The organism is Marinobacter sp. MDS2 (genome assembly GCF_030718085.1).
Lineage (GTDB): Bacteria > Pseudomonadota > Gammaproteobacteria > Pseudomonadales > Oleiphilaceae > Marinobacter.
The window spans coordinates 856,963-972,305 of sequence record NZ_JAVAJF010000001.1; the positions used below are offsets into that span (position 1 = coordinate 856,963).

Sequence of the window (115,343 nt, forward strand, 5' to 3'; positions counted from 1 at the left end):
GCCAGAAGATGGTCAACGACATCATTGGGTTTCTCGATTCCTGGCTTCCCTCGTTTGCAGACAGCAATCGCAGCTATATGACCATTTCCATCGGCTGTACTGGCGGCCAGCATCGCTCGGTGTACGTTTCGGAACAACTGACAAAACACTTCGCAAAAAAGTACCGCAATGTGCAGGTTCGCCACTCCGAACTGCCTCATCTGCAAGCCAGAGGGGAAATCTGATTCGCCATGATCAGCCGTACGGTGACAATCATCAACAAGCTCGGCTTGCACGCCCGGGCCACCGCAAAGCTGGTCGCCACCGCCTCCGAGCATGAATCGAAGGTCTGGATCAGCCGCAACGACCGCAAGGTAGATGCCAAAAATATCATGCAAGTCATGATGCTTGCGGCCAGCCAGGGCACCACCGTTGAACTCATTGCGGACGGCCCGGATGAGCGACAAGCCATCGAGGCGCTAACCACGCTGATCGCAGATTATTTCGGCGAAGGCGGCTGATTCTTCGCAATTCACCTATAACTCCCCCTCACCGACGCTCGCTAACTCCGCTATAATACGGAGGTTTTCTGACCGTAGGTGGATCCATGTCTGATATTCTGGAACAAAGTCAGGCCCACCAGAGACTCCGCTCCCTGAGCGAGGCTCTGGATAGTGGCGCGCTGAAGCAGGTTGCTCGCATCCTGAACGGCGGCCTCAGTCCCAGTGATATCGCCCACCTGTTGGAATCCTCTCCGCCTCGTCAGCGCGCTTTGCTGTGGAATCTGGTCGATAAGCAACTGGAAGGCGAAGTTCTCCAGCACCTTGGTGACGATATCCGAGGGTATTTCCTGAGCAAGTTTAACGCTCAGGAGTTGGCTGACATTATTGAAGATTTCGAGTCGGACGATCTCGCCGACCTGCTTCAACAGCTACCCGACACGGTGATCCTCGAAGTCCTCGAAACCATGGACGAACAGGACCGACAGCGGGTTGAAGAGGTTCTGTCCTACCCGGAAGACACCGCCGGCGGCTTGATGAACACGGACACTATCACGGTGCGCCCGGACATCAGCATTGACGTTGTGCTGCGCTATTTACGCCGCCACCGCAGCCTGCCGCCGATGACGGATAGCCTGATCGTAGTTAACCGGCGGGATGAGTTTATCGGCACGCTCGCCATCACCCGGATGCTGGTTTCGAACCCGGCGTCTACCGTTCGGGAAGTGATGGACACCGACATCGAACCGATTCCTGTCAGTCTGTCCGATACCAAGGTCGCCACCCTGTTCGAACGCTATGACCTGATTTCAGCGCCCGTGGTAAACGAACAGAACAAACTCTTGGGCCGCATCACCATCGATGACGTGGTTGATGTTATTCGTGAAGACGCAGACCACTCGCTGATGAGCCTGGCCGGCCTTGATGAAGATGAAGATACCTTTGCCCCGGTGATGAAAACCACCCGCCGTCGTGCGGTCTGGCTCGGCATCAACCTGTTGACCGCATTTACCGCCTCAGCGGTGATCGGGCTGTTTGAAGACACCATTGCCAAGGTCGTGGCCTTGGCGGTACTCATGCCCATCGTCGCCAGCATGGGCGGCATTGCCGGCAGCCAGACCCTGACGCTGGTGATCCGGGGCATGGCGGTGGGGCAAATCAGCAGCGTCAACGTTGCTTGGTTGCTGAATCGAGAACTACTCTCCGGTATCCTTAACGGACTTTTATGGGCCGGGGTCGTGGCGACCGCAGCCATTCTCTGGTTCGGCGACTGGATGATCGGCGGCGTGATTGCGGCCGCACTGGTGATCAATCTGGTTGCAGCCACCGTGGCCGGCACCGTACTGCCTCTATTTCTGAAGTCCCGTAATATTGACCCGGCCCTCGCCGGCGGTGTTATTCTGACAACGGTGACCGATGTTGTTGGCTTCATGGCCTTTCTGGGATTGGCCACCCTCTTCTACGCCTGACAGAATTGATAAACAACATGACTGACCATACTGACGACCAACTTCCAGAGTATCTGGGGCCCAGCAAGTCGCAATTGAAGCGGGAAATGCATGAATTGCAGGATCTCGGAAAGCGCATGCTGGAACTGAGCGAAGATCAGCTCGCCACGCTGCCGATCAGTGACCGGCTGCAACGGGCGATCCTGGAATCACGCCGCATCACCCAGCGTGAGGCCCGCCGCAGGCACTTGCAGTACATCGGCAAGATCATTCGCCAGGAAGACGATCCCGAAACCATCAGCAAAACCATTGATGCGTTCTATGCGGGCAGTGAAGAACACACCCGCCGGCACCACCTCGCGGAACGCTGGCGTGACAAGATGATCTCGGAAGGGGATTCAGTGGTCGGGGAGTTTATCGACTATTGTCCGAGCGCCGAGGTTCAGCACCTGCGCAATCTGGTGCGAAACGCCCGCAAAGAAGTCGAAAAGCAGGCCAATACCGGGCAGTCCCGCAAGCTGTTCCGCGCGCTTCGGGAATGGATTGACGAAGCCGAGCAGCACTAACGCTACCGGCTTTCTATAAGCGCCGGTGTTCCCACACCGGCATCCGCGTCCGCACCTGCTTCAAGTATTCCAGACTCAGGTCTGCCAGGGCCACCCCCGGCCCTTCTTCGATTTCGGAAACCACTTTGCCCCAAGGGTCGCATACCAGACTGTGGCCGTAGGTTCGTCTGCGCTCACTGTTCTGGCCGCCCTGGCCTGGCGCGACAACCCAGACCTGATTTTCGATGGCCCGAGCCCGAATCAAGGCATGCCAATGGGCATCGCCGGTTTGCCAGGTAAATGCGCTGGGCAAGCACACCCAATCGGCGCCCTGCTCTCTTAAGGCACGAAACAGTTCCGGAAACCGAAGGTCGTAGCAGATTGCCAAACCTAACCGGCCTGCCGGCGTATCTATGGTGACAACCTGATCACCGGGCTCGAATGCATTGGATTCTTTGTATTGGCCGTGAGCATCTTCAACCATGGCATCGAACAGATGGATCTTGTCATAGCGAGCCACTTCGCGGCCCTGATCGTCATACACCAGGCAGCAGGCCCGCACCCGATCCGCAATCGAAGAACCGTCTGGCCGACTCGCCAAAGGCATCGAGCCTCCGACAATCCAAAGCCCGAGGGCTCTGGCTTGAGCCGCCAGAAAATGCCTCACCACAGGGCTGTCACCAGCCTCCCGTTCACCGCAGACTTGCATCTGACTGGATGCCAATACCGCAAAGTTTTCAGGCAACACCGCGACTTTGGCGCCGCGCTCTGCGGCCTCCTTCAGCAAGCGGGCGGCTTCTGCCAGATTGACCTCAATATCGTGACCACTGACCATTTGAATTGCGGCAACTTTCGTCATTACCAGCCTCCCGGATTATTCGCCTGTATCGAAAACACCTTTTAGCTCAACCTTCGGATCGCTCCAGTTTCCTGTCACAGTATACGTGGCACTGGTCAGTTTGCTGAGCGGATCCCCCAGTATCTTGTCCAGGACAAAAAGGGCGCCACCAATGGGCGCACTTGCCCCCATCAGCAGCGCAGCCAGTGGCAGATTCTGGGTGATCGGTAACACCATCACCAAACGCATATTCAGATCTTCACTCGCCATATTGGTGGTGCCACTGATTTTAAAGGCGCCCGACGGGCCCACCAACTGTAGTTCAGGATCCAGAGTGAGCAAACCGTTGGTGATAACGGCCTTCCCCGATATTGCATCAAAGGCAACGCCCGCTTCATACAAATCCGAGAAGTCCAAACTCAGGCGACGCCACAAGGTGTCGGTATTCAGAAGATTGAAAATCCGGAAAAGTTGCGCCGAGTTGTTCTGTTCAAGAATCACACCGTCATCCAAGCGCATGCTGACCTGACCACTCAGCTTGCCCAATTCAAGATGGGCGGGGCTACCGGGCCAGTCCACATCCAGCTCGATGGTGGTTTCGTCGTTGTTCAACGGAATCGAACCATCGGTGAGGGGTTCTAAATCCTTTAAAGCACCACCGGCAAGCTGGCCTTTGAATTGGGTCACCTCCCGGCCATCGAGAATGCGCCAGGTCATAGCGCCGGTCAGCGCCAACGAACCGACCTGGCCTTCGATTCCGGTTACGTTTAACTGGTGCTCTTCAGGGCGAAGCTTCAACGTCCAGCGTCCGGCAGGCTGGCCGCCAACGGTCAAGGACGCAACCTGTCCATCGATGTTCGGCCAGCTGCCAATGTCTAGCTGCCGGAAGGCTTCCAACTGCTGCTCCAGCGTCAACACCGGCTCATCCGGGCGATCCCCCTCTTTTTGCCGACTCAGACTCAGGCTCTGCAGATCCACCTCGACAATGCCGTCGTCATCCGGAATAACCACGCGGCCGACGGCCCGTTCGGACTCCGTGTTCACTACCCAGCGGTCCCCCAGATACAGAGCACCTACCTGAATATCGGAAAGCCGGTTATCGCCCAAATACAAATGGTCAAAATTGAGGTCTAAGCCGCCTTCTCTCAGGTTCAAATCAAACGCCAGCCTGTCTGCCCAGGTGCCCGCCACCTGAACCCCATCGTCAACAAAGGGGTCAATCTGTACATCAAGCTGAGCGGTATCCAGCGCGTCTTTACCGTGGGGTTCCGGCCAATCGACCGCCAGCCCAAACAGGTCCGACGCGATCGAAATCGGAGACACCCCGCCTGCTCCGACCGTCAGCCCCGCGCTGTATTCCAACGAGCCATTCAAGCCAAACGAGCTGTCGCTTCCAAGATCAAACTGCCGCAGAAAATCGGGCAACACAAGGCGGCCAGTTTGTTGGATATGCAATGCATTTCCCTGACCACTATGACCAAACCAGAGGCTTGCCGGCTGCCCCAGAAACTCCGCATTAACGGGACCACCTTCAAAGCCGGCTTCTGTGTGGTAGGTCAGATCGGCGGTGATATTGCGCCACGCCAACCCTGCCTGAGGAAGCGCGAACTCCGCCCCTTCGGTTTTGACGTGCGCCTCAACAACAACCGGTATTTCGTCGCTCAAAGGCAAATCAATGTCCAGGCCAAGCTGAAATTGCCCCCCAATGCCCGCGTCCGTCAGGGCGGCGCCCCCCATCTCACCCAGTGGACTGTTAGCCAACCACCAGGGCACCGCTGCGCCAGGAACCGGCGCTGACGCCGCGATATGAATGCGAGCCGGTTGCTCGGCATCCCCGGGCACCACCCGAACCTCAGCCTGATCAACCGCCAAACCGCCGGTGGTTCCCTGCTTGAGCGTGACCAAGGTGTCGCCATTCTGTACCTCTACCCTGCCTGCCGCCTCGGTTACGACTGGCCACTGGTCATCGTAGCGAACCCTGCCCTTCTCAAACTCGTACCACATGGAAGACACAAAGGACCCGGCAGGCGCATCAGCGCCAATGCGGCCATGACCATAGTATTCGCCATTGAGAATGTCCGCCGCTTCAATCCGGGTAGACAACCACTCATAAAGACCTTGATCCACCGCATAAGCAGGCACAAAAGCCGACAACATATCCGCTGAACCGTCTTCCACTCCCACCCGCAAGCCAAGGTTATCTTCACCCTGCCCATCGAGCTTCAGGTCAAAGGCACCGGTAATAACCGTGTCCTGCTGATACCCAAATTTAAGATCGTCGGCGAAAACCCGAACGACGGAGCCTTCCTTTAACCAGGACACTCGGCCCGCCAGCGAGTCAAAGGCCCATTCATCAACGAATAAAGAGGGAAAGCCCAGCGTAACCGGGGCAGTGGCATCCAGATCCACAAAACCAGCTTGCGCCGACAACTCAAAGTATCCCTCCAGCCCCGTCGCCACCGGAGTTCCTTGCCATGCTTGCGCGCTGACATCCCGCAATTGCCCAGACAGGCTGAAGTCGCCCGCCTGCTCTGGCAGCAGCAACAGCATGTCATCCACATAGCCCTGCGGGCGGTAATGTTCCAGGGCCTGATTGGCAACTTTCGGCAACAGCTGCAGGTCCAGCACCAGTCTTCTCAGTGCTTCAAGGGGCAATGCATCCGCCACAAGCGCCGTCCCCGTACCCTGTGGCTGAATTCTGAAACTGAACGGTTGTACGACATCCCCGGCCCACTGCCATTGGAGCTCCTGCAGCATGAACGCTTCGCCCCTTTTCCAGCCGAATCTTGCGTGAATATGCTCTAGCGGTGCCAGTGACTGAGCGTTAACACCCAGCTGCAAATACGGGGTTTCTACCTGTCCCTGAACCTGTTGAAGCTCGCCTTCTTCGAAGGTCAGCCAGGCTTTTCCTCCAAGATCGAACCCTTCCAGGCGAATACCTTTCCAGCTCAGGTCGTCCACCAGCCCATCAAATAAACGCCCGGAATCCACGTCCAGATAGAGCTGTCCGGTAAAGTCTCCGCGGAAAAAGTGTTGCCCCACCAAGGCAAAGCTGGCCAGCTGAGTGGCCGTGCCACTTTGCATCGCGCGGCCCGCCGCCTGGAACAAGCCCCGGCGATACAGCAAGTCCAGTTGCGGAATATCGATGTGGCGCAAATGATCTTTGCCGTCATCCACGGTCAGGCTGACGCGGGTGATCCGCACTTCCGGATCCGATAACCAGGTGCCGGCGTAATCCAACCACTTTTGCAGGCTGCGCCCCTTGGTCACGGGGTTTTGCAATAATTCCTCAACCGGATTGGCGTCACCGGGAATCACCGAACGGGTCAGTGTAAGCAAGAGTTCATCGGCTTCGAAATCTTCGAAAACGATGCGAAAGCGCATCAACGACGAAAGGAAATCCAGCTTGGCGCTCAAATGCTCAAGATCTGCCACCACTTTGCCGGTGTCGGGGTGACGCACAAGGATTTCGGTGGCGGTGACCGAGGGATTGAGCCATTGCCAGGAAGAAGACAGGCGGCCTATGCTGACCTCGAAGCCTGTCTGTTCGGAGAGGATGCGCGCGGTTCGATCCGAAAATTGATCAATATTGGCGGTCAGCTGCCGGCCTATGCCCGCGTACAGCGCGAGCAAGACCAAACAAACCAGCAATGCCCACCACACGCATGAGGCAATGCCCGCCAACATACGGCCGACCAGCCCTCCGGGAGGCGGGTCTGCCTGAACACTGCCTTCATCGCGGATCGACATCGTTATCGGTCAGCCCCTTAAAATACTGAGCCGCTCAGGTATCAGAGCAGAACCACATCATATTGCTCCTGGCTGTAGAAAGGCTCAACCTGGAATCGAATGGTCTTTTTGATAAAAGTTTCGAGGTCCGCCACGTTGTCGGATTCCTCATCGAGCAGCCGATCCACAACATTCTGGGATGCCATTACCAGATAGCTCTCAGCCTCATAGACCCGGTTTACTCGAAGGATTTCCCGGAAAATTTCATAGCACACGGTTTCAGAGGTTTTCAGGAAACCGCGGCCATCACAAATCGGGCACGGCTCACACAACACCTGTCCGAGGCTTTCAGTGGTGCGTTTACGGGTCATTTCCACCAAGCCCAGCTCGGAAACACCGGTGATTTTGGTTTTCGCATGATCGCGCTCAAGCATTTTCTCGAGCATACGGAGCACCTGCCTTTGGTGTTCCGTGTCGTCCATGTCAATGAAATCAATGATTATGATGCCGCCGAGGTTGCGGAGCCTGAGCTGTCGACTGATCGAGCGAGCCGCTTCAAGATTGGTCTTGAAGATGGTTTCTTCAAGATTACGATGCCCGACAAACGCACCGGTGTTGATATCGATGGTGGTCATCGCTTCGGTTTGATCGATGATCACATAACCACCGGATTTCAGCTGCACTTTGCGGCTGAGGGCTTTCTGAATTTCGTCTTCAACGGAGTACAGATCAAAAATGGGGCGTTCGCCGGGGTAGTATTCCACTTTATCCGCAAATTCGGTGACGAATTCATGCACAAAATCCATCACCCGCTGATAACTTTCCCGGCTGTCTATCCGCACTTTTTCAGTTTGCGGGCGAATCAAATCCCGAATGGTGCGGATAAACAGGGGCAGATCCTGATACACCGCAGAAGGTGCCGGCGCTTTGTTGATGCGCTCGTGCACCGACTGGCTCAACCGGTGCAAATACACCATATCGGCGATGAGTTCTTCCGCCTGCGCACCTTCGGCTGCGGTGCGGATGATGTAACCGCCATCCACTTCCTGATGCTCGGCCGCGGCTTCTTCAACAATCGATTTCAAGCGGGCACGCTCGCTGTCGTCTTCGATGCGCTGGGAGATACCAATGTGTTTCACCCCGGGCATGAACACCAAATACCGCGACGGCACAGACAGCTGCGTGGTCAGGCGCGCGCCTTTGGTACCGATCGGATCTTTCGTCACCTGCACAACCAATGACTGGCCTTCCCGCAGCAGCGTACGGATATCAGGTACCACTCTTGGCCCCTCACCCTCATCCTCCGCCGCGGGCTGACTGGCGACCACATCCGAGGCATGAATAAACGCGGCCCGTTCCAGGCCAATATCCACGAACGCGGCCTCCATACCCGGCAACACCCTTACAACTTTGCCTTTATAAATATTGCCGACAATTCCTTTACGACTGGTCCGCTCGATGTAGGCTTCCTGCAACATGCCGTTTTCGACCAGCGCCACCCGGGTTTCCACCGGCGTTACGTTGATCAGGATTTCTTCACTCATCGCTGACTCTCCTTAGTGCTCGGCCAGAACTGGTTCACCGGGTAGCCCGCTTGAGCAAGCAATACTGCGGTTTCCTGCAGTGGGAGCCCCACTACCGCACTGTAACTACCCCTGATCGAACTGACAAAAATGCCGCCCAGCCCCTGAATACCATAGCCGCCCGCTTTATCCATGGGCTCGCCGCTCGCCACATAGGCACGAATCTCTTCTGGCTCCAGCTCCCGGAAAGTTACATCAGTAATCACAACCCTGGACCAGCACTCTTCCCCGTGCGCCAGGGCCACCGCGGTTAACACCTGATGCGTGCTTCCCGACAGCGCCTGCAGCATAGCCACCGCGTGCTCGGAGGACTCGGGTTTTCCCAGAATCTCTTCATTGTGAATCACGGAGGTATCGGAACCTAGCACCAACTTTTCCGGATGCTCACGGGCGATGCACAGCGCCTTTTCCCGCGCCAGGCGCTCAACGTAGTGTTCAGGTGTTTCCAGCGAGACGGGCGTTTCATCGATATCCGCCGGCTGTACATGAAAATTCAAGCCTATCTGCAGAAGCAATTCAGCGCGCCGGGGAGAGGCGGAAGCAAGAATCAGATCAGGCATAGTGGTTTACCCCAGTTTTCGATTGATATGGTCCAGCACGCTACTGAGCAACGGCCAGATCAAGGCACTGGTTACAGCCGGCCACAAATAGCTGAAACCGGTATTCTCGGCCCCCACCAATTGCTTGATAAAATGTACAAGCATCTGATTGATGCCCAGTAGCAGAAACACCATGAGGCATTGTTGCGGCAGCGGGTACATGCGAAGGCGCTGGTGCACGGTCAATACCAGAAAGGCAATCAGCGCCATGCCCATTGCATTAACACCCAAAGGGGTGGATTCGAGGGTGTCCAGCAACAACCCCAGACACCAGGCCAATATGACACCAAACTGCGCGGGCGCCCGGAAGGTCCAGTAAAACACCACCAACCCCAACCACTCGGGCCGGAACTCGAACCAGCCCACGGGAAACAGGGAGATACTCAGAACCAGCGACACCAGAACCGAGATTAAAAACAGTGGATAACTGATGACTGACAACATCAGGGTGCCTCCCCTTCTTCCGGTACCCGTTCACCCACCGGCTCTTCGTCTTGCCGGGCTCTCGGCTGGAATACCACCAGCACCAGACGACTCTGATTCAATCGCGCTTTCGGCGCCGCTCCGATTGTGACAAACGGTTCACCCGGTTCTTTTACGATCTCGGTGATCTCGGCCACCGGGTAACCGGACGGGAACCGACCTCCCAGCCCCGAGCTGACCAACACATCACCTTCACGAATATCCGCCGTGTCAGGCACGTGCACCAGATCCAGGGTATTGGGCTGGCCGCTACCGAGAAGAATCGCACGCAAGCCGTTGCGCAGAACTTCCACAGGCACGGCGTGGCTGCTGTCAGACACCAACAATACGCGAGAGGTAAACTGGCTGGTCTGGATCACCTGCCCCATCAGTCCCGCAGCATCCAATACCGCCTGCCCGACGGTAATGCCGTCGCTCTGGCCTTTGTTGATGACGATTTCGTGGGTATAAGGATCCGGCGAAATGCCCACCACTTCGCCCACAATGACGCGATCGTCCAACACTTCGGCGGAGTTCATTAAACGGCGGAGTTCGTTGTTCTCGGACGCCAGGGCAGCGTATTTCAGCGCTCTTCGTTCCAGAATAAGGAGGCGGGTTTGCAGTTCTTCGTTTTTCTTTTGCAGATCTTCGTGATCTTCAAGCGAGCCGTCGATCCAATCCCCCAATCGGGCCGGCAAGTTACCGAACCAGTAGATGGGCGCCAACCCCGTCTCGATGGAGCTGCGGACGATCGACAGTCTGTCAGAACGGCTATCGGCAGCGATTAACGCTGCCGATAACAGTATGACGAGGAGGAGTCGGAAGCCGGGTATCGGCCCCTGAACGAAGATTGTTTTAATGGTGAGTTCCCCCCACGGGATTAACCCTCCTGGGAGAACATTCCGATGCCGCTGCGATCAATCACTTCCAGCGCTTTACCACCACCACGGGCGACGCAGGTCAGCGGGTCTTCGGCAATGATCACGGGCAACCCGGTCTCTTCACTGATCAGTTTGTCCAAACCGGCCAACAATGCACCACCACCGGTCAGCACGATGCCGCGCTCAGCGATGTCAGATGCCAGTTCAGGCGGAGACTGTTCAAGCGCACTTTTGACGGTCTGTACGATTTGCGCCAGTGACTCTTGCAGTGCGTCGAGAATTTCTTCGCTGTTCAAAGTGAATGCCCGGGGCACACCTTCGGCCAGATTGCGGCCGCGAACGTCGATTTCTTTCAGTTCCAGCCCTTCGTAGGCACAGCCGATTTCATGCTTGATGCGCTCTGCGGTTGAATCACCAATCAGGCTGCCGTAATTACGGCGCACGTAAGTCACGATGGCTTCGTCGAACTTGTCGCCACCTACGCGAACGGAATCAGCGTAAACAATACCGTTCAGGGAGATGATGGCGATTTCGGTGGTACCACCGCCGATATCAACGATCATGGAGCCGCTGGCTTCTTCTACCGGCAGGCCTGCTCCGATGGCCGCAACCATGGGCTCTTCGATCAGGAATACTTCACGGGCACCAGCACCGAGGGCGGATTCGCGAATGGCTTTACGTTCTACCTGAGTCGATTTGCTGGGCACACAGACCAGTACACGCGGGCTTGGGGTGATGAAGCTGTTTTCGTGCACCTTGTGGATAAAATGCTGGAGCATTTTTTCGGTGACAACGAAGTCGGCGATCACGCCGTCTTTCATGGGCCGGATGGCGGTGATGTTTCCGGGCGTTCGGCCCAGCATGCGTTTGGCTTCAGCACCGACGGCGGCAACCATTTTCTGGGAGTTGCTGGTTCTGATGGCGACCACGGACGGTTCGTCCAATACGATGCCACGACCCCGCACATAGATGAGTGTGTTGGCGGTGCCCAGGTCAATGGACAGGTCGCTGGAGAATAGGCCTCGGAGTCTTTTGATTAACATTCGTGTTGTTTCAACCTGAGAGTTGCGGTTGCTAAAGAAGGATGCGGCAACTTTATCAGCGGGGCCCTGTGCAGGCAAGGAGCCATCGGGGCTACTGGCTTACTAATTGCACATTTTATAGGTTGTTTCGGGGCCAATCTGTGGCAGCTTTCTGCTAATATATCCGGCTTGTTTTCAACAGGTGCAACGATGCCTTGGGGAACTGCTTTCCAAAAACCACTCCTTCGGCACATCCATGTGGCGCTTCTGCTCCGCCATCCATGGCTGCGCACATTTTTGGAAAGCAGTTCCCCAAGGCATCCCCGGACATCGAAGGTGCCGTCATAAACGACCGTAGCCGCGCGTCCGGGCATCATTGCATTAAATTGTATTCACACATGCTTTATTGGAGGCAACATGAGCATTTCCCGCGAGGACATTGAAAAAGTTGCCGTGCTCGCCCGCATCAAAGTGGATGACGAGCAGGTTTCGGCTCTGGAGAAAGATCTGGGCAACATTCTGGATCTGGTTGATCAATTAAGCGCTGCGGATACAGAAGCCGTGGAACCGATGGCGCATCCGTTGGATGCGGTTCAGCGTTTGCGCGTGGATGAGGTTACCGAGACCAATCAGCGTGAGGCGTTTCAGGCGATTGCGCCGGCGACCGAGGACGGGCTGTATTTGGTTCCCAAGGTTATTGAGTGATTCGGTTCAAGTTAAGCAGCCACGGCCTTTTATCCGGCCTACTTTCTGACCATCAAAGATTTCAGGATTGATGATGCATAACAAATCCGTAGCAGAGCTTTCCAAAGAGCTGGAGAGCGGGAAGGTTTCAAGCGTGGAGCTGACGCAACAGTTCCTCGACCGTCTGAAGAGTGAAGACGGTAAGTACAACAGTTTTATCACCATCTCCGATGAGCAGGCTTTGGCCGAAGCCAAGGCAGCCGATGAGATGCGTGCAGCCGGTAAGGCGACGGCCTGGACCGGGGTTCCGTTTGCGCACAAAGACATTTTCTGCACCAACGGTGTTCGCACCACCTGTGGTTCTAAAATGCTGGAGAACTTTGTACCGCCTTACGACGCCACGGTGACGGCAAACTTTAAGGCGGCCGGCGCGGTTTGTTTGGGCAAGACCAACATGGATGAGTTCGCCATGGGGTCGTCCAACGAATCCAGTTTCTTTGGCGCGGTGACCAACCCGTGGGGCGACAAGCGTGTTCCGGGTGGCTCGTCTGGTGGTTCAGCGGCGGCGGTTGCGGCGCGCCTGGTACCTGCAGCGACGGGCACCGACACTGGCGGCTCTATCCGCCAGCCTGCTGCGTTGTGTGGCATTACCGGTTTGAAGCCGACCTATGGCCGGGTTTCCCGTTACGGCATGATCGCGTTTGCTTCATCATTGGACCAAGGCGGCCCGATGACGCGCACGGCGGAAGATGCGGCGCTGATGATGAATGTGATGGCCGGGTTTGATCCGAAGGATTCCACCTGCATCGACCGCGAGGTTCCGGATTACACCGCAACGCTGAACGAGCCTCTGAAAGGCCTGAAGATTGGTTTGCCGAAGGAGTACTTCAGCGAGCAGCTGTCGCCGGCTATGGAAGAGCAGGTTCGTAATGCGGTGCGCGAATACGAGAAGCTGGGCGCAACGGTTAAAGAGGTTTCTCTGCCCAACGCCAAGCTGGCCATTGCCGCTTACTACGTCATTGCTCCGGCGGAAGCCTCGGCCAACCTGTCCCGTTTTGACGGCGCGCGTTACGGCTATCGCTGCGACAACCCGAAAGACCTGATGGACATGTACACCCGCACCCGTGCGGAAGGCTTCGGCAACGAGGTTAAGCGCCGAATTCTGGTGGGTAGCTACGCGCTGTCCGCCGGTTACTTTGATGCGTATTACCTCAAGGCTCAGAAGGTTCGCCGCTTGATCCAGCAGGACTTTATCAATGCGTTCAAAGAAGTAGACGTGATGATGAGCCCGGTGTCGCCCTCCCCTGCGTTCGTTCAGGGCGAGAAGACCACAGATCCGGTGACTATGTATCTGGAAGACGTGTTCACCATCGCCATTAACCTGGCAGGCATTCCAGCCATGTCGGTACCCGCCGGTTTTGTTGACGGCTTGCCGGTTGGTTTGCAGATTATCGGGGATTACTTCTCTGAAGCGCGCCTGCTGAATGCCGCCCATCAGTTCCAGCAGGTGACCGATTGGCACCAGCGTGAACCTCAATAAGCCCGGATAAGGAGACGAACACATGCAGTGGGATATCGTGATCGGGCTGGAAATTCACGTTCAGCTTGCCACCAAAACCAAGATTTTCTCCGGCTCCAGCACCGCGTTTGGTGCCGAGCCTAACACCCAGGCCAACGCCGTTGACCTGGCCATGCCGGGCACGCTGCCTGTTCCTAACGAACAGGCGTTTCGTTATGCCGTAATGTTCGGCTTGGCCACCAACGCCGAGATTGGCCGTCGCTCGGTGTTCGAGCGGAAGAACTACTTCTACCCGGACTTGCCCAAGGGCTACCAGACTACCCAGTTGGCCCAGCCAATTGTCGGCCCTGGCCACGTTGACATCGACCTGTCCGACGGCAGCACCAAGCGGGTTCGCATTCACCACGCACACTTGGAAGAAGACGCTGGCAAATCCTTGCATGAGGATTACCACGGCATGTCCGGCATCGATTTGAACCGCGCCGGCACACCGCTGATCGAGGTGGTGACCGAGCCGGACATGAACAGTGCCGAAGAAGCTGTGGCCTTCGCCAAGAAGCTGCACAGTCTGGTGACTTCACTGGGTATTTGTGACGGTGATATGTCTCAGGGCTCTATGCGTTTCGACGTGAATATCTCACTGAAACCCAAAGGTTCTGACACCTTGGGCACGCGGACCGAAACCAAGAACCTGAACTCCTTCCGTTTTATGGAGCAGGCCATCGCGCACGAAGTCGAGCGTCAGATGGACATTCTGGAAGACGGCGGCGAGATCATTCAGGAAACCCGTCTGTACAACGGCGACCGGGACGAATCCCGCTCCATGCGGAGCAAGGAAGAAGCCAACGACTACCGCTACTTCCCGTGCCCGGACCTGCTGCCGGTAGAAATCGATGATTCCTTCATCGAGGATGCCCGTGCACGCTTGCCGGAACTACCGGATGCCCGCCGCGCTCGCTTCAAGGAGCAGTACGGTCTGAACGATTACGATGCGGGAATTCTGTCTGCTGACGCCAAGCTGGCCGGTTTCTTCGAGGAAACCGTTGAGCACGGCAAGGACGCGAAGCTGGCCTCTAACTGGGTTCAGGGTGAGTTTTCTGCGCGTTTGAATTCAGAAGAGAAGTCGGTGGCCGATGCTCCAATCACTGGCGCTCAGCTGGGCGCGCTGGTCACTCGTATCGCCGATAACACGCTGTCTTCGTCTGGTGCCAAGAAAGTGTTTGAAGCGCTGTGGACCGGCGAGAGCGATAACGTGGATGCGATTATCGAAGCCAAGGGTCTGAAGCAGGTATCTGACACTGGCGCCCTGGAAGCCATGGTAGACGAGGTTCTGGCCGGCATGCCGGATCAGGTAGCCCAGTTCCAAGGCGAGGAAGATCCGAAGAAGCGCAAGAAGATGCTTGGCGGCTTTATGGGCCCATTGATGAAAGCCTCCAAGGGCCAAGGCAACCCTAAGCTGTTCAACGAGATTCTTCTGCGGAAGCTTGGTGGTTAATGAGGGCGAGCTTGGGCTGGGCGCAATGCTCCGGCCCAAGCCTGCCAGGTTTGCGGGGCGCGTTGGCGGGAGGCTCCTCCCAAAAACCGCTCCTTCGGCACGTCCATGTGACGCTTCTGCTCCGCCATCCATGGCTCCGCACATTTTTGTGAGGAGCCTCCCGCCAACGCCTTCTTACTCCGCACTAGTATCCGCCACCATTTCCTCGACAATCCCGGAATATTGCTGCCAAGCCTGAATGGTGGTGTTTGGGGCCCCTTCCCAAAAATTTCGTAGGCCATGGATGGCCGGAGAGAAGCGCACATGGATGTGCTCGTAGCGGTTTTTGGGAAGGGGCCCCAAACATCACCTATCACCCCAGCCAACAGGCTAGAAACGGATCCAAAGCACCAACCTAAGAACCCAACCGCCGAAACAAACGGTCGAACTCGGCAATATTCCGCTGTATGTAATCAATAAATGCCTTCATAGCCGGAGTCGGATGTCGCCCCTGAGGGTGTACCACACACCAACTCCGCCTTAAGGGAAACCCTTTGATATCCAAAGCCACAAGAGAACCTAGAGCCAATTCCGACAGAATGCTCAGTTTGGGAATAACAGCTACACCCAATCCTGCCAGAACCGCATGCTTTACCGCATCGTTTGAGCCAAGTTCCATTACAGGCTCCATTTTCAAACGATGTTTTTGACAATACACCTCCAACGCCAACCGGCTACCCGAACCCGATTCCCGGGTCAGTAGCTGGCCACCTAAAAACTCTTCAGGGTTAACCGTACCCTTTGCAAGCAACGGGTGCCCCGCGGGCACAACCGGTACCAATTCATTGTCTAAAAAGGGCAACGAGGTTAACGGCTTGCCTTGCGGCACCATGCCCATGATGACCAAGTCATCGCTGTTTTCATTCAATCGCTCCAACGCAGTGGCGCGGTTAACCACCGCCACAGAGATATTGACCTGTTGGTTTTGTTCAAGAAACGAATGCAGTAGATAAGGCACCACATACTGGGCGGTACTGACCGCCACCAACCGCAGGTCACCAGCCACCCTGCCCTCAAGCGCTGCCAGGCGATTCTGCATATCCGCCAGTTCGTGAAACACCTTCTTAACGCAAGCCGCCATTTCCTCCCCAGCTGCGGTGCAATACAGTTTGCGGCCCACGTACTCAAACATCGGCATCTCCAGCGCCTGCTCAAGATGGCGTACCTGGCTACTGACCGCCGGTTGGGTTAACCCCAGCAGCTCACCCGCTTTGCTGTAGCTTTTCAGATCGTACACGGCCTTGAAGACTTGAAGCTGTCGAAAGGTCAGCCGGTTGGCCAGTTTTTGAATGCTTAGCGGCATACATTCACCCTCCCAGAACCATCCATAATAAATTTGTTATACATAATCGAAATAATATCAATTTTTACTGATCAGCGATCCTCGTTATTCTTTTAGAACCTTCATTCGGGACGACGAAACGAGGAATCTCCCATGTTGAAGAAAGTTTTGATCGCCAACCGAGGCGAGATTGCGGTGCGGATTGAGCGCGCCTGCGCTGAGATGGGCATCCGCTCGGTGGCCATCTACACCGAGCCGGACCGATACGGCTTACACGTGAAGCGGGCGGATGAAGCTTACTCACTGGGGGAAGATCCCATCGCCGGATACCTGGACCCCGCCCGGATTGTGAACCTGGCCATTGAAACCGGGTGCGATGCTATCCATCCCGGTTACGGCTTTTTGTCCGAAAACGCCCGGTTCGCACAGCTTTGCGAGCAGCAAGGGGTTACGTTTATTGGCCCCAAGTCTGACGTTATCCATAAAATGGGCGACAAAACCCAGGCCCGAGACAGCATGCGCGCCGCTGGTGTTCCGATTACGCCGGGCTCAGAAGGCAATCTGGCCGATTTGGATGAGGCTCTCAAGCTGGCCGATGAGATTGGCTACCCGGTTATGCTCAAAGCCACATCCGGTGGCGGTGGGCGAGGCATTCGCCGGTGCGATTCCGCCGAGGAATTAAAAACCCAGTATCCGCGCGTGATTTCTGAAGCCACCAAGGCTTTTGGTTCCGCCGAAGTGTTTATGGAAAAGTGCATCGTCAATCCGCGCCACATCGAAGTCCAGATCCTCGGTGACAGCCAGGGCAATGCCATCCACCTTTATGAACGGGATTGCTCAATCCAGCGCCGCAATCAGAAGCTGATCGAGATTGCACCGAGCCCACAGCTCACACCGGAACAGCGACAGTACATCGGTGGCTTAGCGGTCAAAGCCGCCCAGGCCGTGGGCTACGAAAACGCCGGTACGGTGGAGTTCCTGCTCACCGGCAACGAAGTCTACTTCATGGAGATGAACACCCGGGTACAGGTGGAACACACCATCACCGAAGCCATTACCGGGGTGGACATTGTTCGGGAGCAATTGCGCATTGCCTCAGGCTTGCCTCTGACTTACCGGCAGGAAGACATCTCTTATCGTGGCTACGCGCTGCAGTTCCGAATCAACGCGGAAGATCCCAAAAACGATTTCTTGCCCAGCTTCGGCCGCGTCACTCACTACTACGCGCCGGGAGGCCCGGGGGTGCGGGTGGATACCGCCATTTACACCGGCTACGAGATACCGCCCTACTACGACTCCATGTGCCTGAAGCTCGTCGTGTGGGCATTAACGTGGGACGAAGTGATCGCCCGCGGCAAACGGGCGCTGGACGACATGCGCCTGCACGGCATCACCACCACCGCCAATTATTACCAGCAGATTCTGGATCATCCCGACTTCCGGGCGGGCAAGTTTGATACCAGCTTCGTACCAGAGCACCCCGAACTGCTGAACTATTCGAAAAAACGTCACCCCAGTGCCGTGGCACTGGCGATTGCCGCCACCATCGCAGCCCATGCTGGCTGGTAATCCATAGGAGAGTGGACATGAGTAACGCGAAAAAAATCGAAGTCACTGACCTTATTCTTCGGGATGCGCATCAATCCCTGATTGCCACGCGCATGCGCACCGAAGACATGCTGCCGATCTGCGACAAACTGGATCAGGTGGGTTATTGGTCACTGGAGGTCTGGGGCGGCGCCACCTTTGATGCCTGCGTACGCTTCCTGAAGGAAGACCCTTGGGAGCGCCTGCGACAACTGCGCAAAGCCCTGCCCAACACCCGCTTGCAAATGCTGCTGCGGGGCCAAAACCTGCTCGGCTACCGCCATTATGCCGATGACGTGGTGGAAGCTTTCGTACAGAAGTCGGCCGACAACGGCATCGATGTGTTCCGGATTTTCGATGCCCTGAACGACCTTCGCAACCTTGAAACCGCGATCAAAGCGGTCAAAAAGGCCGGCAAGCATGCTCAAGGCACGATCTGCTACACCACCAGCCCGGTACACACGCCTGAGTTGTTTGTAAAACAGGCGGAACAACTGAAGGCGATGGGCGCCGACTCTATTGCGATCAAGGACATGGCGGGTCTGCTGACACCTTACGCGACCTACGAACTGGTGAAAGCCATCAAATCCGCGGTAAATCTGCCGCTGGTGATTCACAGCCATTCAACCGCTGGCCTTGCCCCCATGTGCCAACTTAAGGCCATCGAAGCTGGCGCAGACCGTATCGATACCGCAATTTCCGCGTTCGCCAACGGCACCAGCCACCCGGCCACCGAATCCCAGGTCGCGGCACTGAAAGGTACCGAGTACGACACCGGGCTGGATCTGGAACTGCTCAGCGAGATTGCCGATTACTTCCGCGAAGTGCGCAAAAAGTACCACCAGTTCGAGAGCGAATTTACGCGTGAGGATGTCTCGGTTCAGATCAACCAGGTGCCGGGCGGCATGATGTCGAACCTGGCCAACCAGTTGAAAGAGCAGAATGCCCTCGACAAGATCAACGAGGTATTCAACGAAATCCCGCGCGTTCGAAAAGATCTGGGCTATCCGCCGCTGGTCACCCCCACATCCCAGATTGTCGGTACACAAGCGGTCTATAATGTGCTGGCCGGACAGCGCTACAAAACCATCACCAATGAAGTGAAGCGTTACCTGCAAGGGGGGTATGGGCACCCACCCGCCGAGGTGAATGCGGACATCCGCAAGAAAGCCATTGGCAACGAAACCGTCAACGAAGGCCGGCCAGCCGATTTGATGCCACCGGAGCTGAACAAATTACGAGAAGACATTGGTAGTCTGGCCAGCTCTGAGGAAGATGTGCTCACATACGCCATGTTCCCGGACCTGGGCCGTGAATTTTTGCAGCAGCGTAAAGACGGCACTCTTCAGCCGGAACAGCTGCAGCCTGTGGAACAAGCCGCTCAGGGGCGGCAAGGTTCGGCAATTGCCACCGAATTCCGCATTGATGTGCACGGTGAAACCTACGAGGTTGCCGTTACCGGTGTAGGCAACACCGAACCCGGAAAACATAAGCTGTACTTGTCACTGGACGGTATGCCCGAAGAAGTGGTGTTCGAATCCTTGAACGAATACGTGGCAGAAGGCGGCAAAGGCCGCAAGCGAGCCACCGATCCCGGCCATGTCAGTACCGCCATGCCCGGAAATGTTGTGGATGTGCTGGTTCAGGAAGGCGATACTGTAACCGCTGGCCAGGCAGTCCTGATTACTGAAGCCATGAAGATGGAAACCGAAATTCATTCCAGCGTTGACGGCACCGTGCAAGCGATTCACGTCAGCAAGGGTGACCGGGTTACCCCTGGAGAGGTATTGATCGAAATTGCCTGACCGGCAGGAGGAATTATTATGGATCATATTGTTCGCGGCGTACTGAACTTCCGCAAAAACGTCTACCCGGAGCACAAGGATCTGTTCGGAGCGTTAGCCGACAGCCAGAACCCGGATGTGCTGTTTGTGACCTGTTCAGATTCACGCATCGACCCGAACATGGTCACGGGCTCACACCCGGGCGATCTGTTCATTTGCCGAAACGCCGGTAACGTTATCCCTCCCCATAGCAATCAAACCGGGAGTATGACGGCGTCCATCGAATACGCGGTTGCCGTGCTCGGCGTTCGCCACATCATTGTGTGCGGCCACACCGATTGCGGAGCCATTAAAGGCGCACTGGATATTCCGTCTTTGAAAGGGCTGCCGCACGTTAAAGAATGGTTGGGGCATTGCCGCTCGGCGATGGAGATCGTTCGCGAACGACACAACATCCCAAACGACCAGTGCGTGGATGCCAAATATCTGAATGAAGCCATTCAGGAGAACGTACTGCAACAAGTACAGCACCTGCGCACTCACCCCGTGGTTGCGGCCAAACTGGCTACCGGCAAGATCGAAATCCACGGCTGGGTGTACGACATCAAATCCGGCAACATTCGCTGCTGCGGCCGTGACAGCATGGAATTCATGGATTTTGACCGCTACTACTCGGACTACATTGCCAAGATCAGCGAATAATCGCCGCACCATGAAAAAAGGCTCCTACATGTCGGAGCCTTTTTATTTTCCCTTAACGCATCACACCAGAGTTGCCCACAAGTCGTGCTCGTCGGCGTGTTCGACCACCGCCTTCACAATCTGCCCGGGCTCTACATCGGTCACGTCGTTTAGGTAGACCATCCCGTCAATTTCCGGGGCATCGGCCTTGGATCGGCCAATGGCGCCTTCTTCATCCACCTCGTCAATCAGCACGTCGATGGTTTTGCCGATCTTGGCCTGTAAACGGGCCGCCGAAATCTCGGCCTGCTTCTGCATGAAGCGGGCAAGACGCTCTTCTTTGACATTTTCCGGCACAGCGCCTTCCAATTCGTTCGCGGTTGCGCCCTCAACCGGACTGTAGGTAAACGCGCCTACGCGGTCCAGCTGCGCTTCGTCCAGCCAATCCAGCAGGTACTGGAAATCTTCTTCGGTTTCACCCGGGAAGCCCACAATGAAGGTCGAACGGATGGTCAGCTCCGGACAAATCTCGCGCCACTTGCGGATACGGTCCAGGGTTTTGCTGTCGTGGGCCGGGCGTTTCATGGCCTTGAGCACTTTCGGGCTGGCGTGCTGGAACGGAATGTCCAGATACGGCAAGATTTTCCCTTCGGCCATTAACGGGATGATGTCGTCTACATGAGGGTACGGGTAAACATAATGCAGACGCACCCAAACGCCCAGCTCGCCCAACGCTTCACACAATGCCTGCATTTTGGTTTTCAGCGGCCGCCCCTGCCAGAACCCGGTACGATATTTGATGTCCACACCGTAGGCGGAGGTGTCCTGCGAAATCACCAACAACTCTTTCACGCCCGCATCAACCAGACGCTGAGCTTCGTCCATCACATCACCAATCGGACGACTGACAAGATCGCCACGCATTGAAGGAATAATGCAGAAGGTACAGCGGTGGTTGCAGCCTTCGGAAATCTTCAGATACGCATAGTGCCGAGGTGTCAATTTGACGCCTTGCGGCGGCACCAGATCCACGAAAGGATCATGATTCTGTTTTGGTGGCACGTATTGGTGCACCGCACCCACGACTTCCTCATAGGCATGAGGACCCGACACCGCCAGTACGCCCGGATGGGTTTCGCGGATGGTATCTGCTTCTGCTCCCATGCAGCCGGTGACAATCACCTTGCCATTTTCATTGAGCGCTTCACCAATCGCATCGAGGGATTCCTGCTTGGCAGCGTCAATAAACCCGCAGGTATTCACGACCACAACGTCAGCGTCGTTATAGGTTGGCACCACGTCGTACCCGTCCAGACGAAGCTGGGTCAGGATCCGTTCGGAATCAACCAGCGCCTTCGGGCAACCCAGGCTGATAAAACCAACTTTTCCGCCTTGGGCGGCATTTTCTGTCTTCTCGGTCATAACGTATCTTCGGGAATCCCGGAGCAGTGCTCCTGATGAATGTAGGGGCGCGATTTTACATCAGCGGCTCATCAACTGCAGCCTTACTGACAACACTTAATATAGGGGGCTCGCTCAAGGCAACCTGAAAGATTGCTCGTTCTGTGACACCTTGTTCACATTTTCTGTTGCGAACCTGTCACAATCTACTGCACAATTATGACTGTTCACTTTTTAAACAAACAAGAATACACCAAAAGCTGGCGCAAAACATAATGGGACACGCAACGACTTTCGATTCGTCAAACGCAAGAAGAGTCACTATGAAGCCTCTCGATGCAAAACCTAATTTACGTAATCAGCAGCGGGTAGACGTGTCTTCCGAGATCACTCTCGAAAAGCCGAACGGCCGCCAGTTTCAGTGCGAAATAGCCAATATATCCCGCACCGGTGTTATGGTTCAGTGCGATGCTCAAACCGCCAAGGCTCTGATCCCCAACATGTTGCCGCCCGCCCCCAAGAACCCTGTCCAACTCACAGCCCGGTTTCCGGTGCCCGTTCTTCCGGCCCAGCCCGTCACCATCGTGGCCGAAAGCAATGTTGTGCACATCCGCCGTATTGCCCGCGACCAATTTCACATCGGCCTGCAGTTCCACAGTATTGAGGGCAACGGGTTTATTTATATCGACCAGTACATTGGCAAACTCTTTAACGAGTCCAGGCAGTCCTGACTCCATAGCCGTTTTGAGGGCCCATGCCTGCCGGCCCTCTTTGCACCTCCTCGATCATTCTCACGCCATATCATTAGAACCTAAAATTCTTACCACCCACCTTCTTATGCCCTATGGCCAGCTGTTATAGTTGTCTTTCTGATTACAGCCATTAAAAGCCCTCTGCGGCAACGGATGACCATGACCACATACAATCTCACCCATCTGAAACAGCTGGAAGCCGAAAGCATCCACATTATCCGGGAAGTGGCGGCCGAGTTTGATAACCCGGTCATGCTTTACTCCGTCGGCAAGGACTCTGCCGTGATGCTGCATCTGGCGCTTAAAGCCTTCTATCCGGGTAAACCACCCTTCCCGTTGATGCACGTCGATACCACCTGGAAATTCCGGGACATGATCGAGTTTCGTGACAAACAGGTCAGCCGCTATGGCCTGGATCTGATCGTGCACACCAATGAGGAAGGCGTGAAGCAAGGCATCGGGCCGTTTACCCATGGCAGCGCCAAGCACACTGACATGATGAAAACCCAGGCCCTCAAGCAGGCTCTGGACAAGTACAAGTTCGACGCGGCCTTCGGCGGCGCACGCCGGGACGAAGAAAAATCCCGGGCCAAAGAGCGCGTTTACTCGTTCCGGGATGAGCACCACCGCTGGGATCCGAAAAATCAGCGCCCGGAGCTTTGGAATACCTACAACGGCAAGGTGAACAAGGGCGAAAGTATTCGGGTTTTCCCGCTTTCAAACTGGACCGAGCTGGATATCTGGCAGTACATCTATCTGGAAAACATCGACATCGTACCTCTGTACTACTCGGCCGTTCGCCCGGTTGTCGAGCGCGATGGCACCTTGATCATGGTGGATGACGACCGCATGCCACTGAAAGAAGGCGAGGAGCCGATGATGAAGTCGGTGCGCTTCCGTACTTTGGGTTGTTACCCCCTGACCGGGGCCATCGAGTCTGAAGCCACAACGCTGCCAGAGATTATTCAAGAAATGCTGCTGGCCACCAGCTCCGAACGTCAGGGGCGGGTCATCGACCACGATTCAGCCGGCTCCATGGAACAGAAAAAGCGGGAAGGGTACTTCTAAGATGTCACACCAGTCTGAACTGATCGCCGACGATATTCTGTCGTACCTGAAACAGCACGAGAACAAAGAACTGCTGCGTCTGCTGACCTGCGGCAGCGTTGATGACGGCAAAAGTACTCTGATCGGCCGTCTGCTGCACGACACCAAGATGATCTACGAAGATCACATGGCAAGCCTGAAATCCGACAGCGCAAAAATGGGCACGACCGGTGAAAAGCTTGATCTGGCTCTGCTGGTTGACGGTTTGCAGGCCGAGCGCGAGCAAGGCATCACCATCGACGTAGCTTACCGTTATTTCAGCACCGATAAGCGCAAGTTCATCATTGCCGATACCCCGGGCCATGAGCAGTACACCCGTAACATGGCCACTGGCGCATCAACGGCCCAGTTGGCGATTCTGATGATCGACGCCCGTCACGGTGTGATGACGCAAACTCGCCGCCATTCGTTCATCGCCTCGTTGCAAGGCATTCGCCACATCGTGGTGGCGGTGAACAAGATGGACCTGGTTGATTTCAGCGAAGAGCGTTTTAACGAGATTCGCGAAGAGTATCTGGCGTTTGCCAGCAAACTGGGCCTCAAAGACATTCGCTTCGTGCCGCTTTCGGCTCTGGACGGCGATAACGTGGTAAACCGAAGCGAAAACACGCCCTGGTTTACCGGCCAGCCGTTGATGGAAATCCTTGAAACCGTTGAAGTGTCTCGGGACAAAAACCTCGAGCATTTCCGTTTCCCGGTGCAATACGTCAATCGCCCGAACCTCAACTTCCGGGGCTTCTGCGGCACCATCGCCTCTGGCGTTATCCGCCCGGGCGAAACCGTGATGGCCCTGCCCTCACGCCGCACCAGCAAGGTTAAAGAGATCGTGACCTTCGATGGCAATCTGGATGAAGCCTACATCGATCAGGCCGTCACGCTGACGCTGGAAGACGAAATCGATATCAGCCGGGGCGATATGCTGGTGAAAGCGGACGACGAGCCAGAAGTGGCTAACCGCTTTAACGCCAACATCGTGTGGATGACCGACGCGCCACTGGAAACCGGCCGTTTGTATGATATCAAACTCGGGCCCACGTTTACCTCCGGTACGGTGAAGAAGATTCACCACCAGACCGATGTGAACTCGCTGGAGCAGAACCCGAATCCGAGCCAGCTTCAGCTCAACGAGATTGGCCTGTGTGAACTGACGCTGAACCAGCCAGTCGCATTTGATGCTTACCAGCGCAATCACGCGACCGGTAGTTTCATCGTGATTGACCGTTTGACCAACGTTACGGTTGGTGCGGGCATGATCGCTGGTCTGGCCGATGGTTTGGAATCGCTTGACCCGGTCACTGCGGAGGAGCGCGAGCGCCGCTTGGCTCAGAAGCCGACGATCATTGCCTGTAACGGCAAACAAGCGCCGGCGTTGGCCTTGGCAGTCGAGCGTGCTTTGTTCGATCAAGGGCGCACAGCGGTTGTGGTTTCAGAAGAGAATGCCGGCGATGCCGATGAGCGTCGTCGTGTTTCTCAGCTGCTTACTGCCCATGGCTTGATTGCCGTGGCTGTGAATCTGGGCACTGACATTGCCAATACCAGCGTGACTGCTGATAGCGATGCCGAGATTACTGAGGCGGTTTCTGGGTTGCTTCGGGCGCTTTGATCTGATTCGCGATTCCCCTTCCTTGGCGGGCAGGCTGCTGAGGCGGGGGAGTTTTTTCTTTGAAAAAATAACTCGCTTCGCTCAGACATCTTTTTTCGGCAGAAAAAACTCCCCCACCCCCGCGCCGTCGAACGCTCGTGTTCACGTCGGTCTATCTTTTCCGTTTCGGCAGTAAAACTGCTCTACTCCGTACATTCTATAAATGAATCCCTTTTCGATCCGTGGCATCATCTTCGCCATCTGAATCTCGTATAACCGACAGGATCGTAATATGGCCATCAAACACCTCCGCACCGCTTTCGCCAGCCAATACCAGCCGGGCCAACCCGCTCGCCTTGTTGCCGGCGAGGCCTTGCAGGAGCCCGGTGGCGATTACGAGGCGCTGCACAAGCAGATGAAGCGTTTGTTTAACAGCAAGCCGGGGAAAAAGTACGGCCGCTTTTCTGAAGACGTTGGTGAGTGCCCGTTCAGTGCCTGGCTGAAGGATTATCTGGAAGACAAGCAGACTTTCGCTGCGATGACGGATCGCTTGTTTGGCCAGTGGCAGGAACTTCTGAATGGCAGTCAGGAGGAGTTCGATGGCCACTTGATGGTTGTGCACGATGCTTTGGCCGATTCGGAGGTGGTGTATCTGTTTGTTCTGGAAACCGACAGCGCCATGCGTTTTGATGGCAGCCAGAAGCTGGACGCGACCGATGTTCTGAGTTTGTCCCGTTTGAATCTGGCCGTGCGCATTGAGTTGGATGACTGGCGCGATGGGAAAGACGGGGACAATTACATGACTCTCGTTCACGCCCGTGGCACGGGTGATCCCGGCGAGTTGTTCATTCGTTTGTGTGCGTTTACCAATAGCGTGGATGTTGAGAAAGAAACCACCACATTCCTGGATGCGGTAGAGGCCTTCGCTAAGACCAGCGAGCCGGAGAAAGCCGGTGAGGTGCGCGCCAAGGCCTATGAGTTCTGCAAAGACCAGCACGCCTTGGGTGAGCCGGTGGCGATTGAGGCTTTGTCTAGTTATCTGGACGAGAGCCAGCCGGAGCGTTTTAAGGAGTTCGCCAGCAAAACTGTGGAGATGCCGGAAACCGGCGTTTTGCATCCGGACCACCGCAAGGTGAAGAAGCTTGTACGTATCGCCGGTTCTGGTGGGGGGATGAGTGTTTCGTTTTCATCGGATTTGGTGAATCAGGCGGTGTATTACGATCGCGATAAGGATGCGCTGACGATTACGCGTTTGCCTAAGGCTTTGCGGGAGCAGTTGCAGCGGTATCTTGAGGCTCGCGAGGACTAATTTCGGTAGCCTTCAAGGTTTGGGGGCGGGTTGCGGGGTGAGGATTCTTTTTTCCTTGGAAAAATAACTCGCTTCGCTCAGACATCTTTTTCCGGCGGAAAAAAGAATCCTCACCCCACACCGGCAGAACTTTTTGGGATACTGATTCTAAAGAAATAGATAATAAAACAGTGGCGGCTTTAGGCTCAGAATAGCCGCTGTTTACTCTTCTGTTGCTGGCTCTTTTGCATCGTCCCATCTGGGGCGGTTGGCTCTTATTTTTCGGACTTCTTGCATCCAGCCTACGCCGTCGATGAGATCACCGGTTTCGTGGTCGATGGGTGGGTACGGCAGGTTGCGGTCGTCGCAGTAGCGTTTAACCGTGGGTTGGCACCATGCAAACAGCAAGCGGTTGTATTCATCCTCCGGCATCCGCCGCTGATCAAACATTCCTGCCAGTTTTCTTTGCCGCTGTGCTTCCGAGAGGATGATTGAACAGGCCGCGGATACGTTCAGTGATTCCACCATGCCCATCATTGGCACCACGATGTGCTCATCAGCCTGCTCGGCAGTAACCGGGTTCACCCCGTCTACTTCGTTGCCCATGACGATCGTACAGGGCACGGTAAAGTCCACGTCCCGAAAATCCACGGCGCGGTCTGACAGCTGCGCGGCGTAGATTTTATGGCCCTGCCCTTTCAGGTCGGCAACGGCCTCTTTCATGGTCGGGTGGGTGTGAGTGGTAACCCAGTGGTAGCTGCCACCGGCGGTTTTCCTGAACGCCCGAAAACCTTCTTTCGGCCACACCACGTGCATATTGGCCAATCCGAAGGCATCGCAGGAACGGATGATGGCGGAGAGGTTTCTGGGTTTGTGCACCTGATCGGTCAGCACCCGAAGGTCTGGCTGGCGGGTGTCGAGGATGTGTTTGATTCGGGCGAGGCGTTCGGGGGTCATGTTTCGAGTTTCGTAAAGTTATAGGAGCGATCACGAAGCCATCAAATATCTTGAGGACTCCAGCTCCAACTGTCAGGGAAGGGTTTTGGGGTGGGTTTTCCAAAAATTTCGTAGGCCATGGATGGCCGGAGAGAAGCGCACATGGATGTGCTCGTAGCGGTTTTTGGAAAACCCACCCCAAAAGCCTTCTAACACCAAGGCCGAAAATAATAGCACAGTGTGGGTAAGGAATACCGAGACAACGGTGGTTGAAGTTTAATCACACCGGTATAATGTGCCGTCCAATTTTTGCCAGCGCCAAGAACACCACATCCGGCGCAACATACACCAAATCGCGTGAGACCCATGGCCAAGAAGCTGTACATCAAAACCCACGGCTGCCAAATGAACGAGTACGACTCCGCCCGCATGGCAGACCTACTCAAAACTGGCGAGCCCGTCGAAATGACCGACTCACCAGAGGACGCCGACATCCTGCTGCTGAACACCTGCTCCATTCGGGAAAAAGCCCAGGACAAAGTGTTCCACCAACTCGGCCGTTGGAAAAAGCTCAAAAGCAACAAGCCCGACACCATCATCGGTGTCGGCGGTTGCGTTGCGAGCCAGGAAGGTCAGGCGATCATCGACCGGGCGCCGTTCGTCGATATGGTCTTCGGCCCGCAAACCCTGCACCGCCTGCCGGACATGATTACCGAAGTCCGCGCCAAAGGTGACGGCGTGGGCGTGGTTGACGTGAGTTTTCCGGAGATCGAAAAATTCGACAACCTGCCCGACCCCGGTGCAGACGGCCCCTCGGCGTTTGTTTCCATCATGGAAGGCTGCAGCAAATACTGCACCTTCTGCGTGGTGCCTTATACCCGTGGTGAAGAAGTCAGCCGCCCGGTGGATGACGTAATTGCCGAAGTGGCGCACTTGGCCAGTCAGGGTGTGCGTGAAGTCAATCTGTTGGGCCAGAACGTGAACGCCTACCGTGGCGAAACCCACGATGGCGATGTGATGGACATGGCGGAGCTGGTCGAAATGATCGCCACTATCGATGGCATTGACCGCATTCGTTACACCACCTCCCATCCTGTGGAATTCAGCGATTCGCTGATCGAAGTGTACGAACGGGTGCCCGAGCTGGTCAGCCACCTGCACTTGCCGGTTCAAAGCGGCTCCGACCGTATTCTGGCAGCCATGAAGCGTGGCCACACTGCGTTGGAGTACAAATCCAAGCTACGCCGTTTGCGCAAGATTCGCCCGGATATCAGTTTCTCTTCCGATTTCATTATTGGCTTCCCCGGCGAAACCGAGAAAGATTTCGAGGACACCATGAAGCTGATCAACGACATCGGCTTTGATATGTCGTTCAGCTTCGTTTACAGCGCCCGCCCGGGTACGCCTGCGGCGGACCTGCCTGACGATACGCCGATGGAAGTAAAGAAGCAGCGTCTGAAGATTCTGCAGGATCGCATTAACCAGACGGTGATGGACATCAGCCGCAAGATGGTTGGTTCCACTCAGCGCATTCTGGTCACCGGGCTTTCCAAGAAAGATCCTGGTGAATATTCAGGCCGCACCGAGAACAACCGGATTGTGAATTTCCGCCACGACAACCCCGAAATTGTTGGGCACTTTGTCGATGTGGAGATTGTCGAAGCCTACGCGAACTCTTTGCGTGGTGTGCCTGTGGATTCGGCGATGTACTAGGTTTTGGTCCCCATGTGATGTTGGTGCGGTGATGGGAGGCGGGGTGATGCAGCCTCCCAAAAACCGCTCCTTCGGCACATCCATGTGGCGCTTCTGCTCCGCCATCCATGGCTCCGCACATTTTTGGAAGGCTGCATCAACCCACCTCCTTTCAACTTCACGATGGCATGAAAAAAACCGAAGGCCTAAAACCGCAAAAGGTAATAGGCCTGCACTTGTTTTTTCACTATCGAGCCTGCACATTATTTGAACGGTTCAGGGTGGATAAGGCTTTCCAAAAATCTGGAGCGCCAAGGATGGCGCGACGAAGCCCTACAGGGATGTATTTACGCGGCGTTTTTTGGAAAGCCTTATCCACCCTGAGCCAAAGCACACACTTAGAAATGCCCTCTCCTGGTAAAAGTCGAGGGGAGCAAACCAATACGGAGTAAGATTGAACACTCAAGACAGCAGACAATTTGACCTGCACCCCGTAGACCAGCGACGACTCACCACGCTGTGCGGGCAATTTGATGAACACCTGAAGATGATTGAAAAGCGTCTGCAGGTAAAAGTCGGCCGTCGCGGCCATCACTTCCGGGTTGAAGGTGCCACTGAAAACGTCGCCGCCGCCACCGAAGTTATTCGCCATATGTACCGTGAAACCGAAGCCGTGGACGACATCCCACCGGATACCGTGCACCTGTTTATTCGGGAAACCGGGCTGGAACGGCTGCCGGATGACGTGCCTTATAACGAAGGGCAAATTACCGTCATCAAAACACCCAAACTGACCGCCAAACCCCGCGGACAGAACCAGCAGAAGTATGTGCATAGCGTTCGCACCCACGACATCAACTTTGGTATCGGGCCTGCAGGTACCGGTAAGACCTGGTTAGCCGTAGCCTGTGCCGTGGAAGCTTTAAAAGACGAGCAGGTGAAGCGCATCCTGCTGGTACGCCCTGCGGTTGAAGCTGGCGAAAAACTGGGCTTCCTGCCGGGTGACCTTGCCCAGAAAGTGGACCCATACCTGCGCCCGCTGTACGACGCGCTTTACGAAATGCTCGGGTTTGAGCAAACCACCCGGTTGATCGAGAAAAGTGTGATCGAGATTGCGCCACTGGCCTTTATGCGTGGCCGTACGCTCAACAACTCTTTTATCATTCTGGATGAAAGTCAAAACACCACTCGCGAACAAATGAAAATGTTCCTGACCCGAATTGGCTTTGGCTCTACCGCAGTGATTACCGGCGATACCACACAGGTGGATTTGCCGCGCGGTCAGGATTCGGGGCTGATCCATGCCGCCAGCGTTCTGAGTAACGTGCGAGGCATCGGGTTTACCCGTTTCGAATCAAAAGACGTGGTTCGACACCCCTTGGTTCAGCGCATTGTTGAAGCTTACGATTCTTTCAACGATGGCAGTGGTCCCCGCACATGAGTGAGTTAACGGTTGATTTCCAAAATGCCTTCGAAGGCGAAGGTATTCCTGAGGAATCCAGCTTTCAGGAATGGGCGGAGCTTGCCTGGCAGGGAGATTCGGATTCCGAGGTGACGATCCGCATTGTTGACGTCGAAGAAAGCCAATCTCTGAACTTCCAGTACCGAGGAAAGGATAAGCCCACTAATGTTTTGTCCTTTCCATTTGAGGCACCAGCGGGTATAACATTTCCTTTGGCAGGCGATCTTGTTATTTGCGCGCCGGTTGTTGAAAAAGAAGCCCAGGAGCAGCATAAAGAACCTGTGGCCCACTGGGCCCATATGGTGATCCACGGCATGCTGCACCTTCAGGGCTTCGACCACATTGAAGACAGTGATGCCGAGGTTATGGAGAGCCTCGAAATCCAGCTGCTTGCGCAGCTCGGGTTTGCTAACCCTTACGAAGCAGAGGAAACGGAAAAAGACTCATGAGCGACGATCAGTCGAGTCGCAGTCAGGGCAACAAGTCCTGGCTGGAGCGTATTTCACAGGCCTTTTCCAGTGGGCCGGAGTCCGTAGAGGACGTACTGGAAATCCTGAGGGATGCCGAATCCCAGGAAATCATCGATACCGATTCAATGAGTATCATTGAAGGTGCGATGCAGGTGATTGATATGCGCGTGGAGGAAATCATGATCCCGCGCTCTCAGATGATCACCGTCAAGGCCTCTCAGGAGCCGAAAGAATTCCTTCCCGATATCATTGCCTCTGCCCACAGCCGCTTTCCGGTGATTGGTGAAAGCCCGGACGACATTCTCGGTGTATTGCTGGCGAAAGATTTATTGCCGCTGGCCCTCGATGATGGGCTGGACTGGTCTCATATCCGCGAAATCCTCCGACCGCCGACCTTCGTGCCCGAGAGTAAGCGCCTGAACCAGCTTCTCAAGGAATTCAAAGAGAATCGCAATCACATGGCGATCGTTGTCGATGAGTACGGCGGTACCGCCGGCCTGATCACCATCGAGGATGTACTCGAGCAGATTGTGGGCGAGATCGAAGACGAGCATGATTTCGACGAAGAAACCCATATCAAGGCCCGAGGTGATGGCACCTATGCGGTAAAAGCTGTTACACCGATTGATGATTTCAACGAATTCTTCGAAACCGGCATGGACGAAGAAGAGTTCGACACCATCGGTGGATTGGTTCTGAAAGAGTTTGGCCACCTGCCCAGACGTGGTGAAACGGTTGAATTCGGCGGCTTGCAGTTTACCATTGCCAACGCCGATAACCGTGTCATCCGTTTGCTGCAGGTAACCCGAAGTGACTCATGAGCCAACCCTAAGCCACCCGTTAAACCTCAAGTTTACAGCCAACCCCTGGTTCAGCGCGGCGATCCTCCTGATCGCCGGCGCTGTGCAAACGCTGACGTTCTCGCCGTTCCACCTTTGGTGGCTTGGCCCCCTGTCCGCGTTTCTGATTCTTCTGGTAGCGCTGCACCAACCTGCTGAAAAACTGTTTCGCGCCGGCTGGCTGGTGGGGCTGGGCTTGTTTGGTTCTGGCGCCAGCTGGATCTACATCAGCATCAGCGAGCACGGTAACACACCCATTCCGGTCGCCATCATTTTGATGGTTCTGTTCGTGGCGGGCCTTGCCTTGTTCCACGGGCTGGCATTCTGGTTCTGGGGCAAGCTGGCAAAGCAGAACCTGATTCGCCGACTAATCCTGTTCCCCGCTATCTGGGTGTTGGGCGACTGGTTGCGGGGCTGGCTGCTTACCGGTTTTCCCTGGCTTTATCTGGGCACCGCTCACACCGACGGCCCACTTGCTGGCCTGGCGCCGGTGACCGGCGTTCACGGCATTACCTTCTGGGTGACCACCACTGCCGCTGCAGCCTATGCATTCTGGTGGCTGCTACGTGCGGGTCGCACCAAAGCGGCTGTCGCAACAATCATGATTGCTCTGTTGCCGTGGAGTATGGCCCCCGCATTGAACAAAATCGACTGGACCGACATCAGCGGTGAGCCAATTAGCTTTGTCACTATGCAAGGCAACATCCCCCAACAGATAAAATGGGACCCGGACTTCCTGCGTGACCAGATCGTCACCTATCTGGGAATGACTGAGGAACACTGGCAGGCAGACATCATCCTGTGGCCAGAAACAGCGATTCCCATTCCTCAAGACCAGGCCGGCCCCATCTTCGCCCACATTCAGGAACGTCTGGGCGAAAACAGCACACTGATCACTGGTATTCCCTGGTATGGCTACAGCGAAAAGAAAGCAGGCAATACCTTCCACAACAGCATTATGGCGCTGGGCAACGGCGACGGCATTTATCACAAACAGAAACTGGTGCCTTTTGGCGAATACGTTCCACTGGAAGGCCTGCTCAGAGGTCTGATCGGATTTTTCGATCTTCCCATGAGTAGCTTTTCGCCCGGCCCCGGCAACCAGTCGCCATTACAGGCCAATGGCACTAACGTGATGCCGTACATTTGCTATGAGGTGGCTTACCCGGATTTCGTGGCCTTCAACGCTCGCAACTCCGGGTTGTTGCTGACCATCAGCAACGACGGCTGGTTTGGTGACTCCATCGGCCCTCTGCAGCACCTGCAGTTAGCGCGGATGCGCGCACTGGAAACAGGCCGCTACATGTTGCGGGGCACCAACAACGGGGTGACCACCATCATTAACGATAAAGGCCAAATGACGGAACGGGTGCCCCAGTTCAAACGCACGGTTCTGACCGGTGAAGTGTTCACCGCAAGCGGCAGCACGCCCTACATGCAAACCGGCTCATGGCCGGTGCTGACACTGGCTTTGATCCTCATCGTCTTCGTGCGTGAACGCGTGATACCGAAGCGCTGATCATCAGTCTTTTTCGGCCTTGTTTGGCCAGCGACTTGTTACCCGCTCGAAATAGTGCGAGTCGCAGGCTTCACAGGGCTCAAGGTGGCTGGTTTTAGTCAGGCACAGCATGTGGCTGCAATTCAGGCACCGGAACATTCCTGCCGTGGCCACCTCACCCGCAATGTACTGCCCCACTTCCTCGTTTTCGAGTTTCTGTTTCAGCGCGAGCGTGTCTACCAGGGTCTGGTCTGCCACCGACAATAAGCGATCGGTGAGGGTTTGCTCCAGCAATGAGATGTCCAGTTGCAGCCATTCCTTTAAACCTTCCCCGGTTTCTTCGACAAAATGCATCAGGTGTTCCAGATCTCGCTTGAGATAGGCACCTAGCAAGTCGGCTTCTTCACGGGTCATTTCTTCCAGTTCGTATTCGAACTCGACGGCTTTTTGAACCTCTTCCTCCAAGGTCTGCACGGAGGTTTCCTGAAACAGATGCAAACGGGACTGCACACGCTCCAGCATTCTGTCATAGGCCTCAAGAGCCTTACCGGAAAGATGGTTACGCTCGGGTTCTGTCATGTTCGACCTCTCATCGGCTGAAAAACTTCAACAATAGGAAGTCTGGCACAAGTCCGACAAATTGGCAGACTACCTGTTAAGCCGCGGGTGCGTTAGAATGTTCGGCCTTTTCGAACATCATTCTGACACAGGGTAATTTTGGTAATGGCAGGACTGGACGAGCAATACAATCCACGCGATGTAGAACAGACCGCCCGTGACTTCTGGGAAACCAACGAAACCTTCAAGGTTGTAGAAGATCCGAGCAAGCCCAAGTACTACTGCCTGTCTATGTTCCCGTACCCGAGCGGCAAGCTGCACATGGGCCACGTGCGCAACTACACCATCGGCGACGTGATCTCCCGCTACCAGCGCATGCAAGGCAAAAACGTCATGCAGCCCATGGGATGGGACGCATTCGGCCTGCCCGCTGAAAACGCCGCCATTGCCAACAAGACTGCACCCGCCAAGTGGACGCGTTCCAACATCGAATACATGAAGAACCAGCTCAAACAGCTGGGCTTCGGATACGACTGGAATCGTGAACTGGCCACCTGTGATCCCGAATACTACCGCTGGGAGCAGTGGTTCTTTGCCCGCCTTTACGAGAAAGGCCTGGTGTACAAGAAAATGTCCACCGTTAACTGGGATCCGGTTGACCAGACCGTACTGGCCAACGAGCAGGTTGTGGATGGCCGTGGCTGGCGTTCCGGCGCTCTGGTTGAGCAGAAAAAGATTCCCCAGTGGTTCATCCGCATTACCGATTACGCGGAAGAACTACTGAACGACATGGACGACCTCGACGGCTGGCCCGAGCAGGTCAAGACCATGCAGCGTAACTGGATCGGCAAATCCACCGGTACCGAGCTGACCTTCCCGCTGAAAGATCGCGAAGACGGCCTGACGGTTTACACCACTCGCCCGGACACCTTGATGGGCGTGAGTTACATGGCCGTTGCGGCCGAGCATCCACTGGCCAAAGCGGCCAGTGAGCGCCACCCGGATGTTGCCGAGTTCGTTGAGCAGTGCCGCAACAGCAAAGTGGCCGAAGCCGAAATGGCCACCATGGAAAAGAAAGGCATCGACACAGGCTTCAAAGCGATCCACCCCCTGACTCAGGAAGAGATTCCGGTTTGGGTCGCGAATTTTGTATTGATGGATTACGGCACTGGCGCGCTGATGGCGGTTCCCGGTCACGATGAGCGAGACCACGAATTCGCGCTCAAGTACAAACTGCCGGTCAAGCAAGTCATCGCGCCAAGCGATCACGAAGAGATCGACGTACAGGAAAAAGCCTACACCGAGAAAGGCATTCTGGTTTCTTCCGGTAAATACAGCGGCCTGACCAGCGACGAAGCTTTCGAAGAAATCGCCTCCTTCCTGGAAGAAAACAACATCGGCAAACGTACGGTGAACTACCGCCTGCGTGACTGGGGTGTTTCCCGCCAGCGTTACTGGGGCGCACCGATTCCGATGATGACTCTGGAAGACGGCACCGAGATGCCGGTTCCGGACGATCGCCTGCCGGTACGCCTGCCGGAAGATGTGGAGATGGACGGTGTTCAATCACCCATCAAAGCCGATACCGAATGGTGCAAGACCGAGTTCAACGGCCAGCCGGCAACGCTGGAAACCGATACCTTCGACACCTTCATGGAGTCCTCCTGGTACTACGCCCGTTTCTGCAGCCCGAACTACGATCAGGGCATGCTGGATCCGGCAGCGGCGAACTACTGGCTGCCGGTAGACCAGTACATTGGCGGCATCGAACACGCCATTTTGCACCTGCTGTACGCGCGCTTCTTCCACAAATTGCTGCGTGACGTTGGCCTGGTGGACAGCTCCGAGCCGTTCAAGCGCCTGCTCACCCAGGGCATGGTTTTGGCTGAAACCTATTATCGCAACGAAGATAATGGCGGCAAGTCCTGGTACAACCCGTCCGAAGTCACTGTCGAACGCGACGGCAAAGGCCAGGTAGTGCGCGCTGTCTTGAAGTCTGATGGTCAGCCTGTCGAAATTGGCGGCGTGACCAAGATGTCCAAGTCGAAAAATAACGGTATCGACCCGCAGTCGATCATCGATGAGCACGGCGCCGATACCGTACGTTTGTTCATGATGTTTGCAGCTCCCCCGGAGCAGTCTCTGGAATGGTCTGACAGCGGCGTTGAAGGTGCTCATCGCTTCCTCAAGCGTCTGTGGCGCATTGTTCATGAGCACACCAGCAAGGGCGAAGCCCCGGCTCTGGATGTGGCCAGCCTGACAGACGCGCAGAAAGACCTGCGCCGCAAGACCCATGAAACCATTGCCAAAGTCAGCGATGACATTAGCCGTCGCCTGACCTTCAACACCTCCATTGCCGCGACCATGGAGCTGCTGAACGAAGTCAGCAAACTTGGCGATGATGAACCGCAAAGTCGTGCTGTTCGCCAGGAAGCACTGGACGTTGCCGTGCTGGTACTGTCACCGATCGTACCTCATATTTGCCACCAGCTCTGGCACGCACTTGGGCACAGCGAAACCGTTGTCGATGCCAACTGGCCGGTTGCCGACGAAAGCGCCATGGTGCGTAGCGAGATCGAAGTGGTACTGCAGGTGAATGGCAAGGTGCGCGCCAAACAGAGCGTTCCGGCTGACATCAGCAAAGACGATCTCGAAAAGATGGCGCTGGAGAACGAAAATGTGCAGCGCTTTACGGAAGGCAAAACGGTTCGTAAGGTGATTGTGGTTCCGGGCAAGCTCGTAAACGTGGTAGCTAACTGATATGAGATGGGTGCCTCTAAGTCTGAAAAACCTTCGGTTGCCGCTAGTTTCGGCACTGGCCGCCGCCGTTATTTCCGGTTGCGGGTTTCAGCTACGAGGCACCTCGCCGGTGCCAGCGGCTCTACAGCCTCTGGCCGTTGATTGCCCCAACGCCCTGCCAGCCCGCTTTTGCGAGTCGGTTCGCGAGCAGCTTTCTTTGGGCGGTATTGATCTGCAACCCAAGGACTCAGCGAATTACGTACTGACACTTCGGGATTACAGTCAGGATCGTCGGGCCTCGGCCATTACCGCTCAGGCTTCTGCCGCCGAATATATTCTGCGCCACAGCGTAAGCATCGAGCTGCTCACGGCCGATAAAATCCCTCTCATTGCCGCAACGGACCTGACCGCCAGCGAAACTTACCGCTACGATGAAACCAACGTACTCGCCAAACAGCGAGAGGAAGAAGAGCTCCAACAGCAGCTCGGTGACCGCCTCGCCCAGCAGGTTATTTTCCGCTTGGTGCCAATGACCCAAGAGCGGATAGACGCTGCTCTGGAAGCTCACTCAGCAACGCAAAAGCCCACCGAGTCACCATGAAAATCCAGGCCGGCCAACTCCCTCAAACATTAAAAAAGGGTCTTGCACCGGTTTACCTAGTCTCGGGCGATGAACCGCTGCTGGTCCAGGAATGCTGCGACCAGATACGCAAAGCAGCCAAAAGCGCCGGTTTTCAGGATCGCCTGACCTACCACGCTGACCAACAGCTGGACTGGGGTGCCGTGGCAAACGAATGCAATGCCATGTCTTTGTTTGCAGAGAAGCGTCGCATCGAGATTCACCTGCCGACCGGTAAGCTTGGCGATGGCCGCAAGGTGATGGAGCAGATTCTCCAGTCCCCACCCGAAGACGTTGTTCTGCTTTTGATCAGCGCCAAACTCGACGCCGCCGAAACCAAGCGCAAATGGTACAAGGATTTACAGGCCAACGGCGTGCATGTTCCGGTTTGGCCCGTGGATTCGGATAAGTTTACAGGCTGGCTGCAACAGCGCGCGAGCAGCCAGGGCTTGCACATTACCCGCGGGGCACTGGCGATGCTGGCCGAACGTTTGGAAGGCAATTTGCTGGCCGCCAGCCAGGAGCTTGACCGGCTAACCCTGCTTTCTGACGGCAAAACCATCGATGAAGAAACCATCGAGATGGCGGTTCAGGACAGCGCCCGATTCAACGGTTTCGAGTTGGTAACGGAATTGCTGGCCGGCAAAGCCGCTCATGCCGGAAAGATCATCGGTATCCTGCAGCAAGAAGGAGAAAACCCGTTAGGCTTGCTGAGCGTACTGGTTCGCGATCTGCATGTGATCATTGAACTGAAAACCGCGTTACCGCCCGGCGATAACCCTGCGGGCTTTCTGAAAAAGCGCGGAGTGTTTCAGCCCAAACGGGCCGGCGCCATCCAACAGGCCGCTCGACGGTTAAGCCTTGCGCAGCTGCATCGCGCGATTGCTCTGTGCAGCACGACTGACCGGGCCGCCAAGGGATACGGCGATCTGTCGCCGTGGCACCATCTCCGAGATCTATCTGCTTTGCTTGCGGGTGCCCACTGACCGGGTTTTGCCATACACCAAACGTTACGAGCCCACCTGCGTTCGAAACTCAATGTTACCCCCGTCCTAACGTGCTGACGACTCGCCAAATGCGTGTAACAAACATACACATTAATCAGGCCAAAGCGGGTTCCAGCACACCACCACTGTGTCATACTTCACATTAATAAATGATCACACTGTCATAATTTCGGCGACTTGATCATTTAGCCATCAGCCAGTTTTCCAATTGGCCCAGGCACTCGATGTAGATGTGAGGCACATGGACCATGAAAAAAACAATAGCCATACCCACGACACTAGCTGTCGCTCTTTCGGCCAGCGTGGTCATCGCCCAGAACACGCGCTTTAGTGATCCGGATTCGGTGGTAAAGAATGAGTTTTGGGGCAACCTTTATGCGGATGGCGGCTCGTCTTTTTTCTGTGATGAGCCCTTCAAATCCAAAGGTTTTGTGATGACCGACGGGCACATTTATCCACTCGCGGATATTCGCTCCGCTTTGGATTGCGGCACTAAATCCCAGTGCCGGCGGGATAATCGCTACCGTCAGATTGCGTCGGATTTGCACAATATGGTTCCGGTTCGCAGTCGGGTGGAGCTGAAGCGCCGAACGGCACGCTATGAGAATTTGAGTGCGTCCATCAACAAGGATGAGTGCAGCATTCGCACGAACAATCAGTTCTTCGAGCCGCCTGAGCGCATTAAGGGTGATGTAGCTCGTACCATGGCCTACATGGTGGATACTTATGGCTTGCCGTGGCTCGGTGCGACTCCGGTGTTCCAAAGCTGGAGCAAGCTTGACCCGCCGGATGACAGGGAGCTGACAAGGCATCGCAGAGTTGCAGAGATTCAGGGTAATGAGAATCCGTTTGTGACCAACCCTGATCTGATTAATCGTCTTTAAAAGGAACTTTGGTGCTTGAGGATGTGCGGGATACAGCTTTCAGAAACACGCTGTGAATACTTCCCTGTACGCTCTGCTCCGCCATCCATGGCTCCGCAAGGTTTCTGAAAGCTGTATCCCGCACATCCTCTCCAACTTCTTTATTAGTACCCACGAAAAAGCAGGCCACTTGGGCCTGCTTTTTCACTTTCTGCACTTACGAAATCGTTTTAGATTTCGTTCGCATCCAGCGCCATCATGGCATCGCTGCCACTACGGATACCTTCAGCCAGTGACACGGCTTTCGGCAGCAGACGCTCGAAGTAGAAGCGTGCTGTTTTCAGCTTACCGGTGTAGAAACCGGAGGTGTCGCCTTCTGCTTTCGGTGCAGCGGCTTTAACGGCTTTCGCCCACATGTAGGCCAGCGCGGTGTACCCGAACATGTCCAGGTAATCCACTGCCGCAGCGCCGATGGCGTTGGGGTTTTCACCCGCCTGCTTGATGACGTGCTCGGTGGTGTCCGCCAGTCGCTCCAGTGAAGCCGCCAGCGGCTCAAGGTAGGGGCGCAAGGCTTCGTCACTGCTGTTTTCTTCGATGAATGCGCTGACGTCTTCTGCGAAGAGTTCGAACAGTTTGCCCTGGCTCGCGACAACTTTACGGCCCATCAGGTCCATGGCCTGGATACCGTTGGTGCCTTCGTAGATCTGGGTGATACGGCAGTCACGAACTAACTGCTCCTGACCCCACTCGCGGATGAAGCCGTGGCCACCGAAGACCTGCTGGCCGATGATGGTGGCTTCCAGTCCACGGTCAGTCAGGAAGGCTTTGGCAACCGGAGTCAGCAAAGCAACCATGCCTTCGGCGTGTTTGCGCTGCTCGTCGTTGTCGGAGTACTTGGAGATATCCAACCACTTGGCCACGTAGGTAGAGAAAGCACGGCCGCCTTCAACGTAGCTCTTCATGGTCAGCAGCATGCGACGCACGTCCGGGTGTACCAGAATCGGGTCAGCGGCTTTTTCTGGCTGCTGGGCGCCGGTCGGTGCACGGCTCTGGATACGCTCGTTGGCGTATTCACGAGCACTTTGCAGGGAAGCTTCAGCAGCACCAATGCCTTGGATACCAACACCCAGACGCTCGTAGTTCATCATGGTGAACATGGCGTTCAGGCCTTTGTTTTCTTCGCCGACCAACCAGCCTTTGGCGCCATCAAAGTTCATGACGCAGGTTGCAGAACCTTTGATGCCCATTTTCTTTTCGATGGAGCCACAGCTGAACTGGTTGCGCTCGCCCAGGGAGCCGTCGTCGTTGACCATGAACTTCGGAACCAGGAACAAGGAGATACCCTTCGGACCTTTCGGGGCATCCGGCAGTTTGGCCAGCACCAGGTGGATGATGTTCTCCGCCATGTCGTGCTCGCCCCAAGTGATGAAGATCTTGGTGCCGGTGATGTTGAAGGAGCCGTCGTCGTTCGGCTCGGCCTTGGTGCGAATGATACCCAGATCAGTACCCGCGTGCGGCTCGGTCAGATCCATCGCGCCAGACCAAACGCCGGAGTACATGTTCGGCAGGTACTTTTCTTTCAACTCCTGGCTGCCGTGGGCGTTCAACGCCAGGCAAGCACCAGCAGTCAGCATCGGTGCCAGACCGAAGGCCATGTTGGCGCCCTGCATCATTTCTTCAAATTGCGCGACCAGCGTTTTGGGCATGCCCATACCGCCGAATTCCGGGTTACCACCCAGACCGTTCCAACCGCCCTCTACGATGGTTTGGTAAGCCTCTTTGAAGCCTTCCGGGCTGGTTACTTCACCTTCGTCCCACTTACAGCCTTGCTCGTCGGCTTCGCGGTTCAGAGGAGCAAGAACGCCGCTGGTGATTTTTCCGGCTTCTTCCAGAATAGCATCGGCCGTTTCCGGATCGACGTTTTCAGCAATTCTTGGCAGTGAGGCCCACAAAGCAGGCGCATCAAACATTTCGTTCAGCACGAAACTCATATCACGAAGGGGGGCTTGATAATCAGCCATGTATAACTCTCCAGAAAATCAGTCAGTCTCTTCGGGGGCATGCTTGAATAATGGCCCTCTTGGGAAGGCTTCAGCTGCATCCGCCCGATCGGCAATGTGTCCGTATCAAGGTTATTATTCTGTGACGAGTATTCTACCTTAATACCGGCCTTAAACTCATGAAAAAAGCCCGCCTCTTCACAGAGAACGGGCTTTTTTTGCACTATCAATCAGATAGCAACCTCAGCCTTAAAGGGCGAAGTTTTCTTCCGGCATATCCAGCAGAGTGTCTGCACCGGCCAGCATGGTTGCAGCGTGAGTCTTGGTACGCGGCAGCATGCGGGTGAAGTAGAAGCGTGCAGTCTGCAGCTTGGCAGTGTAGAACGCTTCTTCAGTGGTGCCTTCTTCCAGCTTCTCCTGAGCAACCTTGGCCATCTGAGCCCACAGGTACGCAAACACGGCGTAACCGGAGTACATCAGGTAGTCAACGGAAGCAGAACCCACTTCTTCGCGGTTCTTCATAGCGGCCATGCCCACTTTCATGGTCAGGTCGCCCCACTCTTTGTTGATTGCAGCCAGCGGCTCGATGAACTGCTTCAGCTGTTCATTGTCAGCATTTTCTTTGCAGAACACGTGAACCTGCTTGGTGAAGGTTTTCAGAGACTCGCCCTGAGTCATCAGAACCTTACGGCCCAACAGATCCAGCGCCTGGATGCCGGTAGTACCTTCGTAGATCATGCCGATACGGGCATCACGTACGTTCTGCTCCATGCCCCACTCGGAGATGAAACCGTGGCCACCGAATACCTGCATACCGAGGTTCGCTGCTTCGTAACCGATTTCGGTCAGGAACGCTTTGGCGATCGGAGTCAGGAAGCCCAAAGCTTCGTCAGCTGTTTTGCGCTCTTCGTCAGTTTTGCCACGAGCCACCAGATCCGCTTTCTGCGCAGTCAGGTAAATCAGGGCACGGGCGCCTTCAGCAACCGCTTTCTGAGTCAGCAGCATGCGACGCACGTCCGGGTGAACGATGATCGGGTCAGCAATGCCTTCCGGGTTCTTAGCGCCACTCAGTGAACGCATAGCCAGACGGTCTTTGGCGTAAGCCAGTGAGCCCTGGAACGCCAGCTCTGCAGCACCCAGACCCTGGATAGCCGTACCGATACGGGCGGTGTTCATGAAGGTGAACATGCAGTTCAGACCTTTGTTCTCAGGTCCGATCAACCAGCCTTTGGCACCGTCAAAGTTCATCACGCAGGTCGCGTTGCCGTGGATACCCATCTTGTGCTCGATGGAACCACAGGAAACGGCGTTACGCTCACCGGCAGAACCGTCTTCATTAGGCAGGCACTTAGGTACGATAAACAGGGAGATACCCTTGGTACCTTCAGGTGCGCCCGGCAGACGAGCCAGAACGATGTGAACGATGTTCTCGGTCATGTCGTGCTCACCGGCAGAGATAAAGATCTTGGTGCCGGAGATGCTGTAGGAACCGTCAGCGTTAGGCTCTGCTTTGGTACGCAGGGTACCCAAATCAGAACCACAGTGAGCTTCGGTCAAGCACATGGTGCCGGTCCACTCGCCGCTGATCATTTTGGTCAGGTAGGTCTGCTTCTGTTCTTCAGTACCGTGCGCTTCCAGGGTGTTGATCGCACCGTGGCTCAGGCCCGGGTACATACCCCAAGACCAGTTAGCGGTACCGTTCAGCTCGCTCATCACGATGCCGAGTGAATCCGGCAGACCCTGTCCGCCGTAGTTGGCGTCAGCCGCCAGTGAAGGCCAGCCGCCTTCAACGTACTTTTCGTAAGCTTCCTTGAAACCAGTCGGAGTTTTAACGCCGTCCTCGCTCCAGGTGCAACCTTCACGGTCGCCTACCGCGTTCAGCGGAGACAGTACCTGTTCAGCAAACTTCGCACCTTCCTGGATGATGGCATCAACCATATCCGGAGTTGCGTCTTCAGCGCCTTCCAAATTGGCGTAGTGGGTCTCGCTGTCGAGCAGCTCGTTCATTACAAATTTGATATCACGCAGGGGCGCTTTGTACTCAGGCATTGAATCCACCTCAATGTTGGTTGCAGCTGAAGTTGTTGCAGCTATACCGTGGTTTGCTCAAACACCATGAAGCTCGCGCTTCACAGCCTTAATTAAACACTTGTTTGAAACATACGTTTTGGAGCACAGAATTGTCAAGAGAATTGAGTCAATTTTGTCGACCTTTGTGTTCTCAAACGTAACAAATACCGGTCAGAGAACCCGGTATACCTTTCGCGTTCAGGGATTTATCTTGAGGTAGGGGTCAAACAAAAATCGAAGTGGCAGTGTCCGAGTCAAACCCGTAACCCTGCAGAGTGGATACACTTTGATAGGCTTCTGTGGCTTGACGCGACGAGGTGTCCTGAGCATTTCGAGCTTGCCCTGCCCCATCAGCACCGCCGTCGATGCTGCTCTCTTTGTCACCACTGGCCAGTTCCACCTGAGCCTGCAACATGGTTTGCATCGCTTGCGCGGCCACCGCACGATCCTGTGACGAGGGTTGAGCTGGTGCCATGGCGGCAGCACGAACAACGCGCATTTTTTCGATCGTCGCCTGGGGGTCGCCGGCGACAGGCGACACATCGATGGGCACCTCACCGCCGACGGCATACTGAGCGCCATCGGGGCCACGTTCATAAGAATAGGAAATAGCGCCGGCGTGTTGCCCGCCCACCGCTTGATGAGCGGCCTCGTGTGCACGCACTTCCCGATCCCGGGCTTTGAGCTCGGTGAGCTCTTTCAGCTCGGACTCAGTCAGCCCTTGGGGATTCTCTTTTTCTTGCCTCGGGTTTTCGCTCGATGAGCCTGCGGATTTATCCTCGGAGGCTTGCTCGGGAGCCCGCACCGCTGCCCCTTCACCACCAGGGGATGTTTCGCCGGGCATGCTTGAAAAGCCAGTAACCCCAGGGCCGGCAGAACCAGCTCCTGAGACACCGCTCAAAGAAGGGAAAGCAGGAGATACTGACGGAGATAGGTTCACGGGCGATATCCGCTGCTCAGACCTTAATATCCAGCAGGGTACCTATCGTCTCATCCGCCGTTTTCACGACTTGCGCCGAGGCCTCGACGCTGCGTTTGTATAGGTTGAGCTCAATCATGGGCTCCGCGAGGTTGCCAGCACCCTCGGCACTGCCTTGCGGGCCATCCGCGCCACCACGAGCAATCTTCCGAGCGGCGTTCTCCATCCCGACCATGCCGTCCTGGATGCCCTGAATACCGATACCGAGTGTGTTATTGATCATGGAGGAAGGTTCCCGTGGCAGACAATTGGCTCAATTAACGCACAATTCTGATCACTTTTCAAACAACGGCGATACATTCAGATAGCGAGCCAACACGGCTGGCAGGTCCGCCACAGGCACTTCGTCTACATAGGGTAAAATACCCAAACATGGCGCCTCAAGATGGGTCACCAGATAGTTAAGCGTTTCCTCTTCACAACTCATCGGCTCAGCTTGCGGATGATTTGCAATCCACCCAGCCACGGTCAGGCCATCCGCACGAATAGCCTCGACTGTCAGCATGGCGTGATTGATGCAACCAAGCTTAAGCGGCACCACTACGATAACCCCCAAACCCATGTCGCGCGGCACCGATGCATAGGTTTCGCGATCGTTTAGCGGTACTCGCCATCCGCCAGCCCCCTCGATCAACATCAAATCGGCAGGCTGCATCTGCAAACCGCGGCAAAACCCGATCAGGCGCTGGGCACTAATCTGCTTGCCGGCCTGAATCGCCGCAACATGAGGCGCAATCGCAGGCTCCAAAGCAATGGGATTGATCACATCATACGCAATGGATTCGGTCATCGCGGCCTGAAGCATCAGCGCATCTTCATTGCGGAGACCTTCCGGTGTGTGCTCACAACCGGAAGCAATTGGCTTCATGGCAATCGTGCGCTTACCTTGCGCCTTGGCAGCCTCGAGAATCGAAGCACTGACAACGGTTTTGCCTACCTCAGTATCCGTTCCCGTTACGAAGTACGTTTTCTTTGCCATCGTGTTTATCCTGCTGTGGGCTTCTGCCAAAACAACCAACCGGCCTCATAAGTCGCGGAAACCTGACCAGACCTCGCGCCCGGATAGGCTCGGCACATCGCCCGAAAACGCCCGGGCGCGGTCACCGTCCGGCGCCTTTCTTCGCCTTTGAAAACAGCCCCCAAATGTTTCAATTCCCGGTTGAGCGCCATAGGCGTCTCATAGGGCAAACAAATGGGAGAAAATTCAAGCAGTGCATCGGGCAACACCGCTTCCGCCAGACTGCGCCATTGCTTTGCCGGCACAAACCGATTCACATGTGGCTGCCCCGGGTCAGCTTTCGCCCAGGCCTGCTTGAGCTCGCGCAACGTGCCATCCACCAGCGTAGACATCACCAACAACCCGCCCGGCCGCAGCACTCTCTGGCACTCCGCCAGCACGACCTCAGGGCGCTGACTCCACTGCACCATCAGGTTGCTGAAAACCAGATCAACACTCTCATTCGCCAGCGGAAGCTGCTCCGCATCGGCGTTTAGCCAGCTAACACCTGCGGCCACTGTCGCCGCCTCTGCCTGCGCCAACATGCCTGGCGACAAATCGGCGCCGGTGATGCGAGCCTGGGGAAAACGCGCTATCAATTTTCGGGTAAACCAACCGGTGCCGCAGCCCAGATCAAGAACCGACTCCGGCTCAAAAGCCTCCGGGATGCGCGACAACATGGCGTCGCCCATCCTCTTTTGCAACCGGGACGCACTGTCATAAGTTTTGCTGGCACCACCAAACCCGGACGCAATCGAAGCCTTGGTTCCGGTACCACCATCCGCGCTGGTAACCGCGGTCAGGTCATTGAACATATTCATACAGCCGCCACCTGCTCCGAACCCCCTGAACCCAGCAACGCCCTGCACTCCGAAAGCGCTGCCAACAAACGATCAACCTGCTCTTGGGTATGCGCGGCACTCAACGTCACCCGCAACCGAGCCTGCCCCTCAGGCACCGTCGGCGGCCGAATAGCCGTCACCATCACGCCCCGCTGCTCCAAGGCCTGACTCAACGCCAAAGCCTCCTCATTGCCGCCAATCATGATCGGCTGAATCGGCGTATAAGACGGCATCAGCTCATAACCCAACGCCTGCGCGCCTTCGCGGAAACGCGCGATCAACCCATTCAGATGTGCCCGCCGCTGATCATCGACCTCAATCAGATCCAAGCTCGCGCAGGTCGCAGCCGCCATCGCCGGTGGCATCGCAGTGGTGTAAATGTACGTTCGCGCTTTTTGCACCAGATAATCCATCAACACCGCCGGCCCGGCCACGAAAGCGCCACTGGTACCCACCGCCTTGCCGAGAGTACCAATCAAAACCGGAACTTCATCTTCCGACAAACCCGACTCCAGCACACTTCCGCGGCCCTGCGGCCCCAGCACACCGATACCGTGAGCATCATCCACCACCAACAGGGCATCGTGCGCCTTACAAACCCGCGCCAACGCCTTCAGCGGCGCCACATCGCCGTCCATGCTGAACACCCCATCGGTCACCACCACCTTATGGCCCGAAGTGTCGGCCAACATCGCTTCCAGCGCTTCAACATCCCCGTGCGCATAACGCCGAACCCGAGCCCGACTAAGAATACAGCCATCGATGATCGAGGCGTGATTCAGCCGATCCGAAAACACCGTATCGCCCCGCCCCACCAACGCCGAAATCACCCCCACATTTGCCATATAACCCGTGGAAAAGAACAAGGCACTGCTGCGCCGGGTAAAATCCGCCAACCGCTCTTCCAAGCGGTGATGAGCGTCATGATGACCACACACAAGATGAGACGCAGCCCCACCCAGCCCTGTCTCCGGCAAGGCGTTCTTGAGCGATTCAATATTGTTGGGGTGATTGGCGAGGCCCAGATAATCGTTGCTGCAGAACGACAGCAACGCCCGACCATCTGCGGTTAACTCCGGCTGTTGCGGGCCAGAAACCAAACGTCGGGTCCGGTACAGACCCGCGCGTTTCCGTTGTTCAATCTCGTGGGCAAAATCGCGCATAAAGACGACACACCAAAAGGTCAGGGCAATGAAAATCCGGGTAAAAAGGAGTCAGAATTGGCAACTGACTCCCCGATCAGATTTGGAGTGAAGGTCTGGCGCTGCTTTTCGGGACTGTTGAAGGCCAAGGACGGCCTGAAACAAGCGCACATGGATGTGCTCGTAGCGTGTCCCGAAAAGCAGCGCCAGACCTTCACACGCCACCAAAGCCTGAAATCAGGCAGATTCCCGAGAAGCGTCATAAAACATGTGCCGCGTAGCCTCATACTCAACCGCTTCGGCCAACTCCTCTTCCTGCTGTTCCTCGGTTGCACACTGCTCCCGCTGCTCAGGACGAATACCCAGCTTACGGAACAACTGCATATCCGCATCCGCCTCCGGGTTAGACGTCGTCAGCAACTTCTCGCCGTAGAAAATCGAATTCGCACCCGCCAGGAAACACAACGACTGCATCTGCTCATTCATCTGCTCACGACCGGCCGAAAGCCGAACATGAGAGGCTGGCATCATGATCCGCGCCACCGCAATCATCCGGATAAAATCAAACGGCTCGAGATCTTCCACATCTTCCAGCGGTGTACCCTTTACCTTCACCAGCATATTCACCGGCACACTCTCAGGATGCTGCGGCAGATTCGCCAACTGAACCAACAGCCCAACACGGTCATCCTCGTCTTCACCCATGCCCAAAATACCGCCACAGCAGACCTTCATGCCGGCCTTGCGCACGTTATCCAGCGTATCCAGGCGATCCTGATAGGTACGGGTGGTAATGATGTGGTTGTAGTATTTCTCGGAGGTATCCAGGTTATGGTTGTAATAATCCAGACCGGCTTCCGCCAACTCCTTGGCCTCTTCCTCTTTCAGCATGCCCAGCGTCATGCAGGTTTCCAGGCCCAGCGACTTCACCTGCTGAACCATATCCAATACATACGGCATATCTTTCTTTGACGGGCTGCGCCAAGCAGCACCCATGCAGAACCGCGACGCGCCTTTCTGCTTGGCCGCTCGTGCTTCTGCGACCACCTTCTCGATTTCCAACAGCTTTTCTTTCTCGAGGCCGGTATTGTAATGTCCGCTCTGAGGGCAGTATTTGCAATCTTCCGGGCAAGCACCGGTCTTGATCGAAAGCAGCGTGCTGACCTGCACTTCATTCGGGTCAAAGTGTTCCCGATGCACCGACTGGGCGCGGAACAAGAGATCGTTAAACGGGAGATTAAAAAGCTCTTGAGCCTCCTGAAGGCTCCAGTCGTGGCGCAGGGCGGTAGCAGTCATGTTCGAGTCCTGTTAACCTTCACAAGGTCTTTGGTTTACGGATAAACCACGATGATAAACAGACTGAAACCGCTGTCAACCTTGTTCGACCATTTGGTTAACAGAGAAACCACAGCTGGCCGCTGCGTAACTTGCCTGAATCCATCGGCGTACAATGGCCTGTGCGCGCCCTGCCGAGCCGACCTTCCCGACAACCGGCTGCACTGTGAAGTATGCGCCCTGCCCTTGGCGTTTTCAGGCCCCGCCAGGCGCTGTGGAGAATGCCTTACCCAACCTCCCCCCTTCACACGCTCATTGATTCCCTGGCGTTACCAGTTCCCGGTGGACAGAATGATCGGCCGTTACAAATATCACGGCCAACGCAAGTTCGCACGACCGCTGCTGGCTGATTTCAGCGACTATCTGGAACGCGCCCTCCCTATTCCCGAACGGCCGGAACTGCTGATTCCCGTCCCGATGCACTGGCGGCGTCGATGGCAGCGCGGATTCAATCAGTCCCAGGATATTGCCGAATACCTGGGCGGGCATCTCAAAATCCCGGTCGGAAGCCAGACCGTTCGCCGTGGGCGACAGGTGCGCGCTCAAAGGGGTCTCAACAGAGCCACGCGCCTGACCAACTTGAACGAGGTATTCGAAGTTTGCCGACCTATTCCGGCGCGCATCGCCATCGTAGACGATGTGGTGACAACCGGGGCAACCACCCGCGCCCTTGCTGGCGCACTAACCGACGCAGGGGCCCGCGACATTCAGATCTGGGCGCTGGCTCGTACACCCGGTTAACCTAGCTGCTGCTTGACGTAGTCAGCGATCGCCAGACAGGAAGTCAACCCTGGCGATTCGATGCCGAAGAGATGAACCAGTCCTGACAGCCCATGCGCCCCGGGGCCGTCGATACGGAAGTCAGCAGAGCCACCATCCGGCCCCGAAAGCTTAGGCCGGATACCGGCATAGGCGGGCTGGAGCCGGTTAGCATCGAGCGACGGCCACCACTGGCGAATGCCCTCAACAAAAGCCCGAACCCGATGGGGATCCACGCTGTAATCCTCCGCATCAACCCACTCAACGTCTGGCCCAAAACGGGCTTGCCCGGCCAAATCCAATGTCAGGTGCACGCCAAGTCCACCCGGCTCGGGCAAGGGATAAATCAACTGCTTGAACCGGTGTTGACCGCTGTAACTGAAATACACGCCTCGGGCAAACCATTGCTCTGGCTTGGCAGAATCGGGAAGACCCCGCCAGTCTCGTGCAAGCCCCGGCGCGCCCAGTCCCGCTGCGTTAACTACCTCATCGGCCATCACGGTAACCGGGGCGCCTCCACCTATCTTTAGATGATGGCCGTTGCCTGAACTTTCAGCAGACAACACCGGGCTGTTCAACACCAACTGCCCGCCAGCGTCTTGCAACTCGCCCAGCAGCGACAGCATCAAACCGTGGGTATCAATGATACCGGTCTGCGCTGACCACAAGCCGCCAACGACCCGCACGTCCGGGCACTGCGCATTTACAACATCGCCTTCGACCTGCTGCAGATGCACACCATTCGCTTCTGCCTGCCGGGAAATGGCATCAAGCCTCGCGACTTGGCGATCGTCGGTCGCCACAATCCATTTCCCGCACTTACGGTGCCCGATCTTGTGGCTGGCGCAATAGTCGTAGAGCAACTCCCGACCTCGCACGCAAAACGCCGCTTTCAAGGAATCGGTCGGATAGTAGATACCGGCATGGATCACTTCGCTGTTACGGGAAGAAATACCCTCGCCAAACCGGGGCCCTGCTTCGAGCACTAATACCTCGCGCCCCGAGCGGGCCAGCTCACGGGCGATGGCCAATCCCACCACACCTGCTCCAATGACCACCGTTTGCACTTTATAACTGTCGCAACCCACGTTTCCGTCCTGCTTTTCAATCCACTGGCTGAAATTATCCCGGATAGCCCCGCGTTACATTACCTGAGCTTTCAGAACCGTTATACTTTACCTCAAGCGCAACGGATGCTCGGAGCATGGGAAATGTCCGATAAGAAGCAGTTTCTTACGGTAATGATCGTCGCCGCACTCTTTGTGGGCTGGATTGCCTGGCGTGGCTTGGAGGTGACGAGCCTGAACGACCAACTGAAAGCCGACAAACTGGTGTCCAGCTATCCCTATCAACACCGGGTTTTGAGGGTAGAAGGTGACACAGCCACCATCAGCTCGCTACGGTCCCATACCCTTTCAACGCAACAGGCGTTATCGGTGGTGTTCCCGGGGATGACGCATCTGGCCGACACCCATCGCGACTGGCAAAAAGCGGAACGGGAGCTGGCGCAGGTGCAAGCGCGAGCTGGCGACATTGTTCTGGCGTCTCCGAGCATTAACCGCGTGCGCTGGGAACTGGATGAAAACTGGTATCACCTGCAACTCATGAAATCTCAAAAAAAATCGGCCTTCTGATCACTATGCAACACGAGCCTTCTGACATCATCGCTTCCCCCCATCCGTACGACACCCTGACGCCGGAAACCATTCTGGACGCCATGGAGGACGCCGGATTCGCGGTCAGCGGGCGCCTCTTTGCGCTGAACAGTTATGAAAACCGGGTGTATCAGGTTGGCCTGGACGAAGGCGCGCCCGTCATCGCCAAATTTTACCGCCCCGACCGCTGGTCTGATGCCGGTATCCGTGAAGAGCACGAATTCACCCTGGACCTGCAAGCGGCAGGCATTCCTGTGGTCGCACCATTGGCCCTGAACAACGGCAACACCCTGGGCCACCATGGCGAGTTCCGGTTTGCCGTCTTTCCTCAACAAGGCGGCCAGGCGCCCGACACCAGCGTAACCGATACGCTTTACCGTCTCGGTCAGTGGTTAGGCCAGATTCACAATCTGGGCGCCACTAAAGCCTTCCAGCACCGTCCGGGGTTTGATCTGATTCAGGGGCTGGAAGAGCACAACGCATTGCTCGTTAACGGTGGCTGGATACCCGATGACCTTCGACCCGCCTGGGATAGCCTGATTCCGGATTTGATCGAGGGCTGCAAGCAACGAATGGAAGATGCCGGAGACGTAAACACCCTCCGGATCCACGGCGATTGTCACGCGGGCAACATTCTTTGCCGCGACGAAGCCATGCTGTTTGTCGATCTTGACGATTGCCGCACCGGCCCCGCCGTGCAAGATATGTGGCTGTTGTTGAACGGCGAAACTAATGAGCGCGGCAGCCAGCTGGGCGAGCTACTCGAAGGCTACGAAACCTTTCGGGACTTTGACCGTCGCGAGCGGCACCTGATCGAGCCGCTGCGCTGCTATCGCCAGATTGCACACTGCGCCTGGCTGGCACGACGCTGGCAAGATCCAGCCTTCCCGCGGTTTTTCCCGTGGTTTGCTCAGCCGCGCTACTGGTCTGACCAAATTCTTTCCCTGCGCGAACAACTTTCTGCCCTGCAAGAGCCAGCTCTTACACTCCCGGGCCAATTCTGAACCCTGACATGAGGTAACCATGAGCGAAAGTGAAAACCGCTATTCGGCACGCGCCCTTATTGTGACCGCGGTAATTGCCGTCATCGGCACCGTGGCGGCCCTGGAAGCCGGCGGTCGCATCAAGCACTCAGACAACAAAGATCATGTGCCGGTCGGCGACTTTCAAGCAATCCATTTGGCACCTGGCGAAGAGTTCCGCATGTCCCGCAAGCCCTCAGGGCTGCACGCAGTCTGTGAGAACGGTTACCTCGCCATTGCCGCCGATGTAGATCCGACCTTCCGGGGCATTCTGGTGGACTACAAGAATCGTGGCGTACGATGCACCCGCCCGTCACCAACCGACCGGGATCCGGCAAAACCGAAAGTCGGAGACAGTAATGAGCAGTAAAAAACCGAGCCCCGCACCGCAGATGACCGACCGGTTGTTCGCCACTGAGCGCAACCCTGAAGATTTTCGCTTTGATGCCTCAGTGGCCCGTGTCTTCCCGGACATGATTCGCCGCTCGGTACCCGGTTACACCACGATCATTCCGATGATTGAAGTGATTACCGAACAATACGTTCAGCCCGGCTCTCACTGCTACGACCTGGGCTGTTCACTGGGCGCTTCTACCCTGGCGATGCGGCACGGGATCCCCCACACCGACTGCACATTGGTGGGGGTGGACAACTCCAGTGCCATGATCGAACGCTGCGAACACTATGTCGCGCTCGACGACCATGAGCTGCCGGTCACCCTCCGCTGCGAAGACATCCTGACCACAGAACTGAGCCGGGCATCGGTAACCACGCTGAATTTCACGCTTCAGTTCGTCCCGCCAGAAAAGCGCAAAGACCTGCTGGCTCGAATTGCCGATGCCACGCTCCCCGGCGGCGTACTGATTCTATCCGAAAAGATCCGTTTCGAATCCGATTCGGAACAGAACACCCAGACCCAGCTACATCATGAGTTTAAACGCGCCAACGGCTACTCCGACCTGGAGATCAGCCAAAAACGCGCTGCCATAGAAAACATCATGATTCCGGAAACCCTGAATACCCACAAGCAACGGCTTCTGGATACCGGGTTTGACGAAGTGCTGGTGTGGTATCAGTGCTTCAATTTTGTTTCCATGCTGGCCATCAAGAACCCTTAATCACCGGATACCACGAATCCTATGTCTGCTTTCGACTGGCGCGAACATTTCTCGCCTTTTATCGACTCTCTCAACAACAGTGATCAGGCAGCCTGGGCCGAGGTTCTGAAGGCCCAGTTGATTCGCCGTTTCGAAGACAATCCACACGGCGATATGGCGCGCTGGCACGCTGCTCTACAATCTCTGCCGTCAGATATCCCGGCTAAAGTGGACCTGAATTCGTCAGCCGTGAGCGTAACCTCAGAGCAACCATTAAGCGAACAGGATGCACAAAATCTCGAGCTGGGTTTACGCGGCTTAATGCCCTGGCGGAAAGGTCCTTTCAATTTTTTCGGCACCCACGTGGACACCGAATGGCGTTCAGACTGGAAATGGGAGCGGGTTTCACCCCACCTTGCGGATTTGCAAGGACGCACCATTCTCGATGTGGGTTGTGGCTCCGGTTATCACTGTTGGCGCATGGCCGGCGCCGGAGCACGGCAAGTCGTGGGCATCGACCCCGGGCTGCTGTTCATGTTCCAGTTTCTGGCGGTCAAAGGCTACCTCGGGGACGTTCCCGTAGACCTCCTGCCAATTCGCATGGAAGATCTGCCGGCCAACCTCGAGCACTTCGACACCACCTTCTCCATGGGTGTGCTCTACCACCGGCGCTCCCCCATTGACCATCTACTGGATCTGAAAGGCACCTTGCGCCGTGGCGGCGAGCTGGTTCTGGAAACGCTGGTTGTGGATGGCCCGGAAGGTTTCAGCCTGATGCCGGAGGATCGTTACGGGCAGATGCGTAACGTCTGGTTCCTGCCCAGTTGCCCGACCTTGATTCGGTGGCTTGAACGCGCAGGCTTCCGCAATGCCCGCGTGGTGGATGTCAGCGACACCACCACCGAAGAGCAACGACAAACCGACTGGATGCGGTTTAACTCACTGGCGGACTTCCTCGACCCGAACGATCCCACGAAAACCATCGAAGGCTACCCGGGCCCGAAACGGGCAACGCTCATTGCCGAGAAACCCTGATCGAGCATTCGAGGCATAAAAAAACCGCCTGAAGCTCACGCTAAAGGCGGTTTTTTTGACTCTGAAACTTACTCCCCGAACGGGTGCCTCAGAGTGATCGTTTCTACGCGGTCCGGGCCGGTAGAGATGATGTCGATCGGCGCTTCGATCTGCTCTTCCAGGAAACGGATATAGGCTTTCGCGTTCTCCGGCAGCTCCTCGACGCTGGTCAGGCCAAAGGTGCTTTCGCTCCAGCCCGGCAGCTCTTCGAAGATCGGCTCAATGTCCTTGAAGGTGTCACAGCCAATCGGCGGACGGGTAATTTCGCCGTCCGGGGTCTTGTAGCCGACACACACCTTTACGGTTTCCAATCCGTCCAGAACGTCCAGTTTGGTCAGGCAGATGCCCGATACACTGTTGATCTGAATGGCGTGACGCAAAGCCACGGCATCGAACCAGCCACAACGACGGGACCGGCCAGTCGTGGTGCCAACTTCGTTACCTTTGACCGCCAGATGTTCACCCATGTCGCAAAACAGTTCCGTCGGGAACGGGCCTGAACCGACACGGGTGGTGTACGCCTTGGTAATACCCAATACGTAGTCCAGGTAGAGAGGACCAAACCCGGAACCGGTCGCCGTGCCACCCGCGGTGGTGTTAGACGAGGTAACGTACGGGTATGTACCGAGATCGATATCCAGCAAAGAACCCTGAGCGCCTTCGAACAGAATGTGCTCGCCGCGCTTGCGGTGGTCGTGCAGGATGTCGGTTACGTCAGCCGCCATTGGCAGAATTTCTTCCGCCATCTGCTTGAGTTCAGCCAAAGCAGCATCGATGTCTTCGGCTTCTTCCTTGAAGTATTCGGTCAGCACAAAGTTGTGGTAAGACATGATCTCACGAAGCTTAACTTCGAAGTCTTCCATATTGTGCAGGTCACCCACACGAACGCCACGGCGGGAGACTTTATCTTCGTAGGCAGGCCCGATACCACGGCCAGTGGTACCGATTTTGTCTTCGCCCTTCGCCCGCTCACGCGCTTGGTCAATGCGAACGTGGGTACGCAAGATGATCGGACACGCCAGGCTGATCTTCAGGCGCTCACGAACTTCAACGCCGTTGGCTTCGAGTTCACGCACTTCTTTGAGCAGCGCTTCCGGTGACAGCACAACGCCGTTACCGATCAGGCAGTGGACATTCTTCCGCAGAATACCGGAAGGGATCAGGTGCAAGGCCGTCTTCTTGCCCTCGATGACCAGTGTGTGGCCGGCATTGTGACCGCCCTGAAAGCGCACCACTGCTGCCACTTTTTCTGTCAGAAGGTCGACGATCTTGCCTTTCCCTTCATCACCCCACTGGGTACCCAGCACAACAACATTTTTACCCATGATTCTCTCTCACATCAGGCGGCCCGAAGGAACGCGCCTTGCACATTTACTCAGGAATATTCGATAAATACCGGCGCTATAATCAGCCCAGCATCTCCACAACCCATTGCCCGTCTTTCTTCACCAGCTGACGATCACAACCTTGCAGTTCGGGATCGGCAGGTTCGTCACCCGGCAATTGCCTGATCACTGTCTCGGTCATTCGCAGGCCAGAAATCACACCTTCAAGCGCGGAATCTTCAACAGCCGGCGCCCAGATAGCACCCGAGCGATGATGCACACGCTCACCCAGAGCCACCAACGCACGAATATCCAGACTAAACCCGGTAGCAGGCCGGGCACGGCCGAAATCGCTGCCAATGGCATCGTAACGGCCACCTTTGGCAACCGAATCGCCGTGACCGGGAACATAGGCGGCAAACACCAGACCGGTGTGGTAGTTGTAACCACGCAGTTCACAAAAATCGAAGCCCAGGCTGACTTCCGGGAAATCACGGCTCAGCATTTCCACCACACGAGTCAGCTTGTTCAAAGCCGCATCAAGTGCCTCGGACGCGCCGCCCAAAATCGAGCGGGCCTGATCCAGCGCTTCCACGCCACCGCTTACCCGGGCAAGCTCGCGCAATCGCGCGCCCGCCGAGCCGGGTTCACAGTCACCCAGCAAGCGGTCGAGTTCCGGCACGGATTTTCGGGCCATTGCATCAAAAACCGCAGCCTCGGTGTCTTTATCAAACCCGGAACTGGCAATCAGACTTTCATAGATCGAAACGTGAGCCAGATCCAGATGTACCCGCGGCAAACCGGCTACCCGGAGGGTTTCCAGCATCAGGGTGATAATTTCCAGATCCGCCGCTTCCGAGGTACTGCCAAACAACTCACAGCCTGCCTGAATCGGCGTTCGCCCGGTCAGCATGTGGCGCGGGCGGGTATGCAGTACATGACCGGCGTAGCAAAGGCGGGTAATACCTTCCTGGCCTAGCGTATGGGCATCAATCCGGGCGGCTTGCGGCGTCATATCTGCGCGCACACCCATCATACGGCCGGTGAGTTGATCGGTCAGCTTGAACGTCTGCAACTCGAGGTCGTGCCCGGTTCCTGTAAACAGGGACTCCAGGTACTCGATCAGGGGAGGGATAACCAATTGGTAACCCCAGCGTTGGCAGGTGTCCATTACATCCCGGCGCAGGGACTCGATCCGTCCGGCCAGCGGAGGAAGAATGTCTTCAACTCCATCTGGCAGTAACCAGCGATCAGATACTGTCATGAGATTCTGTTGTCCGTTTTTCCGTCACCGGCTCAGGTGCCGGGGGAATGACTCAGGGTTCAGGATGCCCGGGCGAAGAAATGCCCAAACAAAACCGGAAGGATTCTACACCCTTGGCAGACACAAAAAAACCGGAATACCTACGTATTCCGGTTTTCCTTTTGCGCCAACGGTTTTAGTTGGCGCCGGCCGGGTCTTTCAGGAACTTCATGAAAGCACTGTCGGAGTCGATGACCATGATGTCATCCTTGCCGGCAAAAGTTTTCTCGTAAGCCTGCAAGCTACGGTAAAAGCTGTAAAACTCTTCATTGCTGCCATAAGCTTCGGCATAAATCCGAGCGGCTTCACCGTCGCCTTCACCTCGAGTTGTTTCCGCTTCAGCGAAGGCATTCGCCAGAGTTACCGTCTGCTGACGATCCGCATCCGCGCGGATACCTTCCGCCAATTCCAACCCGCGGGAACGGAATTCCTGAGCCAGCTTGTGACGCTCGGTCGCCATCCGGCGATAAACGTTTTCGCTGACCGCACCCGGGAATTCGATGGCTTTAACCCGGATATCGAGAATTTCGATACCGAATTCTTTCACCGCGGTTTCGTTAGCACGATCCCGCAATGCATGCATCAGCTCATCACGTTGACCAGACACCACTTCGTGCATGGTGCGCACACCGAATTCGTCACGCAAACCGTTATCAACACGAGACAGAATCAGTGTTTCCGCCCGGCGTTCATCGCCACCGGTCGCCCGGTAGAACTGGTCTACGTCACGGATCTTCCACGCCACGTAGGAGTCTACATCCAGCGGTTTTTTCTCGATGGTGAGGTACTGACGTGACGGCAGGTCCATGGTCAGAACCCGGATATCAAACTCCCGGATCTGATCAATCACCGGCACTTTGAAATGAATACCCGCCTGGATATCCGTTTGCACCAACTCACCAAAACGGAGTTTCACACCACGATGTGTCTCAGGAATGATGAATACGCTAGACAGCACGAGCAGGACGACGATAAGAGTGCCTGCAAGGCCCAATACACCTTTAGGTCCCATAACTTATCTACTCCTCCGGGTGTTTACGTCCTGACGGGCGCGCAACTCTTGCAGAACCTGATCGGTCAGCGCCTGTACGTCGACTTGCTGATTACCTGAGCGCGAAGAACGCGATCCTGAGCCCGACATCTGACCCTGAGTCAGCTTGTCCAAAGGCAGGTACATCATGTTGCCGCTGCTTTCGGTATCAACAAAGATCTTGCTGCTGTTGCCCAGAACCTGCTCCAGGGTTTGAATATACATACGCTCACGGGTGACCACCGGAGCCTGCTCGTAAACCGCCAGCAGCTGATTGAAACGTGCGGTTTCACCGCGAGCCCGCTCAATCACTTCCGCTTTGTAAGCATTGGCTTCTTCAATCATACGCTGAGCCTGACCCCGAGCTTCCGGAACGATCTTGTTACGGTAGGTTTCGGCTTCTTCTTTCGCGCGCTGCTCGTCTTCACGAGCCCGCTGAACCTCGCGGAAAGCATCTTGCACGGCCGCAGGGGGCTGTGTGCTTTCAACGTTCACCCGAACGATTTCCAGACCGGTGCCGTATTCCTTCAGGAAGCTTTGCAGGCGCTGTTCAACGCGAACAGCCAATTCCGCACGCCCTTCAGTCAATACGTCGTCGAGTGACGAACTGCCCACTTCATGGCGCAGGGCGCTGTCGGTCGCAAAAGCCAGTGCCTGGTTCGAATCACGGACATTCAGAACGTATGCCTTGGCATCTCCCACCCGGTACTGAACCTGCAGGTCCACGGTTACCAGGTTTTCGTCCTGAGTCAGCATCTGACCACTGGAACGAGCGGAGCGAACGTTGGTGACACGGACTTTGGTTGCCGAATCAATCAACGGCACCTTGAAACGCAGGCCGGGGTTTTCGGTCCGACTGTACTCACCGAAACGCAGCACAACCGCTCGTTCCTGTTCGTCTACCGTGTAGAACGACTGATACAGGACATAACCGAACGCCAGTATAGCGGCAATCGCCAAAATGGCCCCAAAACCACTGCTGTTGCTACCAGAGCCCGAGCTGCCGTTATTGCCTGAGCCGCCTTTGCCTCCCAGCATACGATTCAGTTTATCGAGACCTTTCTTCAGAGCCTCGTCCAGATCTGGTGGCCCCTGATCATTGCCGCGACGACCACCGGTTCCCCAGGGATCGTTGTCGTTACGGTTACCACCCGGTTCATTCCAGGCCATAATACTCTCCGTTCGTGTTTATTCGAATGGCTGCAAATACTAGGGATTTATCAAGCCCCCGGCAATAGGCGGCCCGATTCACAGTGCTCTATCTTCCAGCCGAACCTCGTCCTGGCTCACACCTGCCCGACTGAGCAGCTGCATCCAATCGCGGTTCTGCAACCGCACTTCTACTACGGTATCACCACTTTCCCGGTGCTCTTCACTCAGCACAGAACCGGCCTCATGCAACAACGCACGAAGCTTACCATCCGTCGGCCCCAATAAAACAAAGTGATGCACCACATCTTCTGCAAGACGCTCGACAACGGCATCAAAGAGCAAGTCCATGCCTGCACCGGTCATCGCAGACACCCACACTCTCACGGGAATGCCGTCCTCGTTTCGATCGATTCGCGGAGCAAACTCATCCAGCAGGTCTATCTTGTTGAAAACCTGCAACTGTGGCACTTCATCGGCACCGATTTCCAGCAGCACGTTTTCAACTTGCTCGATGTTTTCATCACGGCGCTCATCATGACAATCAATGATGTGCAGCAGCAGCGACGCCTGCCGGGTTTCTTCCAGAGTCGCACGAAAGGCTTCCACCAGTTTGTGCGGCAGATGCCGAATGAACCCTACGGTATCCGCCACTACGACCGAGCCGATGTCCGGAAGTTCCAGCTTGCGCAACGTCGGGTCGAGGGTCGCGAACAATTGATCCGCCGCGTAAACCGTCGAGGTTGTGACCTGATTGAACAAAGTCGATTTACCGGCGTTGGTGTAGCCTACCAGTGACAGGGTTGGCACATCGGCACGCTTACGGGCACGGCGGCCCTGATCCCGTTGTTTGCGGACCTTTTCCAGCCGTTTGTGAATCGACTTGATACGCTCGCGCAGCAAGCGCCGGTCCGTTTCCAGCTGGGTCTCCCCCGGCCCACGCAACCCGATCCCCCCTTTTTGCCGTTCAAGGTGGGTCCAGCCACGAATCAAGCGAGTGGACATATGCTCAAGCTGCGCCAGCTCAACCTGCAACTTACCCTCATGGGTTCGAGCGCGCTGGGCAAAGATATCGAGAATGACGCCCGTCCGGTCTAATACGCGACACTTGAGTTCACGTTCGATGTTGCGTTCCTGGCTCGGGCTCAACGCGTGATTAAACAACACCACATCGGCTTCATTGGCGGCGATCGCATCGCGGATCTCTTCAAGCTTGCCTTCGCCGACAAACAGTCTGGGACTGGGCTGTTTACGGGTTCCGGTCACCATATCGACCGGTTCAACACCCGCCGAGGTTACCAGCTCGTGGAACTCACCCGGATCTTCAGAACCGTCATGGGCAGTGAATTCGATGTGTACGAGAACCGCCCGTTCTCCAACGTCAGGACGTTCAAACAAAATATAATCAACTCCATAAAAACAAACACCCGCGGCCAGCTCAGCTCAAAGGCTGCCCTGCACCGCGGGTGTCAGAACCGGAAACACCGGAATTTAACCTTCAGCTTCTTCCTCTCCGGGATTCGCCTGCGGCAAACGAACATTGCGAGCAGGGACAACCGTGGAAATAGCATGCTTGTACACCATCTGGCTGACAGTGTTCTTCAACAAGATTACGAACTGATCGAAAGACTCGATCTGGCCCTGAAGCTTGATGCCGTTAACCAAAAAGATAGAAACGGGAATGCGTTCCTTGCGCAATGCATTGAGGTAAGGGTCTTGTAAGGAATGCCCTTTTGACATGAGTATTCTCCTGTTAGAGGTAGGTGCAGATCGTCAATTTGCAGAGTTAAATGTGGTGTGTAGACCTGATTTTTTCAAGGTTTCCAGCACCATTTGTAAGTTATTACTGTCCAGCCACTGTACATCGGGCCATTTTCGTAACCAGGTAAGCTGGCGTTTCGCCAATTGGCGAGTTGCCGCCATGCCCTTGTTCAAATAGGTTTCATGGTCGCATTCACCAGACAGGTATTCCCAGGCCTGGCGGTACCCCACACAACGCATGGAAGGCAGATCAGGGTTGAGGTCATCCCGACTCATCAACTGCCGGACTTCGTCCAGAAACCCTGCGTCTTGCATTGCCAGAAAACGTGCGCGTATCCTCTCATGAAGGATCTTGCGGTCTGCCGGAGCCAGCGCAAACTGGAAAACAGTATACGGCAGGTCGGCACTCTCGTCTGCCTGCCACTTGGTGAAATAGGTGTAATCCTTAATATCCGGCGACTTTTGCGCTTCCGAGGTGTCCGATGTGGCCTGCCAATACGCTGAAATCGGCTTGCCGGTTAACCGAATAACTTCGATCGCCCGCATCAGGCGCTGACGATTATTGGGGTGAATAATCTCGGCGGCCACCGGATCTTTGGCTAACAGCTCGTCGTACAGGGCCGGCCAGCCCTGCGCCTCGGCGTCTTTTTCAATCTGGGCCCTCAGCTCCGGATCTGCGGATGGCAGGTTCGACATGCCGTTTAACAGCGCTTTGAAATACATCATGGTGCCACCGACCAGCAGCGGAATCCGCCCGCGCTCGGTAATCTCAGTCATTTCCGCCAAAGCGTCTCGCACAAAGTCTGCGGCTGAATAGCTGTCCGCCGGATCGCAAATGTCGATCAGCCGGTGCGGTGCCTTCGCCAATTCGTCAGGGGTTGGCTTGGCTGTGCCGATGTCCATGCCGCGGTAGATCATGGCGGAATCAACGCTGATGATCTCGCACGGTAAATGCTCACACAGCGCCATGGCCATATCGGTTTTACCCGATGCCGTCGGCCCCATCAGAAAGATAGCGGGCGGAAACACTGGCTGTTGCTCGCTTGCCATGATGCTTAGCGCCCCCTCAGGAACAATTTGTCCAGCTCGGACAAGGTCATCAGCGTCCAGGTCGGGCGCCCGTGGTTACACTGACCGCTGCGTTCGGTAGCTTCCATATCCCTCAACAGCGAATTCATTTCCGGGATGGTCAACTGCCGATTGGCGCGCACCGAACCGTGACAGGCCATGGTGCCAAGCAGCTCATGGGTCACCGCTTCCACCCGGTCGCTTTGGCCGTTCTGGATCAAATCAGCCAGAACATCCCGTACCAGCTGTTCCGTGTCCGCCCCCCGTAACAACGCTGGGATCTGACGAACCGCCAGGGTCTCTGGACCAATCCGCTCGATTTGCAGGCCAAGCTGCTGCAACTCGTCGCCGTGACTTTCCGCGAGCGCGGCTTCTTTCTGGCTGACCGACAAGGATACCGGCACCAACAACGGCTGACTCTTCAGATCCTGTTCGACCAACGCCCGCTTCATGCGCTCGTAGGTAATGCGCTCGTGTGCCGCGTGCATATCCACCACAATCATGCCGGTACGGCTCTGAGCCAGAATGTAAATGCCATGCAATTGGGCAATAGCATAACCCAGCGGCGGCTCGTCTTCGCCATCCTGAGGCGGGGTAGGCACCGGCTGCGACTCAAACGGGTCGGGGCGAGTCTCGTTGGTGACGCCACCACCGGCGTTGAGCGAGTTATAGAAAGCCATTTGATCGCTGGCCTTCCAGTCCTGCTGTGGCTGGGTGGGCTGCGCATTGCTGTAACCCGCGTTGTACGAAGGTACCTGCGAAGGCGTGGCCCCCTGAGAGAGGGGAAAAGCTTCCGGGCTGGCACCTGATTGCGGAGCCTCGGGTTCACGGCTCAACGCCTGCGCTTCGGCACCTCTGAAATGGTCCGCCGGGCGCACGTCAGCCAGCGCTCGGTGTAAGGTGCGGAAAATGAAATCGTGCACCAGTCGGCCATCACGGAAACGCACTTCGTGCTTGGTTGGGTGAACGTTTACATCCACGGTGGCGGGATCCACCTCGAGATACAGCACAAACGCCGGATGGCGGTTGTTGTAGAGCACGTCGCGATAGGCCTGACGCACCGCATGCGCCACCAATTTGTCCCGAATCACCCGGCCATTGACGAAGAAATACTGCAGGTCCGCCTGGCTGCGAGAAAAGGTCGGCAGCGCCACCCAGCCCCACAACCGAAGGCCACTGGCTTCTGCTTCGATAACCACTGCGTTATCAATGAATTGCTGGCCACAGAGCGAGCTGATCCGGCGTTCTTTATCAATGTCCGATTCAGCCGGTCGCAAGCTTTGAATCACACGTTGGTTGTGGCGCAGAGTAAATCCCGCATCAAAACGGCTGAGCGCTTGCCTGCGAATGGATTCATCAACATGATTGAATTCGGTTTTTTCGGTACGCAGAAATTTACGGCGCGCGGGGGTGTTGAAGAACAGATCACGCACTTCAACGGTGGTGCCAACAGGGTGCGCGGCCGGCGAAATTTTCGCGTCCATGTCGCGCCCTTCCACTTCCACCCGGGCAGCCGCTTCCTGATCCGCCGTGCGGGAAGTCAACGAGAGACGAGATACCGAGCTGATACTGGCCAGTGCTTCGCCACGGAAGCCGAGCGTGCCAACGGCCTCGAGATCATCCAAAGTCAGGATTTTGCTGGTGGCATGCCGGCTCAGAGCCAGCGGCAGATCCGATTCTGCGATTCCGAAACCGTCATCCCGAACCCGGATCAGCTTTACACCACCTTGCTCCAGCTCAATATCCACCCGGCTGGCGCCGGCATCCAGGGCGTTTTCGACCAGTTCTTTTACAACAGACGCGGGACGCTCCACCACTTCACCGGCGGCTATCTGGTTGGCAAGCCGGGGCGAGAGCAATTGAATGTGGGGCATAGCCGGGAACTACCTCTTGATCAGGATGAGGGGATACGTATGGTTTGCCCTACCATAACACGATCGTCGTTCATCCCGTTAAAGCGCATCAGCTCACTGACAGTGGTCTGATTCTCACGCGCCACCCCAGATAGCGTATCGCCTCGCTGAATTCGGTATTGCCCAACCCGGCCGTTGCCTTTGCGGTTCTCTTTTTGCCACGCCAGCAAGGTTCCCGGGGGCGGGCTGCGACGGAAGTAATCGTGGATCCCCTCCATCATTGCTTTCGCCAGCTTTTCCCGGTACCACTGCGCGGACAGGTTTTTCTCTTCTTTCGGGTTGGAAATGAACCCCGCCTCCACCAGAATCGAGGGAATGTCGGGCGATTTAAGCACCGCGAACGCCGCCTGTTCTACGCCGGGTTTGTGCAGCTTGGCGACCGTACCCAGCTGACCCAAGACCGAACTGCCCACGCCCAGACTGGCATTGATACTCGCCGTCATCGACAAATCGAGCAACACACCGGCCAACATTTCATCTCTGCCGTCCAACGACAGTGCGCCAGCGCCACCGATCAAATCCGAACGATTTTCGCTCTGGGCCAGCCAGCGGGCCGTTTCACTGGTTGCTCCGCGCTGTGACAAAGCAAAGACTGAAGCGCCACTCGGTTGCGGTGTGCGGAAGGCATCGGCATGGACCGAGACAAACAAATCGGCGTTGTGTTTTCGCGCCAAAATAGTTCGGTTTCTCAAACCGATGTAGTAATCCCCGGTGCGAGTGAGCTTTGCCTTGAAGCCGGGCTGCTTGTTGACCAGCTCCGCCAGGGTTTTCGCCATTTTCAGCACCACGTCTTTTTCACGGGTTCCGCGCGGCCCGATGGCGCCGGGGTCTTCGCCGCCGTGGCCGGCATCAATCACTACGATAATGTCGCGCTTTCCGGCGGAACTCTGCGTCACGGTTGGGCTGGCCGCCTTATCCAATCGCGTTCCCGATTCATCAATCAAGTCCACCACCAAACGATGGCCGTATTGCTGATTTGGCTCTAGCACAAAACTGCGAGGCTTGATGTCGGTTTTCAGATCCAGAACAACGCGAAGGTCCGTGCCGTTACGGGGCGCGCTGCGGATTCGCTTGATGGGGCTGCCGGACAGATCTACCTTGCTGAAATCGGCAAGCTTGGTGGTGTTTTTCAGATCAATCACCAGTCGGGACGGTCCGGAGAGGGAAAACATGTTGTGTTCCACTTTCCCGGCGGTATCCAGCACCAAACGGGTATGGTCCGGCGCAGGCCATATGCGCACGCCCTCAACCTTGGTGGCGGCGTGAACAGCGCTTGCCGCGAGCGCCAGCAGTATGCACAGTGCGAATTTCATGAATCCGGCCCTATCAATTCGATTTGATTCAACAACGAGGCGCCAAATTCGGAACGGGCCCTCAGAATCGCGGTGCGCCCGTCGCCTTGGCGTTCCAGCTGAATTTCGACATCCGGCTCGGGCAATACACCCTCGCCCCGCTCAGGCCATTCGATCAGGCACAAATTATTGGCGGCGAAATAATCGCGGATCCCCATATATTCAAGCTCTTCCGGGTCACCCAGCCGGTACAGATCAAAGTGGTATACCGGCGGTGTTAAGTGTTCGTAGGGCTCTACCAGCGTATAGGTCGGGCTTTTCACCGCGCCCTCATGGCCTAATCCACGCATAACGCCGCGACTGAGAGTGGTTTTCCCCATCCCCAAATCGCCTTCCAGAAACACCGTAAGACTCCGTTCCGAACGTTTTGCCAGCCGCGCCAACTCACCGCCCAGATGCTCGGTTTCCACTTCGCCTTGCAGAAACAACCGGCGTTCATTACCTATAATGCTCATTTGTCCTCCCGGTGGTCTCTGACGCCAATCACGTCGGTCTGTTTCAATACAAATGGTAAATCTTGGATGATGTCGGTGGGCAGCAACCCCATGTAACCCAAGCGCTCGGCCGCCCTGTCCCCTGCGGCCAAATGCGCCGAAGCCGCCGCTATGCTGGCAAACTCAATGTCGTCTAATAACTGGCCGATAAAAGCGCCCAGCATGCCCGACAGAACATCACCCATGCCCCCGGTGGCCATCCCCGGATTACCGCCGGCAATCACAACGGGCCTATTGGCGTTCGTGGCGATAACGGTGCCTGCACCCTTGAGCAATACCACACCACCCCAAATCTTCTGAATCTTTTGCGCCGCCGCCAACCGGTCCGCCTCAATCTCTGCCACACTGCAACCGAGCATACGAGCAGCTTCTCCCGGATGCGGTGTCAAAACGTGCTGATTGCTGGGAATCGCTGCCCGGGTCGCCATTAAATTAAGTGCATCGGCATCCAGCACCCGGGGTTTGCCGCTATCCAGCACCTGCTGCAACATTTGCTGGCCCCACGCCGACTTCCCAATACCCGGCCCGCACACAACCACATCGGCCTTTTCAATCAAGGCCACCAGCTCTGAGCCGTGCACAACACCGCGCACCATCACGCTCGGACAACGCACCAGCGCAGCGGTCACATGCTCCGGCCGGGTGGCCAGAGAAACCAGCCCCGCACCTGCACGCGAAGCGGCCTCTGCCGCCATGATGCCGGCACCCCCGAAGCCTGACTCACCTGCAACGATCAGCACATGGCCGAAATGCCCTTTGTGAGCATTGAGCGGCCGCTGTGGAAAACCGGCCTGGCAGTCCCGCCATCGAGCAAGACGCGCAACCGGCTGTTCTGAGCAACCACTTATTTGCTCTTGTGTCGCCAGAGGCTCAAACACCACCTGGCCACACACCGCAGGGCCAGCTCCGGTATACAACCCGATTTTGACTCCGATGAAGGTAACGGTCAGCTCCGCCTGCAGCACCTCACCCTCAGCGGCACCGGTTGTGGCATCAAGCCCGGACGGCAGATCGACGGCCAGCACAGGCCGTTTTGCCTGATTGACCGCGCGAATCACCTCAGAAAACGGCGCTCTGGGTGCGCCTGTTACGCCGGTTCCGAGCAGGGCATCGACAACCACGTCCGCGGCTGCCAGCTTCTCTTGAAACACGCCTTCCGGCATATCGGAAATTTCCGTAATCGGCACACTGTCCCTGCTCGCAACCTCAAACGCTTTCAGGGCATCCCCTGATAACTTGGCGCTCGGTGCCACGGCAACACACTCTACGAAAATGCCATGACGTTGGGCATTGGCCGCGATCAGATAGCCATCGCCACCGTTGTTCCCGGCGCCGCATAATACAAGTAACGAACCGGGCGAAGGCCAGCGTTTTCTGAGCTGGCGAAACCCGGCTCTGGCAGCTGCCTGCATCAAGTCGAAGCCATCAATTCCCTGCTCTTCAATAAGATAGCGATCCATCGCTCGCACGGAGTCGGCGGAATACAAGGCTTCTGGTAGACTGTCCGCGTAACGCATGGGGCATCCCGCTAAAGAAAACGGTTTAAGTAAATTGGCCAGATACCTGTAAAGCATAGCAAAACAGGAAAAAAGGTCATAACTTAATCAAATTAAATCTCCGCAGGCTTTCACCGCCGAAGGCTCCGTCATGGCCACCAGTACAGACAACACGCCCTCGAACACCGCTCTTGACGCCCTGCCAGAAAGAATCCGCCAATGGGCCAAAGAGCTGGGATTCGCAGACGCGGGCATCACCTACGCCGACACAGGCCCCCATGCGGAGCGCCTGAAACAATGGCTCGCTGCCGGCTACCACGGCGACATGGCGTATATGGCCGATCACGGCGACAAGCGTTACACCCCGGATTCGCTGGTGCCGGACACCCAGCGGATTATTTCTGTACGCATGGACTACCTGCCCTCTCCGGACAACCCGAAACAAGCGCTTACTAACCGGGAAACCGCTTACATTACCCGCTACGCGCTCGGGCGGGATTACCATAAGCTCATGCGAAAACGGCTGGCGACGCTCGCCAAATGGATTGACGAAGCAGTCGGCGGTTACGACTACCGTGCCTTTGTTGACAGCGCACCGGTGCTGGAGCGTGGTTTGGCGCAGCGGGCCGGGCTTGGCTGGATCGGCAAAAATAACATGGTGATTCACCCGAAGGCGGGTTCGTTCTTTTTCCTGGGTGAAATTTTTACCAGCGCGCCGTTACCGGTGGACGAACCTTTCGACAAGCAGCATTGCGGCTCGTGCTCCGCTTGTTTGGAAATCTGCCCCACGGATGCTTTTGTTGGCGCTCACTTACTGGATGCCCGAAAGTGCATCAGCTATCTCACCATCGAGCTGAAAGGGCCTATTCCGGAGGAATTGCGTTCGAAAATGGGCAATCGGGTGTTTGGCTGCGATGACTGCCAGATTGTGTGCCCTTGGAATAAGTTCAGTAAACCCACCGCCGAGAACGATTTTCAGCCACGGCATGGCTTGGACAATACCGAGCTTGCCGAGCTGTTTATGTGGACGGAACAGGAGTTTCTGAAACGTACCGAAGGGTCGGCCATTCGACGCACGGGTTACGAGAACTGGCTGCGCAACATTGCGGTTGGGCTGGGCAATGCCCCGTCAACCATTCCGGTCATCGAGGCGCTGAAACAGCGGGCGGAGCACCCATCCGAGGTGGTGCGGGAGCACGTTACCTGGGCACTCCGCCAGCACGGCTTATAGCTTAAAGAAGTGTTCGCGGTAGTGACGCAACTCGTTGATGGAATCGCGAATGTCGTCCAGCGCCAGATGGCTGCCTTTCTTTTTCACGCCGTCCAAGACATCCGGGCGCCAGCGGCGGGCCAGTTCTTTGATGGTGGATACGTCCAGATTGCGGTAATGGAAGAAGCCTTCCAGCTCTGGCATGTATTTCACCAAAAACCGGCGGTCCTGGCCTATGCTATTGCCGCACAAGGGCGATGCACCCGCTGACATGTGCTTCTTCAGGAATTCCAGAGTCTGCTGCTCAGCTTCCGCTTCGCTGATTTGACTGTCCTTCACTCGCTGGGTCAGGCCACTTTCGCCATGGGTTTTGGTGCACCATTCGTCCATGGCATCCAGCAAGCTGTCCGGTTGTTTGATGGCAATCACCGGGCCTTCAGCGACCAGGTTCAGTTCCGAATCGGTAATAATCGTGGCCATTTCGATGATCCGCTCTTTCTCCGGATCCAAACCGGTCATTTCCAAGTCTATCCAGACCAAGTGGTTTCCGTTGCTCATTTTTTCTTGCACCTACGCTGTTAAATTTGGGTGTTAGTGCGTATGTGGATTGGCCTTCCGAAAACCGCTACGAGCACATCCATGTGCGCTTCTCTCCGGCCATCCATGGCCTACGACATTTTCGGAAGGCCAATCCACACACGCACTTCTGACTGCAACATTTGCCGCCGAACTACAAGAATCCCACGCAGACGTTCTGGGTGCTGGCCGGGTAAAGCTTTCCGGGAGTATCTGAAGCCATGGATGGCTTCAGCTAAGCGTACAGGGATGTGCTCGTAGCGTCTCCCGGAAAGCTTTACCCGGCCGGCACTTGCACCCAAGTATGGAAATTAATGGATCGGCTGGCACACATGAGAAACTCTGCCTATTGTCCATGATTCACGTATCATGTGGTACACCACTTCCCGGGAATACTAGAGAGCAGATGGCGAAACGCAAACTGAACAAACGCCAACAGTGGCGAATCGAGAAAATCCAGAAAGAGCGCACCACCCGAATGGCCCGCAAGGAAAAGGCCGTTGAGGCACAAGCGGAAGCCGGCGAACTGGGGCCAGAACAAGAAGGCCTGATCATTGCACACTACGGCCAGCAACTCGACGTTGAAGCGCTGCAAGGTGATGACGCGGGGCAAGTATTTCGATGCTTTGTTCGAGCTAACATCAGCAGTCTGGTCACCGGCGACAAAGTCGTTTGGCGACCCGGCAAGAGTGAAACCGGGGTGATTGTCGCCCGCTGTGATCGGGAAAACCTGCTGCAGCGGCCGGATAACTTTGGCGCGCTGAAGCCGGTCGCGGCCAACATTGACCACATAATTCTGGTCATTGCGCCGGAACCGGAGCCTCACGACAGCTTGATTGACCGATATCTTGTGGCCTCCGAAAGCTCGGATATACCCGCTGTACTGCTGCTCAACAAAACCGATTTGATTAACGACCAGAACCGGCCGCAGATTGAAGCGCTGCTGGCTCGCTATGAAGCACTCGGCTATCAGGTTGAACAGACATCGGCTGCCGCCTGCGAAGGCGAACCTGCGCCGGAGGTGGAAGCACTGGTTCGCAACCAGACCAGCGTGTTCGTGGGTCAGTCGGGCGTGGGCAAGTCGTCGATCATTCAAACACTGCTGCCGGATGAGCAGCTTCGGGTAGGTGCGGTGTCGGAGAGTACCGGCAAAGGCGTGCACACCACCACCACCGCCAAGCTGTTCCATCTCGCCAGCGGCGGCGATTTGATAGACTCGCCGGGCATCCGGGAGTTTGGTTTGTGGCACATGACTCCGCAGGAGGTCGAATATGGCTTTCGGGAGATTCGGCCCTTAATGGGGTTGTGCAAGTTCCGTAATTGCCGACACATGGGCGACCCGGGGTGCGCATTGGATGCAGCGGCCGAAAGCGGTGAGATTTCGCGGGAGAGGCTCAAAAGCTTCCATCGAATTTTACAGGATATGGCCGAGCAGCAGTCGCGCGGGCTAAAGCTCACCTGAGTTGGTGGCAGCCCGCCGCGAACACGCTACCAGTTGAGCTCACCCGGAGCGGGATCCGGGCGCTCTTCGCGCCAGCTGCCGTCTTCCAGCTTGTTCAAAGCCTCCAGCTCTTGCGCTTCGCTGGGACGAGTCAAATCGATCACCGGCTGAGCGGTTGAGGCAGCCCCGGCGCCAACGTCTTCGACACTTTTGTTTTTCAGAACAATGATGGAGATTCGGCGGTTGATCGGCGCCGTCGGGTTTTCGGTATCGAACAGAACCGAATCACTCAATCCCACTACTCGGGCAATTTGCTCAAGCCTGACCCCACCTGCAACCAACGCCCGGCGCGCCGTATTGGCGCGGTCAGCGGACAACTCCCAGTTGGTGTACCCCGGCCGACCATTGAATGGCGTCGCATCGGTGTGCCCGGTCAGGCTCAGTTTGTTGTTAACAGAGCCGAGCGTTTTCGCAAGTTCAAACAGCAGTTCCTGCGTGTAGTACTTGAGTTCCGCCCGCCCCGAATCGAACATCGGGCGCCCCGACCGGTCAACAATCTGGATGCGCAAGCCTTCATCGGTAATATCAATCAGCAACTGATCCTTGAACTCTTGCAGGGTTTCGTTCTGCTCAATCCGCTCTTTCAACTCCTGAAACAGCTGTTCCATCCTCCGCTGTTCCAGCGTGTCCGCCAGCTCATCCACAACTTCATCTTCAATTTGAATGGTACTGGACTCGATATCCAGTGAGCTTGCATCCACAACCGACGCACTGCCACCCAGATCAATCGGATTCGGCGAGCCACCTTCGGTAAAACCAACCGGATCTTTGAAATAGCCTTCTACGGCTCGTTTTTGCTCCGGCGAGGCCGTAGCGGTCAGCCAGAGCACCAGAAAGAACGCCATCATCGCAGTGGCAAAATCGGCAAACGCGACTTTCCAAGAGCCGCCGTGGTGGCCCGCGACAACTTTCTTCTTGCGTTTGATGATGATCGGCTGTTGTTCCACGCTTAACTCCGGCTATGGATGGTCGGCATCACTTGGAGCGAACGTGATCGTTCAATTCCTGAAAGCCCGGCCGTTTCTCGGTTGGCAAGGCTTTTCGGCCAAACTCAATGGCCATTTGGGGGGCCTGCCCTGCTACCGTCGCAACGATGGCCGATTTCACGCATTCGTAGGCTTTCAGCTCATATTTGGCAGTGTGTTCAAGGGCAATGGACGCTGGGCCGACAAAACCGTAACCCATCCAGATGCCCAGAAACGTGCCGACCAAAGCCGCCGCCACGCTCAACCCGATTTTCTCTGGCCCTTCGGTCAGGAAATTCATGGTAATCACGATGCCCAAAACCGCCGCCACGATCCCCAACCCCGGCAAGGCATCGGCAATTTTGTTGACGGCATGGGCGGGTTCTTCCAGTTCGTGCTGGCGATTCTCGATTTCGTTTTCCATCATCCCTTCCAGCTCATGGGGCGCCATGTTGCCGGAGCTGATGATGCGGAGATAGTCAGTAATAAAGTCCAGCAAATGCGTGGACTTCATGATGGCCGGATAACGGGTAAAGATCGGGCTCTCTTCGGGGTTGTCGATATCTTCTTCGATGGCCATTACACCTTGCTTTCGGGATTTATCGAAAACTTCGTAGAGCAGGCTGAGCAGATCTGTGTAATAGGCTTTGTTGAACGGTGAACCGGTCAATAAGCGCAACAGTCCGCTGAACACCTCTTTCACGGTGTGCATCGGGTTGGCAATCACAAACGAGCCCACGGCGGCCCCGCCGATGATCAGCACTTCTGTCGGCTGCCAAAGCACCGCCAAGTTCCCGCCGTGCAGTGTATAGCCGCCAAGAACACTCGCAATAACAATAACTGCACCAATAATCAGCAGCATGAAAAGTCGTCGCCCGTTTGAAACCTATGGAAAATCAGCGTTCGATCATAGCAAGCTCACGGCAGAACAGCGAAGGGGAGAAACAATTTCTATACACTATGCCCAGTTTGTTAAACTGCCCCGCTTTACAGAACCGAGAGATGTCTCAAATGCTTGATAAACTGTTCGTCCTGAGTCAATACGTCACGCCGCAGCTGACGCTATCCCGCTTGGCCGGCCGCCTCGCGGACTATGACAGGAGTCCAGCTCTGAAAAACCGCGTCATCCACTGGTTTATCGACCGCTATGGCGTGAACATGAGTGAGGCCGCTGAATCTGACCCCACCGCGTACGACAGTTTTAACGCATTTTTCACGCGCGCACTCAAACCCGGCGCACGCACAGTCGACCAAACGCCTGACGTCTTCGTCAGCCCCGTTGACGGGGCCATCAGCCAGATTGGCCAGGTTACGGCAGACGATCGGGTATTTCAGGCCAAGGGCCAATCTTTCAGCTTGACCGAACTGCTCGGTGGTGATGAAAAGCGCGCTGAAGCCTTTCGCGAAGGCGAATTTTCCACCATTTATCTTTCACCAAAAGACTACCACCGCATTCACATGCCAGTGGCCGGCACTCTGAAAGAAATGGTGTATGTGCCCGGTAAGCTGTTTTCAGTTAACCCGGTAACGGCAGAGAACGTACCGAATCTGTTCGCCCGTAACGAACGGGTTGCGTGCATTTTTGAAACCGACGCAGGCCCGATGGCACTGGTTCTGGTGGGCGCGATGATCGTGGGAAGCGTAGAAACCACCTGGGCAGGCGTTGTTGCGCCAAAGCCGAGCAAGGTGACCGAGTGGCAGTACTCCGGTGATCAGGCGGTACGCTTCGAGAAAGGCGATGAGATGGGCCGGTTCCGCTTGGGTTCCACCGTTGTTCTGGTGATGCCGAAAGGCGCCGTGAACTGGAACGCCGATCAGGTCGCCGGCAAAGCCGTACAAATGGGCGAGGCCTTTGGTCAGCTGAAGCCAACGAAAGCCTGACGAGGTCAGGCTCTTTCGATCGGGAAGGCCAGAACCTCTTCAATTGTTCTCGCACCCACCTTCAGCATCAGCAGCCGGTCTAAGCCCAAGGCAACGCCCGAACAATCGGGCAGACCGGCTTCCAACGCCGCCATAAACGCGCTGTCCAAAGCCATTTCTGGCTTGCCGGCCATGCGGCGTTGCTGGTTATCAGCCTCGAAACGCTCGCGCTGCTCCTCGGGGTCCGTCAGCTCCCAATATCCGTTGCAGAGCTCCAGCCCGTTTATATAAAGCTCGAACCGATGGGCGACCGAGTGCCCTTGGTCGTGCGACACCCTTGCCAGTGCGGCTTGCGCGGCTGGATAGCGGGTAATAAACACCGGCCGGTCAAAGCCCAACTTTGGCTCAACCGCAAAACTCATTACCAAATCCAGACAGTCGTTGCGACTCAGATCGGTAAGTTGCTCCGGCTCCAGCCATTGCTCACAAAAGCGTTTCAAGTCGCCGTCGGAAATTTCCATCGGGTCAAAACCCGCGTTTTCGAACACCGCCTGCCGATAATCCCGTTGAACCGGCCGCTCACAACCGAGCCAGCCGCACACCAGATCCGCCACCTCAGCCATGAGCGCCTGGTCATCCATGCCGACCCGATACCACTCCAGCATCGAAAATTCCGGATTGTGACGACGCCCCCGCTCACCGTTGCGGAATACGCGGGCAACCTGGTAGATACAACCCGCCCCCGCAGCCAACAGCCGTTTCATCGGGTATTCAGGCGAGGTCTGAAGCCAGCCCCCTTGCACACCACCGGCCCGCACGCCTGCCGATATACCGTCGAGATTCAAATCGGTAACGCCGTGGCGGCCAAGGACTGGCGTTTCCACTTCCAGCACATCCCGCTCACAAAAAAAGCCGCGCACGTAAGCAAGTTGCTGTGCACGGCTTTCCAAGGCGTCCCGCGAGGCAGTCGGCTGCCAGACAGGAGATTCACTCATCGTGAATTAACTGCTTTTGACGCGGTTTACATACTCGCCGGTGCGAGTATCTACTTTCAGCACTTCGCCAATGACGATGAACAAGGGCACGTTTACGACCGCACCGGTGGACAAAGTCGCAGGTTTGGAGCCGCCTTGAGCAGTATCACCCTTCATGCCCGGATCCGTATCGACAACCTCGAGCTCCACAAAGTTAGGCGGTGTAACCGACAAAGGCGCACCGTTGTACAACGTCACGGTGTACACGTCTTGCTCTTTCAGCCACTTGACGGTATCCCCTACGGCTTTAGCGTCCGCGGCATACTGTTCGAATGAACCGTCTGTCAGCATGAAATGCCAGAACTCACCATCGGAGTACAGGTATTCCATGTCCTGTTCCATTACGTCCGCCGCCTCGAGACTCTCGCCCGACTTGAAAGTACGCTCCCAAACCCGGTTGGTCATCAGGTTGCGAAGCTTTACACGGTTAAAAGCTTGCCCTTTACCGGGCTTAACGAATTCGTTCTCCAGCATGATACAAGGATCGCCATCCAGCAAAACCTTGAGCCCGCCACGAAATTCGTTGGTAGAATATGAAGCCATGAAATGTCCACCTGACATACTGTCGTTAAAAATTCAAAGGCCGCTATGATACAGCGAACTCCGGTCCGTATAGAAGCCCGTGACACCAGTCATCTTTCAGACCACGGCACTTGCACGTCCGAAAACCAAAGCTGGCAAACGATTCTGAGCCGCTCGATCAGCAATCCGGAGCACTTACTGGAGCGCCTGAACCTGCCAGCAGAACGCTGGCTGGATGGCGCCCGAAACGGCCACGAGTTGTTCCCCATTCGCGTGCCCGAACCCTTCGTTCAGCGCATGGAACCCGGGAACCCGAACGATCCACTGTTGCGTCAGGTACTGCCGGTTGCCGACGAATCGGTTGAACGCTCAGGGTTTGTCCGAGATCCGCTGGAGGAGAATACCGCCATCCAGACAACGGGTCTGATCCGAAAGTACCACAGCCGGGCCCTGTTAATGGTGACCGGCCAATGCGCGATCAACTGTCGCTACTGTTTCCGGCGCCATTTCCCCTACAACGACCACAAGCTGAGTCGGGAAGACCGGCATCAGGTGATTACGACACTGAGCGCCAGCCCCGAGATCAACGAAGTCATCCTCAGTGGCGGTGATCCGCTCGCCGTGAATGACCGACTGCTGGCGCAGTGGGTCGAGTTACTTGAGGCCGTGCCGCACCTGAAGCGACTGCGGATACATTCGCGGCTGCCAGTCGTTATCCCTCAGCGGGTGTGTGACGATATGCTGGCTTGGCTCAACCGTACCCGACTGCAGAAAGTGCTGGTGGTTCACGTAAACCATCCGGCCGAAATTGATCAGGCCACTCGCGATGCTTTCGAACGACTAAAACAAGCCGGCGTTACCCTGTTAAATCAGAGTGTTATTCTGAAAGGCGTGAACGATAATGCGGCCACGCTGTCCGAGTTGAGCGAAACGCTGTTTGATGCCGGTGTATTGCCGTACTATCTGCACGCCTTCGATCCGGTCGCGGGTGCGCATCATTTTGATGTCAGTGATACCGACGCTGCCTCGTTGGTGCGCCAGTTGCTGAAAAGGCTCCCCGGATTCCTGGTTCCGAAACTCGTGCGAGAAGTCCCGGGGGAAGCCAGCAAAACCCCAGTACCGGCATTTTAGTGAGGCATGTCGCAAAAACAAACAGTTGTAGACTTGTCAAAGATTGTTAACTCATGACTTTCTCGCTTTTTGTCGTCGCTTTGCTACTTTAAAGTTTAGGATCAGGAAACAATAACGATCTGTATTCTCGGTATTTTCATTCAATCACTCACCGTAATTTAGCCACTGGCGCGAGATCATTGTAGGCATGACTCTGAAACCCGACCTCAAGGTACCTGAGCAAAAAACAGCCAGCCTGTCTTTTTGCGACACCTCGCCCAAAGCGTTTCGTGCCTGGACTCGTCAGCTGCCTATGGCCAATATCGGTGAGACATCGCGCCAGCTTTACCACGCGATCATTGAAGTGAATCAATTGTTTCTGCCGCCACAGCAGCGCATGCAATTTCTTGAACTGGCGCGAGACAAAATTCATTTTGTCTGCAACGAACTGTCCCGGCATTTCCTAGGTCTGGCAATTGCCTTGCCTGAGAAACAACGCAAAATCGCGAACCTCACTCAAGCCCTGCAGCTCCATCTGGCAAGCGGCTACAAGCTCTGCGTTCTAGAATTGATCGACAACGGCGGGCTGGACAAAAACAAGCGGCAGATCAGCATAGCCACACATCGGGCTATCTCCGAGCTTGGCGCCACCATCCTCCGGGCACATCAATTGTATTGTCCCAGCCCGGCAAACAGCTGGCTGGAATGCCACCGCCTGTTCAGGTTCGCCAAGCACCATAAGCTGGACGCACATGATGTGGACGACCAACTGCTCAAACATCGCCGCTCCAGCACCGTGGCAGACAGTTACAAGCGTGTTTTGCTGCTAGGTTGTGCACGGCCCAACCAATTGCGCCAAACTGAACTCACCCTGATCTACGATCTGTTTGAAACCTGGACGGGCTATTGCGAGTGCGGCCCGGAGCTGGGCGACGACAGTCTGTTCGTTGTTAACCTGGAAAAAGACTCATCACCGGTCTATCGAAGCCTGCTCGAGCAGGCTTCCGGCGAAAACAATGTCGGGTTTGACACTCGAGAACTGTCCACCCACCTGGCACAAGCCGTGCAGGTTCGCAACGAGAAATCCTCGAACGCGACAACGCTGAAGATTCCCGCGACCATCAGCGATACCTTGCTGACTCACCTGAGTCAGGCACTGGGTATTCTGGCCAAACGCAACTTCAACAGAATTGCCAGCCAGGGAACGCTGGAAATTTGTGTCGGGCTAACCGCCGCCCATTATTTTATTGCAGGTGAGAAAACGTTCCCGGAGTTCATTGACAGCAACGACAATGAACACCATGAAGAAGAAAACTTCTTTATTCGTAACACCCCGCAAAAACCTGATGCCTGGTCAGGGGCACACGATGCCGCGATGCAGGAACGAAACCGGCCGCCCTCTGATGCTCCGATTAATTTCCGCAACCGCTCAGGAGCCAAGTCTGGCATAACCAAACCGGTTTCCCATAAAGCATCACTGATCAACACCAGCCCTGGTGGATACTGCGTAGGCTGGGAAGCCAATATTCCTGCCTCTCTGCAAGCCGGAGAGGTTCTGGGCGTCAGAGAGCAAAGTTCGCACCCTTGGAGCCTGGCGGTTGTCCGGTGGCTGCGACAAGTTCGAAATCAGGGCACACAAGTGGGCATTGAGTTACTTGCCCCCAGTGCGTCGCCGTGCGCCGTGCGCCTTATTCAAAAAGTGGGCAACAGCAGCGAATACCTACGCGGGCTCATGCTGCCGGAGATCAGCGTGGTCAACCAACCTGCAACATTGATCACCCCTCGCCTGCCCTTTCAGAGTGGCAGCCGGATATCGCTGTTGCACGATGGCTGCGAAGACCAAGGCCAATTGCTAAAGAAAATTTCCGCAACGGGCAGCGTTAGCCAGTTCGAACTCAAGTTGCACACAGCGGCTACGTCGTCACGATCGAAGGGAACTCAGGGCTCTGGCACTACAGAAGACGAATTCGACTCTTTGTGGCCGTCGCTTTAAAAACGACCTGTTAACAGTCCATTGACTTCAGGGTTGTTATTAATCAACAACCCCTTCATCATTCTGTTCCAATGATAAGCCGGTTATCTGTCGAAAGTCGGAAAGTCCTGAATTTTCCGTTTTACTGAAGGCGAAGCACTCCGGCACCATCAAACGGCATGATGAGACATCGTACGAATGCAGAAAAAAAACTCCACGGTACAGCTGCTGATCCTTGACCCATCCCAAAACGATGCCGAGTCCATGGTCAGCTTGCTCCGCAACGCCGGCAAAGCAACCCGAGCCCATCGCATTACCTCGGAAGAAGATCTCGAAGAAGCCCTGAAGGCCTCGCACTGGGATTTGCTGCTCGCTCGGGATCTGGAGGAACTGGAGTTCGGACCAGACGCTGCGCTTGCGATGATCAAACGGATGGATAAAGACATTCCGTTTATTCTGCTCACCAACGAGCCAAACCGGGAGCGGGATCTTGCGATCATGCGCCTGGGTGCCCAAGATGCTGTGCCATTCGAATACACTGAAATGCTGGTACTGGCGATCAAGCGTGAACTTGCCGCGCTGACCGAACGTCGTACACGCCGCCTTCTGGAATCTCACCTGCGTGAAGCCGAACAGCGCTGCCAGCTTCTGCTTGAAAGCTCTAAAGATGCCATCGCCTACATTAATGATGGCATGCATATCTATGCCAACCAGTCGTACATGGAATTCCTCGGCTACGAGGATATTGACGATCTGATCTGCGTTCCGGTGCTGGACACCTTGACTCCGGAAAGCCAGGAACAGTACAAAGAGTTCATGAAAGCGTTTGAGGAAGCCGGCACGAACGGCATGACGTTCAACTGCACCGCTCGTCGCAGCGACGACCATGAACTCAACGTTACCATGTCAGTATCAGCCGCCACCTACGATGGCGAAGCTTGCACCCAAGTGGTTCTGCAGCCGGAACACAGTGACGCCGAGCTGGAAGAAAAGCTTAAACAAATCAGTAGCCAGGATCTTCTAACCGGGCTATCTAACCGTCAACACCTGATGGAACAGCTGACCCAGACTCTCGCCACAGCGGCCAAAACCAACGAAACCGGAGCACTCGCCTACATTGGCATCGACAACTTCCTTGGCATGAAAAGCGAAGTTGGCATTTCCGGGGCCGATTTGTTGCTGGGTGACCTGGCGTCACTGCTGAAAGAGCACACCCCCGAGGACATGACGCTGGCACGACTCAGTGATGATGCGTTCTGCGTTATGTGCCTACCGTGTAACGATAAGGGGCTGGCTGACCTCTGCGAAACCATTCGCAAGGCGGTGGATGACCACCTGTTCGAAATCAACGGTCGCACCGTCTCCCTGACCGTCTCTATCGGTGTTTCTGCCATTACCGAGAACTCCCCAAAAGCCGAAGAGCTCCTCAGCCGGGTTCATTTGGCTTCTGCGGAGGTCAGAAAACAGCCGGAGCACGAGAACGGCAATGGTGTTGTGATCTACAACCCTGTTGATTTCGAAGTACCGGATGAGTCAAATGCGCTTGAAATGATCAGCAAGGCCATGGACGAAGACCGTCTGCACCTGCTGTTCCAGCCGATTATCAACTTGCGCGGCGAAGGCGAAGAGCACTATGAAGCACTGGCCCGCATGATCAACAGCGACAACGAAGAGGTCACGCCTTACGACCTGTTACCAGCCATCTGTCCTCCGGAAACGGCCATCAAGATCGATCGCTGGGTCATTCTGCAATCCATCAAACAACTTTCCAGCCATCGCTCGCGCGGCCATGACACCAAGCTATTCGTGAACCTTAGTGCAGAAACCCTGCAGGATGTCACCTTCCACCCTTGGCTAAGCGTTGCGCTCAAAGCCGCACGATTGCCGGGCGATGCGTTGATTTTCCAGTTCAGCGAGAACGATGCCAACAACTTCACGAAACAGGCGAAAGACTTCACCAAGACTGTGCACGAACTCAACTGCAAAGTCTCTATCAAGCACTTTGGCCGCACCATTAATCCGTTTAATGCGCTTAAACACATCGACACCGATTACGTGAAATTTGACGGTTCCTTCACTGAAAGCCTCCAGAAAGATGACAAAATCAAAGAGCAGGTAAAAGAAATGGCCAGCTCGCTTCAGAAGTCCGGCAAGCTCACCGTCGTACCCAAGGTCGAGAGCGCAAGTATTCTGGCGACGCTCTGGCAGGCTGGCGTGAATTACATTCAGGGGTATTACCTGCAAGCTCCGGCACGTGAGATGAGCTACGATTTCGGCGACCACTGATCTTCGCTGATACCAGCGACGCAAAAAAGGGGTGGAGAAACCAATCTCCACCCCTTTTTCAATCACTGCAGGCACCCTTACAGCATCTGGTTAGTCTCGCTCTCACGGAACCCGATCAGATACAAAATGGCGTCTAACCCCAGCGTGGAGATCGAGTGCTTGGCCGATTCTTTCACCAAGGGTTTCGCCCGGAATGCCACGCCCAGACCCGCCTGGCTCAGCATCGGCAAATCATTTGCACCATCCCCCACGGCAATCACCTGCTCTCTGGCGATGTGTTCCTTCTCGGCGATCTCGAGCAGCAGCTGCGCTTTGCGCTGACCATCGACAATTTGTCCCTTTACCTCACCGGTCACTTTGCCATCGACGATTTCCAATTCGTTGGCGTAAACGTAATCGATGCCGAGCTTGTTCTGCAAATGGCGAGCAAAGTAGGTGAAACCACCCGACAGAATGGCTGTGCGGTAGCCTAGCGCCTTCAAACTGCGAATCAGGTGCTCTGCCCCTTCCGTCATCCGAAGGCGGTTAGCGACGCCCTCAAGCACCGACTCGTCCAAGCCCTTCAGCAGCGACAAGCGTTCGGCAAAACTTTGACTGAAGTCCAGCTCGCCCTGCATGGCCCTTTCAGTGATCTCGGCAACACGGTCACCGACACCCGCTTCCAGAGCCAGTTCATCGATCACTTCCGCTTCAATCAGGGTCGAGTCCATGTCGAACACCACTAACCGACGGTTACGACGGAAAATCGAATCGGCCTGAAACGCGATGTCTACGTTCATCTCGCCGGCAATGTGCAAAAAGTCAGCGCGCAATTGCTCCAGATCCAGCGGCGTTCCGCGCACTGAAAATTCGACACAAGCGATCCGGTTTTCCGATGCCTTCAAAGACGGGCGCGCCGACAAGCGGGTGATGTTGTCGATATTCAGACCGTGGCGAGCGGTAATCTCGGACACTCTGGCAATTTGTTCTGCCTTGATGTCCCGAGACAACAGCGTAACGATGTAACAGGCACGGTTTCTGCCTTCAGCCCAGGATTCGTATTCCTCAACGGTGATCGGCGCAAAGCGCACCTGCAAATCCAGCGCATGCAACCGAAACAAAATATCGCGGATAACCGGAGAAGACTTAGACGCGTCCGGAATCTCGATCAAGATGCCCCAGGTCAAATAATCGTGAATGACGGCCTGACCGATATCGAGAATGCGCACATCGTATTGCCCCATGATCCCCGTTATTTCCGAGGTCAGCCCGGGCTTATCTCGCCCGGATACGTTCACCAATACCAGCTCACTCACTGTCTACACTCTCCTCTTCCTCGGCCCTGGCGGCGGAGGGAATGACATCAATACCGTCCACGCGCTGCAGCCCGCGGGGCAATTTATGGCCTCGGCGACCACGCTCACCGAGATAATGCTCCAGGTCACTAAACTTCAAACCCAGTTTGCGCTTTCCGGCCCGGATTTCCAGCTGGTCCTCTTCACCAAACACCGCGACAGCGACCACAAATTCCTCCCGGTTCTGTACTCGCGCGGAGGGAATGCTGATGATCTTGTTGCCCTTTCCTTTCGCCAGTTCCGGCAGCTCGTTGAGCGGAAACACCAGCATTCGGCCTTCGTTGGAAATAGCCGCAAGATACAAGGTTGAGGCGGTCTCCGGCACCGTCACCGGCGGCATGATTTTAGCGCCCTTCGGCACCGTCACCACGGCTTTACCCGCCCTGTTTTTACTGATCATGTCTCCGAGTGAGGTCACAAAACCATAGCCGGCGTCAGTCACCAGCAGCGCTTTACGCTCGGGATTGCCCATCAGCAAGCCAGAGAAGGTAGCCCCCGATGGCGGGTTAATTCGACCGGTTAACGGATCCCCCTGGCCTCGTGCCGAGGGCAACGAATGGGCCATCAAGGCGTACGCCCGCCCGGTGGAATCCAGGAAGATGGCTTGTTGATTATTGCGGCCTTTGGCGGCCAGCGAAAAACGGTCGCCGGACTTGTAGCTCAAACCGGACGGGTCGATATCGTGCCCTTTTGCGGCTCTCACCCAGCCTTTCTCGGACAGCACCACCGTCACCGGATCGTTGGACACCAGGTCGGTTTCACTGAAAGCTTTGGCTTCTTCACGCTCGACAATAGGGGAGCGGCGGTCGTCGCCGTAGGTTTCCGCATCTTGTTGAAGCTCGGTTTTGATCAACTCCCGCATCCGCTCTTCAGAGCCGAGAATCGCCTGAAGCTCATCACGCTCCAGAGCCAGTTCATCCTGCTCGCCGCGGATTTTCATTTCTTCCAGCTTGGCCAGGTGGCGTAATTTCAGCTCCAGAATCGCTTCCGCCTGCTCCGGTGACAAACCAAAGCGGGCCATCAGCTCCACTTTCGGCTTATCTTCCGTGCGGATAATCTCGATCACCTCATCAATGTTGAGATAGGCAATCAACAAGCCTTCCAGCAGATGCAGGCGCGCGAGAACTTTGTCCAAACGATGCTGCAAACGGCGTGTCACCGTGGTTTTCCGGAACGCCAACCATTCCGTCAACATCTGGTGCAGCCCTTTTACTCCGGGGCGGCCATCATTGCCGATCACATTGATGTTTACCCGGTAGGTTTTCTCAAGGTCGGTACTGGCAAACAGATGCGCCATCAGACCTTCCAGATCGACGCGATTCGATCTCGGCACAATCACCAACCGAGTCGGGTTTTCGTGGTCCGACTCATCACGCAGATCCGCCACCATCGGCAGCTTTTTGGTTTGCATCTGCTGGGCAATCTGCTCGAGAACCCGGTTGCCGGATACCTGATGCGGCAAGTCGGTCACCACGATCTCGCCGCTTTCTTTGACCCAGCGAGCCCTCATTCTCAGTGAGCCCCGCCCTGTTTCATACATTTTGCGAAGATCGTTGCGAGGGGTAATGATCTCGGCGCGGGTCGGGAAGTCCGGGCCTTTGACATGCTCGCACAGCTGATCGACGGTGGCCTCGGGCTCATCCAGCAAACGGATACAGGCGGCAGTGATCTCCCGCACGTTGTGGGGAGGAATGTCGGTGGCCATACCCACCGCAATACCGGTTGTGCCGTTCAGCAACACGTGCGGTAATCGTGCCGGTAAAACAGAAGGTTCCTCCATGGTGCCGTCAAAGTTCGGCACCCAATCTACGGTGCCCTGCCCCAGTTCGCTCAACAGCACATCGGAAAAACGAGCAAGGCGAGATTCGGTGTAACGCATGGCAGCAAACGATTTGGGGTCATCCGGCGACCCCCAGTTACCTTGCCCGTCTACCAACGGATAGCGGTAAGAAAACGGCTGGGCCATCAGCACCATAGCTTCATAACACGCGCTGTCGCCATGCGGGTGGAACTTACCCAGAACGTCACCCACGGTTCGAGCCGACTTCTTGTACTTGGAGGTGGATTTCAGACCCAGCTCGGACATGGCGTACACAATCCGCCGCTGAACCGGCTTGAGCCCATCGCCTACGTTGGGCAAGGCTCTGTCGAGGATTACGTACATGGAATAGTCGAGGTAGGCTTTCTCGGTATAATCGCGTAGCGCTACCCGCTCGAAACCTTCATCGGTCGTCTGAAACTCTGGCATGAACGCCCCTTTGCCTTAACTGCCTGATTTGAAATGTCGATTCGTTACCCGAAGGAGACACCGGGAAATGTGGCCCACATTATATGGACGCCAGCCGCGATACACCAATTTCCAATAGCGGAATTCCCGCATGGAGAGTCTGTAAGGTGCGCCGTATTCTCGCTGCTCTAGTTAGATTGCCGTCTTATCTCTGAGCAAGCGGAAACCTATGATTCCCAATCTTAAAGCCTGCGGGCACGCCATGATAACGGCTCTGGTGAATGCGACTCTTGCGGTTGTTCTGATGCTGTTGGTGGAGTTTGCCATCAGTGGCACGTTTCAACTTCCAGCCCCCTATCTCTGGGCTGGGCTGATCATCTGGGTTGTTATTTTTGTGGCTCAGTTTCTTCGTCAGCGCCATCTTTGCAAAGCAAACGAGCGACCAGAGAACCACTAACTCCCCACACCAAAAGGAACAATGGCGATGGAATCGCCGAAGGGAAATTAGCCTGAGGGTCCGACAGCTCGGAACCTCAGACTAACGACTGCAGAACTTACTGACGAATACCTTCTACTGAAATTTCGATCTCAACGGTTTCAGAGGCCTTGCCGAGATCCATCGGAATGCCGAAATCCTTCAGTTTGATTTCGGTTTCGGCTTCAAAGCCCATCCGGTAGCCACCCCAGGGGTCCTTACCGTGCCCCAACATCTCGGCCTCAAGGGTCACTTCACGAGTTACGCCCCGAAGAGTCAGATCACCGATGATATCGGCTTCGCCATCGTCATCCATCACGACACGCTTGCTTTTGAACGTCGCTTCACCGAACTCGTTTACGGCCAGGAAATCATCGCTACGCAAGTGCTTGTCACGTTCTGCGTGATTACTGTCGACGCTCGCGGTGTCGATGGTCACTGATACTGAACTGTTTTCGGGGTTTTCGGCATCGTAAACAAACTGACCATCAAAATCGTTAAAACGCCCATACAGCCAGCTGTAACCCAGGTGAGAGATTTTGAAGGTGATAAACTGATGCGCACCTTTCGTGTCAAACGCGTAGGTGCCGCTGTGGTCATCAGCGTGGGCTGACGTCATTACAGCCATCGAGACGGCAGAAGCAAGTATCAGTTTTTTCATAAAGCTCTCCTTATTTCGCTTTGATATTACACGTTGCTTAAATTTGACGACTCACGATTTACCGAGCATTCGTCGTAAGGTTGCATCCTTATCAATGAAGTGGTGCTTGAGCCCTCCCAGGGCATGAACGGCGGCCAACACAACCAGGGCCCAGGTGCTCCAGTAATGCACCAAGCCGGCGGTGTCTTCCATCCCCTTCACGCGCCCCGTTATCGAGGGCACCTGAAACCACCCGAAGACATCAATGGCCGAACCATCGGCAGTCGAGATCAAATAGCCGCTGACCATCGCAACAAAGATCAGGACATAAAGCAAAGCATGCGCCATATGGGCCGACGCCACTTCCCAGCGCCTGTGCTCCGGCAAAGGCTTGGGCGACGGCGTAGCGAGGCGCCAAAGTACCCGAATCAGCATGGCACCAAACAGCAAAATACCCACCGACCGATGAATATCGGGACCTCGTCGGTACCATTCGTCGTAGTACGACAGGTCAACCATCCAGAAGCCCAGTCCAAACAGCCCGATGACTGCAGCCGCAACCAGCCAATGCAGCAAAATGGATAACCAACCATACCGATCGTCAGAATTTCGCACCGCCATGCTCACTCCCATTGAATGTTTCGTCCTGCGAGGCCAACACGTTTCATGATGTGTACCCCGGCAGTCTATAGCTCTGTTGAATCCAATAAAATCGAAACATTTTGCTCTTATTGGTCAGTTTGTTTGAACAAGATATACCACCCTAAGGGTATCGCCCCGGCCACTTTGGTCGTATAGGGATTTTACGGATTGTCGAAATTTATCGCTGAGATAGACTTTAACCAAACTTATGAACTGCCCCGAATCGGGGTGTTAATGACAGAGGAAAGCGATATGGAACTCGATTTCGACGAAAGCGTAGTCATCCCCAGCAACAACTAATCATTCAAGAATCCCGGCCACGCCGGGATTCTTCGTTCTACCCACCGCACGCTTACCGCAAAACACAAACTGTTTCCGTCCGGACACATTAACCGGTGGTAATCCGCTCCGATTTTTGGCACCCTTCCAAAACTAACGTATTGAAATAAAATGGATCGTGCCAAGGATATAGGCACTCTGGCGATTATTCAGCTAAAGCCCTCATGCGCTCGATAGCTGTGTGTATCTTTTAAACGACCCAGACACACCTATGTCCTATAGCCTTAACGAAATGCTTGCGGCTCCTGAAGCAGATCTGCTATCGCCATTGCTTAGTCAGCAAAACGATACCTGGACCGCGACTTTCCGTGGGCTGACGCTGCATACCGCCCTTCAACCAATCTACAGCATCGCTCACAAACGTACGGTAGGCTATGAAGCTCTGATTCGGGCGTTCGACAACGACAATGCCGCCGTTCTGCCGCCGCATTTGTTTGACCTTCCCTCTTCCCACGCGGAAAACCTGCTGCTCGACCGACTCTGTCGGTATCTGCATGTTCGCAACTACAGCGGCATTAAAGACCAGCTGAACTGGCTGTTCCTGAACGTTTCGCCGCGAGTCGTCACCCATGGCAACCAGTCAGATTCGTTTTTTGGCCAAATTCTTGAAAAAACCGGACTCCCCGCTCATCGAATCGTCATGGAGATTGTCGAACAGCCCACCGACGACGCCGAAAAGCTCAAAGAAACCGTCGCCTATTACCGGAAACTGGGCTGCCTCACAGCGATCGACGATTTTGGCGCGGGCCACTCCAACTTTGAACGTATCTGGAATCTGTCGCCGGATATCGTCAAATTAGACCGGTCTTTGTTAATGCGAGCGGTCGACGACCACCGTGCCCGACAAATCCTTAACGGCATCGTATCGCTCCTGCGTCAATCCGGCTGTCTGGTGCTGTTGGAAGGGGTTGAAACACGCGATCAGGTCATGATCGCTATTGATGCGGGGGTCGATTTCGTTCAAGGCTTCTACTTTCAGCGCCCGAGCACCGATTTGGAAGCCATGTCACAAGCCCCTACAGATCTGGACAACCTGCTTTCGGAATACAAACAAAGAAAACAGGTCAAACAAGACCCGACACGGCAGCTGGTCAACTACTTCACCACACCTTTCAGGCAGGCCACCGAGCAGCTCCAGCAGGGCGCCCGCATTGGCCAGGCCTGTGCTGATCTGACTTCTCACCCAGTGGTGTCTCGTTGCTATCTGGTCGATGCCGACGGGGTTCAGATAACCGAAACGGTCCTGCCCCATGGCAGCCCTCGCAACCAGGATCCTCGTTTCAAACCGCTCGAAGACACCGCCAGTGCAGACTGGTGCCGGCAACAATACCTGAACAAAGCACTTGAACAGCCAGGAAGCCTACACGTGACAGCGCCCTACCTGTGCGTTACCGGCGCCAACATGTGCGTCACGCTGTCTCTTGCCTATGAGGCCGAAGGCAGCCTGCACGTTCTCTGTTGCGACATCATGAGCAACGAGAATCAGAAATTATAAATCAGCGCAATCACGCTCACCGCGACCATGCCAATGAAAACGTTCATCGGTAGCCCAACCCGCAGAAAGTCGACAAAACGATAGCCACCGGGCCCGAATACCATCATGTTTGTCTGATAGCCAAGAGGGGTTGCAAAGCTGGCTGACGCAGCCATCATCACAGCGATGATAAAAGGCTCTTCTGCCACTCCCATAGCCTGCGTAAGCGACAATACAACCGGCACAATCAACACCGCCGCCGCATTATTGGTAATGACTTCAGTCAGCACCGACACCACCAGATACACCAAAATCAGCACCACCAGCGGATTGCCCTGACTCAACCCGAGCACCGAATCGGCCAAATACTGCGCCGCGCCCGTTTGCTCAAGCGCCCCTCCCAGTGCAAAGGAGGAAGCAATGGTCAGTACAACCGGCACATCGACCGCCTTTTGTGCCTGCCCCACCGAACAACAACCCGCTGCAATCATCAAGAACGCCCCCACCAGGGCGGCGTTCAACATGGTCATTACACCACAGGCCGCCAGCCCGACGAGCACGAGCAGAATCGACCAGGACAGCCAGGCTCGATCATGCCGCGGCGCCTCGGTTTCCAGATCATTGATCAGAAGAAAATCTTTGTTGTAACGCTGACGACTCACAAACGCCGGGCGAGCCTCAAGCAACAACACATCACCCGGACGCAGGCGTATATTCCCAAGATTTCCGGGCACCCTTTCACCACCCCGGGCGACCGCGAGCACCACGGCCCCGTAACGATCCCTGACCCGTGCATCACGAATCGTCTGCCCCAGCACATCACACTGCGGCGAAAGTACCGCCTCAACCAACCGCCGTTCCGCTCGATCCTTGCTGAGCGCAGGCTCATCATCATGAACCGATGGCACAATGCCATTGATCCGGAGCAAATCCGATATTGCCTGAGTATCACCGGCAAACACCAACCGGTCGCCGCCCCGCAACCGTTCTTCCGAAGGCACAGCCGTAACGACGCTGCCGTCCCGTTCGATTTCGACCAGATAAAGCCGCTCCAGCTCCCTCAGGCCGGCCTCACCGACGGATTTGCCGACCAAAGGCCCGTTCGCAGCAACCGCCACCTCAAGGGTAAATTCTTTGACCGAACCAAACTTTTGCAGATCCTTTTTTTCAGGCAAAAATCGCGGCAGAAACAACAGCATCGTCAACACTCCGATAGCCGCCACCGGCAAGCCGACTTGGGTAATTGCGAAAATAGAGAACCCTTCGCTGCCCGTTAACTGTTGGTACTGACCATTCACCACAAGGTTGGTACTGGTGCCAATCATGGTCAGGGTGCCGCCGAAAATGGCCGCATAGCTCAGGGGGATCATCAATTTGGAAGGCGCAACACCAATCTTGCGCGACCAGGCATGGACAGCCGGAATCATGGTCGCAACCACCGGAGTGTTATTCAAAAAGCCACTGAGCAGAGTAACCGGCAAGGCAATACGGGCCTGAGCTGCCCGCACAGTTTTAGGCTTGCCAAGGATATAGCGCACCAGAAGATCGACGCCTCCAGAGTGGTGCACACCCGAGGCAACAACAAACAAGGCAACAACTGTGATCAGACCCGGGTTACTAAATCCGATCAGCGCTTGTTCATGGCTGACAATGCCCGTCGCGCTGAGCAACACCAGCACTGCCAGCATCACCAGATGCGGCGCAAACCGACCCGATACCATCAAAGCCAGCGCCGCGCCTGCCAAAAATAGAGAAAACCAGCCTTCCCACTCCATAAGCCTGTCTGTTCCACCCGGAAAACAGACAGGATAACGAGCCTATCAAAAACTTAAAAAGAATAAGGAGGCCTTTTAATAGCTCCGAAAGAAATATCAGCCTGCAACATCGGCCATATTGCCGTAGGCTTCGAGCCAGGCCTTGCGGTCAGAGGCACGTTTCTTACCCAGCAGCATATCCATCGCTTCGTCGGTATCGTCGCCCTCTTCCAGAGTAAGCATTACCAGGCGCCGCGTATCCGGAGCCATGGTGGTTTCCCGTAGCTGCAGCGGATTCATTTCGCCCAACCCCTTGAAGCGGGTAACCTGAACCTTGCCCCGGCGGTTTTCTGCCGCCAGGCGGTCGATAATGCCTTGCTTTTCGTGCTCGTCCAGCGCGTAGAACGTTTCCTTGCCCAGATCCACCCGGTACAGCGGTGGCATAGCAACAAAGACATGACCGGCACTGACCAGCGGCCGGAAGTGCTTCACGAACAAGGCGCACAACAGGGTGGCGATGTGCAGACCGTCGGAGTCTGCATCGGCGAGGATGCACACCTTGTTGTAACGCAGGCCGGCCAAATCGTCGGAACCAGGATCCACACCGATCGCCACCGCAATATCATGGACTTCCTGAGAGGCCAGAATCTCGCTGGAATCCACCTCCCAGGTGTTCAGTATCTTGCCTCGAAGCGGCATTACCGCCTGAAATTCCCGATCACGGGCTTGCTTGGCAGAGCCGCCGGCCGAGTCACCCTCGACCAGGAACAGTTCGGAACGGTTGGAATCGGTACCCGAACAGTCTGCCAGCTTACCCGGCAACGCAGGGCCAGACGTAACCTTTTTACGGGCGACCTTCTTGCTGGCTCGCAGTCGGCGTTGGGCATTGCTGATGAAGAGCTCGGCCAACACCTCGGCCACATCGGTATGCTGGTTCAGCCACAAACTGAACGCGTCTTTCACGACACCGGAGACAAACGCTGCAGCTTCACGGGAAGACAAGCGTTCTTTGGTCTGACCGGAGAATTGCGGCTCCTGCATTTTGAACGACAGTACGTAAGCAACCCGCTCCCAGATATCTTCCGGAGACAATTTAACACCGCGAGGCAGCAGATTACGGTACTCACAAAACTCCCGCATGGCTTCCAGCATACCGGTCCGGAGCCCGTTCACGTGGGTGCCGCCCTGCGCGGTCGGAATCAGGTTAACGTAACTCTCCTGAACGGCATCGCCGCCTTCAGGCAACCACTGAATGGCCCAATCCACCGCTTCCTGGTTTCCGGAAAAACTGCCGGTAAACGGGTCCAGAGGCACCGCTTCGATATCCGCCAATGCGGTGCGCAGGTAATCCCGCAGCCCGTCTTCGTACAGCCATTCGTCTTTCTCACCGGTTTTTTCCTGTACGAATACTACCGTCAGGCCCGGGCAAAGCACCGCTTTGGCGCGCAAATTATGGCGCAAGCGGCTCACCGAGAAATTGGGACTGTCGAAATACTTAGGGTCCGGTGAAAACCGGAGCCGCGTACCCGTGTTGCGTTTGCCCACGGTGTCGATCACTTCCAGCTCGGTGGCTTTCTCACCGTTTTCGAAGGTCATACGATGGACTTGGCTGTCTCGGCGTATGGTGACTTCAAGCAGCGTCGACAGCGCGTTCACCACCGACACACCCACACCGTGCAGGCCGCCAGAGAAGTTATAATTGCCTTCCGAGAACTTACCACCCGCGTGCAAGCGCGAAAGAATAAGCTCAACACCCGGCACACCTTCCTCTTTATGGATGTCTACCGGCATGCCCCGGCCATCGTCTTCCACGCTCAACGAATTATCGCTGTGCAGGATCACCTCAATTTTGCGGGCATGCCCAGCCAAGGCCTCATCGACACTGTTGTCGATTACCTCTTGCGCCAGATGGTTTGGCCTTGATGTATCGGTATACATTCCCGGGCGCTTTCGCACCGGGTCAAGGCCGCTAAGGACTTCAATGGCATCGGCGTTGTATTGTTGCTGGCTCATAGAAAGGGCATAACTCCGAAAATGATCGTTGCGCCATAGCTTATTGATTGGCGCTGAAAGATCAACGATTGATTTATAGGGCAGGCAACAGAGCTCAACGCTTTACGCGCTCTACCATTGGCTGGTCAGTAACGCCGGTCACCTCAAGCCGGTCCCAGTCGCCACTGGCAGCCGCCAACACAACACAGGGCGAGGTGATCACCTGCGCCACCATCGTGCCCGGCTCCGGAGCTTTCAAGTCCATATGCAGTTTCAGCGTGCTCTTTTCCTGACTGACACCGGCCAGCCCGAGGCTATAGCCGGCTGTCGGTTTCTGGCCCAGCGTTACGAAGATGAGTTGCTCTTGCGACAAATCGACCTGCCGGATCACACCCGTCGACATATTCTGGCCCCGCACCTCCAGAAATGACTCCAACCCCTCCTGCGAATCCACATAGGCCACACCCGGACCGGTCAAACCACAATGGGCAGACTGAGTTACCTGTCGCACATGCGGATCCTGCTGAGGCGCGGTATTTCCCGAGGCAGCGCAACCGGCTAAAGCCAACGCCATTGCGGGTACGGTTAGTACTTTGATCGGAAACACAGTCATTGCAATGCCTTTATCTGTGAGTTAGTTACAGCAGCCCTGTCGGTGCTGTTGATTAGCCGGTAGCCCTGAAACCCGGGCCTTGGCAGAACGCCTGGGCTGGCTGCAGAAATAGTTGGGCGGCTAAACCCGGTGGTCATTCGCAGATCGCTGATGGATTGCCCTGACCGTACAGTAACCACCTCTCGCAAACCGGCAACCGGGTATTCCGCACAAGCCTCTCCGGCCTGACAGATAAACCCGTCACCATCAATGTCGGTTCCAGCCACCAGATAATAATCGCCTGGCGTCACCTCGTTGAGTGATCGAGGCTCCTCACCATCATCGGCTTCAAAATGAAACAAGTACTCCCCATCCTGCACCGTCGCAGTCACCTGTGCCTCAGCCAGATACACGCCCTGCTGGTTCGGCTCGGTATCCACCAATAATATGAAATGCTTGCCGGCATTCCGGGCTTTTTCATCAGTAATGAGCTGACCGATGACCGGTATACGGAGTTTCTTGTTCACGTTGTAGCCCACCACGATATCACCTCTGGCGGGAACATCGGGGGTCAGTTTATCTCGCAATAAAACCACATCGAGCACAATAGGCTCCGCGGCAAAGTCAGATTCCACACTCAACCAGGCGGGATGAGATTCGACCGAGGCACCTGTCACCGGTGCGGAACCGTAAACATTAAGCTCAACCACCTGAGTTTCGACACCTTCATTACTCAAGGACACCACAGCCGGTGACGCCGACAAAACCGGCCCGGCGAACCCTTGGCTGGCCGCCGATACGGCTTTGGCTGCATCGAGCACGCCATACCCCAGCTGATCCGAACGGCTGCCGGAATACTCGGTCAACTCGCCACTCTCGAGCAGCGCCCTCACATTGCCGTAGTCGAGATCGGGCTTTTGAGCTTTCATCATAGCCAACACTCCGGAAACATGGGGCGCGGCCATGGACGTGCCCTGAAGGCCCCGATAATCCGGTTGATACCGGCCAGACTTCAGCGCTGCACTGGTACTCCAGACAAGGTCTGCTTCGCCATCGTTATTGGCATCGCGCCCCGCGTCGCCACCCGGTGCAGCCAAATCAATCCAACTGCCGTAGTTCGAGTAGGAAGCCAGGTTCCGGGCACCGTCCACCGCGCTCACTGCAAGCACGTTGCTCGAGGCCGCCGGATAGGATTTTACCGTGGTCGCCCCGTTACCTGCGGCCGCCACAAACAACATGCCTTTGTTCACACCCGCGGCAATGGCCGATTCCAACTGAGGAATCTCTGGCAAACCACCCAGGCTCATATTAACAACCTGCGCCCTTGGCGGCTGTCCGCCACTGCCGTTGACCAACCAAACGATGGCTTCAATCAAATCAGCAGACGACCCTGTACCTCCCTCGCCCAGAACGCGCACCGGAAGCAAACTGGCACCGAACGCTACGCCGCCGCTGCCCTTGTTATCGATCACAGAGGCAATGGTGCCCGCCACGTGAGTACCATGATAGACGTTGCCACCGACGCTGCTGCCGGGATCTCGGGGATCGAAATCGTTGTCGACATAGTCACGACCAGACACCACATTACGATTCAGATCCGGATGCCAGCCCGAGACGTCCGACTCTCTGAACAAGCCAGTATCGAGCACTGCAACATCCACGCCGCTGCCCCCGCTGGGCTCTATTTGCCACGCTACCGGGCCGTTGATTACGTCGTAATGCCACTGTTTAGCGTACAGAGGCTCACCCACTGGCGACTGGCTCTGCATCCGGTAATTGGGTGCAGCGGATTCAACTTCCGGTTGCTGTCTGAGCGAGCGAATCCAATCCAACGTATCCGGGGCTGGACGACCTCGATCCTGCGCACGAGCCGTGACGGACATCGTGCGCAACCAGGTACGCGAGCCTAGTTTACGAGCGGTGCCTGGCGCTTGGGCGCTCAGTGACGACGGTTGCCCGAGCTCGGACTCCTTCAATGTGACAATTGCTTCGCCTTCCACAAACCGGTGGTCCGGCCATTGGTAGGCGGCATTTTGCTGGCTGGTTCCGGCAGTCTTCAAAAGCATATAGCGTGCCGGCAGGTTACCAACGTTCCGAACCACCACCTCATAGTCGTCTGCCGGCCCGGAGTTCAGCCGAAACTGCGCGGTTTCATCCCCGCCAGCAGTCCTGACCGGCGGATAACCTTCAACCTGAAGCTCCAGAGCCACTTCTGTGCCGCAGGTACCGAAACTCTTGAGCACGATTGTTTCACCGGCGGCCATAGGCACCGAAAACGTATCGATAAGGTCAGTTTCATAGTTTTGCGGCTGGCATGCGCTGGCCAACGCCGGATACGTGCCTGAGTTGCGGCTTACATACCCGGCAAGGACGAAACTTGCCGGTAACTTTTGTTCAGCATTGGCAGGTGCTGCACCTTCCCGGCCCAATTGATCCATGGTGTCCTGATCAATCCGGGTGTTCGCTTCTATCGCGATGCTGCCGGACAAAGGGCTGGACAGACGTTCGGATGCCTCGCCATCCGAACGACCTGAATCGCTGCAGCCGGTCAGCACCACCATCCATGGTGATAATACGAAAAACGCAATTAAAGCTCTCACTGGCGCTCCATTCGTCGAGAGATTGCCGGACCCTAAAACAAAAAACCCGCGGAGCAGGACTCTCGCGGGTTTTTGAATCCGATGCTTTTATAAAGCGTAAAACAGCATCGGAACAAAGGCCACCAATAACAGGGTCGGCAACATGACCGCCAGTGGTAAAAGCAGTCGCTCATACCGGTGCCAGAATGACCCGGTCCGCTCTGCGGCCAACACTTCCGACTCACCAACCACTTGCCGGGTAAGCAGGTGGTTGAGCGCAACCGGCGGGCTCAGGTAACCTAGCTCGAAGGCCACCAGACACACAATCCAGAAGTGCAATGGATCAATACCAATCTGAATCGCCGGCTGGGCAATGGTTGCAGACACCAGAATGACCGCACCAAACGGATCCATAACCATACCGATAAAGGTCAGCATGACCACGATCACCAACATGGCCACCCAGGGGCTGGTGAGGCTTTCCGGGAACAGGAAGTGCACGATATCCGAGCGCTCCAGAATCCCGCCTAAACAGATCGAGAAGCCAATCAGTGCCAACAGGGCGCCAATGTGAACCGCCGAATCACTAGCGGCAGAGCTGCTCCGCGCAAAGAACTCCTGAACCCGGGACGGAGCCGGAGCGTCGTCTTGGGTCTTGCTGGAATCCAGCATCACGATGGCGAGCATCACCAACGGCAAAATCAAAGGTGCGCTGTATTCGTTAAACTTGAGCCCTAAAACAGCCCAAATCCCAAGAATGACGGCGGCTGCCACGGCAATATAAGGAAACAGCGGTTTGGTAGCCCGCAAGGATTCCCGCAAGGCACCCGGTGCAGGCCGCGGCTTCCAGTTACCCTCGGTTTTACAGACGATAAAGGAGAACAAGCTGGCCGACATAATGAACACCCAGAAGCCCCAGCCATACATTTCAGACGTGGTCACTTCTTTGTTCAGTGCGGCAACCACCACAATCAACAGGCAGGGGTTCAGAACCACACCCAAACTGCCCGACATAGCGGTCGTTGCAAGAGACAACTGACGCCCCGCACCGGCCCGGCGCAATTCGTCATACACAACACCACCAACGGCAAGGATAAAGATGCCCGAGGCACCCGTGAATGCGGTCGGGAACGCGGTGGCAAAGATAATCACCGATGCCAACAACGGAGCCGGCAAGTTGAATGGCTTTATCAGCCCCAACAGCAGTTCCGGCACTCGCGTTTGCTTCAGCATCATACCGACCAACACATACAAGCCGATGTTGATGAACATCGAGGACAGGTTAGACATCATGCCAAAGTAGATCGCCAAGCCCGACGCGTAGCCATCGACAAAGAAGAAATAACTCATGGCAATCAAACCCATGGTGCAATACAGCGGCACCACAAGGCCGGAGGCCAGATCCATGCTTCCCGACTTGATCCGTTTAGGAATCGAAACAAATCGCACCGCATTAATAACCATGAACAAGCCGAACACCAACACCCAGGCATATTGCAGCGTCATGGCGCCGGCAGAATCCGGGGTTCGTTCCAGATTGCCAAGATAGGAATTAAGAGACAGCAGCATCAGCCCGTTTACAACAAACTGTGCACCTTGACTCAAACGCCACTCTGCACGATTGCGAGGCAGCCTCAGAGCAATATGGTCGGCATCCAACGCCGACACGGCCGCTGCCAACGCAAACATACCGATGAACAAAAACTTGGTCAGATCGATATTACTGAGCAGAAAACCCGCCAACCCTTGCTCGATGTCCTTAAAGACACCCAGCGCCCAGGTTGCATGCTTTTGATTCTCGGCAAACTGCACATGACGCTGTTCACAAAGCGCCAGATTGCTTTCGAGCGATTGGCGGATAGCCTGAGCATTGGGCGGAGAACTAAAGAGATCGTCGGGATCAGGCTTGTAGGCCTGAATCCGACGTTCTACTTCCCGATCGACATCCATGGTCAGATTACAACTGGGCTCAACCGCATCCGGGTTCAGCAGATAGTAATTCGGCCATACTTGCTCGCCTACCCAAAGCAGCCGGGAGTGAAGCGAATTACCCATCCCGAGCAACAAAGTCGCCAGGAGCAACAGCAGGAGAATCACCCCGTGCAGTCTGTGCACTGGATACAGTGTCCTTACGCCTGTCGCAGTCATTGCACGCCAGTTCATGATCGGGATCCCCGTTTATTCGCGATTATCGGCGGTGCACTCTGAAGCGCCCGGATTGCTGGAACACCGAATCTTGCTCATCAGGCTGAGCATTTTCGGGCTGTAGACAACCGGAGCGCCGTTAACACCATCGCGCATTTCCAGACGGTTTTCCCGGAACATTTCCTGGTACCCAACGATGTCCTTCTCAGGGATACGGATCCACTTGTCGTCAGGAATGGCTTCTTCAAGCCCGGAAATCATATTCATGGCTTGCGGAAACATGCCCCAGGCCACTTCACGCGCCTTCTGCGCTGTGGCGTCGTCCAGCACTTCGTCCCGGGCCACAATCTGGATGGTCAGCTGGGCCAACGGGTAATCAACAATGCCGCCTTTATCGCCAATGCCCTTGTAGAGTTCCAGTGCCTCATAGGCGAATGCCGGCGCGTAAGCGGTATCAACCGAACCGTTGTTGAATTTGCCGGCAAAGTTGGTGATGTCGGAAGGAACAACCGTTGCCTTCACGTAGTTAACCATGTGAATGGCGTCATTCTGGTAGTCAAGCGTGGCCACACGCTTACCGGCCAGCTCCGCTGCGGTATCGATGCTTCGATCGTTTACGAACAAATAACCTGCACCACCCGGCACGATGCCGAGAACTTCGTATCCGTTTTCTTTCATCAACGGAGCCGCTTTCGGTTGCGCCAGCGTTGCCAGCAGCGTTTCCAGATCCTTATAGGTCGGAAGCGCGCCTACCGCACTGATGCTTCCAGTGAAGCGGTTAAACGGGCGTGTCCGGATATCCATCGCCGCCACTGCGTCACACTGGCCAGCGTTAAAATCACCGATTGCAACGCCTTCATCGGTATAGGGTTTCAGGTTGAAATCAACACCGTGCGTTTTCATCTCAAGGGCGAAATCTTTCACCATGTTATAAACATCACCGTTGGCGCCGATAACGTCAAATACGCACATGGTCGCAGTCTGTGCTGACGCCAAGGGCGCAACGGCTGCAATGGAAAGGGCTGCAAGTGTTTTACGGATCACAATAACCTCCGGGTCATCATTGTTATGGTTGTAAACGCAAGTAAAGCGGGGCGATGAAGCTGCTGGTTACAGCAGCCCATCCAAACTCATGGTTTCAATATTGCTGGTGTCACGCTTCGGGCTCATCTTGCCGAAAAAGCGGGTCGGCGTGCGGTGGCCGTAATTCTTGGTCCAATGTTTGTCTGAAGAGAAGGTGACAACCGTGCGAGCAACCTCATCGAGAAGCACATAATCCTCGAGAACCTCAAACCCTTCCTCAGCGGCAGCAAAGTCTGCAATCGCATCAGCAAGAACATCTGGGCGACCGAATGTTTCTGCAGCGACAATTTGCAGCGCGTGGGATGTTCTAAAGCCGGCTTTCACACCCAAGTCAGCACTATTCTCGAGCACTACCCATGGGTCTGGAGACAGGGCCGGGCGGGTATCCGGAAGCAGCAACCACACCAAAGCCCGCACTGCATTCGGCAAGCCGCCCCATTTTTCGTTATCAACACACTGTGCTGCACGCTCAGCTTGTGGTGCGATATTGCGAGGAACACCCGCCATAGCGCCTGAGTTGGCATCATTCACGATAGCCTGCATACCGGTAAGCAACCCGGCAAGGAAGGTGATCTCATCCTGGTCCGTAAACAGGAACGGGCACTCCATCGGCTCTGCCGCGGGGTCAAAGTCATAAGCAGCCATGGCGCGTCGGAAAGATTCGTATCGGCGGGCCGCTGTTTGCGCGTATAAACGCTTTGAAACTTCACGGGCGTCTTTAGCAGCAGGCACGTTGCCACTGTAATCGTGCCTTAGGTAATCCAACTCTGCATCCCAGGCTCTGTATTCCATGCAGTTGCCAGCGAGCAGCATCAGCAATGAACCAGTGGTATCAGGCGCGTCCACAACTCGAGAGAAAGAGTACAGCAACGGGTCAATCCCTTCGCCTAATGCACACGCCATCTTCGTGTCGGTCATCTGCATAACGTAAGGGGTAGCCTCGGATTCTGAGTAACTGGAAAGCACGACACCCGTCGTATGATAAATGGGGTTAACCGTACAACCGGAAAGAACCAGAACCAAGCCTGCGGCAATCAGTTTGGGCATACGAGCCGAGAAACGGTACGCCCGGGAGAGCTTAGAGGAGATCATAATGCGACCTGTCTTTACTTTGTATGTTTGTTTTTTTAGACGTGATCATTAATGCACGGATTAGCATGCAATTTATCAACGTTCCGTGAACCAGATCACCGAAATCCCGGAGACTTTCATTCACAGGACGAAGGATGCGGGGAAAGAGCTCAAACGGAAATGGCTTGTTTGCCGAAATATTATGCCGATCAGGCCAATTACGTATAGAAACTTAAAAATTGGACTTTTCTACTATGGAAAACGCAGAAGAAAACTGACTCCTTTCCAGGCCAGCGCAGCTATGCCGAAACATCTCCCGTCACACCCAAGCCCAGCATCGCCATAACCTGATCTGTCAGGCCATCCAGGGTCAAGCCACCACGCTCAGGTTTGTACCAGGTCACGGTCCAGCTTAAAGCACCCGTCAACATCCGGCGAGTAATAAAGACATCCGCCGTCAACTGCCCCTCGCCTTTAAGTTGCTGCAACACCTTCAACCACAGATCTTCATATACATCCCTGAGTGCCAGCACTTCAGTCTGAGAGGCCTCAGACAAACTCCGCCATTCATAGACAAGAACGGCCATGGCTTCACCGGTCTTGCCATTGATCGATTCAAGCTCGGCTCGAATCAGTGCTCGCAACTTGGCTTTGGCCGAAACTTCTTGTTCAACCGCAGCCTGCATCACAGCTGTATTCAGCCGAATGGTTTCCACCATAACCGCCTTCAGAATTTCTTCTTTGGTCCGAAAATGATGAAACAGACTCCCGGACTGAATACCCACTGCCGCAGCCAGATCCCTCACAGTAGTGCGTTCATACCCTTTATCCCGAAACAAGGTTGCGGCTTCAGCCAGCAACCGCCCACGCGCACTCGTGGGATCGGAAACCAACTGATCTTGAATAAGTGCCTGAAAAATATCGCTGTGCTTCACAAGAATATCCAACTGCGAGAAAGGTTGACCTATTTTACCTGACTCCCGCCTATTTACAAACCAAGCGCTTGCTTGGTAATGTCGAAGTTAATCGATCAAGATCCATCATCCGACGCCAATGAAAACGGGGCAAACAACATGTCAGAAGCCAATAAAACCATCCGAATCGGCTGTTCTTCGGCATTCTGGGGTGATACCGAAACCGCCGCCGCCCAGCTGGTGCACCAGGGCAACATCGATTACCTGGTCGCCGACTACCTTGCCGAAGTAACCATGTCGATCATGGCCGGCCAAAAGATGAAAGACCCGTCTCAAGGATACGCCCGGGATTTCGTACAAACGGTCATGGGGCCTCTGCTTGCCGACATCAAAGCAAAAGGGATACGGGTTCTGGCCAACGCCGGCGGCGTTAACCCTCTGGCCTGTCGGGATGCGCTGCAGGCGTTGTGTGAAAAAGCCGGCGTGGATCTGAAAATCGCCCTGGTACTGGGTGACGACCTGATCACCAAAAAGAAGAAACTGGCGGATGATGGCATTACCGAAATGACCACCGGTCAGCCCTTCCCGGCCATGATGGTGAGCCTGAACGCTTATCTTGGTGCACCGGGCCTGGCCGCTGCCTTGGACCAAGGCGCCGACATTGTTCTGACCGGGCGCGTGGCCGACAGCGCATTGGTTTTGGCGCCGCTGGTGCATGAATTTGGCTGGCAATGGAATGACTACGACAAGCTGGCCCAAGGCAGTCTTGCCGGGCACCTGCTGGAATGCGGCGCTCAATCGACGGGTGGCAACTTCACCGACTGGGAAGCCGTAGCAGACGGGTTTACCAATATGGGCTTCCCGATTGCCGAAGTCAGCGCTTCCGGCGACTTTGTGATGACCAAACCCGACAACACTGGCGGTTTGGTGAGCCGGGGTACGGTTGGCGAACAGCTGGTGTATGAAATCGGCGATCCAAGAGCGTACCTCCTGCCCGATGTTACCTGTGATTTCACCCAGGTCAGGCTTGATGAAATTGCACCGAACCGGGTTCACGTTTCGGGCGCGACCGGCCACGCCCCCACTGACAGCTATAAGGTCTCCGGCACCTGGCCTGACGGTTTCAAATGTACTGTTTCATTCATGCTTGGCGGCATAGACTCACCCGCCAAAGCTCAAAAAGTGGCGGAAGCTATTCTGGCCAAAACATCGGCCATGTTCAGCGACAAAGGTTTACCAGACTATTCGGAAACCAGCATCGAGCTTTTGGGCACCGAGGCGACTTACGGCCCCCACGGCCGCCGCAGCGACACTCGTGAAGTGATTGTCAAAATTGCTACCGCCCACCCCAAAAAGGAAGCCTTGGTGCTGTTTTCAAGAGAAATTGCACAAGCCGCGACCGGCATGGTTCCGGGCCTGACCGGCATTGTCGGCGGCCGGCCCTCGGTTTTCCCGAAAATTCGCCTGTACTCATGTTTGGTGCCGAAATCCGAGGTGGCTGTGTCGGTGGATATCGGTGGTGAGACGATGCCGATCGATATTGCCTGCGAGGGCGGTTTTGACCCGACACAGTTAAAAAACCTGTCAGAAGCCAGCGCCGAGGTTGCCACGGATACGACGGTACCGCTGGTTCGGTTGGCTTGGGCTCGTTCGGGCGACAAGGGCGATCACAGCAATATTGGTGTGATCGCACGAGAGGCCGAATTTGTTCCGTACATTCAGGCCGCGCTAACCGAGAACGCAGTCGCCGAGTGGATGGCACATACGCTGAATCCGGAGTCGGGCAAGGTGACTCGTTGGGCGCTGCCGGGGCTGAATGCGTTTAACTTCCTGCTGGAGCACAGTTTGGGTGGTGGTGGTATCGCCAGCTTGCGGATTGACCCGCAAGGCAAGGCGTTTGCGCAGCAGCTTCTGGAGTTTCCAGTGCCGGTGCCATCGCAACTTTTTGAGTCTTAGTTCGGTGCAAGCACCCCGCCGGAGGAGGACTGTTCAAAAAACGCTCCTTCGGCACATCCATGTGGCGCTTGGGCTCCGCCATCCATGGCTCCGCACATTTTTGCACAGTCCTCCTCCGGCGAGGCGCCCAAACGTTGTACTTGGATTCATCAGGTTGAAACAGGAAATTGCATATGAGTTACCAATCCGTTTTACGGCCAGGGTTGTTTGAAGGACAAGTGTTCATCGTCACCGGTGGTGGCTCTGGTATTGGCCGCTGTACCGCTCACGAACTGGCGGCGCTCGGCGCCCGGGTCGCGCTCGTCGGCCGCAAGCAGGAAAAGGTCGATGCTGTTAAAGCGGAAATCGAAGAAGACGGCGGCGTTGCCAGCGCTCATTCCTGCGACATTCGCGAGGAAGAGTCTGTACAAGCCACGGTTAAGACCATCATTGCCGAGCACGGCCGGTTAGACGGGCTGGTGAACAACGCTGGTGGGCAGTTTGCCTCGCCACTGACCGGTATTAATCAAAAGGGCTGGGAAACGGTGGTGCGGACGAATCTGACCGGCGGTTTTTTGATGGCGCGCGAAGCCTACACCCAGGCCCTCAGCAAAACCGGCGGTTCTATTGTCAACATTGTCGCGGATATGTGGGGCGGTATGCCGGGCATGGGGCATTCCGGCGCAGCACGGGCCGGCATGGTGAATTTCACCCAAACTGCGGCTGTGGAATGGGCCCCGTCTGGCGTTCGGGTGAATGCGGTTGCTCCCGGCTGGATTGCGTCGAGCGGCATGGATAACTACCCCGCGCACATGAAGTCATGGATTCGCAGCCTGGCCGATGCAGTCCCCATTAAGCGGATGGGAACAGAGTCGGAGGTCAGCTCGGTCATTTGTTTCTTGCTTTGTGAAGGTGCGGCGTTTATCAGCGGCGACTGCTGGCGCATCGACGGTGGCGGCTCCCAAGGTGGCCGGATTTGGCCAATGCCTAAGGCCAAGAACAACGAGGCATACAACGGCTTTCACCGCGCAGTCACACCCAAGGTTTTGTCGGAAGACTGAGGACGGATACATGCAAACGCTAGAGTCAATGATTACCCCCCAGTCCAGCGAGTTCCAGGCTAACGCTCAGGCCATGGAAGCCCATATCAAAACCTTCCGCGATGTCGAGCAAAAGGTCTTGGATCTGGCGGAAGCCGCTCGGGAAAAGTTCACCAAGCGCGGCAAGCTGCTTCCTCGCGACCGCATCAACCGTCTACTGGATCGCGGCAGTGAATTTTTGGAGCTCTGTTCACTGGCGGGCTATCAGATGCACGATGACAAAGATGGCTCCATGGCCGGCGGCGGTATCATTGCCGGCATTGGTCGGGTGGCGGGTATTCGATGTCTGGTGGTCGCGAGCAACAGCGCGATCAAGGGCGGCACCATCACGCCTGCGGGGCTGGATAAGACTTTACGCCTGCACCAGATCGCCAAGGAAAACAAACTCCCCATCGTGTCCCTGTCCGAATCCGGCGGCGCCAACCTGAACTACGCAACGGACATTTTCGTGCCGGGTGCCCGGGGCTTTGCCAACCAGGCCCGGCTGTCCGCGGCGGGCATTCCGCAAGTCACCGTTGTGCACGGTAACGCCACGGCAGGTGGTGCGTACCAGCCCGGCTTATCGGATTACGTCATTACGGTTCGCGACAAAACCAAGATGTTTCTTGCCGGCCCTCCCCTGCTGAAAGCGGCGACTGGCGAAATCGCAAACGACGAGGAACTCGGCGGCGCGGAAATGCACGCCACCGTTGCAGGTACTGCAGAGTATCTTGCGGAGGACGACGCCGATGGCATTCGCCAGGCTCGGGAAATTCTGGGTGCACTGCCCTGGAATGAGCAACTCCCGGTGCAGCGAGAGGTGGCCTGGGACGAGCCGTTATACCCAGCCGACGAGCTTGTCGGCGTTATTCCGGCAGATGCCAAAAAGCCGTATGACGTGCGCGAGATCATCGCACGCATTGCTGACGGCTCCCGTTTTCTGGACTTCAAGAACGAGTACGACAACCAGACCGTCTGCGGCACCATCCGCATCGAAGGCCACAGCGTAGGCGTGATCGGCAATAACGGCCCCATCACCACAGCGGGTGCCACTAAGGCGGCACAATTTATTCAATTGTGCGACCAGGCCGGCACGCCCATCGTATTTCTGCATAACACCACCGGCTTCATGGTAGGCACTCATTCCGAGCAGAACGGCATCATCAAGCACGGCTCCAAAATGCTTCAGGCCGTCGCCAATTGCCGCGTAGCCAAGATTGCCGTTGTCGTAGGTGGCTCTTACGGCGCCGGCAACTATGCCATGTGCGGCCGTGGCCTGGACCCAAGATTCATCTTCGCCTGGCCCAACAGCCGTACCGCTGTAATGGGCCCGGCACAAGCGGGCAAGGTGCTGCGCATTGTGGCGGAAGAAAAGCAACGCAAGAGCGGCAAAGAACCAGACGAAAAGACCCTCGATTTTCTGGAACAGGCTACTGCTAAAAAGCTGGAAGATGGCTCAACCGCTTTGTTTGGTACTGCGCGATTGTGGGATGACGGTCTGATCGACCCCCGAGACACCCGCCGGGTGCTGGCAACCGCTTTGTCGGTATGCCGCGAAGCCGAGCAGCGTCCGCTGCGACCGAATGCCTATGGCGTGGCGCGTTTTTAGTTCGAACAAAACAAACAGAACAACCGTGAATTAGAGCAGGAGAGTACCCATGAATTTCACATCAGAGCACGATGCTCTTAGAAAAACCGTCAGAGATTTCGTCGAAAAAGAAATCAACCCATACGTTGATGAGTGGGAAGAAGCCGGTGAATACCCGATTCGCGATGTGTTCAAAAAACTCGGCAATCTGGGGCTGCTCGGCATTCAAAAGCCCGAAGAATACGGCGGCATGGGTCTCGACTACAGCTACAATCTGGTCGCGGCAGAAGAACTGGGCATGGCCAAGTGTGGCGGTGTTCCCTTGTCTATCGGTGTGCAAACCGATATGTGCACGCCAGCGATTGCTCGTTTTGGTTCCGACGAACTTAAGCGCAATTTTTTGACGCCGGCCATTACCGGCGAGTTGATTGGCTCTATCGGTGTCAGTGAAGTGGGCGCAGGCTCCGATGTTGCAGGGCTAAAAACTACGGCCAAGAAAGACGGTGATGACTACATCATTAATGGCTCCAAAATGTGGATCACCAACTCTCCGAAAGCGGACTTCATCTGCCTGCTGGCCAACACCAGCGACGACAAACCCCACAAAAACAAAACTCTGATCGTGGTGCCCATGAACTCACCGGGTATCACTCTGAGCCCGCATCTGAACAAACTGGGCATGCGCTCCTCTGAAACCGCTCAGGTGTTCTTCGATGATGTGCGCGTACCGCAGCGCAACCGAATTGGCGCAGAAGGCACAGGCTTCATGTGCCAGATGATCCAGTTCCAGGAAGAGCGCATGTGGGGTGCGGCAAACGTTATCAAAGCACTGGAAAGCTGCATCGAGCAGACCATCGAGTACTGTCAGGAGCGCAAAACCTTCGGTCAGCCGCTGATCAACAATCAGTACATTCATTTCCGTTTGGCAGAGCTTCAAACCGAAGTCGAGGCGTTGCGCGCCCTCACCTACAAAGCCTGTGAGCTGCACGTTGCCGGCAAAGATGTCACCCAACTTGCATCCATGGCCAAGCTCAAAGCCGGCCGCCTGGGCCGTGAAGTGACAGACACCTGCCTGCAATACTGGGGCGGTAATGGCTACATGTGGGAAAACCCGCTCGCCCGCGCTTACCGGGACGTACGTCTGGTGTCCATCGGCGGCGGCGCTGACGAAATCATGCTGGGCATTATCTGCAAGACCATGAACATCTTTCCGGGCAAGCAAAAGGGCTAGGCCCTCTAACAGGAGGAAGGCCAGCCACGGGGCGGTGCTTTCCGGGACACGCTACAAGTACGTCCCTGTAGGCTCGTTTCGGGCCGTCCTTGGCCCTCAACGGTCCCGGAAAGCACCACCCCGCGGCTGCCCCCAGACAAAATGCGTGGAGTCTTTATGGAACAGTTATTACCAACATGCGAAACACTTGCCCTCGAGCAAAGCGGCTCGGCGTTAATGGTCACCATCAACCGGCCTGAAGTCCGGAACGCCATGAGCCTGAAAATGGTCGAAGAACTCTCGGCCCTTTTCACCCAAATTGAAAACAACGACACCATCAGAGCGGTCGTCATCCGCGGTGCCGGTGGCCACTTCTGCGCCGGCGGCGACATCAAAGACATGGCCGGCGTTAAAAATCAGGAAGGCGAAGGCCGCGACAACCCGTTCTACAAACTGAACCGAGCCTTCGGCGAAATGATTCAACAGGTCAACGAATCCTCCAAAATCGTCATCGCCATCACCGAAGGCGCGGTCATGGGCGGCGGCTTCGGCTTGGCCTGTGTTTCCGACCTCGCCATTGCCGGTCCCACCGCCAAGTTCGGCATGCCCGAAACCACACTGGGCATCATCCCCGCTCAGATCGCACCCTTCGTGGTTGCCCGAACCGGCCTGACCCAGGCCCGCCGACTGGCCCTGCTCGGCCTGCGCGTAGACGCTCAAGAAGCACAGCGCTTGGGCATCGTGCACGAGGTTGCCGAGAACGAAGAGCAAATCGAGACACTGTTGGCCGCTGCACTTGAGCGAGCCCGCCTCTGCGCCCCGAAGGCAACCGCTCAAACCAAAGCCCTCCTGCACAGATTCGGCCACGGAAACATGAGCGACTTGCTGGACGATGCCGCCGAGATGTTTTCATCCGCCGTGCGCGGTCCGGAAGGTGCCGAAGGCACCATGGCATTTGTGCAGAAACGCGAGCCCAAGTGGGCCAGTAACTAGAAACGATAGCATCGCTGCTGGGGCTGCCCGGCGGCGGTGAGAACGGTTTAACAGAGTCAGCGGGAGCGTAGGTGTAGGTGGTTCTCCAGAAAATGTGCGTAGCCAGGGATGGCGGAGCAGAAGCGCCACATGGATGTGCCGTAGGAGCGGTTTTCTGGAGAACCACCTACACCTACGCGGACGAGCTCCAAGGTAAGAGATCATGCAAATGCTAAAAAAACTACTCATCGCAAACCGTGGCGAAATCGCCTGCAGAGTGATTCAAACCGCCAAAGCACTCGGATACCGGACCGTCGCTGTCTACTCCGAAGCCGACGCCAACGCCCTGCACGTAGAGCAAGCCGATGAAGCCGTCTGCATCGGCCCGGCACAAGTTTCCGCATCTTACCTGAACGCAGATGCCATTCTCGCTGCCGCCAAGAAAACCGGCGCCGACTGCATCCACCCCGGCTACGGCTTCCTATCCGAAAACGCAGGCTTCGCCAAAGCCATCAAACAAGCCGGCCTGACCTTCGTAGGCCCACCCGAAAACGCCATCGAACTGATGGGCAGCAAACGCCGCTCCAAAATTGCCATGCAAAAAGCAGGCGTTCCCGTCGTCCCTGGCTTCGAAGGCAACAACGCCAGCGATGACGAGCTTATCTCCGCCGCCAAAGACATCGGCGCACCACTCATGCTCAAAGCCTCAGCCGGCGGTGGCGGTCGCGGTATGCGATTGGTTGAAGACCAGGACCAGCTCGCCGACAGCATCAAACGCGCGCGCTCCGAGGCCAAGCAAGCCTTCGGTGACGATGAAATGATCATTGAAAAAGCCGTGCTCGAACCGCGCCACGTCGAAATTCAAGTGTTCGCGGATCGCCACGGCAACGCGGTCTACCTCGGTGAACGAGACTGCTCCGTTCAGCGTCGGCACCAGAAAGTCGTTGAAGAAGCGCCCTCACCTTTCGTCCCCCCAGAACTCCGCCAAGCCATGGGCGAAGCCGCCGTGAAAGCAGCTTTGGCCTGCGGCTACGAAGGCGCAGGCACCGTTGAATTTCTGGTAGATAAAGATCGCAACTTCTACTTTCTGGAAATGAACACCCGCCTACAGGTAGAGCACCCGGTCACCGAACTGATCACCGGCCAGGATCTCGTCGCCTGGCAGCTCATGGTCGCCGAAGGTCAGCCCCTGCCACTGACACAGGCGGAAATCCAACTAAACGGCCATGCCATCGAAGTTCGCCTGTACGCCGAAGACCCCGCTACCGACTTCACACCGCAAACCGGCACTCTGCATCAGTTCTCTCCGGCCACGGGTGAAGGCCTGCGTTTTGACACCGGCGTGCGCTCAGGGGATGTGGTCAGCCCGCACTACGACCCCATGCTGGCCAAAGTCATCGCCTGGGGCCAAAACCGCGACGAAGCCCGTCGCCGGCTGATTCGTGCACTGGAAGACACCACCGTGTTCGGCGTCACCACCAACCGCCACTTCCTGAGCCGTATCATCGCAGACGAAACCTTCGGCGCCGGAGAAGCCACAACGGCCTTCCTCCAGCAGTCCTTCAAAGACGACCCATCGTTGGCCCCGCAAGCTCCTAGCATTCGAGAGATGGCTCTTAGCGCCTGCGCACTCAGCCTTGGCAGTTCGGGCCAAGATGGCTGGAGTAACGCGCCGGCAACGGTGATGCCGATGAGCCTTGAAGTGCAGGAGCAAGCCGTCGAGCTGCTCGTCCGGAGATCAGGCCAGACGCTTACTGTCTCCCAGGGCGAAGCGCACTACGAGCTACAAATTCAAAGCCATGAACCCGGCCAGCTGTGCATTATCGACAATGGCGTTCGTCACCGTTGCCAATATCACCGCAACGGTGATTCCCTATATTTACAAGCCTTCGGCCGCTCCTGGTCTATCGTAGATCGCACCCATCAACCGGCAGCCGGTGCCCAAGGCGCTGGCAGTGGTCGCATACAGGCCGCGATGGACGGCGCCATCATCGACGTACTTGTCGCTGAAGGGGATACCGTTGCGCAGGGCCAGACACTGGTCGTTCTGGAAGCGATGAAAATGGAGCACCCCGTCAAAGCAGACCGGGATGGTGTTGTAGCAGGGTTGCACACCAATACCGGAGATCAGGTAAAACGCAGTCAACTGCTGGTTGAGTTGGCTGCGGAAGACGCCTAACAATCACTATAACTCGTGAGCACAACCCAGGCTCTCGTGACGAAGGAAATGGAACAAAAATGAGTCAAGATACAATCTCCACCCGCGACTTCATGCGCAGTTTACCCCCCGTGCTCGGTCGTTTTCCTTCGATAGCACGAGGGCTCTACTATTACCTCGCCAAAGACAACGAGAAAGATCTCAACCTGAACAAATTGATTGCCCGCAATGCCCGGAAATATCCGAACCGGCCCGCCATCCTCTGTGAAGATCTCACGGTAACCTGGCAAGAATTCGATACCTGGAGCAACCGGATTGCGCACTACCTGAAGAACCAGGGCTTAGTGAAAGGCGACTCCATTGCCATTTTGCTGGAAAACCGCCCGGAATTGCTCGCAATCGTCGCTGGCGCAGCCAAAATCGGCGTTGCCTGCGCCATGCTCAACACCTCACAAAAAGGCAAGGTGCTGATCCACAGCATTAACCTGATCGAGCCGAAAATGCTCGTGGTGGGCGAAGAACTTCTCGAGCAAGCCGAAGGGGTTCGTCCCGAGATCAAGCTGGATCACGCCAACCCCATGCTGTATCTGGCCGACACCAACACCCAGAACATATTCGGCGAGGCACCGGAAGGTTATACAAACCTCGCGCTCGAGATCAGCAAGTTTCCAGCCACCCTGCCGGAACTGAACCAGCCCGTACTCATGGGCGACACCGCCGTATACCTGTACACCTCCGGCACAACCGGGTTGCCCAAAGCCGCCCCGGGCTCGCATCGCAAGTTCGTTCGCGCCTACGGTGGCTTCGGCATGTTGTCGCTGAACATGAAGCCGGAAGACGTACTCTACTGCACACTACCGCTCTACCACGGCACCGCTTTGCTGGTGTGCTGGGGTTCGGTGCTGGCCGGCGGTTCCGCCATCGCATTGCGCAGAAAATTCTCCGCCCGTGCGTTCTGGGATGATGTCCGCAAATACAAGGCCACCACTTTCGGTTACGTCGGCGAACTCTGCCGCTATCTTCTGAACCAGCCTGCAAGCCCGCAGGACCGCAACCATCCTCTAACCAAGATGATCGGCAACGGTTTGCGCCCTTCAATCTGGAAAGAGTTCAAAGAGCGCTTCGGCATTGAAACCGTGGCCGAACTTTATGCCTCTTCCGAAGGCAACATTGGCTTCTCGAACTTCTTCAACATGGACAACACCGTGGGCTTTTCGACGGCTCCTTACCGCCTGGTCAAGTTCCACGACGGCACCCGTGACCCGATCCGCAACGAGAAGGGCCAATTCGAGAAAGTCGAGAAAGGCGAGCCCGGCCTGCTTTTAGGCGAGATCACCAAGAAGTGGGCGTTTGAGGGCTACACTCAAAAAGAAGCCACCGAAAAATCGATTCTGCGGGACGGTTTCAAGAAAGGTGATTCCTGGTTCAATACCGGCGATGTCCTTCGCGAAATCGGCTTCCGCCACCTGCAGTTTGTTGACCGCATGGGCGACACCTTCCGCTGGAAAGGCGAGAACGTGTCTACCAACGAGGTAGAGAACATTATTGACGGCTCGGGCATGGTTGAAGAGGCCATCGTGTACGGTGTCGAAATCCCCCACACCAACGGCAAAGCGGGCATGGTGACCCTGGTTCCTCAAAAAACGAGTGACGGCTTTGACCCCGACAAGCTGCTGGCCTATTTGCAAGAAAATTTGCCGGCTTACGCGGTTCCCGTGTTCATTCGAGTGACTCAAGCCATCGAGAAAACAGGCACCTTCAAATACCGCAAAGTGGACATTCAGAAACTGGGCTACTCTCTGGAACGCGCGGATGACGTGGTTTACGTCTGGCTTCCGAAAGCGTCTGGCTATACCAAAGTAACACCAGAGCTGATTGCTGATATTGAGGCGGGTGACGTTCGGTTCTGACCTGCAGTGGGGTCGTTCTTCGGCCCCAGCCTGTTTGCCTAGGCGTTAGCCGGGTTGGCTTGGGCTTCCAAAAAACCGCTACGAGCACATCCATGTGCTCGTAGCGGTTTTTTGGAAGCCCAAGCCAACCCAGCTCTTCAAACTCCGCACAATCGCCACGTAACGCCATCGATTTCTCAGCTTGCCCGACACACTCGAATACAGCTCTGCAGATCCAAGAGTGTGTGGGTGGCCCCTCCCAAAAATCTCGGAGGCCATGGATGGCCGGAGCGAAGCGCACATGGATGTGCTCGTAGCGTTTTTTGGGAGGGGCCACCCACACACGCCTATCTCCCAACTTACAGGCTAGGTGCCCAAACCTAAATCAGGCACCCACGTTAAGAACAATCTTCCCGGTAGCCCGGCGCCCCGACAAGGCCCCCAATGCCTCAGCGTACTGTTCAAACTCGAACACCTCGCTGACTTTCGGGTCGATTTTGCCTTCGGCGTAGAGCTTCAGAAGCTCCATCATATTCTGGGCGCTGACCTCCGGCTCACGTTGCGTGAAGCTGCCCCAGAACACGCCCACTATCGAGCACCCCTTCAGCAACGCCAGGTTTGCCGGCACTTTCGGGATATCACCGGCCGCAAAACCGATGATCAGATGGCGGCCGTTCCAGGCCATTGAACGCAAAGCCTGTTCGGTGAAGTCGCCGCCTACCGGATCGTAGACCACATCGACACCTTTACCCTTGGTCAGCTTCTTGACTGCATCTTTCACCGACTCTTCGGAATAGTTGATCAGCTCATCTGCGCCTGCCTCTTTGGCTACGGCCAACTTCTCGGCGGTACTGGCTGCCGCAATCACTTTAGCCCCCATCGCCTTGCCAAGCTCAACCGCAGCCAGGCCTACACCACCACTGGCACCCAGCACCAACAACGTCTCACCCGGTTGGATATTGGCGCGCTGTTTTAACGCGTAATAAGAGGTGCCGTAGACCATCATGAAACCGGCCGCTTTTTCATAAGGCATGCCTTCAGGCAAAGGCAACAAGTTGGATTCCGGTGCCACGACCTCTTCAGCAAACGCGCCCCAACCGGTCAAAGCAGCCACGCGATCACCCGGTTTGAAACGGGTTACTTTATCGCCCACTTCAATAACCTCACCCGCAAGCTCTCCGCCAGGTGAAAACGGCATTGGTGGCTGCAACTGGTACTTGCCTTGAATAATCAGAGTATCCGGAAAATTCAAACCCGCAGCCTTTACCCGAACCTTAACTCCCCGGCCCTTCGCCTCGGGGCTAGGCACATCTTCGATAACCAGATTTTCAGCCGGGCCGTATTCTTTGCACAGAATTGCTTTCATGATCTCTCCAAGGCAGTCGGGCGTTCAGGACTCTGACTGTACACCCCATCGAACAGGTTGATGCTTATTATTGATCGATCTCAAGCTAAACAGAGTTGCTTCATGAAGCAAATCAAGTTCGCTTATCTAGCTTAATAAACCTTACTAATATTGCCATTCGCATGTGAGATCTTGTCAAAACACGCCATTTCGGATGAATTTCGGGGCGGTTTCGGCTATTCTTCGCCCTGATCGTTCCGAACACTTCGACCCCAGACCTTTTCTGCCCAGAGCTCACCATGTTTGACATCATCTACGCGCTTGAAATGATTGGGATCGTGGCGTTTGCCATTTCCGGGATGATCGTTGCACGCTCGAAAAACATGGATCCTGTCGGGGTGTTTGCCATCGGTTTCATCACCGCGCTTGGCGGCGGCACGCTGCGGGATTTGATGATGGATAACCATCCACTCTATTGGATCAAGCATCAGGAACAGCCCATTTTGATTTTGGGCATGGCCGTGATTTTCAGTTACTGGAGCCGCGCGCACAGCCTGAAAGAATCAAAGATCGTTTTCCCGGATGCCATCGGGCTGGGCATTTTCTCTATTCTGGGAGCTCAATTGGCGCTGGATCTGGGGCACTCCTGGTTTATCGCTTCTATGCTCGGGGTGATGACCGGAACCTTCGGTGGCGCTCTGCGCGATACACTGTGTAATGAAGTGCCGTATATCTTCCGGAAAGACCAGATTTACGCCTCTATCTCATTCGCAGGCTGCTGGCTGTATTTCGTTTGCCAATGGCTGCTTGAAAGCGAAACCACGGCGTTGACCATTGGCTTGTTGTTTATCGTTTTGGTGAGAATGCTGGCCGTGCGCTTTGATATCCGCCTACAGCGTGACCAGGCTCATAACTGAGCACGAAATCATCACTTGGCGCAGAGCCGTCTAGCCGGTAACATTGCCTTTTTTTCACACAGATCGCTTTTTTTTCCGCATTAAATCAGATTTTTTCACACCCTCAACCCCAGGCACCCCGAGAGGCAGACCCACGTCATGCTTGAACGACTGTTCCAACTCAAAGCCCACGGCACCAATGTTCGTAAAGAAGTCATCGCAGGGATCACCACCTTCCTGACCATGGCTTACATCATTGTGGTCAACCCCAGCATGCTGTCCGCAACCGGCATGGATTTCGGCGCCGTGTTTGTTGCAACCTGTCTTGCGGCAGTCATTGGCACCCTGATTATGGGCCTGTGGGCCAACTACCCCATTGCCCTGGCTCCCGGTATGGGCCTGAACGCCTTTTTCGCCTTTACCGTTGTGGGCAGCATGGGCTACAGCTGGCAGGTTGCACTGGGCGCGGTGTTTATCTCCGGTTTCCTGTTCTTCATGCTGAGCATTTTCAAGGTTCGCGAATGGATCATTAACAGCATTCCACTGTCCTTGCGCTTTGGCATCTCCGCCGGTATCGGCTTTTTCCTGGCTTTGATTGCTCTGAAGAACGCCGGCATTGTGGTGGATCATCCCGCCACACTGGTCAGCATGGGCGACGTCACCGCGCCGGAAAGCCTGCTGTTCTTTGGTGGTTTTATCCTGATTTGTGCACTGGCTTACCGTCAGGTGACCGGTGCCGTGATGATCGGCATCATCGCCGTAACGGCCGTTGCCATGATGCTTGGCATGGTTGAGTACAACGGCTTCATGTCTGCTCCCCCCAGCCTGGCTCCTACCTTTATGCAGCTGGATCTGGCGGGCGCCCTGAACATTGGCATGATCAGCGTAATTTTTGCTTTCCTGTTTGTGGATTTGTTCGACACCTCCGGCACCCTGGTTGGCGCGGCGCAACGTGGCGGCCTGCTGGACAAAGACGGCAAACTCCCTCGCTTGGGCCGTGCCCTGATGTCGGATTCCGTCGCCACCATGTCCGGTGCAGCCCTTGGCACCTCGACCACCACCAGTTATGTGGAATCAACCGCCGGTATCGCTGCCGGTGGCCGCACCGGTTTGACCGCCGTTGTTGTAGCGGGCTTATTCCTGGCCTGCCTGTTGTTTGCGCCCATCGCCAGTGTTATCCCTGCCTATGCCACAGCACCCGCTCTGGTATATGTCGCCTGCCTGATGGCCAGTGGTCTGAAACTCATCGATTGGGACGACATCACCGATACTGCACCGGCGATCGTAACGGCACTGATGATGCCGCTGACCTTCTCCATTGCTCACGGCATCGCACTGGGTTTCATAACCTACGTGGCGGTTAAGGCTCTGGCCGGTAAGTGGTCCGATCTAAACTGGAGCGTGACCGTTATTGCGCTTGTTTTCGTGCTGAAGTTTATTTTCCTGGATGTAGCGTAAGCCGCATCCCGAACAGGTGAGTTATGGATTATTTTTCCCAGAGCATTAAACAGGCCATTCGTACCGTGCCGAACTGGCCAAAAGAAGGCGTGTCGTTTCGTGACATCACCACGGTGCTGCAAGACAAAACCGCCTTCCGCAAGTTGATCGATGCCTTCGTGCATCGCTACCACGGCCAGCACATCGATGCCGTCGCTGCCGTGGACGCTCGCGGCTTTATCATCGGTTCCGCTTTGGCTTACGAACTGAACGCCTCGCTCGTGCTGGTGCGCAAGAAAGGCAAGCTGCCGTTCGATACCATGGTCGAAGACTACGAACTGGAATACGGCACCGCGTCTGTAGAACTGCACAAAGACGCTTTCCACGCCGGCGACAAAGTTGTGCTGGTTGACGATCTGATCGCCACCGGCGGCACCATGTTGGCCGCCAGCCGCCTGATCCGCCGCATTGGCGCGGAGATTGTGGAAGTGGCCGCAATGATCGACCTGCCGGATCTGGGCGGTTCCGCCAAGCTGCAGGAAGAAGGCTTGCCGGTTTATACTGTGTGTTCGTTCGAAGGAGAATAATCACACAGTCAGGAGGCGACCATGCCCGGTTATCAACACCTTTGGAAAGACGGCACACCTGTCCATTTACCCCTTGGTAAAATCGTGTGCATTGGTCGCAACTACGCCGAACACGCCCGGGAACTGAACAACCCGGTACCCAGCGAGCCGCTGCTGTTCATTAAACCGTCCACAGCAGCGACTCACATCACCCGGCCAATCGAACTGCCTCGCGATCAAGGTCAGGTGCACTTCGAAACCGAACTTGCGGTTCTCATTGGCCGACCTCTGACCAACGCCTCCGCCAGCGAAGCCGAACTGGCAATCCTCGGCTACGGCCTGGCGCTGGATCTAACCCTTCGCGATCTGCAAACCCAGCTCAAAGAGAAAGGTCACCCTTGGGAGCGCGCCAAAGCCTTCGACGGTGCCTGCCCGCTGTCTCCGTTTGTTCCAGCGGACAAATTGCCCAGAGGCAACATTCACTTCACTCTGGATGTTAACGGTCACAGGCAACAGACCGGCGATACCCGTGATATGCTCAATACCATCGTGCCACTCATTGCCCACATGAGTAGCCAGTTCTCGTTACTACCGGGCGATGTAGTACTAACCGGCACCCCGAAAGGCGTGGGCCCACT

97 protein-coding genes (2 of these 97 only partly in view) are annotated in these 115,343 nt (G+C 55.9%); 48 read left to right on the forward strand and 49 right to left on the reverse strand.

The features are described 5' to 3' along the window. The 4 genes from rapZ to yjgA all read left to right on the forward strand — a co-directional run. Positions 1–224, forward strand: partial view of an RNase adapter RapZ gene (rapZ, locus tag Q9245_RS04085; RefSeq protein ID WP_305895960.1) — the 3' portion only. 661 nt of this gene lie to the left of the window's left edge; only the last 224 of its 885 coding nucleotides appear in the window; its start codon lies beyond the left edge, outside the window; it ends in the stop codon at positions 222–224. Between the two features lie 6 nt (positions 225–230). Continuing rightward, positions 231–500, forward strand: coding sequence for an HPr family phosphocarrier protein (locus tag Q9245_RS04090; RefSeq protein ID WP_305895961.1), 270 nt, complete (start codon positions 231–233; stop codon positions 498–500). A gap of 86 nt (positions 501–586) precedes the next feature. After that, positions 587–1,948 (forward strand): magnesium transporter, encoded by a 1,362-nt coding sequence (mgtE, locus tag Q9245_RS04095; RefSeq protein WP_305895962.1) that lies wholly within the window; start codon positions 587–589, stop codon positions 1,946–1,948. A 17-nt stretch (positions 1,949–1,965) separates the two neighbouring features. Then, positions 1,966–2,493, forward strand: coding sequence for a ribosome biogenesis factor YjgA (gene yjgA / locus Q9245_RS04100; protein WP_305895963.1), 528 nt, complete (start codon positions 1,966–1,968; stop codon positions 2,491–2,493). A gap of 13 nt (positions 2,494–2,506) precedes the next feature. Here yjgA and Q9245_RS04105 read toward each other — a convergent pair whose 3' ends face one another. From Q9245_RS04105 to Q9245_RS04135, 7 genes are read right to left on the reverse strand one after another with little or no spacing between them, the layout of a single operon-like run. Then, on the reverse strand, positions 2,507–3,331 hold the full coding sequence (locus Q9245_RS04105; protein WP_305895964.1) for a carbon-nitrogen hydrolase family protein: 825 nt from the start codon (positions 3,329–3,331) through the stop codon (positions 2,507–2,509). A 15-nt stretch (positions 3,332–3,346) separates the two neighbouring features. Continuing rightward, on the reverse strand, positions 3,347–7,060 hold the full coding sequence (locus Q9245_RS04110; protein WP_305895965.1) for a YhdP family protein: 3,714 nt from the start codon (positions 7,058–7,060) through the stop codon (positions 3,347–3,349). Between the two features lie 41 nt (positions 7,061–7,101). After that, on the reverse strand, positions 7,102–8,583 hold the full coding sequence (rng, locus tag Q9245_RS04115; protein ID WP_305895966.1) for a ribonuclease G: 1,482 nt from the start codon (positions 8,581–8,583) through the stop codon (positions 7,102–7,104). Then, positions 8,580–9,182: a nucleoside triphosphate pyrophosphatase gene (locus tag Q9245_RS04120; protein WP_305895967.1), complete on the reverse strand. Its 603-nt coding sequence runs from the start codon at positions 9,180–9,182 to the stop codon at positions 8,580–8,582. The genes rng and Q9245_RS04120 overlap by 4 nt, the downstream gene beginning before the upstream one ends. Before the next feature lie 6 nt (positions 9,183–9,188). Next, entirely contained in the window at positions 9,189–9,665 is a 477-nt protein-coding gene (gene mreD, locus Q9245_RS04125; protein WP_305895968.1) for a rod shape-determining protein MreD, read from the reverse strand. Beyond that, the gene (gene mreC / locus Q9245_RS04130; RefSeq protein ID WP_371824804.1) at positions 9,665–10,534 is read right to left on the reverse strand and encodes a rod shape-determining protein MreC; all 870 of its coding nucleotides are present in this window, start codon (positions 10,532–10,534) and stop codon (positions 9,665–9,667) included. The genes mreD and mreC overlap by 1 nt, the downstream gene beginning before the upstream one ends. Positions 10,535–10,563: 29 nt before the next feature. Further along, complete coding sequence (locus tag Q9245_RS04135; protein ID WP_114334118.1) at positions 10,564–11,607, reverse strand: rod shape-determining protein; 1,044 nt, start codon at positions 11,605–11,607, stop codon at positions 10,564–10,566. A gap of 396 nt (positions 11,608–12,003) precedes the next feature. Here Q9245_RS04135 and gatC point away from each other — a divergent pair, with 396 nt between their 5' ends. The 3 genes from gatC to gatB all read left to right on the forward strand — a co-directional run bounded on the left by gatC (position 12,004) and on the right by gatB (position 15,284). Next, positions 12,004–12,291 carry an Asp-tRNA(Asn)/Glu-tRNA(Gln) amidotransferase subunit GatC gene (gatC, locus tag Q9245_RS04140; protein ID WP_305895969.1) on the forward strand — a complete coding sequence of 96 codons (288 nt, stop codon included), beginning with the start codon at positions 12,004–12,006 and terminating at the stop codon, positions 12,289–12,291. A gap of 70 nt (positions 12,292–12,361) precedes the next feature. Then, entirely contained in the window at positions 12,362–13,810 is a 1,449-nt protein-coding gene (gene gatA / locus Q9245_RS04145) for an Asp-tRNA(Asn)/Glu-tRNA(Gln) amidotransferase subunit GatA (RefSeq protein WP_305895970.1), read from the forward strand. Between the two features lie 22 nt (positions 13,811–13,832). After that, on the forward strand, positions 13,833–15,284 hold the full coding sequence (gene gatB / locus Q9245_RS04150) for an Asp-tRNA(Asn)/Glu-tRNA(Gln) amidotransferase subunit GatB (RefSeq protein ID WP_305895971.1): 1,452 nt from the start codon (positions 13,833–13,835) through the stop codon (positions 15,282–15,284). A 394-nt stretch (positions 15,285–15,678) separates the two neighbouring features. Here the strand turns inward: gatB and Q9245_RS04155 are convergent, their stop codons facing one another. After that, positions 15,679–16,626 carry a LysR family transcriptional regulator gene (locus tag Q9245_RS04155; protein ID WP_305895972.1) on the reverse strand — a complete coding sequence of 316 codons (948 nt, stop codon included), beginning with the start codon at positions 16,624–16,626 and terminating at the stop codon, positions 15,679–15,681. A 132-nt stretch (positions 16,627–16,758) separates the two neighbouring features. Here Q9245_RS04155 and Q9245_RS04160 point away from each other — a divergent pair, with 132 nt between their 5' ends. From Q9245_RS04160 to Q9245_RS04170, 3 genes are read left to right on the forward strand one after another with little or no spacing between them, the layout of a single operon-like run. Beyond that, entirely contained in the window at positions 16,759–18,174 is a 1,416-nt protein-coding gene (locus Q9245_RS04160; RefSeq protein WP_305895973.1) for an acetyl-CoA carboxylase biotin carboxylase subunit, read from the forward strand. Positions 18,175–18,191: 17 nt separating this feature from the next. After that, positions 18,192–19,997, forward strand: coding sequence for a sodium-extruding oxaloacetate decarboxylase subunit alpha (gene oadA, locus Q9245_RS04165; RefSeq protein WP_305895974.1), 1,806 nt, complete (start codon positions 18,192–18,194; stop codon positions 19,995–19,997). A gap of 18 nt (positions 19,998–20,015) precedes the next feature. After that, the gene (locus tag Q9245_RS04170; protein ID WP_305895975.1) at positions 20,016–20,678 is read left to right on the forward strand and encodes a carbonic anhydrase; all 663 of its coding nucleotides are present in this window, start codon (positions 20,016–20,018) and stop codon (positions 20,676–20,678) included. A 60-nt stretch (positions 20,679–20,738) separates the two neighbouring features. On the opposite strand, the gene rimO is transcribed toward Q9245_RS04170, so the two are convergent. Then, the gene (rimO, locus tag Q9245_RS04175) at positions 20,739–22,079 is read right to left on the reverse strand and encodes a 30S ribosomal protein S12 methylthiotransferase RimO (protein ID WP_305895976.1); all 1,341 of its coding nucleotides are present in this window, start codon (positions 22,077–22,079) and stop codon (positions 20,739–20,741) included. 302 nt (positions 22,080–22,381) lie between these two features. Here rimO and Q9245_RS04180 point away from each other — a divergent pair, with 302 nt between their 5' ends. From Q9245_RS04180 to Q9245_RS04195, 4 genes are all read left to right on the forward strand, one after another. Next, positions 22,382–22,789, forward strand: coding sequence for a PilZ domain-containing protein (locus tag Q9245_RS04180; RefSeq protein WP_305895977.1), 408 nt, complete (start codon positions 22,382–22,384; stop codon positions 22,787–22,789). A 174-nt stretch (positions 22,790–22,963) separates the two neighbouring features. Further along, positions 22,964–23,878: a sulfate adenylyltransferase subunit CysD gene (gene cysD, locus Q9245_RS04185; RefSeq protein ID WP_305895978.1), complete on the forward strand. Its 915-nt coding sequence runs from the start codon at positions 22,964–22,966 to the stop codon at positions 23,876–23,878. Position 23,879: 1 nt separating this feature from the next. Beyond that, entirely contained in the window at positions 23,880–25,520 is a 1,641-nt protein-coding gene (gene cysN / locus Q9245_RS04190) for a sulfate adenylyltransferase subunit CysN (protein ID WP_305895979.1), read from the forward strand. A 271-nt stretch (positions 25,521–25,791) separates the two neighbouring features. Next, a complete protein-coding gene (locus Q9245_RS04195; protein ID WP_305895980.1) occupies positions 25,792–26,808 on the forward strand; it encodes a nucleoid-associated protein in 1,017 nt (338 codons plus the stop codon). Between the two features lie 201 nt (positions 26,809–27,009). Here Q9245_RS04195 and trmH read toward each other — a convergent pair whose 3' ends face one another. Beyond that, on the reverse strand, positions 27,010–27,744 hold the full coding sequence (gene trmH, locus Q9245_RS04200) for a tRNA (guanosine(18)-2'-O)-methyltransferase TrmH (RefSeq protein WP_305895981.1): 735 nt from the start codon (positions 27,742–27,744) through the stop codon (positions 27,010–27,012). A gap of 345 nt (positions 27,745–28,089) precedes the next feature. Between trmH and miaB the strand changes: the two genes are divergently transcribed. The 5 genes from miaB to lnt all read left to right on the forward strand — a co-directional run bounded on the left by miaB (position 28,090) and on the right by lnt (position 33,705). Further along, positions 28,090–29,436 (forward strand): tRNA (N6-isopentenyl adenosine(37)-C2)-methylthiotransferase MiaB, encoded by a 1,347-nt coding sequence (miaB, locus tag Q9245_RS04205; RefSeq protein WP_305895982.1) that lies wholly within the window; start codon positions 28,090–28,092, stop codon positions 29,434–29,436. A gap of 433 nt (positions 29,437–29,869) precedes the next feature. Then, the gene (locus Q9245_RS04210) at positions 29,870–30,856 is read left to right on the forward strand and encodes a PhoH family protein (RefSeq protein ID WP_305895983.1); all 987 of its coding nucleotides are present in this window, start codon (positions 29,870–29,872) and stop codon (positions 30,854–30,856) included. Beyond that, positions 30,853–31,326: an rRNA maturation RNase YbeY gene (gene ybeY / locus Q9245_RS04215; RefSeq protein ID WP_305895984.1), complete on the forward strand. Its 474-nt coding sequence runs from the start codon at positions 30,853–30,855 to the stop codon at positions 31,324–31,326. The genes Q9245_RS04210 and ybeY overlap by 4 nt, the downstream gene beginning before the upstream one ends. Beyond that, the gene (locus Q9245_RS04220) at positions 31,323–32,168 is read left to right on the forward strand and encodes an HlyC/CorC family transporter (RefSeq protein ID WP_199006438.1); all 846 of its coding nucleotides are present in this window, start codon (positions 31,323–31,325) and stop codon (positions 32,166–32,168) included. Before ybeY ends, Q9245_RS04220 begins: the two co-directional genes overlap by 4 nt. Beyond that, positions 32,158–33,705 (forward strand): apolipoprotein N-acyltransferase, encoded by a 1,548-nt coding sequence (lnt, locus tag Q9245_RS04225; protein ID WP_305895985.1) that lies wholly within the window; start codon positions 32,158–32,160, stop codon positions 33,703–33,705. Before Q9245_RS04220 ends, lnt begins: the two co-directional genes overlap by 11 nt. Before the next feature lie 3 nt (positions 33,706–33,708). Here lnt and Q9245_RS04230 read toward each other — a convergent pair whose 3' ends face one another. After that, positions 33,709–34,263 (reverse strand): zinc ribbon-containing protein, encoded by a 555-nt coding sequence (locus Q9245_RS04230; protein WP_305895986.1) that lies wholly within the window; start codon positions 34,261–34,263, stop codon positions 33,709–33,711. Positions 34,264–34,416: 153 nt separating this feature from the next. Between Q9245_RS04230 and leuS the strand changes: the two genes are divergently transcribed. The 4 genes from leuS (at position 34,417) to Q9245_RS04250 (ending at position 39,491) form a co-directional block, all read left to right on the forward strand. Next, positions 34,417–37,002, forward strand: coding sequence for a leucine--tRNA ligase (leuS, locus tag Q9245_RS04235; RefSeq protein ID WP_305897168.1), 2,586 nt, complete (start codon positions 34,417–34,419; stop codon positions 37,000–37,002). A 1-nt stretch (position 37,003) separates the two neighbouring features. Continuing rightward, positions 37,004–37,582 (forward strand): LPS assembly lipoprotein LptE, encoded by a 579-nt coding sequence (gene lptE / locus Q9245_RS04240; RefSeq protein WP_305895987.1) that lies wholly within the window; start codon positions 37,004–37,006, stop codon positions 37,580–37,582. Further along, the gene (gene holA / locus Q9245_RS04245; protein ID WP_305895988.1) at positions 37,579–38,586 is read left to right on the forward strand and encodes a DNA polymerase III subunit delta; all 1,008 of its coding nucleotides are present in this window, start codon (positions 37,579–37,581) and stop codon (positions 38,584–38,586) included. Before lptE ends, holA begins: the two co-directional genes overlap by 4 nt. Before the next feature lie 269 nt (positions 38,587–38,855). After that, a complete protein-coding gene (locus Q9245_RS04250) occupies positions 38,856–39,491 on the forward strand; it encodes an endonuclease (RefSeq protein ID WP_305895989.1) in 636 nt (211 codons plus the stop codon). Between the two features lie 209 nt (positions 39,492–39,700). On the opposite strand, the gene Q9245_RS04255 is transcribed toward Q9245_RS04250, so the two are convergent. The 8 genes from Q9245_RS04255 to bioB all read right to left on the reverse strand — a co-directional run bounded on the left by Q9245_RS04255 (position 39,701) and on the right by bioB (position 48,796). Continuing rightward, the gene (locus Q9245_RS04255) at positions 39,701–41,491 is read right to left on the reverse strand and encodes an acyl-CoA dehydrogenase C-terminal domain-containing protein (protein WP_199006432.1); all 1,791 of its coding nucleotides are present in this window, start codon (positions 41,489–41,491) and stop codon (positions 39,701–39,703) included. Between the two features lie 228 nt (positions 41,492–41,719). Continuing rightward, positions 41,720–43,519, reverse strand: coding sequence for an acyl-CoA dehydrogenase C-terminal domain-containing protein (locus Q9245_RS04260; protein WP_305895990.1), 1,800 nt, complete (start codon positions 43,517–43,519; stop codon positions 41,720–41,722). A gap of 244 nt (positions 43,520–43,763) precedes the next feature. Beyond that, entirely contained in the window at positions 43,764–44,384 is a 621-nt protein-coding gene (locus tag Q9245_RS04265; RefSeq protein ID WP_323754705.1) for a putative metalloprotease CJM1_0395 family protein, read from the reverse strand. A gap of 112 nt (positions 44,385–44,496) precedes the next feature. Further along, complete coding sequence (locus Q9245_RS04270) at positions 44,497–44,742, reverse strand: flagellar basal body rod C-terminal domain-containing protein (protein WP_305895991.1); 246 nt, start codon at positions 44,740–44,742, stop codon at positions 44,497–44,499. Between the two features lie 51 nt (positions 44,743–44,793). Beyond that, the gene (gene bioD, locus Q9245_RS04275; RefSeq protein WP_305895992.1) at positions 44,794–45,498 is read right to left on the reverse strand and encodes a dethiobiotin synthase; all 705 of its coding nucleotides are present in this window, start codon (positions 45,496–45,498) and stop codon (positions 44,794–44,796) included. A 5-nt stretch (positions 45,499–45,503) separates the two neighbouring features. Continuing rightward, entirely contained in the window at positions 45,504–46,337 is an 834-nt protein-coding gene (gene bioC / locus Q9245_RS04280) for a malonyl-ACP O-methyltransferase BioC (protein WP_305895993.1), read from the reverse strand. Continuing rightward, positions 46,334–47,521 (reverse strand): 8-amino-7-oxononanoate synthase, encoded by a 1,188-nt coding sequence (bioF, locus tag Q9245_RS04285; RefSeq protein WP_305895994.1) that lies wholly within the window; start codon positions 47,519–47,521, stop codon positions 46,334–46,336. The genes bioC and bioF overlap by 4 nt, the downstream gene beginning before the upstream one ends. Before the next feature lie 216 nt (positions 47,522–47,737). Then, entirely contained in the window at positions 47,738–48,796 is a 1,059-nt protein-coding gene (bioB, locus tag Q9245_RS04290) for a biotin synthase BioB (RefSeq protein ID WP_305895995.1), read from the reverse strand. A gap of 330 nt (positions 48,797–49,126) precedes the next feature. On the opposite strand from bioB, the gene Q9245_RS04295 reads away from it, so the two are divergent. Next, on the forward strand, positions 49,127–49,576 hold the full coding sequence (locus Q9245_RS04295; RefSeq protein WP_305895996.1) for a ComF family protein: 450 nt from the start codon (positions 49,127–49,129) through the stop codon (positions 49,574–49,576). On the opposite strand, the gene Q9245_RS04300 is transcribed toward Q9245_RS04295, so the two are convergent. Then, the gene (locus tag Q9245_RS04300; protein WP_305895997.1) at positions 49,573–50,682 is read right to left on the reverse strand and encodes an NAD(P)/FAD-dependent oxidoreductase; all 1,110 of its coding nucleotides are present in this window, start codon (positions 50,680–50,682) and stop codon (positions 49,573–49,575) included. The two genes, Q9245_RS04295 and Q9245_RS04300, sit on opposite strands and share 4 nt — an antisense overlap. Positions 50,683–50,805: 123 nt before the next feature. Between Q9245_RS04300 and Q9245_RS04305 the strand changes: the two genes are divergently transcribed. From Q9245_RS04305 to cmoB, 5 genes are read left to right on the forward strand one after another with little or no spacing between them, the layout of a single operon-like run. Next, entirely contained in the window at positions 50,806–51,228 is a 423-nt protein-coding gene (locus tag Q9245_RS04305; protein WP_305895998.1) for a hypothetical protein, read from the forward strand. 5 nt (positions 51,229–51,233) lie between these two features. Continuing rightward, on the forward strand, positions 51,234–52,253 hold the full coding sequence (locus Q9245_RS04310) for a serine/threonine protein kinase (RefSeq protein WP_305895999.1): 1,020 nt from the start codon (positions 51,234–51,236) through the stop codon (positions 52,251–52,253). Between the two features lie 19 nt (positions 52,254–52,272). Next, positions 52,273–52,641, forward strand: a complete 369-nt coding sequence (locus Q9245_RS04315; protein ID WP_305896000.1) for a kinase — start codon at positions 52,273–52,275, stop codon at positions 52,639–52,641. Next, a complete protein-coding gene (cmoA, locus tag Q9245_RS04320) occupies positions 52,631–53,389 on the forward strand; it encodes a carboxy-S-adenosyl-L-methionine synthase CmoA (protein WP_305896001.1) in 759 nt (252 codons plus the stop codon). The genes Q9245_RS04315 and cmoA overlap by 11 nt, the downstream gene beginning before the upstream one ends. 21 nt (positions 53,390–53,410) lie before the next feature. Beyond that, positions 53,411–54,403: a tRNA 5-methoxyuridine(34)/uridine 5-oxyacetic acid(34) synthase CmoB gene (cmoB, locus tag Q9245_RS04325; protein WP_305896002.1), complete on the forward strand. Its 993-nt coding sequence runs from the start codon at positions 53,411–53,413 to the stop codon at positions 54,401–54,403. A gap of 68 nt (positions 54,404–54,471) precedes the next feature. Here the strand turns inward: cmoB and Q9245_RS04330 are convergent, their stop codons facing one another. The 11 genes from Q9245_RS04330 to Q9245_RS04380 form a co-directional block, all read right to left on the reverse strand. Continuing rightward, positions 54,472–55,767 (reverse strand): adenylosuccinate synthase, encoded by a 1,296-nt coding sequence (locus tag Q9245_RS04330; protein WP_305896003.1) that lies wholly within the window; start codon positions 55,765–55,767, stop codon positions 54,472–54,474. An 82-nt stretch (positions 55,768–55,849) separates the two neighbouring features. Continuing rightward, positions 55,850–57,031, reverse strand: coding sequence for an ATP phosphoribosyltransferase regulatory subunit (locus Q9245_RS04335; RefSeq protein WP_305896004.1), 1,182 nt, complete (start codon positions 57,029–57,031; stop codon positions 55,850–55,852). A gap of 175 nt (positions 57,032–57,206) precedes the next feature. Further along, complete coding sequence (gene hflC / locus Q9245_RS04340; protein ID WP_305896005.1) at positions 57,207–58,082, reverse strand: protease modulator HflC; 876 nt, start codon at positions 58,080–58,082, stop codon at positions 57,207–57,209. A 3-nt stretch (positions 58,083–58,085) separates the two neighbouring features. Further along, complete coding sequence (gene hflK, locus Q9245_RS04345; protein ID WP_305896006.1) at positions 58,086–59,270, reverse strand: FtsH protease activity modulator HflK; 1,185 nt, start codon at positions 59,268–59,270, stop codon at positions 58,086–58,088. A gap of 78 nt (positions 59,271–59,348) precedes the next feature. Further along, positions 59,349–60,650, reverse strand: coding sequence for a ribosome rescue GTPase HflX (gene hflX, locus Q9245_RS04350; protein WP_305897170.1), 1,302 nt, complete (start codon positions 60,648–60,650; stop codon positions 59,349–59,351). 90 nt (positions 60,651–60,740) lie between these two features. After that, positions 60,741–60,989: an RNA chaperone Hfq gene (gene hfq, locus Q9245_RS04355; RefSeq protein ID WP_114334161.1), complete on the reverse strand. Its 249-nt coding sequence runs from the start codon at positions 60,987–60,989 to the stop codon at positions 60,741–60,743. 33 nt (positions 60,990–61,022) lie between these two features. After that, complete coding sequence (miaA, locus tag Q9245_RS04360) at positions 61,023–62,060, reverse strand: tRNA (adenosine(37)-N6)-dimethylallyltransferase MiaA (RefSeq protein WP_305896007.1); 1,038 nt, start codon at positions 62,058–62,060, stop codon at positions 61,023–61,025. A gap of 5 nt (positions 62,061–62,065) precedes the next feature. Then, complete coding sequence (gene mutL, locus Q9245_RS04365; RefSeq protein WP_305896008.1) at positions 62,066–63,952, reverse strand: DNA mismatch repair endonuclease MutL; 1,887 nt, start codon at positions 63,950–63,952, stop codon at positions 62,066–62,068. A gap of 20 nt (positions 63,953–63,972) precedes the next feature. Next, entirely contained in the window at positions 63,973–65,304 is a 1,332-nt protein-coding gene (locus Q9245_RS04370) for an N-acetylmuramoyl-L-alanine amidase (RefSeq protein ID WP_305896009.1), read from the reverse strand. Next, complete coding sequence (gene tsaE / locus Q9245_RS04375) at positions 65,301–65,798, reverse strand: tRNA (adenosine(37)-N6)-threonylcarbamoyltransferase complex ATPase subunit type 1 TsaE (protein WP_305896010.1); 498 nt, start codon at positions 65,796–65,798, stop codon at positions 65,301–65,303. The genes Q9245_RS04370 and tsaE overlap by 4 nt, the downstream gene beginning before the upstream one ends. Beyond that, positions 65,795–67,354: an NAD(P)H-hydrate dehydratase gene (locus tag Q9245_RS04380; RefSeq protein WP_305896011.1), complete on the reverse strand. Its 1,560-nt coding sequence runs from the start codon at positions 67,352–67,354 to the stop codon at positions 65,795–65,797. Before Q9245_RS04380 ends, tsaE begins: the two co-directional genes overlap by 4 nt. Positions 67,355–67,484: 130 nt before the next feature. Between Q9245_RS04380 and queG the strand changes: the two genes are divergently transcribed. Continuing rightward, a complete protein-coding gene (gene queG, locus Q9245_RS04385; RefSeq protein ID WP_305896012.1) occupies positions 67,485–68,564 on the forward strand; it encodes a tRNA epoxyqueuosine(34) reductase QueG in 1,080 nt (359 codons plus the stop codon). Here queG and orn read toward each other — a convergent pair. Continuing rightward, positions 68,559–69,101 (reverse strand): oligoribonuclease, encoded by a 543-nt coding sequence (gene orn / locus Q9245_RS04390; RefSeq protein ID WP_305896013.1) that lies wholly within the window; start codon positions 69,099–69,101, stop codon positions 68,559–68,561. The genes queG and orn overlap by 6 nt on opposite strands. A gap of 424 nt (positions 69,102–69,525) precedes the next feature. Here orn and rsgA point away from each other — a divergent pair, with 424 nt between their 5' ends. After that, complete coding sequence (rsgA, locus tag Q9245_RS04395) at positions 69,526–70,581, forward strand: small ribosomal subunit biogenesis GTPase RsgA (RefSeq protein ID WP_305896014.1); 1,056 nt, start codon at positions 69,526–69,528, stop codon at positions 70,579–70,581. 26 nt (positions 70,582–70,607) lie between these two features. Here the strand turns inward: rsgA and motB are convergent, their stop codons facing one another. Next, complete coding sequence (motB, locus tag Q9245_RS04400) at positions 70,608–71,567, reverse strand: flagellar motor protein MotB (protein ID WP_305896015.1); 960 nt, start codon at positions 71,565–71,567, stop codon at positions 70,608–70,610. Positions 71,568–71,595: 28 nt separating this feature from the next. After that, positions 71,596–72,447, reverse strand: coding sequence for a flagellar motor stator protein MotA (motA, locus tag Q9245_RS04405; protein ID WP_305896016.1), 852 nt, complete (start codon positions 72,445–72,447; stop codon positions 71,596–71,598). 149 nt (positions 72,448–72,596) lie between these two features. On the opposite strand from motA, the gene asd reads away from it, so the two are divergent. Further along, a complete protein-coding gene (asd, locus tag Q9245_RS04410; RefSeq protein WP_305896017.1) occupies positions 72,597–73,466 on the forward strand; it encodes an archaetidylserine decarboxylase in 870 nt (289 codons plus the stop codon). A 5-nt stretch (positions 73,467–73,471) separates the two neighbouring features. Here asd and epmA read toward each other — a convergent pair whose 3' ends face one another. Beyond that, on the reverse strand, positions 73,472–74,440 hold the full coding sequence (gene epmA / locus Q9245_RS04415) for an EF-P lysine aminoacylase EpmA (protein ID WP_305896018.1): 969 nt from the start codon (positions 74,438–74,440) through the stop codon (positions 73,472–73,474). A 6-nt stretch (positions 74,441–74,446) separates the two neighbouring features. Then, complete coding sequence (gene efp, locus Q9245_RS04420; protein WP_114334174.1) at positions 74,447–75,022, reverse strand: elongation factor P; 576 nt, start codon at positions 75,020–75,022, stop codon at positions 74,447–74,449. 45 nt (positions 75,023–75,067) lie between these two features. Between efp and epmB the strand changes: the two genes are divergently transcribed. The 3 genes from epmB (at position 75,068) to Q9245_RS04435 (ending at position 80,369) form a co-directional block, all read left to right on the forward strand. Next, entirely contained in the window at positions 75,068–76,132 is a 1,065-nt protein-coding gene (gene epmB, locus Q9245_RS04425; protein WP_305896019.1) for an EF-P beta-lysylation protein EpmB, read from the forward strand. A gap of 178 nt (positions 76,133–76,310) precedes the next feature. Continuing rightward, positions 76,311–78,104 (forward strand): GTPase, encoded by a 1,794-nt coding sequence (locus tag Q9245_RS04430; protein ID WP_305897171.1) that lies wholly within the window; start codon positions 76,311–76,313, stop codon positions 78,102–78,104. Between the two features lie 177 nt (positions 78,105–78,281). After that, complete coding sequence (locus Q9245_RS04435) at positions 78,282–80,369, forward strand: EAL domain-containing protein (protein ID WP_305896020.1); 2,088 nt, start codon at positions 78,282–78,284, stop codon at positions 80,367–80,369. A gap of 77 nt (positions 80,370–80,446) precedes the next feature. On the opposite strand, the gene serB is transcribed toward Q9245_RS04435, so the two are convergent. Next, positions 80,447–81,664 carry a phosphoserine phosphatase SerB gene (serB, locus tag Q9245_RS04440; protein WP_305896021.1) on the reverse strand — a complete coding sequence of 406 codons (1,218 nt, stop codon included), beginning with the start codon at positions 81,662–81,664 and terminating at the stop codon, positions 80,447–80,449. After that, a complete protein-coding gene (gene parC / locus Q9245_RS04445; protein WP_305896022.1) occupies positions 81,657–83,951 on the reverse strand; it encodes a DNA topoisomerase IV subunit A in 2,295 nt (764 codons plus the stop codon). The genes serB and parC overlap by 8 nt, the downstream gene beginning before the upstream one ends. A gap of 208 nt (positions 83,952–84,159) precedes the next feature. Here parC and Q9245_RS04450 point away from each other — a divergent pair, with 208 nt between their 5' ends. Continuing rightward, complete coding sequence (locus Q9245_RS04450; RefSeq protein ID WP_305896023.1) at positions 84,160–84,387, forward strand: hypothetical protein; 228 nt, start codon at positions 84,160–84,162, stop codon at positions 84,385–84,387. Between the two features lie 97 nt (positions 84,388–84,484). Here Q9245_RS04450 and Q9245_RS04455 read toward each other — a convergent pair whose 3' ends face one another. Together Q9245_RS04455 and Q9245_RS04460 are read right to left on the reverse strand one after the other, a co-directional pair. Next, a complete protein-coding gene (locus tag Q9245_RS04455) occupies positions 84,485–85,066 on the reverse strand; it encodes a YceI family protein (protein WP_305896024.1) in 582 nt (193 codons plus the stop codon). 51 nt (positions 85,067–85,117) lie between these two features. Beyond that, positions 85,118–85,666, reverse strand: a complete 549-nt coding sequence (locus Q9245_RS04460) for a cytochrome b (RefSeq protein ID WP_305896025.1) — start codon at positions 85,664–85,666, stop codon at positions 85,118–85,120. A gap of 571 nt (positions 85,667–86,237) precedes the next feature. On the opposite strand from Q9245_RS04460, the gene Q9245_RS04465 reads away from it, so the two are divergent. Then, positions 86,238–87,521, forward strand: a complete 1,284-nt coding sequence (locus Q9245_RS04465) for an EAL domain-containing protein (protein ID WP_305896026.1) — start codon at positions 86,238–86,240, stop codon at positions 87,519–87,521. On the opposite strand, the gene Q9245_RS04470 is transcribed toward Q9245_RS04465, so the two are convergent. The 8 genes from Q9245_RS04470 to Q9245_RS04505 all read right to left on the reverse strand — a co-directional run bounded on the left by Q9245_RS04470 (position 87,509) and on the right by Q9245_RS04505 (position 99,651). Continuing rightward, positions 87,509–89,275 carry an SLC13 family permease gene (locus Q9245_RS04470; RefSeq protein WP_305896027.1) on the reverse strand — a complete coding sequence of 589 codons (1,767 nt, stop codon included), beginning with the start codon at positions 89,273–89,275 and terminating at the stop codon, positions 87,509–87,511. The two genes, Q9245_RS04465 and Q9245_RS04470, sit on opposite strands and share 13 nt — an antisense overlap. A gap of 96 nt (positions 89,276–89,371) precedes the next feature. Continuing rightward, positions 89,372–91,267, reverse strand: a complete 1,896-nt coding sequence (gene parE, locus Q9245_RS04475; protein ID WP_305896028.1) for a DNA topoisomerase IV subunit B — start codon at positions 91,265–91,267, stop codon at positions 89,372–89,374. Positions 91,268–91,361: 94 nt separating this feature from the next. Further along, entirely contained in the window at positions 91,362–91,859 is a 498-nt protein-coding gene (locus tag Q9245_RS04480) for a protease complex subunit PrcB family protein (RefSeq protein WP_305896029.1), read from the reverse strand. Next, a complete protein-coding gene (locus Q9245_RS04485) occupies positions 91,856–94,438 on the reverse strand; it encodes a S8 family serine peptidase (RefSeq protein ID WP_305896030.1) in 2,583 nt (860 codons plus the stop codon). Before Q9245_RS04485 ends, Q9245_RS04480 begins: the two co-directional genes overlap by 4 nt. Before the next feature lie 87 nt (positions 94,439–94,525). Next, on the reverse strand, positions 94,526–96,580 hold the full coding sequence (locus tag Q9245_RS04490; protein ID WP_305896031.1) for a TRAP transporter large permease subunit: 2,055 nt from the start codon (positions 96,578–96,580) through the stop codon (positions 94,526–94,528). A 15-nt stretch (positions 96,581–96,595) separates the two neighbouring features. Beyond that, positions 96,596–97,606 (reverse strand): putative solute-binding protein, encoded by a 1,011-nt coding sequence (locus tag Q9245_RS04495; RefSeq protein WP_305896032.1) that lies wholly within the window; start codon positions 97,604–97,606, stop codon positions 96,596–96,598. Positions 97,607–97,672: 66 nt separating this feature from the next. Continuing rightward, positions 97,673–98,737, reverse strand: coding sequence for a hypothetical protein (locus tag Q9245_RS04500; protein ID WP_305896033.1), 1,065 nt, complete (start codon positions 98,735–98,737; stop codon positions 97,673–97,675). 278 nt (positions 98,738–99,015) lie between these two features. After that, a complete protein-coding gene (locus tag Q9245_RS04505; RefSeq protein WP_371824783.1) occupies positions 99,016–99,651 on the reverse strand; it encodes a TetR/AcrR family transcriptional regulator in 636 nt (211 codons plus the stop codon). Positions 99,652–99,789: 138 nt separating this feature from the next. Here Q9245_RS04505 and Q9245_RS04510 point away from each other — a divergent pair, with 138 nt between their 5' ends. The 7 genes from Q9245_RS04510 to Q9245_RS04540 all read left to right on the forward strand — a co-directional run bounded on the left by Q9245_RS04510 (position 99,790) and on the right by Q9245_RS04540 (position 110,482). Next, a complete protein-coding gene (locus Q9245_RS04510; protein WP_305897173.1) occupies positions 99,790–101,586 on the forward strand; it encodes an acyclic terpene utilization AtuA family protein in 1,797 nt (598 codons plus the stop codon). A gap of 173 nt (positions 101,587–101,759) precedes the next feature. Further along, positions 101,760–102,626: an SDR family oxidoreductase gene (locus tag Q9245_RS04515; RefSeq protein WP_305896034.1), complete on the forward strand. Its 867-nt coding sequence runs from the start codon at positions 101,760–101,762 to the stop codon at positions 102,624–102,626. A gap of 10 nt (positions 102,627–102,636) precedes the next feature. Beyond that, positions 102,637–104,253 carry an acyl-CoA carboxylase subunit beta gene (locus tag Q9245_RS04520; protein WP_305896035.1) on the forward strand — a complete coding sequence of 539 codons (1,617 nt, stop codon included), beginning with the start codon at positions 102,637–102,639 and terminating at the stop codon, positions 104,251–104,253. A gap of 49 nt (positions 104,254–104,302) precedes the next feature. Then, complete coding sequence (locus Q9245_RS04525) at positions 104,303–105,463, forward strand: acyl-CoA dehydrogenase family protein (protein WP_305896036.1); 1,161 nt, start codon at positions 104,303–104,305, stop codon at positions 105,461–105,463. Positions 105,464–105,619: 156 nt separating this feature from the next. Continuing rightward, the gene (locus tag Q9245_RS04530; protein ID WP_305896037.1) at positions 105,620–106,435 is read left to right on the forward strand and encodes an enoyl-CoA hydratase/isomerase family protein; all 816 of its coding nucleotides are present in this window, start codon (positions 105,620–105,622) and stop codon (positions 106,433–106,435) included. Positions 106,436–106,643: 208 nt separating this feature from the next. Further along, positions 106,644–108,593, forward strand: a complete 1,950-nt coding sequence (locus tag Q9245_RS04535) for an acetyl/propionyl/methylcrotonyl-CoA carboxylase subunit alpha (RefSeq protein ID WP_305897174.1) — start codon at positions 106,644–106,646, stop codon at positions 108,591–108,593. A gap of 59 nt (positions 108,594–108,652) precedes the next feature. Then, a complete protein-coding gene (locus Q9245_RS04540) occupies positions 108,653–110,482 on the forward strand; it encodes a long-chain-acyl-CoA synthetase (protein WP_305896038.1) in 1,830 nt (609 codons plus the stop codon). Between the two features lie 364 nt (positions 110,483–110,846). On the opposite strand, the gene Q9245_RS04545 is transcribed toward Q9245_RS04540, so the two are convergent. Then, positions 110,847–111,827, reverse strand: a complete 981-nt coding sequence (locus Q9245_RS04545) for an NADPH:quinone oxidoreductase family protein (RefSeq protein ID WP_305896039.1) — start codon at positions 111,825–111,827, stop codon at positions 110,847–110,849. Positions 111,828–112,105: 278 nt separating this feature from the next. Here Q9245_RS04545 and Q9245_RS04550 point away from each other — a divergent pair, with 278 nt between their 5' ends. From Q9245_RS04550 to Q9245_RS04565, 4 genes are all read left to right on the forward strand, one after another. Then, on the forward strand, positions 112,106–112,723 hold the full coding sequence (locus Q9245_RS04550; protein ID WP_305896040.1) for a trimeric intracellular cation channel family protein: 618 nt from the start codon (positions 112,106–112,108) through the stop codon (positions 112,721–112,723). Between the two features lie 138 nt (positions 112,724–112,861). Next, positions 112,862–114,160: an NCS2 family permease gene (locus Q9245_RS04555; RefSeq protein ID WP_199006352.1), complete on the forward strand. Its 1,299-nt coding sequence runs from the start codon at positions 112,862–112,864 to the stop codon at positions 114,158–114,160. Between the two features lie 23 nt (positions 114,161–114,183). Then, complete coding sequence (locus tag Q9245_RS04560) at positions 114,184–114,726, forward strand: adenine phosphoribosyltransferase (RefSeq protein WP_114334200.1); 543 nt, start codon at positions 114,184–114,186, stop codon at positions 114,724–114,726. Between the two features lie 21 nt (positions 114,727–114,747). After that, positions 114,748–115,343, forward strand: partial view of a fumarylacetoacetate hydrolase family protein gene (locus Q9245_RS04565; protein ID WP_305896041.1) — the 5' portion only. The gene runs 67 nt beyond the window's last position; the window shows 596 of its 663 coding nt (coding positions 1–596); its start codon is at positions 114,748–114,750; the stop codon falls past the right edge of the window.

Excerpts from the sequence above, each read along its gene's own strand:
- Q9245_RS04560 (WP_114334200.1), top strand. The coding sequence starts at position 114,184 with ATGGATTATTTTTCCCAGAGCATTAAACAGGCCATTCGTACCGTGCCG.
- oadA (WP_305895974.1), top strand. The coding sequence starts at position 18,192 with ATGAGTAACGCGAAAAAAATCGAAGTCACTGACCTTATTCTTCGGGAT.
- Q9245_RS04520 (WP_305896035.1), top strand. The coding sequence starts at position 102,637 with ATGCAAACGCTAGAGTCAATGATTACCCCCCAGTCCAGCGAGTTCCAG.
- Q9245_RS04550 (WP_305896040.1), top strand. The coding sequence starts at position 112,106 with ATGTTTGACATCATCTACGCGCTTGAAATGATTGGGATCGTGGCGTTT.
- Q9245_RS04370 (WP_305896009.1), bottom strand. The coding sequence starts at position 65,304 with ATGAAATTCGCACTGTGCATACTGCTGGCGCTCGCGGCAAGCGCTGTT.
- tsaE (WP_305896010.1), bottom strand. The coding sequence starts at position 65,798 with ATGAGCATTATAGGTAATGAACGCCGGTTGTTTCTGCAAGGCGAAGTG.
- Q9245_RS04090 (WP_305895961.1), top strand. The coding sequence starts at position 231 with ATGATCAGCCGTACGGTGACAATCATCAACAAGCTCGGCTTGCACGCC.
- gatA (WP_305895970.1), top strand. The coding sequence starts at position 12,362 with ATGATGCATAACAAATCCGTAGCAGAGCTTTCCAAAGAGCTGGAGAGC.
- hflC (WP_305896005.1), bottom strand. The coding sequence starts at position 58,082 with ATGGGACCTAAAGGTGTATTGGGCCTTGCAGGCACTCTTATCGTCGTC.
- efp (WP_114334174.1), bottom strand. The coding sequence starts at position 75,022 with ATGGCTTCATATTCTACCAACGAATTTCGTGGCGGGCTCAAGGTTTTG.
- gatC (WP_305895969.1), top strand. The coding sequence starts at position 12,004 with ATGAGCATTTCCCGCGAGGACATTGAAAAAGTTGCCGTGCTCGCCCGC.
- Q9245_RS04180 (WP_305895977.1), top strand. The coding sequence starts at position 22,382 with ATGAAGCCTCTCGATGCAAAACCTAATTTACGTAATCAGCAGCGGGTA.
- Q9245_RS04540 (WP_305896038.1), top strand. The coding sequence starts at position 108,653 with ATGAGTCAAGATACAATCTCCACCCGCGACTTCATGCGCAGTTTACCC.
- miaB (WP_305895982.1), top strand. The coding sequence starts at position 28,090 with ATGGCCAAGAAGCTGTACATCAAAACCCACGGCTGCCAAATGAACGAG.
- Q9245_RS04470 (WP_305896027.1), bottom strand. The coding sequence starts at position 89,275 with ATGGAGTGGGAAGGCTGGTTTTCTCTATTTTTGGCAGGCGCGGCGCTG.
- lptE (WP_305895987.1), top strand. The coding sequence starts at position 37,004 with ATGAGATGGGTGCCTCTAAGTCTGAAAAACCTTCGGTTGCCGCTAGTT.
- Q9245_RS04105 (WP_305895964.1), bottom strand. The coding sequence starts at position 3,331 with ATGACGAAAGTTGCCGCAATTCAAATGGTCAGTGGTCACGATATTGAG.
- orn (WP_305896013.1), bottom strand. The coding sequence starts at position 69,101 with ATGAGCAACGGAAACCACTTGGTCTGGATAGACTTGGAAATGACCGGT.
- Q9245_RS04465 (WP_305896026.1), top strand. The coding sequence starts at position 86,238 with ATGTCCTATAGCCTTAACGAAATGCTTGCGGCTCCTGAAGCAGATCTG.
- Q9245_RS04510 (WP_305897173.1), top strand. The coding sequence starts at position 99,790 with ATGTCAGAAGCCAATAAAACCATCCGAATCGGCTGTTCTTCGGCATTC.
- Q9245_RS04330 (WP_305896003.1), bottom strand. The coding sequence starts at position 55,767 with ATGGGTAAAAATGTTGTTGTGCTGGGTACCCAGTGGGGTGATGAAGGG.
- epmB (WP_305896019.1), top strand. The coding sequence starts at position 75,068 with ATGATACAGCGAACTCCGGTCCGTATAGAAGCCCGTGACACCAGTCAT.
- Q9245_RS04315 (WP_305896000.1), top strand. The coding sequence starts at position 52,273 with ATGAGCGAAAGTGAAAACCGCTATTCGGCACGCGCCCTTATTGTGACC.
- Q9245_RS04515 (WP_305896034.1), top strand. The coding sequence starts at position 101,760 with ATGAGTTACCAATCCGTTTTACGGCCAGGGTTGTTTGAAGGACAAGTG.
- bioB (WP_305895995.1), bottom strand. The coding sequence starts at position 48,796 with ATGACTGCTACCGCCCTGCGCCACGACTGGAGCCTTCAGGAGGCTCAA.
- Q9245_RS04120 (WP_305895967.1), bottom strand. The coding sequence starts at position 9,182 with ATGCCTGATCTGATTCTTGCTTCCGCCTCTCCCCGGCGCGCTGAATTG.
- holA (WP_305895988.1), top strand. The coding sequence starts at position 37,579 with ATGAAAATCCAGGCCGGCCAACTCCCTCAAACATTAAAAAAGGGTCTT.
- bioC (WP_305895993.1), bottom strand. The coding sequence starts at position 46,337 with ATGAATATGTTCAATGACCTGACCGCGGTTACCAGCGCGGATGGTGGT.
- cysN (WP_305895979.1), top strand. The coding sequence starts at position 23,880 with ATGTCACACCAGTCTGAACTGATCGCCGACGATATTCTGTCGTACCTG.
- Q9245_RS04500 (WP_305896033.1), bottom strand. The coding sequence starts at position 98,737 with ATGATCTCCTCTAAGCTCTCCCGGGCGTACCGTTTCTCGGCTCGTATG.
- parE (WP_305896028.1), bottom strand. The coding sequence starts at position 91,267 with ATGAGCCAGCAACAATACAACGCCGATGCCATTGAAGTCCTTAGCGGC.
- asd (WP_305896017.1), top strand. The coding sequence starts at position 72,597 with ATGCTTGATAAACTGTTCGTCCTGAGTCAATACGTCACGCCGCAGCTG.
- Q9245_RS04195 (WP_305895980.1), top strand. The coding sequence starts at position 25,792 with ATGGCCATCAAACACCTCCGCACCGCTTTCGCCAGCCAATACCAGCCG.
- hfq (WP_114334161.1), bottom strand. The coding sequence starts at position 60,989 with ATGTCAAAAGGGCATTCCTTACAAGACCCTTACCTCAATGCATTGCGC.
- Q9245_RS04555 (WP_199006352.1), top strand. The coding sequence starts at position 112,862 with ATGCTTGAACGACTGTTCCAACTCAAAGCCCACGGCACCAATGTTCGT.
- Q9245_RS04450 (WP_305896023.1), top strand. The coding sequence starts at position 84,160 with ATGATTCCCAATCTTAAAGCCTGCGGGCACGCCATGATAACGGCTCTG.
- bioD (WP_305895992.1), bottom strand. The coding sequence starts at position 45,498 with ATGGCAAAGAAAACGTACTTCGTAACGGGAACGGATACTGAGGTAGGC.
- Q9245_RS04310 (WP_305895999.1), top strand. The coding sequence starts at position 51,234 with ATGCAACACGAGCCTTCTGACATCATCGCTTCCCCCCATCCGTACGAC.
- cysD (WP_305895978.1), top strand. The coding sequence starts at position 22,964 with ATGACCATGACCACATACAATCTCACCCATCTGAAACAGCTGGAAGCC.
- mutL (WP_305896008.1), bottom strand. The coding sequence starts at position 63,952 with ATGCCCCACATTCAATTGCTCTCGCCCCGGCTTGCCAACCAGATAGCC.
- Q9245_RS04490 (WP_305896031.1), bottom strand. The coding sequence starts at position 96,580 with ATGAACTGGCGTGCAATGACTGCGACAGGCGTAAGGACACTGTATCCA.
- trmH (WP_305895981.1), bottom strand. The coding sequence starts at position 27,744 with ATGACCCCCGAACGCCTCGCCCGAATCAAACACATCCTCGACACCCGC.
- Q9245_RS04110 (WP_305895965.1), bottom strand. The coding sequence starts at position 7,060 with ATGTCGATCCGCGATGAAGGCAGTGTTCAGGCAGACCCGCCTCCCGGA.
- Q9245_RS04250 (WP_305895989.1), top strand. The coding sequence starts at position 38,856 with ATGAAAAAAACAATAGCCATACCCACGACACTAGCTGTCGCTCTTTCG.
- Q9245_RS04295 (WP_305895996.1), top strand. The coding sequence starts at position 49,127 with ATGATCGGCCGTTACAAATATCACGGCCAACGCAAGTTCGCACGACCG.
- parC (WP_305896022.1), bottom strand. The coding sequence starts at position 83,951 with ATGCCAGAGTTTCAGACGACCGATGAAGGTTTCGAGCGGGTAGCGCTA.
- Q9245_RS04305 (WP_305895998.1), top strand. The coding sequence starts at position 50,806 with ATGTCCGATAAGAAGCAGTTTCTTACGGTAATGATCGTCGCCGCACTC.
- Q9245_RS04460 (WP_305896025.1), bottom strand. The coding sequence starts at position 85,666 with ATGGCGGTGCGAAATTCTGACGATCGGTATGGTTGGTTATCCATTTTG.
- cmoB (WP_305896002.1), top strand. The coding sequence starts at position 53,411 with ATGTCTGCTTTCGACTGGCGCGAACATTTCTCGCCTTTTATCGACTCT.
- Q9245_RS04270 (WP_305895991.1), bottom strand. The coding sequence starts at position 44,742 with ATGATCAATAACACACTCGGTATCGGTATTCAGGGCATCCAGGACGGC.
- bioF (WP_305895994.1), bottom strand. The coding sequence starts at position 47,521 with ATGCGCGATTTTGCCCACGAGATTGAACAACGGAAACGCGCGGGTCTG.
- Q9245_RS04220 (WP_199006438.1), top strand. The coding sequence starts at position 31,323 with ATGAGCGACGATCAGTCGAGTCGCAGTCAGGGCAACAAGTCCTGGCTG.
- Q9245_RS04160 (WP_305895973.1), top strand. The coding sequence starts at position 16,759 with ATGTTGAAGAAAGTTTTGATCGCCAACCGAGGCGAGATTGCGGTGCGG.
- Q9245_RS04545 (WP_305896039.1), bottom strand. The coding sequence starts at position 111,827 with ATGAAAGCAATTCTGTGCAAAGAATACGGCCCGGCTGAAAATCTGGTT.
- rimO (WP_305895976.1), bottom strand. The coding sequence starts at position 22,079 with ATGACCGAGAAGACAGAAAATGCCGCCCAAGGCGGAAAAGTTGGTTTT.
- motA (WP_305896016.1), bottom strand. The coding sequence starts at position 72,447 with ATGCTGCTGATTATTGGTGCAGTTATTGTTATTGCGAGTGTTCTTGGC.
- Q9245_RS04135 (WP_114334118.1), bottom strand. The coding sequence starts at position 11,607 with ATGTTAATCAAAAGACTCCGAGGCCTATTCTCCAGCGACCTGTCCATT.
- Q9245_RS04480 (WP_305896029.1), bottom strand. The coding sequence starts at position 91,859 with ATGACTGTGTTTCCGATCAAAGTACTAACCGTACCCGCAATGGCGTTG.
- Q9245_RS04260 (WP_305895990.1), bottom strand. The coding sequence starts at position 43,519 with ATGCCTGAGTACAAAGCGCCCCTGCGTGATATCAAATTTGTAATGAAC.
- Q9245_RS04255 (WP_199006432.1), bottom strand. The coding sequence starts at position 41,491 with ATGGCTGATTATCAAGCCCCCCTTCGTGATATGAGTTTCGTGCTGAAC.
- hflK (WP_305896006.1), bottom strand. The coding sequence starts at position 59,270 with ATGGCCTGGAATGAACCGGGTGGTAACCGTAACGACAACGATCCCTGG.
- Q9245_RS04155 (WP_305895972.1), bottom strand. The coding sequence starts at position 16,626 with ATGCCGCTAAGCATTCAAAAACTGGCCAACCGGCTGACCTTTCGACAG.
- queG (WP_305896012.1), top strand. The coding sequence starts at position 67,485 with ATGGCCACCAGTACAGACAACACGCCCTCGAACACCGCTCTTGACGCC.
- cmoA (WP_305896001.1), top strand. The coding sequence starts at position 52,631 with ATGAGCAGTAAAAAACCGAGCCCCGCACCGCAGATGACCGACCGGTTG.
- ybeY (WP_305895984.1), top strand. The coding sequence starts at position 30,853 with ATGAGTGAGTTAACGGTTGATTTCCAAAATGCCTTCGAAGGCGAAGGT.
- gatB (WP_305895971.1), top strand. The coding sequence starts at position 13,833 with ATGCAGTGGGATATCGTGATCGGGCTGGAAATTCACGTTCAGCTTGCC.
- yjgA (WP_305895963.1), top strand. The coding sequence starts at position 1,966 with ATGACTGACCATACTGACGACCAACTTCCAGAGTATCTGGGGCCCAGC.
- Q9245_RS04535 (WP_305897174.1), top strand. The coding sequence starts at position 106,644 with ATGCTAAAAAAACTACTCATCGCAAACCGTGGCGAAATCGCCTGCAGA.
- mgtE (WP_305895962.1), top strand. The coding sequence starts at position 587 with ATGTCTGATATTCTGGAACAAAGTCAGGCCCACCAGAGACTCCGCTCC.
- Q9245_RS04435 (WP_305896020.1), top strand. The coding sequence starts at position 78,282 with ATGCAGAAAAAAAACTCCACGGTACAGCTGCTGATCCTTGACCCATCC.
- Q9245_RS04170 (WP_305895975.1), top strand. The coding sequence starts at position 20,016 with ATGGATCATATTGTTCGCGGCGTACTGAACTTCCGCAAAAACGTCTAC.
- Q9245_RS04455 (WP_305896024.1), bottom strand. The coding sequence starts at position 85,066 with ATGAAAAAACTGATACTTGCTTCTGCCGTCTCGATGGCTGTAATGACG.
- mreD (WP_305895968.1), bottom strand. The coding sequence starts at position 9,665 with ATGTTGTCAGTCATCAGTTATCCACTGTTTTTAATCTCGGTTCTGGTG.
- Q9245_RS04335 (WP_305896004.1), bottom strand. The coding sequence starts at position 57,031 with ATGACAGTATCTGATCGCTGGTTACTGCCAGATGGAGTTGAAGACATT.
- rng (WP_305895966.1), bottom strand. The coding sequence starts at position 8,583 with ATGAGTGAAGAAATCCTGATCAACGTAACGCCGGTGGAAACCCGGGTG.
- Q9245_RS04530 (WP_305896037.1), top strand. The coding sequence starts at position 105,620 with ATGGAACAGTTATTACCAACATGCGAAACACTTGCCCTCGAGCAAAGC.
- Q9245_RS04230 (WP_305895986.1), bottom strand. The coding sequence starts at position 34,263 with ATGACAGAACCCGAGCGTAACCATCTTTCCGGTAAGGCTCTTGAGGCC.
- Q9245_RS04265 (WP_323754705.1), bottom strand. The coding sequence starts at position 44,384 with ATGCCCGGCGAAACATCCCCTGGTGGTGAAGGGGCAGCGGTGCGGGCT.
- miaA (WP_305896007.1), bottom strand. The coding sequence starts at position 62,060 with ATGGCAAGCGAGCAACAGCCAGTGTTTCCGCCCGCTATCTTTCTGATG.
- Q9245_RS04525 (WP_305896036.1), top strand. The coding sequence starts at position 104,303 with ATGAATTTCACATCAGAGCACGATGCTCTTAGAAAAACCGTCAGAGAT.
- epmA (WP_305896018.1), bottom strand. The coding sequence starts at position 74,440 with ATGAGTGAATCTCCTGTCTGGCAGCCGACTGCCTCGCGGGACGCCTTG.
- Q9245_RS04380 (WP_305896011.1), bottom strand. The coding sequence starts at position 67,354 with ATGCGTTACGCGGACAGTCTACCAGAAGCCTTGTATTCCGCCGACTCC.
- rsgA (WP_305896014.1), top strand. The coding sequence starts at position 69,526 with ATGGCGAAACGCAAACTGAACAAACGCCAACAGTGGCGAATCGAGAAA.